The sequence below is a fragment of the Glycocaulis abyssi genome (assembly GCF_041429775.1).
Classification (GTDB): domain Bacteria; phylum Pseudomonadota; class Alphaproteobacteria; order Caulobacterales; family Maricaulaceae; genus Glycocaulis; species Glycocaulis abyssi.
The window spans coordinates 1-113,352 of the sequence record NZ_CP163421.1; the positions used below are offsets into that span (position 1 = coordinate 1).

Annotated in this window: 98 protein-coding genes, 2 tRNA genes, 1 other RNA gene and 1 pseudogene; 68 read left to right on the forward strand and 34 right to left on the reverse strand. The window is 63.8% G+C overall.

Annotation, left to right across the window (positions count from 1 at the left end; genetic code table 11):
* Positions 1 to 51 precede the first annotated feature (51 nt).
* The 3 genes from dnaA to recF all read left to right on the forward strand — a co-directional run bounded on the left by dnaA (position 52) and on the right by recF (position 4,077).
* On the forward strand, positions 52 to 1,494 hold the full coding sequence (gene dnaA, locus AB6B38_RS00005) for a chromosomal replication initiator protein DnaA (protein WP_371393551.1): 1,443 nt from the start codon (positions 52 to 54) through the stop codon (positions 1,492 to 1,494).
* Positions 1,495 to 1,647: 153 nt separating this feature from the next.
* Complete coding sequence (dnaN, locus tag AB6B38_RS00010) at positions 1,648 to 2,766, forward strand: DNA polymerase III subunit beta (RefSeq protein WP_371393552.1); 1,119 nt, start codon at positions 1,648 to 1,650, stop codon at positions 2,764 to 2,766.
* Positions 2,767 to 2,931: 165 nt separating this feature from the next.
* On the forward strand, positions 2,932 to 4,077 hold the full coding sequence (recF, locus tag AB6B38_RS00015; protein WP_371393554.1) for a DNA replication/repair protein RecF: 1,146 nt from the start codon (positions 2,932 to 2,934) through the stop codon (positions 4,075 to 4,077).
* Between the two features lie 122 nt (positions 4,078 to 4,199).
* Here the strand turns inward: recF and AB6B38_RS00020 are convergent, their stop codons facing one another.
* Positions 4,200 to 4,622, reverse strand: a complete 423-nt coding sequence (locus AB6B38_RS00020; RefSeq protein WP_371393555.1) for a MerR family DNA-binding transcriptional regulator — start codon at positions 4,620 to 4,622, stop codon at positions 4,200 to 4,202.
* 116 nt (positions 4,623 to 4,738) lie between these two features.
* Between AB6B38_RS00020 and AB6B38_RS00025 the strand changes: the two genes are divergently transcribed.
* The 8 genes from AB6B38_RS00025 to AB6B38_RS00060 are packed head-to-tail and all read left to right on the forward strand — an operon-like array spanning position 4,739 to position 15,318.
* Positions 4,739 to 5,620 carry an SDR family oxidoreductase gene (locus tag AB6B38_RS00025; RefSeq protein WP_371393556.1) on the forward strand — a complete coding sequence of 294 codons (882 nt, stop codon included), beginning with the start codon at positions 4,739 to 4,741 and terminating at the stop codon, positions 5,618 to 5,620.
* Complete coding sequence (locus AB6B38_RS00030) at positions 5,620 to 7,230, forward strand: acyl-CoA carboxylase subunit beta (protein ID WP_371393557.1); 1,611 nt, start codon at positions 5,620 to 5,622, stop codon at positions 7,228 to 7,230. Before AB6B38_RS00025 ends, AB6B38_RS00030 begins: the two co-directional genes overlap by 1 nt.
* Before the next feature lie 21 nt (positions 7,231 to 7,251).
* Positions 7,252 to 8,409, forward strand: coding sequence for an acyl-CoA dehydrogenase family protein (locus AB6B38_RS00035; protein ID WP_371393559.1), 1,158 nt, complete (start codon positions 7,252 to 7,254; stop codon positions 8,407 to 8,409).
* Positions 8,409 to 9,209, forward strand: coding sequence for an enoyl-CoA hydratase/isomerase family protein (locus AB6B38_RS00040; protein ID WP_371393560.1), 801 nt, complete (start codon positions 8,409 to 8,411; stop codon positions 9,207 to 9,209). Before AB6B38_RS00035 ends, AB6B38_RS00040 begins: the two co-directional genes overlap by 1 nt.
* Entirely contained in the window at positions 9,206 to 11,176 is a 1,971-nt protein-coding gene (locus AB6B38_RS00045) for a biotin carboxylase N-terminal domain-containing protein (protein WP_371393561.1), read from the forward strand. The genes AB6B38_RS00040 and AB6B38_RS00045 overlap by 4 nt, the downstream gene beginning before the upstream one ends.
* Positions 11,173 to 12,036: a 3-keto-5-aminohexanoate cleavage protein gene (locus AB6B38_RS00050; RefSeq protein WP_371393562.1), complete on the forward strand. Its 864-nt coding sequence runs from the start codon at positions 11,173 to 11,175 to the stop codon at positions 12,034 to 12,036. The genes AB6B38_RS00045 and AB6B38_RS00050 overlap by 4 nt, the downstream gene beginning before the upstream one ends.
* 2 nt (positions 12,037 to 12,038) lie before the next feature.
* Positions 12,039 to 13,856 carry a long-chain fatty acid--CoA ligase gene (locus AB6B38_RS00055; protein WP_371393563.1) on the forward strand — a complete coding sequence of 606 codons (1,818 nt, stop codon included), beginning with the start codon at positions 12,039 to 12,041 and terminating at the stop codon, positions 13,854 to 13,856.
* Between the two features lie 7 nt (positions 13,857 to 13,863).
* Positions 13,864 to 15,318, forward strand: coding sequence for a flavin-containing monooxygenase (locus AB6B38_RS00060; protein ID WP_371393564.1), 1,455 nt, complete (start codon positions 13,864 to 13,866; stop codon positions 15,316 to 15,318).
* A gap of 133 nt (positions 15,319 to 15,451) precedes the next feature.
* Here the strand turns inward: AB6B38_RS00060 and AB6B38_RS00065 are convergent, their stop codons facing one another.
* Together AB6B38_RS00065 and AB6B38_RS00070 are read right to left on the reverse strand one after the other, a co-directional pair.
* Positions 15,452 to 16,372, reverse strand: coding sequence for an alpha/beta hydrolase (locus AB6B38_RS00065; protein WP_371393566.1), 921 nt, complete (start codon positions 16,370 to 16,372; stop codon positions 15,452 to 15,454).
* Positions 16,372 to 17,316, reverse strand: coding sequence for an alpha/beta fold hydrolase (locus tag AB6B38_RS00070; protein ID WP_371393567.1), 945 nt, complete (start codon positions 17,314 to 17,316; stop codon positions 16,372 to 16,374). The genes AB6B38_RS00065 and AB6B38_RS00070 overlap by 1 nt, the downstream gene beginning before the upstream one ends.
* A gap of 84 nt (positions 17,317 to 17,400) precedes the next feature.
* Between AB6B38_RS00070 and glpK the strand changes: the two genes are divergently transcribed.
* Both glpK and thrS read left to right on the forward strand, forming a co-directional pair.
* Entirely contained in the window at positions 17,401 to 18,897 is a 1,497-nt protein-coding gene (gene glpK / locus AB6B38_RS00075) for a glycerol kinase GlpK (protein WP_371393568.1), read from the forward strand.
* 96 nt (positions 18,898 to 18,993) lie between these two features.
* Entirely contained in the window at positions 18,994 to 20,829 is a 1,836-nt protein-coding gene (gene thrS, locus AB6B38_RS00080) for a threonine--tRNA ligase (protein ID WP_371393569.1), read from the forward strand.
* 111 nt (positions 20,830 to 20,940) lie between these two features.
* On the opposite strand, the gene AB6B38_RS00085 is transcribed toward thrS, so the two are convergent.
* The 8 genes from AB6B38_RS00085 to AB6B38_RS00120 form a co-directional block, all read right to left on the reverse strand.
* A complete protein-coding gene (locus tag AB6B38_RS00085) occupies positions 20,941 to 21,246 on the reverse strand; it encodes a hypothetical protein (protein WP_371393570.1) in 306 nt (101 codons plus the stop codon).
* Between the two features lie 62 nt (positions 21,247 to 21,308).
* On the reverse strand, positions 21,309 to 22,715 hold the full coding sequence (locus AB6B38_RS00090) for an NAD(P)(+) transhydrogenase (Re/Si-specific) subunit beta (RefSeq protein ID WP_371393571.1): 1,407 nt from the start codon (positions 22,713 to 22,715) through the stop codon (positions 21,309 to 21,311).
* Positions 22,712 to 23,056, reverse strand: coding sequence for a DUF86 domain-containing protein (locus tag AB6B38_RS00095; RefSeq protein WP_371393572.1), 345 nt, complete (start codon positions 23,054 to 23,056; stop codon positions 22,712 to 22,714). The genes AB6B38_RS00090 and AB6B38_RS00095 overlap by 4 nt, the downstream gene beginning before the upstream one ends.
* Entirely contained in the window at positions 23,056 to 23,361 is a 306-nt protein-coding gene (locus tag AB6B38_RS00100; protein WP_371393574.1) for a nucleotidyltransferase family protein, read from the reverse strand. Before AB6B38_RS00100 ends, AB6B38_RS00095 begins: the two co-directional genes overlap by 1 nt.
* Positions 23,358 to 23,684: an NAD(P) transhydrogenase subunit alpha gene (locus tag AB6B38_RS00105; protein ID WP_371393576.1), complete on the reverse strand. Its 327-nt coding sequence runs from the start codon at positions 23,682 to 23,684 to the stop codon at positions 23,358 to 23,360. The genes AB6B38_RS00100 and AB6B38_RS00105 overlap by 4 nt, the downstream gene beginning before the upstream one ends.
* A 130-nt stretch (positions 23,685 to 23,814) precedes the next feature.
* Entirely contained in the window at positions 23,815 to 24,939 is a 1,125-nt protein-coding gene (locus tag AB6B38_RS00110) for a Re/Si-specific NAD(P)(+) transhydrogenase subunit alpha (protein ID WP_371393578.1), read from the reverse strand.
* A 98-nt stretch (positions 24,940 to 25,037) separates the two neighbouring features.
* Positions 25,038 to 25,331, reverse strand: a complete 294-nt coding sequence (locus AB6B38_RS00115) for an aa3-type cytochrome c oxidase subunit IV (RefSeq protein WP_371393580.1) — start codon at positions 25,329 to 25,331, stop codon at positions 25,038 to 25,040.
* Positions 25,332 to 25,417: 86 nt separating this feature from the next.
* On the reverse strand, positions 25,418 to 26,344 hold the full coding sequence (locus AB6B38_RS00120; protein ID WP_371393581.1) for an alpha/beta fold hydrolase: 927 nt from the start codon (positions 26,342 to 26,344) through the stop codon (positions 25,418 to 25,420).
* Between the two features lie 312 nt (positions 26,345 to 26,656).
* Here AB6B38_RS00120 and AB6B38_RS00125 point away from each other — a divergent pair, with 312 nt between their 5' ends.
* From AB6B38_RS00125 to AB6B38_RS00145, 5 genes are all read left to right on the forward strand, one after another.
* The gene (locus AB6B38_RS00125) at positions 26,657 to 28,141 is read left to right on the forward strand and encodes a sigma-54-dependent transcriptional regulator (protein WP_371395110.1); all 1,485 of its coding nucleotides are present in this window, start codon (positions 26,657 to 26,659) and stop codon (positions 28,139 to 28,141) included.
* A 189-nt stretch (positions 28,142 to 28,330) separates the two neighbouring features.
* On the forward strand, positions 28,331 to 30,565 hold the full coding sequence (locus AB6B38_RS00130) for a DPP IV N-terminal domain-containing protein (protein ID WP_371393583.1): 2,235 nt from the start codon (positions 28,331 to 28,333) through the stop codon (positions 30,563 to 30,565).
* Positions 30,566 to 30,647: 82 nt separating this feature from the next.
* Positions 30,648 to 31,097 carry a DoxX family protein gene (locus AB6B38_RS00135; RefSeq protein WP_371393584.1) on the forward strand — a complete coding sequence of 150 codons (450 nt, stop codon included), beginning with the start codon at positions 30,648 to 30,650 and terminating at the stop codon, positions 31,095 to 31,097.
* Between the two features lie 195 nt (positions 31,098 to 31,292).
* Entirely contained in the window at positions 31,293 to 32,531 is a 1,239-nt protein-coding gene (locus AB6B38_RS00140; protein ID WP_371393586.1) for a hypothetical protein, read from the forward strand.
* 27 nt (positions 32,532 to 32,558) lie between these two features.
* A complete protein-coding gene (locus tag AB6B38_RS00145) occupies positions 32,559 to 33,059 on the forward strand; it encodes a hypothetical protein (protein ID WP_371393588.1) in 501 nt (166 codons plus the stop codon).
* Here AB6B38_RS00145 and AB6B38_RS00150 read toward each other — a convergent pair.
* Positions 33,056 to 33,556 carry a GAF domain-containing protein gene (locus AB6B38_RS00150; RefSeq protein ID WP_371393589.1) on the reverse strand — a complete coding sequence of 167 codons (501 nt, stop codon included), beginning with the start codon at positions 33,554 to 33,556 and terminating at the stop codon, positions 33,056 to 33,058. The genes AB6B38_RS00145 and AB6B38_RS00150 overlap by 4 nt on opposite strands.
* Before the next feature lie 128 nt (positions 33,557 to 33,684).
* Here AB6B38_RS00150 and AB6B38_RS00155 point away from each other — a divergent pair.
* Positions 33,685 to 33,758, forward strand: a tRNA-Gly gene (locus AB6B38_RS00155).
* 44 nt (positions 33,759 to 33,802) lie between these two features.
* On the opposite strand, the gene AB6B38_RS00160 is transcribed toward AB6B38_RS00155, so the two are convergent.
* Complete coding sequence (locus AB6B38_RS00160; RefSeq protein ID WP_371395064.1) at positions 33,803 to 34,993, reverse strand: IS481 family transposase; 1,191 nt, start codon at positions 34,991 to 34,993, stop codon at positions 33,803 to 33,805.
* Between the two features lie 282 nt (positions 34,994 to 35,275).
* Here AB6B38_RS00160 and AB6B38_RS00165 point away from each other — a divergent pair, with 282 nt between their 5' ends.
* Entirely contained in the window at positions 35,276 to 35,776 is a 501-nt protein-coding gene (locus AB6B38_RS00165; RefSeq protein ID WP_371393591.1) for a fasciclin domain-containing protein, read from the forward strand.
* Positions 35,777 to 35,843: 67 nt separating this feature from the next.
* Here AB6B38_RS00165 and rimK read toward each other — a convergent pair whose 3' ends face one another.
* Complete coding sequence (gene rimK, locus AB6B38_RS00170) at positions 35,844 to 37,319, reverse strand: 30S ribosomal protein S6--L-glutamate ligase (protein ID WP_371393593.1); 1,476 nt, start codon at positions 37,317 to 37,319, stop codon at positions 35,844 to 35,846.
* 208 nt (positions 37,320 to 37,527) lie between these two features.
* Here rimK and AB6B38_RS00175 point away from each other — a divergent pair, with 208 nt between their 5' ends.
* From AB6B38_RS00175 to ettA, 4 genes are all read left to right on the forward strand, one after another.
* Complete coding sequence (locus AB6B38_RS00175) at positions 37,528 to 38,364, forward strand: pirin family protein (protein ID WP_371393595.1); 837 nt, start codon at positions 37,528 to 37,530, stop codon at positions 38,362 to 38,364.
* 47 nt (positions 38,365 to 38,411) lie between these two features.
* On the forward strand, positions 38,412 to 39,380 hold the full coding sequence (locus AB6B38_RS00180; protein WP_371393596.1) for a glutathione S-transferase family protein: 969 nt from the start codon (positions 38,412 to 38,414) through the stop codon (positions 39,378 to 39,380).
* A gap of 882 nt (positions 39,381 to 40,262) precedes the next feature.
* Complete coding sequence (locus AB6B38_RS00185) at positions 40,263 to 40,586, forward strand: hypothetical protein (protein ID WP_188451862.1); 324 nt, start codon at positions 40,263 to 40,265, stop codon at positions 40,584 to 40,586.
* A gap of 179 nt (positions 40,587 to 40,765) precedes the next feature.
* Positions 40,766 to 42,430, forward strand: coding sequence for an energy-dependent translational throttle protein EttA (gene ettA / locus AB6B38_RS00190; protein ID WP_371393598.1), 1,665 nt, complete (start codon positions 40,766 to 40,768; stop codon positions 42,428 to 42,430).
* A gap of 3 nt (positions 42,431 to 42,433) precedes the next feature.
* Here ettA and AB6B38_RS00195 read toward each other — a convergent pair whose 3' ends face one another.
* Positions 42,434 to 46,024 carry a hydantoinase B/oxoprolinase family protein gene (locus AB6B38_RS00195; protein WP_371393599.1) on the reverse strand — a complete coding sequence of 1,197 codons (3,591 nt, stop codon included), beginning with the start codon at positions 46,022 to 46,024 and terminating at the stop codon, positions 42,434 to 42,436.
* Between the two features lie 43 nt (positions 46,025 to 46,067).
* Here AB6B38_RS00195 and AB6B38_RS00200 point away from each other — a divergent pair, with 43 nt between their 5' ends.
* From AB6B38_RS00200 to AB6B38_RS00215, 4 genes are all read left to right on the forward strand, one after another.
* Positions 46,068 to 46,769: a TerB family tellurite resistance protein gene (locus AB6B38_RS00200; RefSeq protein WP_371393601.1), complete on the forward strand. Its 702-nt coding sequence runs from the start codon at positions 46,068 to 46,070 to the stop codon at positions 46,767 to 46,769.
* Between the two features lie 191 nt (positions 46,770 to 46,960).
* Positions 46,961 to 47,242 (forward strand): hypothetical protein, encoded by a 282-nt coding sequence (locus AB6B38_RS00205; protein WP_371393603.1) that lies wholly within the window; start codon positions 46,961 to 46,963, stop codon positions 47,240 to 47,242.
* Positions 47,243 to 47,319: 77 nt separating this feature from the next.
* The gene (locus tag AB6B38_RS00210; protein WP_371393605.1) at positions 47,320 to 48,231 is read left to right on the forward strand and encodes a DMT family transporter; all 912 of its coding nucleotides are present in this window, start codon (positions 47,320 to 47,322) and stop codon (positions 48,229 to 48,231) included.
* Positions 48,228 to 48,908: an N-acetylmuramoyl-L-alanine amidase gene (locus AB6B38_RS00215; protein WP_371393606.1), complete on the forward strand. Its 681-nt coding sequence runs from the start codon at positions 48,228 to 48,230 to the stop codon at positions 48,906 to 48,908. The genes AB6B38_RS00210 and AB6B38_RS00215 overlap by 4 nt, the downstream gene beginning before the upstream one ends.
* A 172-nt stretch (positions 48,909 to 49,080) precedes the next feature.
* On the opposite strand, the gene AB6B38_RS00220 is transcribed toward AB6B38_RS00215, so the two are convergent.
* On the reverse strand, positions 49,081 to 49,911 hold the full coding sequence (locus tag AB6B38_RS00220) for a hypothetical protein (protein WP_371393607.1): 831 nt from the start codon (positions 49,909 to 49,911) through the stop codon (positions 49,081 to 49,083).
* A gap of 463 nt (positions 49,912 to 50,374) precedes the next feature.
* On the opposite strand from AB6B38_RS00220, the gene rnpB reads away from it, so the two are divergent.
* The 23 genes and pseudogenes from rnpB (at position 50,375) to AB6B38_RS00335 (ending at position 76,592) form a co-directional block, all read left to right on the forward strand.
* Positions 50,375 to 50,785, forward strand: an RNA gene (gene rnpB / locus AB6B38_RS00225) — RNase P RNA component class A.
* Between the two features lie 226 nt (positions 50,786 to 51,011).
* Positions 51,012 to 51,473, forward strand: a complete 462-nt coding sequence (locus AB6B38_RS00230) for a division/cell wall cluster transcriptional repressor MraZ (RefSeq protein ID WP_371393608.1) — start codon at positions 51,012 to 51,014, stop codon at positions 51,471 to 51,473.
* Positions 51,473 to 52,468, forward strand: coding sequence for a 16S rRNA (cytosine(1402)-N(4))-methyltransferase RsmH (gene rsmH / locus AB6B38_RS00235; RefSeq protein WP_371395051.1), 996 nt, complete (start codon positions 51,473 to 51,475; stop codon positions 52,466 to 52,468). Before AB6B38_RS00230 ends, rsmH begins: the two co-directional genes overlap by 1 nt.
* On the forward strand, positions 52,465 to 52,821 hold the full coding sequence (locus AB6B38_RS00240) for a hypothetical protein (protein WP_371393609.1): 357 nt from the start codon (positions 52,465 to 52,467) through the stop codon (positions 52,819 to 52,821). Before rsmH ends, AB6B38_RS00240 begins: the two co-directional genes overlap by 4 nt.
* Positions 52,818 to 54,629 carry a peptidoglycan D,D-transpeptidase FtsI family protein gene (locus AB6B38_RS00245; RefSeq protein ID WP_371393610.1) on the forward strand — a complete coding sequence of 604 codons (1,812 nt, stop codon included), beginning with the start codon at positions 52,818 to 52,820 and terminating at the stop codon, positions 54,627 to 54,629. The genes AB6B38_RS00240 and AB6B38_RS00245 overlap by 4 nt, the downstream gene beginning before the upstream one ends.
* Complete coding sequence (locus tag AB6B38_RS00250) at positions 54,626 to 56,104, forward strand: UDP-N-acetylmuramoyl-L-alanyl-D-glutamate--2,6-diaminopimelate ligase (protein WP_371393611.1); 1,479 nt, start codon at positions 54,626 to 54,628, stop codon at positions 56,102 to 56,104. Before AB6B38_RS00245 ends, AB6B38_RS00250 begins: the two co-directional genes overlap by 4 nt.
* Positions 56,101 to 57,510 carry a UDP-N-acetylmuramoyl-tripeptide--D-alanyl-D-alanine ligase gene (gene murF, locus AB6B38_RS00255; protein WP_371393612.1) on the forward strand — a complete coding sequence of 470 codons (1,410 nt, stop codon included), beginning with the start codon at positions 56,101 to 56,103 and terminating at the stop codon, positions 57,508 to 57,510. The genes AB6B38_RS00250 and murF overlap by 4 nt, the downstream gene beginning before the upstream one ends.
* A 5-nt stretch (positions 57,511 to 57,515) precedes the next feature.
* Positions 57,516 to 58,616 (forward strand): phospho-N-acetylmuramoyl-pentapeptide-transferase, encoded by a 1,101-nt coding sequence (gene mraY, locus AB6B38_RS00260; protein ID WP_371393613.1) that lies wholly within the window; start codon positions 57,516 to 57,518, stop codon positions 58,614 to 58,616.
* A gap of 10 nt (positions 58,617 to 58,626) precedes the next feature.
* The gene (murD, locus tag AB6B38_RS00265; RefSeq protein ID WP_371393614.1) at positions 58,627 to 60,042 is read left to right on the forward strand and encodes a UDP-N-acetylmuramoyl-L-alanine--D-glutamate ligase; all 1,416 of its coding nucleotides are present in this window, start codon (positions 58,627 to 58,629) and stop codon (positions 60,040 to 60,042) included.
* Complete coding sequence (locus tag AB6B38_RS00270; protein ID WP_371393615.1) at positions 60,039 to 61,187, forward strand: FtsW/RodA/SpoVE family cell cycle protein; 1,149 nt, start codon at positions 60,039 to 60,041, stop codon at positions 61,185 to 61,187. Before murD ends, AB6B38_RS00270 begins: the two co-directional genes overlap by 4 nt.
* The gene (gene murG / locus AB6B38_RS00275) at positions 61,184 to 62,281 is read left to right on the forward strand and encodes an undecaprenyldiphospho-muramoylpentapeptide beta-N-acetylglucosaminyltransferase (protein ID WP_371393616.1); all 1,098 of its coding nucleotides are present in this window, start codon (positions 61,184 to 61,186) and stop codon (positions 62,279 to 62,281) included. The genes AB6B38_RS00270 and murG overlap by 4 nt, the downstream gene beginning before the upstream one ends.
* A gap of 25 nt (positions 62,282 to 62,306) precedes the next feature.
* Positions 62,307 to 63,716, forward strand: a complete 1,410-nt coding sequence (gene murC / locus AB6B38_RS00280) for a UDP-N-acetylmuramate--L-alanine ligase (RefSeq protein WP_371393617.1) — start codon at positions 62,307 to 62,309, stop codon at positions 63,714 to 63,716.
* Entirely contained in the window at positions 63,713 to 64,648 is a 936-nt protein-coding gene (murB, locus tag AB6B38_RS00285) for a UDP-N-acetylmuramate dehydrogenase (protein WP_371393618.1), read from the forward strand. The genes murC and murB overlap by 4 nt, the downstream gene beginning before the upstream one ends.
* On the forward strand, positions 64,645 to 65,562 hold the full coding sequence (locus AB6B38_RS00290) for a D-alanine--D-alanine ligase (RefSeq protein WP_371393619.1): 918 nt from the start codon (positions 64,645 to 64,647) through the stop codon (positions 65,560 to 65,562). Before murB ends, AB6B38_RS00290 begins: the two co-directional genes overlap by 4 nt.
* Before the next feature lie 92 nt (positions 65,563 to 65,654).
* Positions 65,655 to 66,476 carry a cell division protein FtsQ/DivIB gene (locus tag AB6B38_RS00295; protein WP_371393620.1) on the forward strand — a complete coding sequence of 274 codons (822 nt, stop codon included), beginning with the start codon at positions 65,655 to 65,657 and terminating at the stop codon, positions 66,474 to 66,476.
* A 5-nt stretch (positions 66,477 to 66,481) separates the two neighbouring features.
* The gene (gene ftsA, locus AB6B38_RS00300) at positions 66,482 to 67,795 is read left to right on the forward strand and encodes a cell division protein FtsA (RefSeq protein ID WP_371393621.1); all 1,314 of its coding nucleotides are present in this window, start codon (positions 66,482 to 66,484) and stop codon (positions 67,793 to 67,795) included.
* A 153-nt stretch (positions 67,796 to 67,948) separates the two neighbouring features.
* Complete coding sequence (ftsZ, locus tag AB6B38_RS00305) at positions 67,949 to 69,541, forward strand: cell division protein FtsZ (RefSeq protein ID WP_371393622.1); 1,593 nt, start codon at positions 67,949 to 67,951, stop codon at positions 69,539 to 69,541.
* 229 nt (positions 69,542 to 69,770) lie between these two features.
* Positions 69,771 to 70,676 carry a UDP-3-O-acyl-N-acetylglucosamine deacetylase gene (gene lpxC / locus AB6B38_RS00310; RefSeq protein WP_371393624.1) on the forward strand — a complete coding sequence of 302 codons (906 nt, stop codon included), beginning with the start codon at positions 69,771 to 69,773 and terminating at the stop codon, positions 70,674 to 70,676.
* A gap of 111 nt (positions 70,677 to 70,787) precedes the next feature.
* Entirely contained in the window at positions 70,788 to 71,624 is an 837-nt protein-coding gene (locus AB6B38_RS00315; protein ID WP_371393626.1) for an outer membrane protein assembly factor BamD, read from the forward strand.
* 25 nt (positions 71,625 to 71,649) lie between these two features.
* Positions 71,650 to 73,353: a DNA repair protein RecN gene (recN, locus tag AB6B38_RS00320; RefSeq protein ID WP_371393628.1), complete on the forward strand. Its 1,704-nt coding sequence runs from the start codon at positions 71,650 to 71,652 to the stop codon at positions 73,351 to 73,353.
* Positions 73,350 to 75,692, forward strand: a complete 2,343-nt coding sequence (gene ligA, locus AB6B38_RS00325; RefSeq protein WP_371393629.1) for an NAD-dependent DNA ligase LigA — start codon at positions 73,350 to 73,352, stop codon at positions 75,690 to 75,692. The genes recN and ligA overlap by 4 nt, the downstream gene beginning before the upstream one ends.
* Before the next feature lie 21 nt (positions 75,693 to 75,713).
* Positions 75,714 to 76,289, forward strand: a pseudogene (locus AB6B38_RS00330) (3'-5' exonuclease); the annotation flags it as partial.
* 60 nt (positions 76,290 to 76,349) lie between these two features.
* Entirely contained in the window at positions 76,350 to 76,592 is a 243-nt protein-coding gene (locus AB6B38_RS00335) for a BRCT domain-containing protein (protein ID WP_371395052.1), read from the forward strand.
* A 131-nt stretch (positions 76,593 to 76,723) separates the two neighbouring features.
* On the opposite strand, the gene AB6B38_RS00340 is transcribed toward AB6B38_RS00335, so the two are convergent.
* The 3 genes from AB6B38_RS00340 to AB6B38_RS00350 all read right to left on the reverse strand — a co-directional run bounded on the left by AB6B38_RS00340 (position 76,724) and on the right by AB6B38_RS00350 (position 78,845).
* Complete coding sequence (locus AB6B38_RS00340; protein WP_371393630.1) at positions 76,724 to 77,800, reverse strand: Leu/Phe/Val dehydrogenase; 1,077 nt, start codon at positions 77,798 to 77,800, stop codon at positions 76,724 to 76,726.
* 180 nt (positions 77,801 to 77,980) lie between these two features.
* Entirely contained in the window at positions 77,981 to 78,577 is a 597-nt protein-coding gene (locus tag AB6B38_RS00345) for a uracil-DNA glycosylase family protein (protein WP_371393632.1), read from the reverse strand.
* On the reverse strand, positions 78,570 to 78,845 hold the full coding sequence (locus tag AB6B38_RS00350) for a DUF3253 domain-containing protein (RefSeq protein ID WP_371393634.1): 276 nt from the start codon (positions 78,843 to 78,845) through the stop codon (positions 78,570 to 78,572). Before AB6B38_RS00350 ends, AB6B38_RS00345 begins: the two co-directional genes overlap by 8 nt.
* 21 nt (positions 78,846 to 78,866) lie before the next feature.
* Here AB6B38_RS00350 and AB6B38_RS00355 point away from each other — a divergent pair, with 21 nt between their 5' ends.
* Entirely contained in the window at positions 78,867 to 79,589 is a 723-nt protein-coding gene (locus tag AB6B38_RS00355) for a DapH/DapD/GlmU-related protein (RefSeq protein WP_371393635.1), read from the forward strand.
* On the opposite strand, the gene AB6B38_RS00360 is transcribed toward AB6B38_RS00355, so the two are convergent.
* Positions 79,586 to 80,866, reverse strand: coding sequence for a NupC/NupG family nucleoside CNT transporter (locus AB6B38_RS00360; protein WP_371393636.1), 1,281 nt, complete (start codon positions 80,864 to 80,866; stop codon positions 79,586 to 79,588). The genes AB6B38_RS00355 and AB6B38_RS00360 overlap by 4 nt on opposite strands.
* 136 nt (positions 80,867 to 81,002) lie before the next feature.
* On the opposite strand from AB6B38_RS00360, the gene AB6B38_RS00365 reads away from it, so the two are divergent.
* The gene (locus AB6B38_RS00365; protein ID WP_371393637.1) at positions 81,003 to 81,191 is read left to right on the forward strand and encodes a DUF1289 domain-containing protein; all 189 of its coding nucleotides are present in this window, start codon (positions 81,003 to 81,005) and stop codon (positions 81,189 to 81,191) included.
* A gap of 240 nt (positions 81,192 to 81,431) precedes the next feature.
* On the opposite strand, the gene AB6B38_RS00370 is transcribed toward AB6B38_RS00365, so the two are convergent.
* The 4 genes from AB6B38_RS00370 to AB6B38_RS00385 all read right to left on the reverse strand — a co-directional run bounded on the left by AB6B38_RS00370 (position 81,432) and on the right by AB6B38_RS00385 (position 85,290).
* Complete coding sequence (locus AB6B38_RS00370) at positions 81,432 to 82,301, reverse strand: alpha/beta fold hydrolase (RefSeq protein ID WP_371393639.1); 870 nt, start codon at positions 82,299 to 82,301, stop codon at positions 81,432 to 81,434.
* Between the two features lie 75 nt (positions 82,302 to 82,376).
* Positions 82,377 to 83,192 carry an aminotransferase class IV gene (locus tag AB6B38_RS00375; protein ID WP_371393640.1) on the reverse strand — a complete coding sequence of 272 codons (816 nt, stop codon included), beginning with the start codon at positions 83,190 to 83,192 and terminating at the stop codon, positions 82,377 to 82,379.
* On the reverse strand, positions 83,189 to 84,511 hold the full coding sequence (locus AB6B38_RS00380) for an anthranilate synthase component I family protein (protein ID WP_371393641.1): 1,323 nt from the start codon (positions 84,509 to 84,511) through the stop codon (positions 83,189 to 83,191). The genes AB6B38_RS00375 and AB6B38_RS00380 overlap by 4 nt, the downstream gene beginning before the upstream one ends.
* An 8-nt stretch (positions 84,512 to 84,519) precedes the next feature.
* Entirely contained in the window at positions 84,520 to 85,290 is a 771-nt protein-coding gene (locus AB6B38_RS00385; RefSeq protein WP_371393642.1) for a tyrosine-protein phosphatase, read from the reverse strand.
* Positions 85,291 to 85,416: 126 nt separating this feature from the next.
* On the opposite strand from AB6B38_RS00385, the gene AB6B38_RS00390 reads away from it, so the two are divergent.
* Both AB6B38_RS00390 and AB6B38_RS00395 read left to right on the forward strand, forming a co-directional pair.
* A complete protein-coding gene (locus AB6B38_RS00390; RefSeq protein WP_371393644.1) occupies positions 85,417 to 87,480 on the forward strand; it encodes a putative bifunctional diguanylate cyclase/phosphodiesterase in 2,064 nt (687 codons plus the stop codon).
* 68 nt (positions 87,481 to 87,548) lie between these two features.
* Positions 87,549 to 87,953: a hypothetical protein gene (locus AB6B38_RS00395; RefSeq protein ID WP_371393646.1), complete on the forward strand. Its 405-nt coding sequence runs from the start codon at positions 87,549 to 87,551 to the stop codon at positions 87,951 to 87,953.
* Between the two features lie 6 nt (positions 87,954 to 87,959).
* Here AB6B38_RS00395 and AB6B38_RS00400 read toward each other — a convergent pair whose 3' ends face one another.
* From AB6B38_RS00400 to AB6B38_RS00410, 3 genes are all read right to left on the reverse strand, one after another.
* Positions 87,960 to 89,459, reverse strand: a complete 1,500-nt coding sequence (locus AB6B38_RS00400) for an AMP nucleosidase (RefSeq protein ID WP_371393647.1) — start codon at positions 89,457 to 89,459, stop codon at positions 87,960 to 87,962.
* Positions 89,460 to 89,474: 15 nt separating this feature from the next.
* Positions 89,475 to 89,690 carry an AMP nucleosidase gene (locus tag AB6B38_RS00405; RefSeq protein ID WP_371393648.1) on the reverse strand — a complete coding sequence of 72 codons (216 nt, stop codon included), beginning with the start codon at positions 89,688 to 89,690 and terminating at the stop codon, positions 89,475 to 89,477.
* A 106-nt stretch (positions 89,691 to 89,796) separates the two neighbouring features.
* Positions 89,797 to 91,080: an ectonucleotide pyrophosphatase/phosphodiesterase gene (locus AB6B38_RS00410; protein ID WP_371393649.1), complete on the reverse strand. Its 1,284-nt coding sequence runs from the start codon at positions 91,078 to 91,080 to the stop codon at positions 89,797 to 89,799.
* A gap of 170 nt (positions 91,081 to 91,250) precedes the next feature.
* Here AB6B38_RS00410 and AB6B38_RS00415 point away from each other — a divergent pair, with 170 nt between their 5' ends.
* Positions 91,251 to 93,824 carry a bifunctional aspartate kinase/diaminopimelate decarboxylase gene (locus tag AB6B38_RS00415; RefSeq protein WP_371393650.1) on the forward strand — a complete coding sequence of 858 codons (2,574 nt, stop codon included), beginning with the start codon at positions 91,251 to 91,253 and terminating at the stop codon, positions 93,822 to 93,824.
* An 8-nt stretch (positions 93,825 to 93,832) separates the two neighbouring features.
* Here AB6B38_RS00415 and AB6B38_RS00420 read toward each other — a convergent pair whose 3' ends face one another.
* Positions 93,833 to 94,477, reverse strand: a complete 645-nt coding sequence (locus AB6B38_RS00420) for a MarC family protein (protein ID WP_371393651.1) — start codon at positions 94,475 to 94,477, stop codon at positions 93,833 to 93,835.
* A 192-nt stretch (positions 94,478 to 94,669) separates the two neighbouring features.
* On the opposite strand from AB6B38_RS00420, the gene AB6B38_RS00425 reads away from it, so the two are divergent.
* The gene (locus tag AB6B38_RS00425; protein ID WP_371393652.1) at positions 94,670 to 95,452 is read left to right on the forward strand and encodes an enoyl-CoA hydratase/isomerase family protein; all 783 of its coding nucleotides are present in this window, start codon (positions 94,670 to 94,672) and stop codon (positions 95,450 to 95,452) included.
* 147 nt (positions 95,453 to 95,599) lie between these two features.
* A complete protein-coding gene (locus AB6B38_RS00430) occupies positions 95,600 to 96,523 on the forward strand; it encodes an SDR family NAD(P)-dependent oxidoreductase (protein WP_371393653.1) in 924 nt (307 codons plus the stop codon).
* A 169-nt stretch (positions 96,524 to 96,692) separates the two neighbouring features.
* Here the strand turns inward: AB6B38_RS00430 and AB6B38_RS00435 are convergent, their stop codons facing one another.
* Both AB6B38_RS00435 and AB6B38_RS00440 read right to left on the reverse strand, forming a co-directional pair.
* The gene (locus AB6B38_RS00435; protein WP_371393655.1) at positions 96,693 to 97,535 is read right to left on the reverse strand and encodes a cyclopropane-fatty-acyl-phospholipid synthase family protein; all 843 of its coding nucleotides are present in this window, start codon (positions 97,533 to 97,535) and stop codon (positions 96,693 to 96,695) included.
* A complete protein-coding gene (locus tag AB6B38_RS00440) occupies positions 97,525 to 98,364 on the reverse strand; it encodes a class I SAM-dependent methyltransferase (protein ID WP_371393656.1) in 840 nt (279 codons plus the stop codon). Before AB6B38_RS00440 ends, AB6B38_RS00435 begins: the two co-directional genes overlap by 11 nt.
* 209 nt (positions 98,365 to 98,573) lie before the next feature.
* Between AB6B38_RS00440 and AB6B38_RS00445 the strand changes: the two genes are divergently transcribed.
* The 8 genes from AB6B38_RS00445 (at position 98,574) to AB6B38_RS00480 (ending at position 106,967) form a co-directional block, all read left to right on the forward strand.
* The gene (locus AB6B38_RS00445; RefSeq protein ID WP_371393657.1) at positions 98,574 to 99,776 is read left to right on the forward strand and encodes an acetyl-CoA C-acyltransferase; all 1,203 of its coding nucleotides are present in this window, start codon (positions 98,574 to 98,576) and stop codon (positions 99,774 to 99,776) included.
* Positions 99,777 to 99,802: 26 nt separating this feature from the next.
* Positions 99,803 to 100,660 carry a hypothetical protein gene (locus AB6B38_RS00450; protein ID WP_371393658.1) on the forward strand — a complete coding sequence of 286 codons (858 nt, stop codon included), beginning with the start codon at positions 99,803 to 99,805 and terminating at the stop codon, positions 100,658 to 100,660.
* Positions 100,661 to 100,701: 41 nt separating this feature from the next.
* Positions 100,702 to 101,529 carry a tetratricopeptide repeat protein gene (locus AB6B38_RS00455; RefSeq protein WP_371393660.1) on the forward strand — a complete coding sequence of 276 codons (828 nt, stop codon included), beginning with the start codon at positions 100,702 to 100,704 and terminating at the stop codon, positions 101,527 to 101,529.
* Positions 101,530 to 101,600: 71 nt separating this feature from the next.
* Complete coding sequence (locus tag AB6B38_RS00460) at positions 101,601 to 102,008, forward strand: energy transducer TonB (RefSeq protein ID WP_371393662.1); 408 nt, start codon at positions 101,601 to 101,603, stop codon at positions 102,006 to 102,008.
* Positions 102,009 to 102,094: 86 nt separating this feature from the next.
* Positions 102,095 to 104,134, forward strand: coding sequence for a methyl-accepting chemotaxis protein (locus AB6B38_RS00465; protein ID WP_371393663.1), 2,040 nt, complete (start codon positions 102,095 to 102,097; stop codon positions 104,132 to 104,134).
* A gap of 116 nt (positions 104,135 to 104,250) precedes the next feature.
* A tRNA-Met gene (locus AB6B38_RS00470) sits at positions 104,251 to 104,327 on the forward strand.
* Positions 104,328 to 104,435: 108 nt separating this feature from the next.
* A complete protein-coding gene (locus tag AB6B38_RS00475) occupies positions 104,436 to 105,785 on the forward strand; it encodes a DUF6538 domain-containing protein (RefSeq protein ID WP_371393664.1) in 1,350 nt (449 codons plus the stop codon).
* A 396-nt stretch (positions 105,786 to 106,181) separates the two neighbouring features.
* Entirely contained in the window at positions 106,182 to 106,967 is a 786-nt protein-coding gene (locus AB6B38_RS00480; RefSeq protein WP_371393665.1) for a hypothetical protein, read from the forward strand.
* 254 nt (positions 106,968 to 107,221) lie between these two features.
* On the opposite strand, the gene AB6B38_RS00485 is transcribed toward AB6B38_RS00480, so the two are convergent.
* The gene (locus AB6B38_RS00485) at positions 107,222 to 107,452 is read right to left on the reverse strand and encodes a hypothetical protein (RefSeq protein WP_371393666.1); all 231 of its coding nucleotides are present in this window, start codon (positions 107,450 to 107,452) and stop codon (positions 107,222 to 107,224) included.
* Positions 107,453 to 107,659: 207 nt separating this feature from the next.
* On the opposite strand from AB6B38_RS00485, the gene AB6B38_RS00490 reads away from it, so the two are divergent.
* Positions 107,660 to 108,322 (forward strand): recombinase family protein, encoded by a 663-nt coding sequence (locus tag AB6B38_RS00490; protein ID WP_371393667.1) that lies wholly within the window; start codon positions 107,660 to 107,662, stop codon positions 108,320 to 108,322.
* Between the two features lie 240 nt (positions 108,323 to 108,562).
* On the opposite strand, the gene AB6B38_RS00495 is transcribed toward AB6B38_RS00490, so the two are convergent.
* Entirely contained in the window at positions 108,563 to 108,967 is a 405-nt protein-coding gene (locus AB6B38_RS00495) for a hypothetical protein (RefSeq protein ID WP_371393668.1), read from the reverse strand.
* A 144-nt stretch (positions 108,968 to 109,111) separates the two neighbouring features.
* On the reverse strand, positions 109,112 to 110,968 hold the full coding sequence (locus AB6B38_RS00500) for an acetyl-CoA hydrolase/transferase C-terminal domain-containing protein (RefSeq protein WP_371393669.1): 1,857 nt from the start codon (positions 110,966 to 110,968) through the stop codon (positions 109,112 to 109,114).
* 225 nt (positions 110,969 to 111,193) lie between these two features.
* Between AB6B38_RS00500 and AB6B38_RS00505 the strand changes: the two genes are divergently transcribed.
* Complete coding sequence (locus tag AB6B38_RS00505; RefSeq protein WP_371393671.1) at positions 111,194 to 111,424, forward strand: DUF6356 family protein; 231 nt, start codon at positions 111,194 to 111,196, stop codon at positions 111,422 to 111,424.
* Here the strand turns inward: AB6B38_RS00505 and AB6B38_RS00510 are convergent.
* A complete protein-coding gene (locus tag AB6B38_RS00510) occupies positions 111,421 to 113,211 on the reverse strand; it encodes an SLC13 family permease (protein ID WP_371393673.1) in 1,791 nt (596 codons plus the stop codon). The genes AB6B38_RS00505 and AB6B38_RS00510 overlap by 4 nt on opposite strands.
* Between the last annotated feature and the right edge of the window lie 141 nt (positions 113,212 to 113,352).

Sequence of the window (113,352 nt, forward strand, 5' to 3'; positions counted from 1 at the left end):
ATGGGGCTGAACAACTCAGTTTCTAACGCCAGAACACAGCAGCGGGGCGTCATGCAGAGTGGGCCGGCCGTCAGCGATGTCTGGCGCGATGTACGCGCCCGGCTACGCCAGGAATATGGTGATGTGATCTATGTCTCGGAGATTGCGCGCCTGCGTGTCGCCGAGGATGCGAACGGATCGATCCAGATCATCTGTGCCAGTGATTTCGGCCGGGCCTGGGTGGAGGATAATCTGGGAACCCGCCTGCGCGCCCTGTGGGCGATTTTCGACACCGGCCCGCGCGATATCGTGATCTGTTGTGAAGGCGCGCCGACCGCGCGCGCCAGCGCCCGTGAAGCGCGCCAGATTCCGGCCGGCGATAGCCTGCCCGTGCGTCCTGCCGCCAGTGTTGCCGCCGCGCCGGTGCGCGAAGCGCTGACCAGCTCGGCCTCGTCTGCCGCTTTTGGCGGGCCGGAGCGCGCCTCGCGCAGTGATGGCCGCTTCACCTTCAACACCTTCATGGTGGGTTCTGCCAACGCGATGGCCAGCACGGCGGCCAAGGCCATTGCCGGGGCGTCCGTTCCCCCCTTCAATCCGGCGTTTTTCCATGGCGGTTACGGGGTGGGCAAGACGCACCTCCTGAACGCCATCGCCCATTCGGTGAGCCTTGGGGAGTCCGGGCGCAAGGTGCTCTATCTGACGGCGGAGGAGTTTCTCAACGGCTTCCAGTCGGCGCTGCGCGCACGCGATGTCCAGCCCTTCAAGGACCAGGTGCGTACCTGTGATGTGCTACTGATCGATGATGTGCACTTCATCGCCGGCAAGCCGAGCACGGAAAGCGAATTCCTGCACACCATTGCGGCCCTGATCGCGGAGAACCGGCAGGTCGTGCTGGCTTCTCACTGCGCACCGGCGGAGCTGGGTGTCGGTGATGAACGCCTGCGCTCGCTGCTGCGCGGCGGATTTGCCTGTGAGCTGTTCGGTCCCGATCTCGATCTGCGCCGCAAGATTGTCGACTGCAAGGTGGCGCAGGCCCGCTCGCACTGCCCTGATCTCGATGTGCCCGAGCAGGTGCGTGATTTCCTGGCGGCGCGTGTGACAAGCTCGGCGCGTGAGCTGGAAGGTGTGCTCAACAATGTCATCGTGCGCACGGCCTATATGGACCGCCCTGTGACCATCGAGTCGGTGGAAGAGGTGCTGGGTGATCTGCCCCTGAAGGCCGAGAAGCGGGTGACGGTGGACGAGATACAAAAGACCGTCGCGGCCTATTTCTCGATCACGCCGGCCGATATCAACTCCAAGCGCCGCACTCAGTCGGTCGTGCGTCCGCGCCATATCGCCATGTATCTGGCCAAGATGATGACGACGCGTTCCCTGCCCGATATCGGGCGGCGTTTTGGCGGACGCGACCATTCCACGGTCATTCATGCGGTGACGAAAATCACGGCCCAGCTCGGCGCTGATCCGCTGCTGGCCGAGGATATCGAGGCCATCCGCAAGCGTCTTCGCGGCTGATTGCGCTGCCATGCCCCCCGCGACCGCAAGAGACCCCTTCTTGCGGTCGTTTTTTTTGGTCTATGGTGAACAACCCGGTTTACTAGCGATTCTGTCAGGCGGGAGGCTGCGCTTGCCGGGCTTTCCGCCAAATCTGGTCAAAAGGCGATAGAGATGAAGCTCACCATAGAGCGCGCGGCCCTCTTGAAAGCGCTTGGACACGTCCAGGCGGTGGTGGAACGGCGCAATACCATCCCGATCCTGTCCAACGTGCTGATCAATGCCAACGGGCAGCATATGCGCCTGACCGCGACGGACCTTGATACCGAGATCGTGGAAGAGGCCCCCGCCCATGTGGAGCGGGCCGGCATCGTGACGGCTCCGGCCCATACGCTCTACGAGATCGCCCGCAAGCTGCCCGAAGGCGCGGATGTGACGCTGCAGATGGCCGGTGATGATCCGCGCCTGCAACTCTCTGCCGGGCGCTCGCGCTTCAATCTGCCCGCACTCCCGGCAGGCGACTTCCCGGTCATGCCGACCGAGGACCTGGCGACCAGCTTCACCCTGCCGGCCGCCGCCTTTGCCCGGCTGATCGACAAGACGCGCTTTGCGATCTCGACCGAAGAGACCCGCTATTATCTCAACGGCATCCATCTGCATGCGGCTGAGCGTGATGGCCGCAAGACGCTGCGCGCTGTCGCCACCGACGGTCACCGTCTGGCGCTGGCCGAAACCGATCTGCCCTCTGGCGCAGAAGGCATGCCGGCCGTCATCGTGCCGCGCAAGCCCATTCAGGAATTGCGCCGCCTGCTGGAAGACGTGGATGATGAAATCCGCGTGCAGGTCTCCGAAGGCAAGATCCGTTTCGAGCTGGGCGCAGCGGTGCTGACCTCCAAGCTCATCGACGGCACCTTCCCGGACTATGAGCGCGTGATCCCGCGCGGCAATGACAAGATCATGAAGGTGGACCGCGCCCCGTTCGCGCAGGCCGTCGACCGGGTGGCCACGATCAGCCAGGAGAAGTCCCGCTCGATCAAGCTGACGGTATCGGACTCCACGCTGGTGCTGGCGGTCAACAACCCCGAAAGCGGCACAGCGAGCGAAGAGCTGCATGCCGATTATTCGTCCAGCGAAATCGTCATTGGCTTCAATGCGCGCTATCTGCTGGACGTCGCTGCGCAGATTGCCGGTGATGAGGCCAGGTTCGAGTTTGCCGATTCCGGTTCGCCGACGCGCGTGACGGACTCTGGCGACCCGGACGCTGAATACGTGTTGATGCCGCTGCGGGTGTAGGGCCGGTTCTGGTAGTGCCGGGTTCCCGGCGCGCAGCGCCGCAAGCGCGAACGCGCGCCCGCGACTGCCTGTGCCCGCGCAGGCGGGTATTCGCGGAACATCGCAACGCGGATGCGTTGCGGAACTAAAGAGCGGCTTCTGCGGTGCCGGCTGGAGTAGTTCGCAATGACTAAGGCAAGCCGCGCCGCTGTCACACGCCTGAAGCTCACCAGCTTTCGCAATTATGCCTGGCTGGATCTCGCACTGGATGCGCGTCCTGTCTGCCTGTTCGGCCCCAATGGCGCGGGCAAGACCAATCTGGTCGAAGCGGTCTCGTTTCTGGGGCCGGGCAGGGGGCTTCGCGCCGCTGGGTCCGACGCGGTGCGCCAGCGCGATGCTGGCGGCGAGGCACCGGTCTGGGCGGTCCATGCAGAGGCCGAAACGGCGGACGGTCCGGTAACGCTCGCCACCGGCGCTGACCCCGACAATCCCGCCCGCCGCAAGACGCGCCTTGAAGGCGTGGCCACCACCCAGACCCAGCTGGCGCGTCTCTTCCCGATGATCTGGCTGACCCCGCGCGAGGACCGGCTATGGGCAGGCCCGCGCAGCGACCGCCTGCGCTTTTTTGACCGGCTGGTGCTGGCCGGTGAGCCGGGCCACGGCACGCAGGCCAATGCCTATGACAAGGCGATGCGCGAACGCCAGCGCCTGCTGGAGCGCATGGATGAGGGCCTCAGCGTTGATCTGGCATGGCTCGATGCACTCGAAGCCAAAATGGCCGAGGCGGGGACCGCCATGGCGCGTGCGCGTCTTGCGGCCCTCAATGCCCTGCAGGGCGAGATCAATGACCGCCCGGCATCTGCCTTCCCCAAGGCCGATCTTGCGCTCTCCGGCTATCTGGAGGGGCTTCTCGTGGAGGATGAAGGCGCGGCGCAGACCCGTTTTGCCGCGCGTCTGAAAGACACCCGCCGCAAGGATGGCGCGGCGGGCCGGGCGCTGACCGGCCCGCATCGCACCGAGCTGGAGGCGCGCCACCGCGAGAAGGATCAGGTGGCGGCAGATTGCTCCACTGGCGAGCAGAAAGCCCTGTTGCTGGGCCTCGCGCTCGCCCATGGCGCGGCGCTGGCGCGCGAGCGCGGTGCCGCGCCGGTGATGATCTTTGATGAGGCGTGCGCGCATCTGGATGTGGACCGCCGCGAGGGCCTTGCCAGCGCGATTGCGGCCATTGGCTGCCAAGCGTGGCTAACCGGTGTGGAGAAAGGCCTGTTCGAGGCGTTCGGCGAGGGCGTGCAGTATGTGAGCGTGGAGGCGGGCAAGGCGGTGCGGGGGTAGGGCTTCACCCCTTTCGTCGTTCCCGCGCAGGCGGGAACCCAGAGCCGCGTGGCACCTGCCTTCGCTCTACGATCTCTGGACCCCCACCTGCGTGGGGGTGACGAGAAAATGGGTTGGAAACCCTACCCCTTCAATTTCCTCAATCGCTCCTTTGAGCCTTCATGGATGAGGCGCAGCTCGTCCAGCGTCTCGTCGATCTGGCGGCGCTTGTCCTCCAGCTCGGCAATCTTCTCGCCCGTGCGTTCGATAACGTAGCGCAACTGCTTTTCGCGCCCCTCGCCTTCGCGCCCGAAGAGTTCGAGGAAGGTGCGGATTTCCGAGAGCTTTGAGCCAATCGCCTTGGCGCGCAGGATCAGTGAGAGGCGCTGGCGGTCAGTCTCGGTATAGATCCGCTGGCTGCCCACGCGCTGCGGCGTGATGAGCCCCTTGTCCTCATAGAATCGGATCGTGCGCTGGCTGATCGAGAAATGCGCAGCGAGATCGGCGATCCCGTAGAGGGTTTCGCCTGTCTGCCCTGCCTTCATGTCTGCTGCCGCTCTGGCCATTTCCATGCTGCCTGACGCTTACAAGAACTGCTTGACGTATACGTAAGCATGCGCCAGCCTGAAGGAGATGACAAGAGCCCCGCCAGACGGGCCAGTCAGGGAGGAGACGCACAGCCGTGACCGCCACTGGGTATGACAGCGTATTCCGCGATCGGCTGTTTGCCGGAAAGACGATAATCGTCACCGGCGCTGGCTCGGGCATTGGCCGCTGCACGGCCCATGAGCTGGCAAGCCTTGGCGCGACGGTCATCATCACCGGACGCAAGGCGGAGAAGCTTCAAAGCGTTGCCGCCGAAATCATCGAAGATGGCGGCATCTGCCACATGGCGGGTTTCGACATCCGTGATGAGGACGCCGTGAAGGCTGCGGTGACGGAGCTTGTCGCCGAGCACGGGCCGATCCACGGCCTCGTCAACAATGCGGGCGGGCAGTTCCCGGCGAGCCTGCAGGACATCTCCAGGAAGGGCTGGGACGCGGTGATCGCGACCAATCTGACCGGCGGTTTCCTGATGATGCGCGCCGTGTTCGAGGCCTCGATGGCCGAACATGGCGGCACGATCGTCAACATGACGGCCGATATGTGGAACGGCATGCCGGGCATGGCCCATTCCGGTGCCGCGCGCGCCGGCATGGCAAACCTCACCAAGACGGCGGCGTTTGAATGGGCGCAATATGGCGTGCGCGTGAACGCGGTCGCCCCCGGCTGGATCGCCTCGTCGGGCATGGACACCTATGGCGGCGCGGTGCGCGCCATGATCCCGCATCTGCGCCAGCACCTGCCGGCAAAACGCATGGGGACGGAAGCCGAAGTTTCCTCGGCAATCGTATTCCTGCTTAGCGAGGGCGCGAGCTTCATCACCGGCGTGACGCTCGCGATTGATGGCGGCGCACCGCTCGGCAGCGCCGTCTTCCCGCTGCCTGACCATGAAAAGAGCGCCGCCTATAATGGCTTCCACCGGGCAGTGGACCCGGAAGTCCTGCGCGGAGGTGGCAGCTAATGCCCGTGCTTACATCCCGCCTCAACGCCTCCAGCGACGAGTTCCGCGCCAATGCGGACAAGATGGCCGAGCGCCTCGCCGAGGTGCGCGCGCTGGAGGAGAAGGTCCGCGCCAATTCCGAGCGCAAGCGGGCGGACTTTGAAAAGCGCGGGCAATTGCTGCCCCGCGAGCGCGTGGCGCGGCTGCTGGACCGGGATGCGCCCTTCATCGAGCTCTCGCCGCTGGCGGGCCTGAAAATGCATGATGATGACGGAGATCGCGGTGCCTCTGGCGGCGGCTCCATCGTTGGCATCGGGCAGGTCTGCGGCAAGCGTGTCATCATTGGTGCGTCCGATAGCGCCATCAAGGGCGGCACGGTCGCGCCGATGGGGCTGAAAAAGGCTCTGCGCGCGCAAGAGATCGCGTTTGAGAACAAGCTGCCCATGATCCACCTCGTGGAGTCGGGCGGTGCGAACCTGCTCTATCAGGCCGAGATTTTCGTGGATGGGGGCAGGAGCTTTGCCAATCAGGCGCGCCTGTCGGCTGCCGGCATTCCGCAGATCGCGGTCGTGCATGGCTCATCGACGGCGGGCGGGGCGTATCTGCCGGGCCTTTCGGATTACGTGGTGCTGGTGAAGGGCAATTCGAAGATTTTCCTTGCCGGCCCGCCGCTGGTCAAAGCCGCGATTGGCGAGGACGCGGACGATGAAAGCCTTGGCGGGGCGAAGCTCCATGGCGAGGTGACGGGCCTTGGCGAATATGTCGCCGAGGACGATGCGCAGGCCATCGCCTATGCTCGCGAGATCATGGAGAAGCTGAACTGGGATGCGGCCACCCCGCCGGGGCAGGGCGAGCCGCCCAAATTCGCCAGCGAGGAATTGCTGGGCGTCGTCCCGGCGGATGACCGCACGCCCTATGACGTGAAGGAAGTGATCGCCCGCATCGTGGACGGGTCGGACTTCCTGGAGTTCAAGGCGCGCTATGGCGCGGAGACGGTGTGCGGCCATGCGCGCATTGGCGGGCATCTCGTCGGCATTCTGGGCAATAACGGCCCGATCCAGCCCGAAGGCTCGATGAAGGCTGGGCAGTTTATCCAGCTCTGCGATCAGTCCGGCACACCGCTTGTCTTCCTGCAGAACACCACCGGCTACATGGTCGGCTCCAAGGCCGAGGCCGATGGCGCGATCAAGCATGGCTCGAAAATGATCCAGGCCGTCGCCAATGCGCGTGTGGCCAAGATCACCATCGTGCTTGGCGGCTCCTATGGCGCGGGCAATTACGGCATGTGCGGGCGCGGGTTCGATCCGCGCTTCATCTTCGCCTGGCCAACCGCCCGCACCGCCGTGATGGGCGGGGCGCAGGCCGCCAAGGTGATGGAGATCATCACCCGCGCCAAGAATGAACGCGCGGGCCAGCCGACCGATGAAGATGGCCTCAAAGCCATGAGCGACATGATCCGCACCGGGCTGGAGGAGCAGTCCTACGCCCTCTTCGGCACGGCGCGCCTGTGGGATGACGGCATTATCGACCCGCGCGACACCCGCGCCATCCTGACCGAGAGCCTGAATATCTGTGCTGAAGGCAATGCCCGCGCTCTGAACGCCAACACGTTTGGCGTGGCCCGTTTCTAGAGTTTCAAAAGGAGCTCCCCCATGCAGTTCACCACCGAACACAACCAGCTTCGCGACACGATTGCCAAATTCGTCGCGACCGAGATCAACCCGCACGTGGAGGAGTGGGAGAAGGCAGAAGAATTCCCCTCCCACGAACTCTTCAAGAAGATGGGTGATCTCGGCCTTCTGGGGCTGCGCTGGCCGGAGAAGTTTGGCGGGGCGGGGCTCGATTTCTCCTACGCTCTCGTGCTCGCCGAGGAGCTGGGTCTGGTCAATTGCGGCGGCGTGCCGATGGCCATTGGCGTGCAGACCGACATGGCGACGCCTGCGCTGGCCAATTTCGGCTCTGACGAGCTGCGCGCGGAATATCTGGCGCCCGCCATCTCCGGCGATGCGGTGGTCTGCCTTGGCGTGTCGGAGCCCGGCGGCGGCTCTGACGTGGCGGCGGTGAAGACAGTCGCGAAATCCGATGGCGATGATTACGTCATCACCGGCACCAAGATGTGGATCACCAACGGCATGAAGGCCGACTGGTGCTGCCTGCTGGCCAACACCTCCGACGGCCCGGCCCATGGCAACAAATCCCTCATCATCGTGCCGATGGATTCCAAGGGCATTACCCGCCAGAAAATCCACAAGATCGGCATGCATTGCTCGGACACCGCCCAGCTCTTCTTTGATGAGGTGCGGGTGCCGAAACGCAACCGGATCGGGGATGAGGGCGCGGGCTTCCTCTACCAGATGCTGCAATTCCAGGAGGAGCGCCTGTTCGGCGCGGCCTCTTCGCTCAAAAGCCTCGACCGGGCGATTGACCTGACCATCGAATACACGCGCGACCGCAAGGCGTTCGGCCATTCGGTGCTGGATAATCAGGTGGTTCATTTCCGCCTGGCCGAGCTACGCACCGAGGTGGAGGCGCTGCGCGCGCTGACCTACCGCGCCGTCGCTGACTTCATGGATGGCAAGGATGTGACGCGGCTTGCCTCGATGGCAAAGCTGAAATGCGGCCGCCTGACGCGCGAGGTTGCCGATAGCTGCCTGCAATACTGGGGCGGCATGGGCTACACATCCGACAATCCCATCGCCCGCTCCTTCCGCGATGGCCGCCTGATCTCCATCGGTGGCGGCACCGACGAGATCATGCTGGGCATTATCTGCAAGCTGGAAGGCACGCTTCCAAAGCGCCGGAAGGACTGATGAGCGCGCCGGAGACAATCCTGATCGAGACCCGCGCGGGCGTGCGTCATGTGACGCTGAACCGGCCGGAAACCCGCAACGCCATGTCGCTCGCCATGGTGGGCGAGTTGCTGGCCGCCCTAAAAAGCGCCGAGAGTGACGGCGTACGCGCCATCGTCCTTAATGGCGCGGGCGGGCATTTCTGCTCCGGCGGGGATGTGAAGGATATGGGCGCGGCCTATGCCGGCCCCGGCCCTGATGGCGAAGACCCGGCAGCCAGGGTCAACGCCCAGTTTGGGCACTTATGCAAAGCCTATGCGGAAACCGGCCTGCCGGTGATCGTGGTGCTGGAAGGCGCGGTGATGGGCGGCGGGTTTGGCCTCGCCTGCGTCGCCGACGTGGCGCTGGCGCGCGAGAGCGTGGTTTTCCGCCTGCCTGAAACCGGGCTTGGCCTCGTCCCGGCGCAGATCGCACCGTTTCTGGTGGAGCGCCTGGGGTATTCCGAAGCGCGCCGCCTTGCTGTGACAGGTGGCAAGATCGATGCGCAGGCGGCTCTTTCCCTGCGCCTCGTCCATGGCGTGCATGAGGGCGAGGACGCGATGAATACCGCGCTTGAGGCGGTGCTAGCCGATATCCGCAAAGGCGCGCCGAACGCCATAGCCGAGACCAAGCGCCTGATGCGCCGCGCGCGGTTGCATGATGCAGGCTCGCTCATCGATGATGCGGCCAAGGTGTTTGCCAATGCTGTGCGCAGCGATGAGGGCGCAGAAGGGCTGTCTGCCTTCATCGAAAAGCGCCCCGCGAAATGGGTGCAGGGATGAGCGCCTACCACCCCATCAAATCCGTGCTGGTGGCCAATCGCGGCGAGATTGCCGTGCGCGTCCTGCGCTATGCCAAAAGCCGCAATATCCGCGCGATTGCCGTCTATTCCGACGCTGATGCGGACGCCATGCACGTGCGCGAAGCGGATATGGCCGTGCATATCGGCCCGGCAGCGGCCTCCGAGAGCTATCTGAAAATCGAGGCGATCATCGCGGCGGCCAAGGAAACCGGCGCGGATGCGATCCATCCGGGCTATGGCTTCCTGTCGGAGAACGCGGCCTTTGCGAGGGCCTGCGCGGCGGAAGGCATCGTCTTCATCGGCCCTCCGGCAGACGCCATCGAGGCGATGGGCGACAAGGCGCGCGCCAAGGCGCTGCTGGCGGCCTCCGGCATTTCCATGGTGCCAGGCTGGCAGGGCGAGGATCAGTCAGATGCCAATCTCGCCAAACAGGCCGAGACAATCGGCTATCCGCTGCTGATCAAGGCCGTGGCAGGCGGGGGCGGGCGCGGCATGCGCGCGGTCAATTCCAGCGCCGAGTTTGCAGACGCCCTGAAATCGGCGCGCCGGGAGGCGAAATCCGCCTTTGGCGATGATGCAGTGCTGCTGGAAAAGCTGATCCACCCGGCCCGCCATGTGGAGGTGCAGGTCTTCGCCGACAGTCACGGCAACACCATCCACATCGGCGAGCGCGACTGCTCAGCCCAGCGCCGCCGCCAGAAGGTGATCGAGGAAGCACCCTCGCCCGCCGTCAACGAGACGCTTCGCGCCGCCATGGGCGCAGAGGCCGTGCGGGTGGCGCAGGCCGTGGGCTATGTCGGCGCAGGCACGGTGGAATTCCTGCTGGATGCGGACGGGAAATTCTACTTCCTTGAAATGAATACCCGCCTGCAGGTGGAGCATCCTGTGACCGAAGAGGTCTACGGGATGGATTTGGTGGAATGGCAGTTCGTGGTCGCATCCGGCGGCATGCTGCCCGCTACGCAGGAGCAGATTGCGCCGGACGGCCACGCAATAGAGGTGCGGCTCTATGCTGAAGACCCGCTGGACGGGTTCAAGCCGCAATCGGGCGAGATCATCCATTTCGAACCCCAAGATGGCGCGCGCGAGGTGCGCATCGATACCGGGTTTGAAACCGGCGACGCAGTGAGCACCGCCTACGACGCGATGATGGCCAAGGTGATCGCCTTCGCGCTCAATCGCGATGAGGCGATAGACCGGCTGATCGCCGGGCTCTCCAAGGCCCCCATGCTGGGCGTGAAGACCAATCGCGATTTTCTGATCCGCCTGCTGGACAGCGAAGCCTTCCGCACTGGTGCGGTGACCATTGCTGATCTGGACGAGTGGGCGGCGTCTGCCAGCGGTCCGTTTGCGCCGGAACCTGTGCCCGGTGAGGGAATAGCGGTGGCGGCCGCTTTGCTGGCCTCTCCGGCAGAGGGCGCGGTGCGCGGCGGATCGGTAAGGCGCTTCACCCTGCCGCTGGAAGCTGACGGGGAAGCGATTGACGCTTTCGTGGAGCAGGATGGCGCCCATGCCGTCACGGTGAGCCTCGGCGAGACGCGCCATTCGATCACGCTCCTCGAAGAGGACGCGCCCCACTTGCGCTACCGGCTCGATGGGGTGGACCGGCAGGCCTGCGTGGCCGAAGGCGAAGACGGCACGCTCCACATAGCGCTGGAGCGCCGCATCGTGGCGGTGCGCGAACCGTCCGCCTACTCAGGCGGTGATGCGTCTGATCCCTCGCGCATTACCGCGCCTGTCTCCGGCGCTCTGGTGGCACTGAACGTGAAGCCCGGCGATGCGGTGAAGGCGGGCGATGTGCTGGCCCTGATGGAAGCGATGAAGATGGAAATGCGCCTCACCGCCGCCGCGACCGGCGTAGTGACGGCGGTGCATGCAGCCGCAGGCCAGCAGGCCGCGGGCGGCACACTTCTGATTGAACTGGAACTTGAAGGATCAAAGCCATGAGCAAGGCCGTCATCACCTGCGCGATCAATGGCGTGCTGACCAATCCCAAACAGCACCCGGTGCCTGTGACCCCTGCCGAAATGGCGAAAAGCGCGCGCGAGGCATACGATGCGGGCGCCGCCGTGATGCACGTGCATTTTCGCATGCAGGAAGACGGGATGGGCGGGTTTCCAAGCTGGGATCCTGATCTGGCGCTGGAAATGTGCGAGGCGATCCGCGATGCCTGCCCCGGCGTCATCATCAACCAGACGACCGGCATTGTCGGCCCGGACGTGTCCGGCCCGGTGGCCTGCATCCGCAAGGTGAAACCGGAGATCGCGGCCTGCAATGCGGGCTCGCTGAACTATCTGAAACTGAGGAGCGACGGGTCGTGGGCCTGGCCGCCCATGATGTTCGATAATCCGGTGGAGAAGATCCAGACCATGATCGACGCCATGGCCGAGACCGGCGCGCATCCGGAGTTCGAGTGCTTCGATGTCGGCATTGTCCGCTCGGTCAACATGTATATCGAGAACGGGATGGCCCCGTCCGCCCACTATAATTTCGTGATGGGCGTGGCGTCCGGCATGCCGTGCGATGCGCGCCTGCTGGAGCTGCTGACCGAGTACAAGCGTGAAGGCGATCCCTGGCAGACCACGCTGATCGGGCGCACCGAGATCTGGCCGGTCCATCAGCGCGCCGCCGAGCTGGGCGGCATGCTGCGCACCGGGCTGGAGGACACGTTCTATCTTCCGGACGGGGAACGCGCATCTGGCAATGGCGCTCTGATCGAAGCTCTGGTTCAATGTGCGAGAAATGCGGGCCGGGAGATCGCCTCTCCGTCAGAAGCCCGCGCGCTGATGCACCTTCGGGGAGGATAATCATGGTAGCTGCTACCGCCGCTGATCTGCCGCGTCTGGCCGGAGGCAAACGCTTCGCGTCCAGCCCGGCGCGTGTTCTGGAAAACGCCGAAACCAAGGCTGGCAAGGCGGCCTATGTCTATCATCACGGGTCGGACTGGGTGCCGCGCACCTGGCAGGAATATGCCGGTGAGGTGAAGCAGGCGGGCAGGGCGCTTCTGGCGCTGGGCTTCCAGAAGGATCAGTCAGTGGCGATCCTGGGCTTCAACCGGCCCGAATGGACGATAATTGCCCATGCCGCGATGATGGCAGGCGGGCGCCCTGCGGGCATTTACTGGACCAGCGCGCCGCCCGAAATCGCCTATATCCTCCAGCATTCGGAAAGCCCGGTCTATCTTGTGGAGGATGCCGAGCAGGCCCGTCAGGCGCTCGAACTCAAGGCCGACTGCCCGAACCTTGTCCATATCATCGTCATGCGCGGGGCCGAGGCCCCTGAAGGGACGATGAGCTGGGAGGCCTTCATGGCGCTCGGCGCAGAGGACCATGAGGACGCGCTGCTGGCCCGCCTCGACGCTCTGGAAGAGCATGGCATCGCCACGCTGATCTACACCTCCGGCACCACCGGCCCGCCCAAGGCGGTCATGCTGAGCCATGGCAATGTGGCGTGGAGCGCGTCGGTACTGATCGAGATGTTCGGGCGCAGTGGCGATGACCGCTCGCTCTCCTATCTGCCGATCGCCCACATCGCCGAGCAGCAGGCCTCGGTCCACAACCATGCGGCTGCAGGCGGCACACTCTGGTTTGCGCGCTCCATGGAGACGCTGGCCGACGATCTGAAAGCCTGCCGCCCCACGATCTTCTTCGGTGTGCCGCGCGTCTGGGAAAAGATGGCCGAGACCATTCAGGGCCGCCTAGCCGAAGCGACCGGACCCAAGGCGAAGCTCGCCAAATGGGCGATGGATACGGCGCGCGAGGTCAATCTCGCCCAGATCGACAACAGATCAGTCTCGCCGCTCCTGAAGGCCCAGAAGGCGATTGCCGACAAGCTGGTCCTCTCCAAGGTCAAGGATGCGCTGGGGCTGGATAAATCGCGCATGCTGATCTCCGGCGCGGCCCCGATCTCAACCGAGGTTCTGCGCTTTTTCGCCGGGCTCGATCTGGTCATCTATGAGGGCTATGGCCAGTCGGAAACCTCAGCGCCGTCCAGCTTCAATGGCCCCGGCGCGGCGCGTCTTGGCTCGGTCGGCAAGCTGGTGCCGGGCATGGAGGCCCGCGTCACCGAAGAGGGCGAGCTGCTGGTGAAGGGGCCGAACATCTTCAAGGGCTATATGAAGAATAACGACGCCACCTCCGACAGCTTCACGGCTGATGGCTGGATGCGCACCGGCGATGTGGTGAATATCGACGATGACGGCTTCATCTTCATCACCGGCCGGATCAAGGACATCATCATCACGGCGGGCGGCAAGAACATCACGCCGGCCAATCTTGAAACCGATCTGATGAATATCCCGCTCATCGAACACGCGGTCGTGGTGGGTGATGCCAAGCCGTATCTGGCGGCTCTGGTGACCTTAAGCGCAGACGGCCTCGCCGCCTTTGCGAAGAAGCAGGGGCTGGAAGGCGATATCCGCAATCACCCCAAAGTGCTGGAAGCCATTCAGGAAGGCGTCGACCAGCTCAATACCCGCCATGCGCGCGTGGAGAATATCCGCAAGTTTGCGGTTCTTACGGGCGCGCTGAGCGTGGAGGGTGGTGAACTGACACCGACCATGAAGGTGAAGCGCAAGGTGGTGATAGAGCGCCACCGGGAGATTGTTGAAAGCCTCTATGCCAAGTAGCAGGCCCTTGCCGGAGAGGCTGGACACGCTTGTCATCGGGGCGGGCATGTCCGGCATCGCCATGGGTTATCATCTGAAACAGCGCGGGCTGGATGACTTCCTGATCGCGGAGAAGTCAGACGGGTTTGGCGGGGTCTGGCGTGATAACCGCTATCCCGGCGCAGGCTGCGATGTGCCGAGCCACCTCTATTCCTTCTCCTTCGCGCTAAAGCCCGACTGGAGCCGGAAATACGCCCTGCAGGCGGAGATCCTCGACTATTTTGAAAGCTGCGCTGAGCGCTTCGGGCTAGGCGACCATCTGCGTACCGGGCTTATTGTCCGTTCACTGACATTCGACGAAAGTGAAGGCCGCTGGCAGGTGCGCTTTGCCGATGGCAGCCAGACCAGCGCGCGCGTCGTCATTAGCGCAGTCGGCCAGCTCTCCGAGCCCTTCACGCCGGAGATTGCAGGCCTTACAGATTTTACCGGCCCCGTCATGCATACCGCGCGCTGGAACAGTTCGGTAAAGCTGGACGGGCAGCGCGTGGCGCTGATCGGCAATGCGGCAAGCGCCATCCAGCTATTGCCCGAGGTGAGCGAGCGGGCGCGTGAGCTGACCATCTTCCAGCGCACCCCCAACTGGATCATCTCCAAGCCAGACCGCGCATTCACCGCTTTCGAGAAATGGGCGTTTGCGCACATTCCCGGCTGGCAGAGACTCTACCGGCTGGGAAGTTTCCTGATCCATGAGCTGCGCTATTCGGCACTTGTCAAGGGATCGCTTGCCAGCCGTTTCACGCTCTGGTCGGGCAAACGCAAGATCGCCACCGGCATCAAGGACTCCAAGCTGCGCGCGAAACTGACGCCCGACTATCCACCCGGCTGCAAGCGCATCCTGCTCTCCAATGACTATTTCGAGGTGATGCAGCGCGGGAATGTCCGTCTAGTGACGGATGGTATCGCCCGTGTCCTGCCCGACGGGGTGGAGACAGCCAATGGCGAGATCGTTCCTGCCGATACGCTGATCATGGCGACGGGCTTTGTGACCACCGAATTCCTGCCGACGCTGGAGGTGACGGGCGCGGGTGGCGGCAGCCTGCGGGAGGCGTGGGGCGCGTCGCCGCGCGCATACAAGGGCGTGGCGGTGGCCGGTTTCCCGAACCTTTTCATGCTCTACGGGCCGAACACCAATCTCGGGCACAACTCCATCATCTTCATGGTGGAGCGGCAGGCCGAATATATCGCCGACAAGGCGGGGCTGATCGTCGATGGCGGGCTCAAAGCGCTTGCCGTCCGGCCGGAGGCAGAAAGCCGCTATAACGCAGACCTGCAGACACGCCTCTCGAAAACCGTGTGGGCCGGAGACTGCCCGTCCTGGTACAAGACCGCAGACGGCGTCATCACGCAGAACTGGGAAGGCCTTGCCACCGGCTTTGCGTGCACGCTTGGCAGGCGCGACGATGCGGATTGGGAGGGGGTTTAGCTCACAGCTACCCCTACTTTCGTCATTCCGGAAAGCGCGTCAGCGCTTATCCGGAACCCAGCTTTTTTTCTGGGTTCCGGGTGTCGCTGCGCTCCCCGGGAATGACGATGAAAATGCAAGCTTTATAGCGCGGCTAAGCCAGTTGCAGCTCCACCCAGACGCGCGCCCGGTCAATCGCCCAGTCGGCTTCGGGGATGAGGGGGGAGAATATCTGGAAGTCGTGCCACATGCCTTCCCAGATTTCGCAATCGACCGGCACGCCGGCGGCTTCCAGCTTTTCAGCCAGACGCGTGGAATCGCTTAAGAGGATTTCGTCGGAGCCGACCTGAATGAGCGTTGGCGGCAGGCCGTTCATCTCCGCAAAGAGGGGCGAGGCTTCCGGGTCGGTGCCGGGCCGTCCGCCCAGATATAGCTCGCCGCCGGCGGCCAGATAGCCGGGGTTCAGCATGGGATCGCGCATCGCCTTGGTTGCCACGCTCTCTCCGCTCATGGAGAGGTCGGTCCACGGTGACAGAAGATAGAGCGCATCGGGCATGCGCTTGCCTGCATCGCGCAGGCGGATCGTGGCTGACAGTGCCAGCCCGCCACCAGCGGAATCTCCGCCGAGGATGACCGGACCCTTTTCGTTTTCCATCACGGCCTCGATGGCGGCGACGGCGTCCTCGATCGCGGCGGGGCAGGGGTGTTCGGGCGCCATGCGGTAATTGACCGAGACCGCGTTGAGGCCAAACGCCTTCGCCATGCGGGCCACCAGCGCGCGGTGGCTGAGCGCGGAGCCGCGCGAATACCCCCCGCCATGCAGATAGATCAGCACGCCCTTGCGGGCATTTTCAGGCGCGAAGGCCAGCGCATCGCAGCCGCCGACTTCGGTGCGCGCCACTTCCACGCCCTTGGGCATGGGAAGCTGGCGGCCCGCCTTGTCCATGCGGGCTCTGGCATGCTCGGCGCTAGTGGCGGGCGACAGGCTGGAGCGGCCAGCCTTGCGGGCCATGCGGCGGCCGAGAAGCGAGCGCAGGCGAAGCCCTTTACGGGCCGGAATGGTCTCGATGGTCATTATGCCTCGCGTCCTTCGGCGATGATGCGCTCCGCCCAGTCGGCAAAATCGCTCATGGCTTGCTCATATCCGATATCGTTGAGGGTTTCGTGGCGCCCCTTGGGATCGTGGCGCATCGTCACGCGCGTGAAGCGGTTATTATAGAGCCGTCCGGCGAGAATCTTCACCGCCTTGCCGTTATTGGTGGCCGGGTCTGCGCCGCCGCCCGCCAGATGGATTGGCAGGTCGCGGGCCATGTTTTCCAGCCGTGCGCCATCCTCGCCACGTTCAAATCCATTGACGAAATCGCGCCACAGCACACGCGAGGCCGGCCAGCCGCATAGCGGATCGGCGATATAGGCGTCGACCTCTTCAGGGATGCGCGACAGCCAGTCGCAATCGGTGCGCGCTTTCCTGATCCGCTTGCCCCACGCCTCAAAGGTCAAAGCGTTCATCCACAGGCTCGGCTCGGTCTGCTTGCGCACGAAGCCTTCCAGCCAGAGCACGGCGCGCATCAGCCCGGTCAGGCTGCCCAGCGCCAGATTGGAATTCCATATCGCGACGCCGGCGAGATGGGCGTGCTCGTCCATGGCCTGATTCATCGTGATCACCCCGCCCATGGAATGGCCGAACACGATCACCGGCAGGCCGGGAAAGCGCGTCTGCATATGCTCTCGCACGAAGCGGGCATCGCCCATCAGCTTGTTCCAGCCGTCTTTGAGCGCGTAGACACGCGGCGGCGCATCCGGGGCGGTGGTCTGGCCATGGCCGCGATGATCGTGCGCGCTGACGTGAAAGCCGCGTGAGGCGAGATAGCGGGCAAAGCGCTCATAGCGCCCGCCATGTTCGGCAAGGCCGTGATGGATCATCACAATGCCTTTGGCCGGGCCTTGCGCCTCTATCACCCGCAGCGCCAGACGCGCGCCGGTCGCACTCTCCACGAACTCTGGCTGGAACCCGCCCATCAACACCCCCTTACGCTTTGCTTTGACGAGTTTAGCCTGCATTCTCACGCCGCTGCCACCATCTTGGCATCAGGGGGAGAAGCCATGCTCAGCCGTTCGCGCAAAGCGCCCGCCATTCTGGCCATCGATCAGGGTACGACCTCCAGCCGTGCCATGGTGTTCGACCTTCAAGGCCAGGTGGCCGCGCTGGCGCAGGAGGAATTCAACCAGATCTACCCCCGGCCCGGCTGGGTGGAGCATGACCCGGAAGTGATCTGGGCGACGGTGCTCTCCACCGCGCGCAAGGCGATCAAGGCGGGTGAAGCCAAAGGCTATGAGATCACCTGCCTTGGCGTGACCAATCAGCGCGAGACGACTCTGGTCTGGGACCGCCAGACCGGCGAGCCTGTGCATAATGCGATTGTCTGGCAGGACCGGCGCACAGGCGAGGCTTGCGCGAAGCTGGAAGCCGACGGCGCGGCTGCGATGGTGGCGGGCAAGACCGGGCTGGTACTGGACCCTTACTTTTCTGCCACCAAAATCGGCTGGATCCTCGACAATGTGCCGGGTGCGCGAAAGAGGGCCGAGGCCGGAAAGCTCGCCTTCGGTACGGTGGAGAGCTTCCTCATCTGGCGGCTGACAAAAGGCAAGCGCCACATCACCGACGCCACCAATGCCAGCCGGACCAGCCTGTATGATCTCGAGGCGCAGGACTGGGATGGCGAGCTCTTGCGCCTGTTCAACATTCCGCGCGCCATATTGCCCGACGTGGTCGATTGCGCCGGCGATCTGGGCACCGCCGACAAATCGGTGCTGGGCAAGGCGATACCCATAACTGGCGCGGCGGGCGATCAACAGGCCGCCGCCATCGGTCAGGCTTGCCTGTCGCCGGGCGAGATGAAATCGACCTATGGCACCGGCGCCTTCATGATCCTCAATACCGGCGAGACGCGCGTGACCTCGCAGAACCGCCTGCTGGCGACAACCGCCTGGCGGCTGGAGGGCAAGTCCTCCTTTGCGCTGGAAGGGTCAGTCCTCTCAGCAGGCGCGACGATCCAGTGGCTGCGTGACGGGCTGGGCCTGATCTCCAGGGCGTCCGAGGTGGAGGCGCTGGCGGCCAGCGCCGACCCGGACGCGCCGGTCTATCTGGTGCCTGCCTTTACCGGGCTTGGCGCGCCGCACTGGAAGCCCGAAGCACGCGGCCTCATCACCGGGCTGACGCGCGGGGCGGGCCGGGCGGAGATTGCGCGCGCCGCGCTGGAATCCACCGCCTTCCAGACCCATGACCTGCTGACCGCCATGCGCGCTGACGGGGCGCAGACGCTCACCTTGAAGGTGGATGGCGGGATGGTGGCCAATAATGCCTTCCTGCAGCGGCTGGCGGATATTTGCGATCTGGAAGTGGTGCGCCCGGTCAATACCGAAACCACCGCCTGGGGCGCGGCGTTTCTGGCAGGTCTCGGAGCTGGTCATTTTGCCTCCATCACTGAGGCGGCAAGCCTGTGGAAGGCCGATCAGCGCTTCGCTCCGGCGGCTGATCCGGGCTGGCGGACGCGTCATCTGGCGGGCTGGGCGGATGCGCTCCGGCGCACCACAATGTAATAATATTACACTTGCATGGAATCCGGTCATGGACTTGTGCAGCGCACGCGCTTAAATCCGGTCCCTTACCGTTCACCCTTTACCGTCAAGAAGCCCATGTCACAGCAAGACTTCCCCCTTGATACGAAGCGCCACACGGCGGCCCATCTGATGGCCGCTGCCGTGAAGGAAATCTGGCCAGAGGCCCGGTTCGGTGTGGGGCCTGCGACCGCGACCGGCTTCTACTACGACATCAACCTGCCCAATACGCTCACCCCGGAAGATCTCGCCACGATCGAGAAGCGCATGAAAGAGATGCGCAAAGAGCGCATTGCCATGGTGCGCGAGGAGCTGCCGATTGACAGCGCCATCGAGTACATGCGCCGTGAGGGGCAGGACTTCAAAGTCGAGCTGCTGGAACTCTTGCGCGACAAGGGCTCGACGGCGATTGCCAAGGAAACGGGCGATGAGAGCGTGGCCGGTGATGGCCTGGACTTCGTCAGCTTCTACAAGCTCGGCAACTTCGTCGATCTGTGCCGGGGGCCGCACGTCGATCATTCCGGGCAGGTCGGCCATTTCAAGCTGCGTTCCATCGCCGGTGCCTATTGGCGCGGGGATGCGAAAAACCCGCAGCTGCAGCGCATCCACGCCCTGTGCTTTGACACCAAGGAAGAGCTGGACGCCGAGGTGCTGCGCCTTGAGGAGCAAGCCAAGCGCGATCACCGCAAGATCGGCAAGGAGCTGGGGCTTTTCACCATTGTGGAAGAGGTGGGTGCGGGCCTGCCGCTCTGGCTGCCGGCGGGTAATGTGATCCGCGACGAGCTGGAACATCTGGCCCGTCAGGAAGAGCGCGCAGCCGGGTATCAGCGCGTGTCCACGCCGCACATCACCAAGGGCGAGCTCTATCACAAATCCGGCCACCTGCCCTACTACGCGGATGACATGTACGCGCCGATCATGATCGACGAGCAGGAATACTATCTGCGGCCGATGAACTGCCCGCACCACCACATGATCTACGCCCACGACCAGTGGAGCTATCGCGACCTGCCGGTGCGCCTGTCCGAATACGGACAGGTCTACCGCTATGAGGCGTCGGGCGGGCTTTCCGGCCTGATGCGCGTGCGCGGTTTCTGCCAGAATGATGCGCACATCTATTGCCGCGAGGACCAGGCCAAGGACGAGTTCCTGGCCGTGATGCACATGCACGCGAAATACTATCGCATGTTCGGCATCGAGGATTTCTGGATGCGGCTTTCCCTGCCCGATTTCGACAATCTCGACAAATATGTCGACGATACCGACGGCTGGATGAAGGCGCTGGGTATACTGAAAGAAGCGATGGACGAGTCCGGCTATCCGTACAAGGAAGTCGATGGCGAGGCGGCCTTCTACGGCCCCAAAGTGGACTTCATGGCCAAATCCGTCGTCGGTACCGAATACGCCATCTCCACCAACCAGCTCGACTTCATGGCGACCAAGCGCTTCGATCTGGAATACACGTCAGAGGACGGCAACAAGAAGCCGGTCTATGTGATCCACCGCGCGCCGCTGGGCTCACACGAGCGCTTTGTTGCCTTCCTGATCGAGCATTATGCCGGCAAGTTCCCGGTCTGGCTCAGCCCCGTTCAGGCCATGGTGATCCCGATTGCCGACCGGCATGAGGAATATGCCAAACAGGTGCAGAAGCGCCTGTTCGATGCGGACACCAAATCGGTGCATTCGGGCATTCGCGCGGAGGCCGATCTGGCGGGCGAGCGCATGCAGAAGAAGATCCGCAACGCGCAGAACCGCAAGATTCCCTACATGCTGGTGGTGGGTGATGCGGAGGCGGAAGCCGGCACGGTGGCGCTGCGCCACCGCGATCATGGCGATCTGGGCACGGTGAGCGTGGAGGATGTGATCGCCCGCATCACCCAGGAGATCAACACGCGTGAGGATCAGCCTGGGTGAATGGCTGAACTCCCGGCCGAGCAGAGCGAGAGCCGGGACCTTGTGCAGAACTAGCGGATAGAGGCCCCGGATAGCGCTGCGCGCTTCCGGGGTTTCACGTTGTTGGGATGCTCACCTCACACCCGGAAAGCTCGTCACATACTCCACGCGAATGTCGGGGAAGCTGGTGACGAACTGCACGGTGAAGTCGGGGAAGCTCTCGACAAACTGCCAGCGTCCGCAGGCGTTCGGGAAGCTCGTCACCTGCTGCACGCGGATGTCTGGAAAGCTCGTTACAAGCTGAACCTTTATATCGGGAAAACTCGTGACCACCTGAACACGCCCCTGCAGGGGTATGCCATCAAAGCTGCAGTCCGGCCCGACGGCGGGGCTCGCTGCCAGAGCGGCCAGGATGAGGGGTGATGCAGCCAGCAGCATGGAAAAGGCCCTCCCTTGCGGGAGAGCCTTTCAGAGCGTGGATGAACGGGCGGTGAAGGAGATTAATGCATGCCCTTGACGATACTTTCGGTCATCTTCTTGGCATCGCCCAGCAGCATCAGCGTGTTGTCGCGGAAGAAGAGCGGGTTCTCGACGCCAGCGTAGCCGGAGCCTAGCGAGCGCTTGATGAACATCACCGTGCCCGCCTTCCACACCTGCAGCACAGGCATGCCATAGATCGGGCTGGAGGGGTCGTCCTCGGCGGCCGGGTTGGTCACGTCATTGGCGCCGATAACAAAGGCCACGTCGGCCTGCGAGAAGGCCGAGTTGATGTCTTCCAGCTCAAACACCTCATCATAGGGCACCTGGGCTTCGGCCAGCAGCACGTTCATGTGGCCGGGCATGCGGCCCGCTACCGGGTGGATGGCGTAGGACACGTCCACCCCTTCGGCCTTGAGCGCATCGCCCATTTCTTTCAGCGCATGCTGGGCCTGCGCCACCGCCATGCCATAGCCCGGCACGATGATGACCTTGCCGGCGTTCTTCAGGATGAAGGCGGCATCCTCGGCAGAGCCCTGCTTGACGATGCGCCCGCCAGTATCCTCGGCTGAGGATGCGACACTCTCGCCGCCAAACCCGCCCAGCAGGACCGAGATGAAGGAACGGTTCATCCCCTTGCACATGATGTAGGAGAGGATCGCGCCCGATGAACCTACAAGCGCGCCGGTGACCAGAAGCGCGGTGTTTTCCAGCGTGAAGCCGAGCGCGGCAGCAGCCCAGCCCGAATAGGAATTGAGCATGGAGACGACGACGGGCATGTCCGCCCCGCCAATCGGCACGATCAGCAATACGCCAAGCGCGAGCGCGAGAACGGCGATGATCCAGAACGCCATCTTGGCATCGCCGCCCGAAGCGACCAGGAAGGCGATGAAGACGGCCGAAGCAATGCCAAGGCCAAGGTTCAGCCAGTGCTGGCCTTTGAACACCAGAGGCGCGCCGGACATGATGCCCTGCAGCTTCAGGAAGGCGATGATGGAGCCGGAGAAGGTGATCGCGCCAATGGCCGTGCCGATGCCCAGCTCGATGAGGGAGAGCGCCTTGAGGCCGCCGGTTTCGTCAGCAATGCCGAACGCGGTGGGCGCATAGAGCGCGGCGGCGGCGACCAGCACCGCACACAGGCCGACCAGCGAGTGGAAGCCGGCAACCAGCTGGGGCATGGCCGTCATGGCGATACGGCGCGCGACGACCGCGCCAATCGTGCCGCCAATGGCTATCGCGCCAGCGATCACGATGAAGCCGGTAAAGCCGATATTGAGCATCAGGAGTGTGGTGGTGATGGCAATCGCCATGCCCGCCATGCCGAAATAATTGCCCCGGCGCGAGGTTTCCGGGCTCGACAGTCCGCGCAGCGCCAGAATGAAGAGAATGCCCGAGCCGAGATAGAACAGGGCGGCAAGATTGGGGGTCATGGGCTTATCTCCCGCAGGGCGGACTGAATTTCGGCGATGAGGCCGGGGAAATGGTTGCGGATCGTGTTGACGAGGATGACCGCGTCGACCGCGTGATAGGCATGGGCAATATGGTTGCGCATCCCGATAGCCTCGTTCCAGGCAATGGTTCTGAACTGTTCGCGATCCGCTTCGGGTACACGCCGGGCTGCCTCGCCGACGAGTTCGACAGCGTGGCGGACAGCGTAGAACTTTTCGGGGTTGGCCGAGACTGCTTCGGCGTCGGCATCACCCAGAAAGGTTTGCGCGTTTGTGGCAAACTCGAGCATGTCGAGAAGGTGGAGACGGGTTTTTGCATCCATCACGCCGCCACAAGTTCTGCTTCGGCAAAGGAACGCCAGTGGGGCGCGAGAGCGGAGCGCAAGATCACGTCCACCTTGCAGCCAAGGGCGTCACTGATTTCGCGCTGCAGTTTCTCAAGATCAAACAGGGATGGAGCCCCCGCCACGTCGGCCAGAAGGTCTACATCGCTGTTCTCGCCAGCGGTGCCGCGGCCAACAGAGCCGATCAGCCCCACGACCGAAATGCCAAAGCGCGCCGTCCAGTCCTGTCTGCGCTCGCGGACAAGGCGGAGAACTGTTTCGCGGTCGGGCAGGTGATGGGTCACTTCTTCTCTGCCTGCGCTGGTTTCTCTTTCTTCTTGTACATGGCCAGCATGCGCTGGGTGACGAGGAAGCCGCCGAAAATATTGATCGAGGCGAGCAGCACGGCGAGCAGGCCCGTGCCTTGTGCAAACCGGCTGTCCGGCCCGATGGCGGCGGCTCCGGCGGCCAGTAGCGCGCCGACAATAATCACCGAGGAGATGGCGTTGGTCACGCTCATCAGCGGCGTGTGCAGGGCCGGGGTGACCGACCACACCACGTAATAGCCCACGAAGATGGCGAGCACGAAAATCGCCAGCCGGTAGATGTTCGGATCAATGGCTTCCATACGTCTCACTCCGCCCCGTCAAGAGAGGCTCTGTCTGCTAGCCGAGGAATACCGCTGCGGCGGCAAAGGCGCTCAGCGTGACGATGGCCACACCGGCCATCACGATCTGGGTAATGCGGCGTTTCATGGACTATCCTCCGAGGGAAGGATGAACGATTGCGCCATCGCGCGTCAGCGTCATCCCCTTGATGATCTCGTCCTCCCATTGAGGCGAGAGTGCGCCATCCTCACCGCGCAGAAGCGGGGCGAGATTGACGAAATTCTTGGCCAGAAGCTGCGAGGCGTCGGCGGCCAGGCGCGCGGGCAAATTGGTGAAGCCCGCGATCTTCACCCCGCCATGCTCGACAATCTCGTCAGCCTTGGTCAGCTCGCAGTTTCCGCCCGTACCGGCGGCAATATCAATGATGACCGAGCCGGGCTTCATCGTCTCCACCATGGCTCTGGTGATGAGGCGCGGGGCGGGACGGCCGGGGATCAGCGCGGTTGTCACCACGATATCCTGCTTGGCGATATGGGCGGCGACCAGCTCGGCCTGTTTGGCCTTGTAGTCGGCGCTCATTTCCTTGGCATAGCCGCCAGCGGTTTCAGCCGCCTTGAATTCCTCGTCCTCGACCGCGATGAATTTTGCACCCAGCGAGGCGACCTGTTCCTTGGCGGCGGGGCGCACATCATTAGCCGAAACGATAGCGCCCAGACGCCGCGCCGTGGCGATGGCCTGCAGCCCGGCAACGCCTGCGCCCATGATGAAGGCTTTGGCAGCGGCAACAGTGCCCGCAGCGGTCATCATCATCGGGAAGGCGCGGCCATAGAGCGCAGCGGCCTCGATCACCGCGCGGTAGCCCGCCAGGTTGGATTGTGAGGAGAGGGCGTCCATGGACTGGGCGCGCGTGATGCGCGGCGTGTACTCCATCGCCAGCGCATTGATTCCCGCATCCGCGCAGGCCTTGGCAAAATCCTTGTCGCCATGCGGATCGAGCAGGCCGACCAGCACGGCGCCCTTTGGCAGCTTGGCAAGGGTTGCCGCATCGGGGCGGCGCACGGTGAGGAAAAGCTGGCCATCCTTGATGGCTGCGGCGCGTGTGACGCATTTCGCGCCAGCGGCCTCGAACGCGGCGTCGGTCACGCTGGCAGACAGCCCGGCGCTCTTCTCTACCGATACGCTGGCACCGGCCTTTACTAGCGCCTTCACCGAATCCGGCGTGGCGGCCACACGGGCTTCGCCGGGATAGGTTTCGGTGAGAACGGCTATGCGCATGGTGACATCCTGTCTGGCCCGGAAGGGAAGGTGTTCAGGATGTTACCATGCGCGAATCTCGCAGATGCGCAAAGACGAAATTTGGTTAGGGCGCGGCGCTAACCTGCAAATACCGCGATGGCCAGGCCGATAATGCCCGTCAGCACCGTCAGAACGCCTGTGGTCAGCCAGTACCACGGTCCCTGCTTCATGATGACACCGCCAATGACACCCACCGCCAGGGCAATGCCCAGCGAGGTGAACCAGCCCGTCCCGGTGGCGAAGGCGAAGGTGAGGAACACAATCGAATAGGTCAGTATCAGCGTGCAGGACACGCCAGCCTTCATCACGCCGACAAACATGCCGTGCTGCTCGGAAATATCCATCTCGCCGCGGGTGTAATCAGATGCCATGTCGGGACTCCGTCTGGTCGATTGAGGCTGTTTGAACGGCAAGTAGCATGGGTTTGTCCGGTGGCCAAGACCATGCTGAAGCGCGGTTACGCCCGCGGCGCCCAGCCTTCGCACAAAGCCTGCAGCACGCTCGCCACGGCCAGCGGCTGATCGAGGATGAGATGGTGTTTGGCGTCAGGCACGCTGATGAAGGGCGAGCGGGTGAACACGCCGCGCATATAGTCCCAGGTCTCTGCCTGCATCAGGCGCGATTGTGCGCCGCGCACGAAGGCCAGCGGGCATTTCAGGCTGGCGGCCGCCTTTTCAGGGTCGCGGCGTTCCCAGGTCAGCTTGGCCCAGAGATCCGGGTCGAACTTCCATGTCACCCCGCCTTCAGCCTCTTTCAGCGAGCCGCGCGCGATATGGTCCAGCAGCCAGAGATGCTCGCAGGGCTGGTCGGGCAGCAGGCGGAAGCGCGCCAGAGCAGTAGCCGTATCCTTGTAAACCCGTCCGCCGCGCCGGGGCGGTGAGCCCTCACGCTGCTCGGTCTGCGGGCGGATCGGGCTGTCGAGAATGATCCCGGCGCGCAGCCGGTCTCCCAGTGCAATCGCGGCCGTCAGGGTGACAAATCCGCCAAAGGAATGCCCGGCGAGTACGGGCTTGCCCGCCTCGAACGCGCCGCCGGCCTCGGCGGCGGCAAGCACGTCGGCTGCATGGTCATTCATGGAGTAGACGTCGCGCCAGCCGCTTGACCCCATGCCGGCCAGATCCGGCGCGACGACGCGGTAGCCTTCAGCCGCCAGAAACGGCCCGATAGCGTCCCACCAGCCTTTATGCGCCGTGCCGCCATGGACGAGGATCAGTCCAGGCGCGCCGCGCGTCCCCCACGCCTTCCAGCTTAGCGCAATGCCGAGGCGCTCGGCCTGCCCGGTTTCGCATGCAGTTTCCTGCGCGCGCAAAAACCATTTCGGGCCAGCCAGCTTTTCACCTTTTAGAGCGGCAAGCGGAGAGGGCGGGCGTTCGCTGTCAGCCATGACGCAAGGTCCATTCGCAAAACGGGGCGGGGTGTGCAGCACCCGGCAAAGGAAGGGAGACACTGGGTAGGCTGCAGGCAGGCCCGCGTCAATCAACGCGGTTCACCGCTCCGGCAACCTATTGCTAACCCTCTATTTACCCTAACCAATTCTCACCGGCCTCTACACGTGACCTTAACCGGAAGTGTCCCATAACGGTGCGCATCAGGGGCGGGTCCACCAAGAGCCTGGCCGTTCACGCAGAACACTGCGGGGCGGCCATCAAGGGCCGGGACACGCCTCACCATGGTGGGACAAAAGGGTGTGGGTGACATGGCCAAGACTATTCTGATCGTCGACGATGATCCGACGCAACGCCGGCTGATGCAGGCGGTTCTCGAAAAGCAGGGGCATCACCCCGAAATGGCCGAGAGCGGGGAGGCTGGGCTGGAGCGTATCCGGCGCGGCGGTATTGATGTCGTGCTGCTCGACATGGTCATGCCGGGCATGGATGGTCAGGAAACGCTTGAAGCCATCAAGGCGCGTGAGCCGGACCTGCCGGTCATCGTCCTCACCGCCCATGGCGGTATCGAGACTGTGGTGAAAGCCATGCGCGCCGGCGCGGTGGACTTCTTCGTCAAGCCCGCCAGCCCGGAACGCATCGCGGTCTCCATCCGCAATGCCTTCAAGGTAAAGGATCTGACCGGTGAGGTGACGCGCCTGAAGCGCACCCAGTCCGGCCAGCTGGGCTTCAAGGACATGATCGCGTCTGCCCCTGCCATGCGTCAGGTGGTGCGGCTGGGCGAGCGGGCGGCGAAATCGAATATCCCCATCCTTGTCACCGGCGAAAGCGGTGTCGGCAAGGAGCTGGTGGCCCGTTCCATCATGGCCGCGTCCGACCGGGCGGGCCGTCCCTTCGTAGCCGTGAACTGCGGCGCGATCCCGGAAAACCTGGTGGAATCAACCCTGTTTGGTCACGAAAAGGGTGCCTTTACCGGCGCGGTGGCCAAGCATATGGGCAAGTTCCAGGAGGCTGATGGCGGCACGCTCTTCCTTGACGAGATCGGCGAGCTGCCGCTGGACATGCAGGTGAAGCTCCTGCGCGCCCTGCAGGAAGGCGAAGTTGATCCCGTCGGCGGCAAGAAGCCGGTCAAGGTCGATGTGCGCATCATCTCGGCGACGAACCGCGATCTGGCCGAACAGGTCAAATGCGGCGCGTTCCGCGAAGACCTGTTCTATCGTCTGAACGTCTTCCCCATCGAGGTGCCGAGCCTTTCCGAGCGCGCGGACGACATCCCGGCGCTGGTGCGCCACTTCATCGCCCGCTTCAACGCGCAGGAGGGCAAGACTGTGCTGGACGCCACATCGGAGACCATGGACATGCTCGCCCGGCATCACTGGAAGGGCAATGTGCGCCAGCTGGAAAATGCGGTCTTTCGCGCGGTCGTGCTGTGCGATGGCGATTACCTGACGCCGGAGGATTTCCCGCAGATTTCCGGCCTCAACCCGACTTTGCGTCAGGCAGAGCCTGAGCGTCCGGCCCCGGTTGCTGAAACGGCGGCGCCGGCTGAGCCGGTGGAGGAGGCCGGGAGCGAGACCAACGGTCATGCTTCGGCCTTCCCGGTGGACATCACCGATGCAGGCGGACATTTGCGCCCCCTGGAATCCATCGAGCGTGATCTGATTGCCTTCGCCATCGAGACCTATTCAGGCCGCATGGCGGAAGTGGCGCGCAGGCTCGGCCTTGGCCGCTCCACGCTCTACCGCAAGGTGCGCGAATACGATCTCGAAGTGGACAATTTCCGCGAGGCGGGGTGAGGGTAAGGCCCTCGTCCTTCGAGACGCTCGCTTCGCTCGCCCTCAGGATGAGGGCCTTGCGAAACCTTCCTCCCTCATCCTGAGGGGCTTCGTCAGAAGCCGTCTCGAAGGACGAGGGAGGCCGGGACTGGCCAATAATCGATCAGCCTTGTAGCGTCCGGTCAGTTTCAACTGACCGGACGTTTTCTCATGCGCGCTGTCCTCATCGCCCTTCTGCCGCTTGCCCTTATTGCCTGCGAGAACGGTGAGGCCCCGCCCGCACCAGCCCCTCAGGGCGAACGCCTGACAATCGAGCGGCTATATGGATCACCAGACCTGAACGGTCCCACCGCGCGCTCGGTGCGCTTCTCGCCTGATGGCAGCCGGATCAGCTTCTTGCGTGCCAAGGAAGATGACCGCACGGTTCAGGATCTCTGGGCGATGGATGTGGAGACGGGCCGCTCTTACGTGCTCGTCGATGCCCGACAGCTGGCCCCAGAAGAGCGCGAGCTGACCGAGGCCGAAATCCAGTATCGCGAACGCGCGCGCATCACCGCCACCGGGGTGGTCAGCTATGACTGGGATCAGGCAGGCGAGGCGGTGCTGGTGCCGCTCGATGGTGATGTGTTCTACGTCAATGTGGAAACCGGCGAAGCGCGCCGCCTGACCGAGACCGAAGAGTTCGAGACCGATGCCAAGGTCAGCCCGCGCGGCGGCTATGTCTCCTTCATCCGCGAGCAGAATCTCTGGGTGCATGATCTGGCCACCGGCGAGGAGCGCGCCCTGACTAGTGAAGGCGGCGGCGCGATCAGCTGGGGCATGGCCGAGTTCGTCGCCCAGGAAGAAATGAGCCGCTATACCGGATACTGGTGGTCGCCCGATGACAGCCGCATTGCGGTCGCGCGCGTCGACGAGAACCCGGTGATGGTCGTGGAGCGTTTCGGCATTTCGGCTGAAGGCGTCTCTGTCTCCGAGCAGCGCTATCCGCGCGCCGGTACACCCAACGCCCTTGTCACCCTGCATGTGATCGATCTGGCCTCTGGCGAGGTGGTCGACATGGATATGGGGGCTGAGACCGATATCTACCTCAATCGTGTCGACTGGAGCCGGTCTGGCGGGACGCTGTGGGTGCAGCGCCAGAACCGCGCGCAGACGCAGTGGGATTTGCTGGCGCTGAACCCGACGACCGGAGCTGAAGATGCCACACGGCGCATCACCGAAACGGCTGATACCTGGATCAATCTGACCCACGATCTGCGTGTCACGAGCGGCGGCGGGCTGCTCTACCTTTCCGAACAATCGGGCTTTCGCCATATCCGGCGTGTTCACGCCGATGGCACGGCGCAAAACATCACCTCAGGCGAATGGGTGGTGGACGGCATTGCGGGTGTGAATGAGGACACAGGGACGGTCTGGTTTACCGGCTGGATGGAAAGCCCGCTGGAGCGTCATCTCTATGCGGTGAGCCTGGAGGGCGGTGAACCGGAGCGCATCACGCAGGGCCAGGGCCGCTGGGCCGCGGCGGTCGGCACTGGCGGGTCAGGCTTTATCGGCACGCATTCCAGCGTGGAAACCCCTCCCAACACCGCGCTTTATTCCATCGATGGGGAACGTATCGCCTGGGTGGAGGAAAACCGGCTGGATGACGCCCACCCCTATGCGCCCTTCCTGCCCTCTCACGTGACGCCGGAATACGGCACACTCACTGCGGCAGACGGCGAGACCGAGCTTTACTGGCAGATGTACCGCCCGGATCATTGCACGGCGGCTCATCCCTGCCCGGCCATCGTGCAGGTTTATGGCGGACCGCTGGTGCAGACCGTGCACGCGGGCTGGCAGCCGCTTCGCGACCAGATCCTCGTCCAGTCCGGCTATGTGCTCTTCAAGGTCGATAACCGGGGCACGTGGAACCGCGGCCATGCCTTTGAGGCTGCGCTGCACCGGCGCATGGGCATTCTGGAGGTCGAGGACCAGCTGGCCGGTCTCGACTGGCTGCAGGCGCGCGATTTTGTCGATGGCAACCGGGTCGGCCTGTGGGGCTGGTCCTATGGCGGCTACATGACGCTGATGACCGCGCTGCAGGCGCCGGGCCGGTTTGCTGCGGGGATTGCGGGCGCGCCGGTTACCGACTGGGCGCTCTACGATACCCATTATACCGAGCGCTACATGTCCACCCCGCAGGACAATGCCGACGGGTATGAGGCCGGATCAGCCTTTGCCCATCTTGATGGCTATGAGACGCCGCTTCTGATCATTCACGGCATGGCCGACGATAATGTGACCTTTGATCATTCCACGCGTCTCTTTGCGGAGCTGCAGGAGCGCGGGGAGCTGTTCGAGATGATGACCTATCCGGGGGAACGCCACGGTATCCGCCCGCCGCCCCTGCAGACACATTTGCTGCGCACTCAGATGGCGTTCTTTGACCGCCATTTACGCGAGTAGGCGCGACGCCGCCTCACAAGGGTTTGATATTCAAAAGAGCAACCATGCTCTAGCGTTCCCGGAAAATGCTGGGGAGGCAAACATGCTCAAATCCATTCTGTTCGTACGTGGCGGGCCGCAGCAGGGCGCGCCGGCCGATATTGGTCTGCTGGCGCTGCGGCTGCTGACTGGCAGTTTTCTGATGTGGGAGACGCAGGACAATATCCTATCGGCCGAGCGCATGGCCGAGTTTGTGGGTTTTGTCGGTCATCACGGCTTCATCCTGCCGGAAATCATGGCCCCGCTTTCGGTCTATGCCCAGTTCATCTGCGGGGCGCTGATCCTTGCCGGTGCGCTCACGCGGGCGGCCAGCCTCGTAATGGTGTTCAACTTCGTAGTGGCGCTGGCCATGGTCCATTGGGGCGGTGATTTCCGCAACTGGTGGCCGGCGCTGGTGCTGGTCTTCATCCCGCTGCATTTCGCGCTGGCAGGGCCGGGGCGCTGGTCTGTGGATCACTGGCTGGCGCGCCGGGAGACGAAGGCGCAAGCCTGATCGCGCGCGCCATCTGGCGTGGCATTTTGCGCACATGGCGCGATGGCAATCGCGGTTAACCGGCGGTTTTGTCCTTAACATTGCCTGATTTTTCGCGGTAACCTTCTGTTAACGGGCTGCCCTGTGGGCGGCAGAGGGACCGTGATGATAGGGCCGGTGCGGCAATAGACGCGCCGGTGAGGGGAAGTCGGGCCGATGACGTCTGAAGTGATGATTATGAACCGGCAGGCCGTGGCACTGGCCGCTGACAGCGCCGTCACCTATGGCGGCGGCCCTGATCCGGTCGTGACCCTGGAGGCGGAGAAAATCCTGCCACTGAGTGGCTCGGTCGCCCTGATGGTCTATTCACGCGGCGATGTGCTCGGCCGGTCCTGGTCGCAGATCGCCCATGCCTTCCGCCAGCAGCATGGCAGCGCCGAGTTTGAAAGCGTGGCCGAATGCGCGACGGCCTTCTTCGCCTTCGTGGATGGCAATCGCAAGCTTTTCCCCGAGCGCGAGGAACGCGAGGAGTTCGAGGCGCTGATGCGCGCCGCCTTCATCACCCTGATGAACCATGCCCGCGCCATGGCCAGCTATCCCGGCGCCGGGTATGAGGATGATGCAGCCGCCTTCGAGGCCGCGCTGGAGCTTTATCGCAGCCATCTTGCCCACGATGAGAGCGGGCGTCCGCGCGCCGATCTGGATGTGTTCGGGCATCTCACGCGCGAGCGCTTCTACGAGCTTTATGGCGCGATGCTGGACCAGCTGATCGCCGATGCGCTGGGCGCGTTCGGGCAGGAAGAGGCGATGCGCGCGCGCCTGTTCGACTTTGCCTACATGATCGTCACCAAGCCGGCCTTTCTGGAGCCCTATGCGGGCCTGGTGTTCGCCGGGCTGGGGACAGCGGACATTTTCCCGGTCTATGTCCATCACTATGCCTCCATTCTGGTCGACGGGGTGATGAAGCGCGCCCATGACGAGACGACGGCGGTGGGCGTGGATGACGGGCCGAACGCCTTTGTGCGCACGTTTGCACAGGCCGATATGACCCATGCCTTCCTGCGCGGCATCCACCCGCTCATGTTCGACATGATGATCTCGATGAACCTCATCACCAATGAGGCTGCCGCCGATGCGGCCCTGCGCGAGGCGGGGCTGGACGCGGCCGCTGCCGGCGAGGTGATGGAGCGGATAGGCAAGGGCACGCTGCCCGCCCTGACAGGCCATTTCATCAAGGCGGCCCATGCGGTCAGCCAGGAAGAGTTTATCAACCCGTTCATCCAGGTCGTCTCGGCTTCCGGCAAGCGCCAGATCGCCGAAACCTCCAAGGCGCTGGTGGAGCTCAACATCCTCAAAGGCAGCCTGCACCAGACCCAGACCGGGGTCGGCGGGGATGTCGATGTGGTGATGATCTCGCAAACAGGTGGCGTTGAATGGTATGCTCGCAAAGCCTGATGGCTTGGCGGGCAAGGAGCTTGATCGATGAGCAGTGACATGAACGACACCCCGTCCCGGCTTGATCTGGACCGCGCCCGTGCCGCGCTGGCAAAGGCTCGCGAGGAAAGCGCGATTGCGGTGCGCGCACCGCGCCCGGCCGATCTGTCGCGCCTGCGCGAAGAGGATGAACGCCGCCACCGTATCGCTACGCGTGCCGGGTCGTTCCGCATGGAACTCCGCAGCCAGCTGGGTCTTGCCGATACGCAAGGGCCGTATTCGCCCTTGCCGCTGAACATCTCGGGCGTGATCGGCCATGCGCTGTGCGACGCCGATATCTGCACGCCAGAACCGCCTCAGACCGGCGCGGCGGACAGGCCGAAGGCGCAGCCCGCTCCGGCGATTGCCGGGGAGCGCGTTGATGCGGGCTTTGCGGGCGAGGCGCAGGCCGTGTCGCCCGTTGCGCCGGACGCGGATGCTGACTGGGCAGATGGCACACCCGAACCGCTAGCGCCGCGCAAGCGCAAGAAGTTCCTGGGGCTGTTTTAGGCGGTCAGCAATACCTTGCAGATCGCTTCAAGCCCGTCTCTGTCCTCCGGGCCGAAGGCATCGAGGCTTTCAGAATCCACATCCAGCACCGCGGCCAGTGATCCATCGGGGCGAAACACCGGCACGACAATCTCCGAGTTTGACCGGCTGTCGCAGGCGATATGGCCGGGGAAGGCGTGCACGTCCGCCACCAGCTGCGTCTCGCCACTGGCCGCTGCCGCGCCGCACACACCCTTGCCGAACGGAATGCGCAAACATCCCAGCGTGCCCTGATAGGGGCCGACGACCAGCTCTTCCGGCTTTAGCGGGTCCACCACATAAAACCCCGTCCAGAAGAAGCGCGGCGCGAAATTCTGCGCGAGTACACAGGCCGCCGTGGCAAAGCGCGCCGTCTCGCTGGTCTCGTCCGCCACTATGGCCGCGATCTCTTCGCGCACACGGGCATAGGCTTGCTCCAGCGTTTCGCCGGCAGGTGCGGTGGACAGAGCTTCGGCCATGGGCATTCCTTGTTAGCTGGCAGTGCTGTCTCATCTAGGCACAGATATACCGCGCCGCCAGCCCGGCATCAGCCCCTTGCGTGAAATCTGCCTTCACCGTACATCGGATGGGCGTGGCGTGAGCCCTCGCGGGTGTAGCTCAATGGTAGAGCAGAAGCTTCCCAAGCTTAAGACGAGGGTTCGATTCCCTTCACCCGCTCCAGCACTCCTCTTGTACGACCCGGAGACATAGGTAACGGATTGTACCTAAGACATGGGTGACACCCGCGTGCCGAACGGGTTGTCGATAGTCTGCAGGGTTTTCTGTTCCAGGTCGATATATCCCAGATCGTAGGTCATGAAGCTGACGAGCCAGATGCCGTCGTCGACTTCCTTGATTCCGAGTTTCTGGCCGGCGAGCACGGTTGAGATGTTGATCTTCTTGCGGTGCATGCAGATGCGCCCGCATGCGGTGACCAGAATGTCCTTGTCGTGGAGGGGGTAGTCGATCTCCTGCAGTCCCTGCCATGGCCTTGAGGCGGGCGTGTAGAGTTCGCCCGGCGTCTTCATGGCGATGGCTTCGTGCGGGCGTTCTGTATTGAACTCGCTGACGAATGCGTCGAACCGGGCCTGCTGCTGAAGGGCGTTCATGCCCGGCGGGCGGGCAGTTTCCTGCTTCAGGGTCCGGTGCATGCGCTCGTGGCGGCCGTTCTGCTGGGGATGGCCGGGCCTGATGCGCTCGATGGCGATGCCGAGCCTGAGCCAGAGCACGGACAGCCGCGACAGGTTGTAGAGCCCGTTGGGGCTGGCGAAGGGCAGGCCGTTATCGCTTCTGATGGCGGCTGGCAGGCCGCGCTCCCTGAACACGCTCACGAAGGTCTCGATGACGGGCCGCTCCTTGGTACTCTCAAGGGCTTCGCAAACCAGGATCATGCGCGAGGCCTGGTCGGTGACGGTCAGGGGGTAACAATAGCGCCCGTCGCCCAGCTTGAACTCACCCTTGAAGTCGGCGCACCACAGATCGTTGGGCTCAAAGGCCTGCGACAGCGCCGTGCCCACGGCCTTGTTGGCCGTGCGCCGCTTGCGCGACCGGCTGACCAGGCCGTGCCGGTCAAGCACCGCATGGACGGTGCTCCTGGCCGGGATGCGCACATCACCGGCCAGCTTGCGCACCAGCAACTCGCGGATCTTCCTGGCGCCCCAGTGAGGCTTCTCGCGCTTGGCTTCCACGATCAGCCGCTCGATCTGGTCAGGCAGCTGGTTGGCGTAGCGCACCGGGCGGCGCGAGCGGTCGCACAGCGCCTCCAGACCCTCTTGCCTGTAGCGGCCCCATATCTTGTAGCCGGTCTTGCGCGAGATGCCGAACTGGCGGCAGACCTCGCTCATGCTCTCGCCATCCAGAAGACGGCCGACAAACCGAACACGCTCATCCATTACCGAACACTCCTTCCACGGCATCTCCACCTCCAGCCCAAAGCCAAAAGTGTGACCCATGTGTCCGGTACGTTCCGTCACCTATCTCTCAGGTCGCTCATCCTGCCAGGCGAACACTCGATTTTGTTTCGACGGGCGCTGACGCGCGCTTGGGGTTCGGGGGCAGGCAGTTCTCCAGCACCGGTGATCCGGCAGTGGGCAGGTTTCGTAAGACTCCGTGATGCCACCCCTTTGGTATCGCGAGGCTGACGGATTTTCTCCCGGACACGCTGCCTCGTTTCGACAACCGAAACGGAGACAACATCCATGCGCCTTACTGCAATCATTTCCTCGACTGCTGCTGCCGCCGCGCTTCTTGCCGCGCCTGTGCTCGCCGACCATCACCGTGGCCCGGCTGACATTGTTGATACGGCCGTTGCCGCTGACGATTTCAACACGCTGGTCGCTGCCGTTCAGGCCGCTGACCTTGTTGATGCGCTCAAAGGCGAAGGCCCGTTCACCGTGTTCGCGCCGACCGATGCCGCCTTTGCCGCTCTGCCCGAAGGCACGGTCGACACCCTGCTGATGCCGGAAAACCAGGCCCAGCTGCAGGCCGTGCTGACCTATCACGTCGTGCCGGGCAGCTATATGTCCGACAGCGTTGATCCAGGCACGTATGATCTGGAGACCCTGCAAGGCACGGCTGTCAACGTCGTCGTCGGTGAAGACGGCTCGGTCACGGTTGATGGCGCCAATGTCATCACCGCCGACATCGAAGCCTCCAACGGCGTGATCCACGTGATCGACGCCGTCATCCTGCCGAACTGATCCCCTCCATAGATTCGGCATGTCAAAGGACCCGCCACGCTCCCCGGTGGCGGGTCCTTTTTTGCCCCTAATCCCCCGCTTCCTCGCTGGCCTTGCCGCTGGCTTCGATCACTTTCAGCTCGGTGTTTTCCGGCGCGTCGGAGGCTTTGAGCACGCCCTTGCGCCGTGAGGCGCGCGGCAGGGAGACGGTCTGCACCTGGCCTTCCATGTATTCGATGATGATGCCGGCGACGTCCTTCTGGCTGGTGCGCTCAATGCCCTCAAGACCCGGTGAGGAATTCACTTCCAGAATTTTCGGCCCGGTACTGGAGCGCAGGAGATCCACGCCCGCGACCGAAAGGCCCATCGCCTTGGCGGCGCGCACGGCGGCGGAGCGCTCTTCAGGCGTGATCTTCACCCCTTCGGCCGTGCCACCGCGATGCAGGTTGGAGCGGAACTCGTCGGCCTGGGCCTGACGTTTCATGGCGGCGACCACCTTGCCGCCGACGACAAAGCAGCGAATGTCGGCTCCGCCGGCTTCCTTGACGAATTCCTGCACGATGAAATTGGCTTCCAGCCCCCGGAAAGCGTCGATTACGCTCTCGGCGGCCTTTTTCGTGTCGGCCAGCACCACGCCGCGCCCTTGCGTGCTCTCCAGCAATTTGACCACAAGCGGCGCACCGCCGACCAGCTCGATCAGGGTCTTGGTGTCTTTCGGCGAGTGGGCAAAGGCGGTGGAGGGCATGCCGATGCCCGCGCGCGCCAGCAGCTGGTGGGCGTAGAGCTTGTCGCGGCTGGCCCCGATGGCAGCAGCCGGATTGAGGATATAGGCACCTGTCATGGCGAACTGGCGGATCACCGCCATGCCGTAATTGGTCATCGAGGCGCCGATGCGCGGGATCACCGCGTCAAAGCGCGGCAGGCGGCGGCCATCGTAATAGATCGCGGGCGAGAGCGTGTTGATGCCCATGGAGCAGCGCGCCGTGTTGACCATCTCGGCGACATGGCCGCGCTCCTCTGCCGCTTTTTTCAGGCGTTTGGAGGAATAGTTCGTCGGCTCACGCGTCAGGATGGCGATGCGAAGCGGGCGCTTGACCGGCTTCTGGCGCGGATAGTCGGAATAGACCTTGTAGCCGATCTTGCCCTGCACATAAGAATCCGCCGGGTTCACCACGATGCCGTCGCGGATCGCCGTGCGGCCCAGCAGCATGCGGTAATTCATGCTTTCCCGGTTGGTCAGGGTCAGTTCGATCGGCCATTGCCGGTCACCCACCTGAACCATCGCCTCGATCACCCAGCGCAGCTCGGACTCGCCATTGGAGGAGGTAACCTCGCGCCGGTCCACGGCCGGGGCGGCGCAGGTGATCTCCACATCGGGCTGGCTGGGAATGGGGTGAATGACGAAACGGACCTGGGGCGCGTCGTCAGGGCCAAACGGCTCCACAGACACGGCATGCAGCGCAGAGGTGCGCGCGCCGGTATCCACCTTGGCCTTGATCGCCGGAATGCCCAGCTCCGGGAAGGACGCCCATTCTTCCCAACCCAGTACGAATGGTTGATCCATCAAATCCTCAAAAGCCTCTGGCGTCCTGATCCTGATCGCGGGCGTGCCTTTAGCGCGCAATTCATCTGGCGTCCATCGGGCCTTCTTGCGGGGGCAAAGTCAATTTCTTCCCGCCCGGAAAGATATATCTGCAACGCGAAAGCCTCGACCTTGAGCGCGCGGAGGTCCATGTGTGCAGGCAACGCTTTAGAGCACAGGAGATATGGTCATGGCCGGAATTTACCGCCCGCTTGTGAAACTGACGCGCGGCATGCCTGCTTCCGACGGGGCAGGGGTGAAGATGACGCGGCTTCTGGGTACGCCCGAATTGCGCGTGCTGGACCCGTTCCTGATGCTCGACAAATTCCATTCCGACAATCCGGACGATTATCTGGCAGGCTTTCCCGAGCACCCTCACCGGGGCTTTGAAACCGTGACCTACATGGTCGCGGGCCGCATGCGCCACAAGGACAATAAGGGCCATGAAGGCGTGATCGAGCCGGGCGGGGTGCAGTGGATGACGGCCGCTGGCGGCATCATCCATTCGGAAATGCCAGAGCAGGAAGACGGGCTGATGAGCGGCTTCCAGCTGTGGATCAACCTGCCTGCCGCCGAGAAGATGAAGCCCGCCGCCTATCAGGAGTATAGCGCCGCCGAGGTGCCTGAGGACAAGCGCGAGGGCGTGACTGCCCGCATCGTCGCCGGGCGCACCTCCACCGGCGTTGAAGGCCCGGTGCGGAACATCACCACCGAGCCTTTCTACGCTGAGCTGGTCATGGAGCCGGGCGCTGTGTTCGAGGAGCCGATACTGGCGGACAAGACCACCATATTGGCCATCCATACCGGATCGGTCAGCGTGTCGGGCATCGCATTGCCAGAAGCGCATCTGGGCGTGTTCGGCCCCGGTGACACGGTGCGTATCGAGGCGGGCTCCGAAGGCGCGCGTGCCATCCTGGCCGCCGCCTACCCGATTGGCGAGCCGATCGCGTGGGGCGGGCCGTTCGTGATGAACACGGAAGGCGAGGTGCGTCAGGCCATGCTGGACTACCAGATGGGACGGTTCTGACCTTCGTGCGTTAACAGACTGAAAGCAGAAGAAAAAGGAGACCGGATATGGGCCGGCTCGTGGACGGCGTCTGGAAAGACGAATGGTATGACACCAAAAGCTCTGGCGGAAAGTTCAAGCGCCAGGACAGCGTGTTTCGCAACTGGGTGACGGCGGACGGCTCTGCCGGACCCAGTGGAGAGGCAGGTTTCAGGGCCGAGGCCGGGCGCTATCATCTCTATGTGTCGCTGGCCTGCCCGTGGGCGCACCGCACGCTGATCTTCCGCCATCTCAAAGGGCTGACCGGCAAGATTTCGCTGTCGGTCGTGCACTGGCGCATGAAGGAGCACGGCTGGACGTTTGAGGATGGGCCGGGCGTGATCCCCGATCCGCTGCATGGTGCGCGCTACATGTATCAGGTCTACACAGCAGCGAAGACGGATTATTCGGGCCGCGTGACGGTGCCGGTGCTGTGGGACAAGCAGAAAAACACCATCGTCTCCAATGAAAGCGCGGACATTATCCGCATGTTCAATTCCGCGTTCGATGGCGTCGGCGCTGCGCCGGGCGATTACTATCCTGAGCATCTGCGCGGCGAGATCGATGCCCTCAATGCGCGCATCTACGACACCGTCAATAATGGCGTCTACAAGTCCGGCTTTGCCACCTCGGCCGAGGCATATGAGGAGGCGGTCACCACCCTGTTTGAGAGCCTGGACTGGCTGGAAAGCCTTCTGTCCGATGGCCGCGAATATCTGTGCCGGGACACGCTGACCGAGGCCGACTGGCGGTTATACACCACTCTGGTGCGCTTTGATCCGGTCTATCACGGCCATTTCAAATGCAATCTCAAACGCCTGATCGACTATCCGCATATCGCGGCCTATGCGCGCCGCCTTCATGGCCTGCCGGGGATTGCCGATATCTTCAATCTCGATCACGCCAAACGCCATTATTACGAGAGCCATGACACCATCAACCCGACCGGCATTGTGCCGCTGGGCCCGGAGGTGCATGTAGCCGGCGGGCGTTCCTAGGGCATTCCTCCAACACCTCCATCCCCACCCGGTTCCGGAGTGAGGTTGAGGCAACGGATGGCGCGGGCGGCCATGGGATGGCCAATCGCGAACGTTCAAACGGGCCCTCTCAAGGCCGCCCGCACGCAGGTGTTTCTTCAGCCGGGGCGGATACCTTACGCTGCTCCATAGCCGTAGCCTCCGTGACGTCAGCAAGCCCTCCCAAGGGTCAGCCGGTCCAGCTGGACCTGTATAGCCGTCCACAAGGGTGAGACAGACCGTGCCCGCTACGGTTTTCCGCTCTGCCGGCCGCCTGAACCTGAGGATGAACCCCGCGTCGATGCCCGGCATTGGCCAGACATCAGGGCGCACCCCGTCTCAAGTCACCGCTTCATCTCCCGGCCGGGACGCATTCCGGACCGCCGTCTTGCCGGAGATGAACGCTGGCTATTATGCGGCAAGTTCACAGGAGGGGGATAAGTGGGGATCTGTCCTCCGCCTCTTCGTCACCCCCGTGACGACGGGGGTCCAGAGATCGAAGGGCAAAGACAGTTGCCAATCAGCTCTGGATGCCCACCTGCGCGGGCATGACGAGGGGTTGGACGTCTCAGATGCGTTTCACCGGCGTAAGCCGGTGCCCAGTCTTTTCTGGCCCCCGGCTCGGAAACCCGGGACCCGGTATGGTTGGCTATGGGAAAACCTTGCCAGTTCGACGCCGCACTATACGCCGGTATCCGAAAAAGGCTCATCGCCAGTGAAACGCGCAGAAGGCGGGGAGCTTGCGGAGTGCGTGAACGAAAGCACTCTGATTTATCTTGTGGAATCGCGAGAACTCAGCTTAGCGTTAACCATCGTGCCTTTAAGGGGCTCGATAAATAAAAAAGAACAGACGGGAGGAGACTTATGTCTATTGCGAAAATTGTCTGGGCCGTCAGCATTCTGGCGGCGATTGTTCTGGCCTTTGTGACCTTCGAATATGGCGGTGCCATACTGGCGGTTCTGGGCCTTGCAAGCGGGTTTTTTGTCTCTGCAGACCACAGGCGCGGCGTGCTGATCGCCGCGATTTTCCTTCTGGTCGGTGCCAGTGCGCTCGAAGCGATACCGGTTGTCGGCGAGTATCTGACTGCGATCCTAGGCAGCTATGCCAACGTGCTGGCAGCCGCCTCGGTGATGGTGATTGTCATGGTCACTGTCGAGCGCCTCATGCCGGCCAAATCCGGCGGCTGACCGCTCCATCCGTTCAGACAGCATAGCCCCGTCCGGATTTTCCCGGGCGGGGTTTTTGCGGGCCAGTGCAGGGCGTCTGTCGCGCGTCCCGTTCAGCGCCTCCATTGCCAGCGCGCGCGTCCTTGCGCTATAGCGCGGCTCAATCCGTTTTCCCCTGTCAGGCCCGAGGAGTCCGGCGCATGTCGTCCTATCAATACGTTTATCACATGGACAAGCTGGCCAAGACCTATCCCGGCGGCAAGCAGGTCTTCTCCGGCATTTCGCTGCACTTCCTGCCCGACGCCAAGATCGGTGTTGTCGGCGTCAATGGCGCGGGTAAATCGACGCTCTTGAAGATCATGGCCGGTATGGACAATGACTTCACCGGCGAGGCATGGGCCGAAAAGGGCGTGCGCGTCGGCTATCTGCCGCAGGAGCCGAAGCTCGATGAGGCCAAGACCGTCTGGGAAAACGTCATAGAAGGCTCTGAAGACAAGAAAATATACGACGCATACAACGCTATCGCCATGCAGCTGGCCGAGGATTATTCCGACGAGCTGATGGAGCAGATGACCGCCCTGCAGGAGCAGGTCGATGCGCGCGATGCGTGGGACATCGATTCCAAGATCGAGATGGCGATGGAGGCACTGCGCTGCCCGCCGGGCGATGCTTCGGTAACGAACCTTTCCGGCGGTGAGCGCCGCCGCGTGGCCATCTGCCAGCTGCTTCTCTCCAAGCCGCACATGCTGCTGCTCGACGAACCGACCAACCATCTGGACGCCGAGAGCGTTGCCTGGCTCCAGCATCACCTTGAAAACTATGATGGTGCGGTGCTGATCGTCACCCACGATCGCTATTTCCTCGATTCCATCACGACATGGACGCTGGAGCTCGATCGCGGTCAGGGCATCCCCTACAAGGGCGGGTATTCAGACTGGCTGGAGCAGAAGACCAAGCGGCTGGAACAGGAATCGCGCGAGGAAGGCGCCAAGCAGCGCGCGCTCGCCCGCGAACTGGAGTGGATACGCTCCAGCCCGAAAGCGCGTCAGGCCAAATCCAAGGCGCGTATCAAGTCCTATGAGGAAATGCGCGACGCGGCCGACCGGGAGAAAATCTCCACCGCCACCATCCGCATTCCGCCGGGGCCGCGCCTGGGCGGCAATGTGGTCGAGTTTGACAATGTATCCAAAGGGTTTGGCGACAAGCTGCTAATCAAGGATCTGACCTTCAAGCTGCCGCCGGGCGGCGTGGTCGGTGTGATCGGCCCCAATGGTGCGGGCAAGACCACGCTGTTCAAGATGATCGTCGGCGAGGAGCAGCCCGATAACGGCTCGGTGAAAATCGGCGAGACGGTGAAGCTGGGCTATGTGAACCAGTCGCGTGATGCTTTGGATGCGAAGAAAACGGTCTGGGAAGAAATCTCCAACGGCCATGACATGATCTCGCTGGGCGGGCATGAAGTGCCGAGCCGTGCCTATGTCGGCGCGTTCAACTTCAAGGGCGGCGACCAGCAGAAGAAAGTCGGCCTGCTGTCGGGCGGTGAGCGCAACCGGGTGCATCTGGCCAAGATGCTCAAAGAGGGCGGCAATCTCTTGCTGCTCGACGAACCGACCAATGATCTCGACGTGGAAACCCTCTCCGCGCTCGAAGCGGCGCTGGAAGATTTCCCCGGCTGCGCCGTGGTCATCTCGCACGACCGCTTCTTCCTGGACCGGATCGCCACCCACATTCTCGCCTTTGAGGGCGACAGCCATGTGGAGTGGTTCGAGGGTTCTTTCTCGGACTATCTCGAAGACAAGAAGCGCCGCCTCGGCACCGATGCTCTGGTGCCTACGCGTGTGAAGTTCCAGAAGTTCGAAAGGTAGGGCTTAGACCTTCCCAAACCCGCCGCCGCCCGGCGTTTCGATCTCGATTGAATCGCCGGGTGAGAGCTGGACCGAGAACAGGGCGGGCTGCTCTTCAACTGTGCCGTCGGCGCGGATGATGCGCGCCTTGCCGGGCGCGCCGTTCCCGCCGCCCTTCAGGCCGGGCGGAGCCACGCGCCGGCGCCCCGAGAGCAGGCTCGCCTCCATCGGCTCAAGGAACTCGATCCGGCGCACCGAGCCATGCCCGCCGCGTTGTGTGCCCGCCCCGCCAGAGCCCTCGCGCACGCGGTGATGCAATACACGCACCGGATAGCGCAGCTCCATGATTTCCGGGTCGGTGAGGCGTGAATTGGTCATGTGGGTGTGGACGGCGTCCGCGCCGTCAAAGCTGGTTCCATCAGCGAGAAGCCCCGCGCCGGAGCCGCCGCAGATCGTCTCGTAATACTGATATGTTTCGTTTCCGAAGGTGAAGTTGTTCATTGTGCCTTGCGCGGCGGCCATGCGCCCTGTCGCCGCGAAGAGGGCGTCGACAATGAGCTGGCTGGTCTCGACATTGCCGGCCACCACCGCGCCCGGCGGCCGGGGCGCGATCAGCGAGCCTTCGGGGATGATGATCTCCACCGGCTTCAGGCAGCCTTCATTCAAGGGTATCTGATCCTCGACCAGACAGCGCAGCACGTAGAGCACGGCGGCCCTGGCCACGGCGCTGGGCGCGTTGAAATTGCTGGGAAGCTGGGCCGATGTGCCGGTGAAATCAATGGTCGCCGTGCCGTCTTGTGGCCTTGTGGTGATGGCAACGCAGATGCGCTCCCCGCCCTCCATCTCCATCACGGCAGAACCGCTTTCGAGAGCCCCGATGACGCGGCGTACGGCCCGCTCGGCATTGTCCTGCACGTGGCCCATATAGGCGCGCACGACGTCCAGCCCCTGCTCGGAGATGAGGCGTTGAAGCTCCTGCGCGCCGCGTGCGCAGGCGGCCAGCTGGGCTTTGAGATCGGCGATATTGCGCTCCGGCGCGCGGGCCGGATACGGGCCTGATGCCAGCACTTCGCGCACTGCCGCTTCTTCGAACTTCGTGTCCGAAAGAATTTTGACGCTATCGAAGACCACGCCCTCCTCCTCAATGGTTTTCGAGAAGGGCGGCATGGAGCCGGGGGCGATCCCGCCTACATCGGCATGGTGTCCGCGCGAGGCAACGAAGAAGAGGCGCTCGCCAGCTTCGTCGCACACGGGCTGGACGATGGTGATATCCGGCAGGTGTGTGCCGCCATTATAGGGCGCGTTGAGCGCGACGGCTTCGCCTGCGGCGAGATCCGGGTGGGCGTCTAGCGCCGCGCGCACACTCGCCGACATGGAGCCCAGATGGACCGGCATGTGCGGCGCGTTGGCGACCAGCCCGCCTTGCGCGTCAAAAACGGCGCAAGAGAAGTCCAGCCTTTCCTTCATGTTGACCGAGTGGGCCGTGCGCTCCAGCACCACGCCCATCTCCTCGGCAATGCCCATGAAGCGGCGGTTGAACAGCTCCAGCGTGACCGGATCGAGCGCGGTGGAACCGGCGGTTTTCGCAGCCCCTCCCGCCCGCTCGATAATCAGCGCGCCGGTGCGTCCCGGCCGCGCCGTCCACCCCGCATCCAGCGTAATGGTCTGGCCCGGTTCCATGATGAGGGCAGGGCCAGCGACGACCTGCTCCCGGCCAAGCTTTGCAAGCGAATAAATGGGTGCCTCCTGCCACTGCCCCCCGGAGAAAAGACGGGTCTCGCCCTCGCTCCGGGCTTCGGTGTCCCTCGTATGCGGCGTGGATGGCAGCGCTGCGGCGGAGGGGGCTTCGGCCTTTACCGAGACCGATTCAATAATGAGCGCGGAGGCTGGCGCAGTGAAGCCGAACAGGCGCAGATGCGCGGCGGCGTGGGCCTCGCGGATCTCCGCCATATCCCCCATGGCGACGGGCAGGGCGGTGTCCGATCCGGCGACGCGGATATGCAAGAGATGGGCGGCGCGAACCTCTTGCGCGCCTTGCGTCCTGAGGGCCGCGTGTGCGTCATCCTCCAGCGCCGACAGGCGCGCCTGCGCCGCGTTCAGGCCATCGGCGTCCAGCGGCGTTTCCAGCGCGGCCTGGCGGGTGTCCATGAGAGCCGCCATGCCAATGCCCAGCGCGGAGAGCAGCCCGGCCTTGGGGTGGATGATGATGCGCGACACGCCCAGCGCGGCGGCGACCTGACAGGCGTGCTGCCCGCCCGCCCCGCCAAAGGCGTTCAGGCCATAATCGCGCGGATCAATGCCCTGCGCGGTGGTGATCTGGCGGATGGCGCCGGCCATGGCCTCGGCGGCGATGGTGAGGAAACCCTCCGCCGCCACTTCGATGCTGCCTGCGCCCATCGCCTCTGCCAGCGGGCGGATCGCCGCGCGCGCGGCTTCCATGTCCAGCGGGGCGTTCCCGTCCGGCCCGAAAACGTGGGGAAACCAGTCCGGGTGCACCCGGCCAAGGACAAGGTTCGCATCCGTAATGGTTGCCGGTCCGCCAAGCCCGTAGGCGGCGGGGCCGGGGCGTGCACCGGCGCTGTGCGGGCCGACGCGGGCGCGCTCGCCGTCGAAATGCAGGATGGAACCGCCGCCGGCGGCCACGGTGTGGATGGCGAGCATGGGCGCACGCAGGAGACGCCCGGTTATGGAGACCTGCTCGCGGCGTTCAAATGCCTCCCCGTCATAGCGCGACACATCGGTGGACGTGCCGCCCATGTCAAAGCCTATAACGCGCCTGATGCCTTCGGCCTTTGCGGTCTCCGCCATGCCGACCACGCCGCCCGCCGGGCCGGAGAGCACCGCGTCACGCGCGCGGAAATGGCCCGAACGGGCAAGCCCGCCCGATGATTGCATGAAATAGAGCGGTATATCGCCAAGGCCCGCGCCGACGCGCGCGGCATAATCCTGCAGGACCGGCTCCAGATAGGCGTCGATCACGGTGGTCGAGGCGCGCGGGATCAGGCGCACCAGCGGGCTGACCTCGCTGGACAGGCTGATATGGTCAAATCCGGCCTCGCGCGCCAGTTCGGTCACGCGTGCTTCATGCATAATATTCACATGTGAATTAATGAGCGCAATCGCGACAGACTGGATGCCTTGGCCGCGCGCTGAAACGAGGATGCCGCGCAGTTCTGCCGTGTCCAGCGGAGCGATCTCACGGCCCTCCACATCCAGCCGTCCGGCAATCCCGGCGATGCGGGCGGGCAGGGGGCGGGGCCGGTCAATGCGCAGGGCGAAAATGTCCGGCCGGGTCTGGTCCTGGATCAGCAGGCAGTCCTCAAAGCCCTTATTGGTGATGAAAAGTGTCTTCGCGCCGTCCTCTTCCAGCAGGGCGTTGGTGGCCACTGTCGTGCCCATCTTCACGCCGCGCACCGCGCTTGCTGACAGGGGGGTGCCGTCCGCCATGCCGGTCATGCGGCGCACACCTTCACTGGCGGCATCACCATAGGCGGCGCTCTCAGACAGGAGTTTCAGCGCGCGCAGCTCACCATCGGGCGAGAGGCCCAGAATATCAGTGAACGTGCCGCCACGATCTATCCAGATCTCCCACATTGCGGTGCTGTCTGCGCCCATTTGCCTCTTCCGTTTGCCGGTTTTGCGGTGCAGATAAGCGCGCATGAGCGTCTGGCGCAAACTCGCAGAGCTGATTACCGGCCCCGCCGACCCGTTCGCCTGCCCGGAGGGTGATTGTCCGCCGGGGCACCGGGTGGATGATGCCGAGTTTGCGATGGCCCTGATCGGGCTGGGCGCGAAGATGGCCAAGGCCGATGGCGAGGTGACCCATGACGAGGTGGCCGCCTTCCGCCAGGTCTTGCGCGCGCCCTCAGGCTTTGAGGCTTCGCTGATGCGCGCCTTCAATCTGGCCAAGCAGACAACGCTGGGGTTTGAGGGGTATGCGCGCCGGCTGGCGCGGCGCTTCCGCGCGCATCCGGCGATTCTGGAAGACGTGCTCGATGGGCTATTTCACATCGCCAAGGCCGATGGCCGCGTGACGGCGGAAGAGATGGAATACCTCCATTCGGTCTCGGGGATTTTCGGATTTTCCGACAGCGAGTTTGACCGCATCCGGGCCGGTCATGGCGCGCTGGACGGGGAAGACCCCTATCTGGTGCTGGGGGTGGACCGCTCGATCGAGGATGGTGATCTGAAACGCGCCTATCGGCGCATCGCCTCGCAGAATCACCCTGACCGGCTGATGGCGCGTGGCGCGCCGCTGGAATTGCAACGCCTTGCGGACGAGAAAATGGCTGTTATCAACGCCGCCTATCAGAAAATCCTCGTCGAGCGGGGACTGAAACCGTCAGCCTTGTCTGCCTGAGCTGTCCTTTGAGGCCATGACCCGCCACCCATCAGGCCCAGTGGCTAGGCAGGCTGGCAGGAACGGATTCGCCGCAGCGTGCATTAAATCTGTGTGAGAGATGGCCCGTTGCCATTGACGTGGCCGGTTAAACCACCAACTCTAGCCAGACCGGCACGGTCGCTCTTTAGCCGATGACGCGGGAGACACTGATGACACAGCAACCGGCCTTCAATTCCGACGCCGCCGTGCAGGCGCTGCGCGCGGTTCTTGCTGCGATTATCGCTGCGGCGTTCATCGGTCTGGTTGTGCTGCTGGCAGCTGTGCTCACGGCAGCGGCCTTTGTGATTGCAGGGCTCGCGGTTCTTGGCGCTGGCGCTTACTGGGTCTATCGAAAGGTGCGTGGCCGCCGGAAGACGGACAGTTCGGTGCTGGTTGCCCGGCGCGGCCCGCATGGCTGGACGGTGGACGGCACCAGCACCCCGCGCGGCTGACCGGCCCGCTGCCCACGGTAACACTTCGCCCGGTTTCGTGACTTGAAGCGCCGTCTCATGGCGGCTACAGCGCGGCCATGAGTCCGCGCCACTTTGCCCTTCTGTTTGCTGTCTGCCTGGTCTGGGGCGTCAATTTCGTGGTCGCGAAATGGTCGGTCTCCGGCACGCCGGACATCCTGCCCGGCTTTGAGGGCGTGCCGCCGCTCTTCTTTGCCTTCATCCGCTTTGCGCTGCTCTATGCGATGCTGGCGCCCTGGCTTTTACCAGTACCGAAGAAGATCGGGCCGGTCATCGGGGCCGGGCTTGGCATGGGCGCGATCCAGTTTGCCCTCCTGTTTGTCGGCCTGCACTACGCCACGCCCTCATCGATTGCGATCGTGGTGCAGCTCTCGGTGCCGTTCACGACAATCCTCTCCATCATGTTCCTGAAGGAGAAGGTGGGCTGGGTGCGCGCCTCCGGCATGGGCATGGCGTTTGCGGGCGCCTCTCTGGTGGTGCTCAAACCTGCCGAGATCAGCTTCACCGTGGGATTGCTGGCAGGCGTTGGCGCGGCGATGGCGGCGGCGGCCGGGTCGATCTTCGTCAAGCGCGTGGAGCTGACCACCATCCCCTTGCAGGCGTGGATCGGGCTGTTTTCCTGGCCGCCTCTGCTGATTGCCAGCCTGATATTCGAGCGCGGCCAGATAGAGGCGATGCTGGCAGGCGGCTGGCTGCTGATCGCGACGCTGATCTTCACCGTGGTGGTGGTGAACATATTCGGTCACGGCGCCTTCTACTGGCTCCTGCGCCGCTATGACGCTTCGCTGATCGCGCCGATGACGCTGATGGCTCCGCTGATCGGGGTGATCTCAGGCGTTGTATTGCTGGGCGACCCGGTGAGCTGGCAGCTCGTGGCTGGCGGCCTGATCGCGATTGCCGGCGTGGCGCTGGTGGCGGCGCGCCGCTCGCGCACGCTGCCGCCTGAAACCGTGATACAAAAACCGCGATGACGCTGATCCACCGCCCTTCGCCCAATTTCAATGACCGCGCCTTGCCGGTCTCCATGCTGGTTCTGCACTACACAGGCATGGAGACGGGCGGGGCCGCGATTGACCGGCTGGCCGATCCCGACGCGAAGGTCTCCGCCCACTATGTGGTGGAAGAGGATGGCAGCGTCATCGCCATGGTCGATGAGGCAAAGCGCGCCTGGCACGCCGGGCTGAGCCATTGGCGCGGTATTACCGACATCAACTCAGCCTCCATCGGCATCGAGATCGTCAATGGCGGGCATGATTTCGGCCTGCCGGACTATCCGCCCGCGCAGATCGAAGCGGTGATTGCGCTCAGCCGCGCGATCATCGACCGCCACGCCATTAATCCGGTCAATATCGTCGGTCACAGCGATATCGCGCCGGGCCGCAAGATCGATCCGGGTGAGAAGTTTCCGTGGGAAAGGCTGGCGCGCGAAGGCGTGGGGCTATGGCCTGACGGGGCAGAGCCCGCCACGCCGGATGACGCCCGCGCAGCCACCTTGCTGGCCGTTATCGGCTATAATCCGGACCTGCCTTTGAGCATGGTCCTCACCGAGTTTCAACGCCGCTACCGGCCCTCATGCCTTGATGGCATGCTGGATGCCGAGACGATGGGGCTGATCGAGGCACTGGCGGATACCATCTCTGGATCGTGAGGTTTCCTCTCATGGTTTCCCGGGTGGCCGCCCTCGTCCTTCGAGACGTTCGCTACGCTCACCCTCAGGATGAGGGCGACGGGCGCTTTTCCCCTCATCCATCGGCCACGTGGTGCTCGAAGGACGAGGGAAAAAGCCCAGCCCGCTTGATCTTTGCCCGCCGAAGCCCGACTTAATGCCTGTCAGCGCCGCGCAAAATCGTGGATGAAGTCGAGGGGTTGGACGGAGCGACCACCCTTGCTCTGTTGCAACTGCATTTATTATCGCCGCAATCGAGGCGGTCTGCACACAAACCGGTGCCAATCAATCTTATGCAATCTTGGACATTAAGACAGTCGCAGGAATTCCGGTTGCACTGAAACGGTTGCGCGTCAGGAGGAATTTGAGGGTGGCCATTATCAGGTTGAACCTGGAGAGTCTGCCTGACTGAGCTTTGCTGCCCTGCCGTTTGAGGCCCTCGTGCCCCCCTGAAATTTTGGTTGCGGTGGAGCAAGCTGATAGCGCGCTGGTAATCTCCAGCCTCCAGAGCGGCACGGATGGCCGGAGTCGTTGTACGGATACTGTCGTTGGGACGAGCATTCTCATCGTCATCGTCAAGGGTAGGAATAATTAGGAAGCTACAATTACACCATCCAGTGGTTCCATGACAAATAAAATCTCCCCGACAAATTCGAGTTTCAAATAAATCCATGCAATCGGCCAGTCCTTTGCACCAGCAATTGTCAGCAGTGCAGTAAAAAGCCTGTACATCCGGCAAGTTTTCGCGGTCATCCTCGGAAACAAGCGCCCGCATTCGCGCCAGATCCCCGGACTCGATCGCTGCACGGGCTTCCGGACTCAGGCGGCCTTGTCTGTCTGTTCGCCCTTCAACCTCCTGCGCAATAGTGGCGCGCCCGGCCTGGGCTTGAGCGGCTTCGGAACGTGCGCTCTGCCCGTCCGCGCCATAAGCTTGCAGAAAAACGCTGGACACAAAAATAGACAGAAAAAAAGCGATCTGCTTCATTGTACCCTCCACCAATATAATGGTTGATGATACCTTTGCTTAACAAAACGAGCAATCTAAAATTATCTAAACTTATCAGGGTATTGGCCGTGAAATCACACGTGCGCCTTGATGGTGCGCTGGATAATGAGACGATGGGCCTGATCGAGGCGGTGGCGGGGAAAATTTCCGCGGCGTGAAATTCTTCTTGCTCCCCTCCCGCATCGAATGAATGTCATCCTCCGCTTCATGCGGGTGAGCCATGCCGCTTTTGGTTCCGCAACGCATCTGCGTTGCGATGTTCCGCGGGCGCGCGTTGGCGCTCTTCAGGCCGCTGTGCGGCCTGTTTAGACCCCGCTAGCTTCAAGCCCCCAGGCATGGGTGGCCCGGACACCCGCCTGCGCGGGCGCAGGCAAGCCGCGCCATGACAGCCTGGAGAGCCTCCCGCTTGACCTTTGCCTGCCGAAAGCCGACTTAACACCCGTCAGGCGGCCGGGCAGCCGCTTCCGTCCAGTGCCGAAAGGCGGGCGGGAGAGGAAAGTCCGGGCTCCATGGAGGCAGGGTGCCGGGGAAATCCCGGCGGGCCGGGGGTGAAGCCCCGGTTCAGGGATAGCGCCGCAGAAATCAGACCGCCGGGCCTTCGGGGCCGGCAAGGGTGAAACGGTGGGGTAAGAGCCCACCGCCCCGACCGCAAGGAAGGGGGCACGGCAAGCCCCACCCGGAGCAAGACCGAATAGGGACGGGCGTCCGCTTCGCGCGGGCAGGTGCGCCTCCGCATTCCGTCCGGGTAGGTCGCTGGAGGTGGCGCGCAAGCGCCATCCAAGAGGAATGGCTGCCGCTTCTTTCCATACCGGAAAGAATGGCACAGAACCCGGCTTACAGGCCGCCTGACGCTTCAATTTCCTGCGAAATTCCAACAGCGCGTGCGGCGTTAATCAATTGTTCTTTGTCTGTTCTGCTTTGCTGCGCCGCAATGTGTTGCGCCTTTACTTGGCCGCGCCTGTAAAAACAGTGCTGGAGACTGGTTTCGGCATTGTTTCCCATCCTTTCCCATGATATCCCATCATTAACCACATCGGGGAGCATGCCGCTATGTGGGAAGCCGGGGAGCGCCGCAGGAGATGTTTTTCTCCACCACTACCAACGGGATAGATGCCAAGGGACGGGTTTCCGTCCCGGCCGATTTCCGTGCCGTGGTGTCAGCCGAGCGCTTCGGCGGCATTTATGTCTGGTGTTCGTTTAACGGTCCGTTCCTGGAGGGCGGTGGCGAGGCGCTGATGGCCGAGATGGCCGCAGCCATCGATGCCATGGACCCGTATGACGATGCCCGCACCGCGTTTGAGCGCGTGATCTTTGGCGGCGCGCGCCCGCTCTCCTTTGACCAGACGGGCCGCATCTCCCTGCCGCGCGAATTCATCGAGTATGCGAGCTTGGACGCCAAGGCGACCTTTGTCGGCATGGGCCGGCGCTTCGAGGTCTGGTCGCCTGAAGCGCACGCAGAGCGCCATGCGCGTGATCTCAGCTTCGCCCGCGACAACAAGGCCGCTCTGCGCCGTCCTGCCCACCGGCCGGAGGGTGGATGATGGCGCATGTCCCGGTCCTGCTCGATGAAGTGATGACGGCCATCCGCCCGCGCGCAGGCGGGCTTTATGTGGACGGCACGCTGGGCGGCGGGGGCTATGCCCGCGCGGTGCTGGCCGTTCATGGCGCGCGCCTGATCGGCATTGATCGTGATCCCGAAGCGGCCAGGACCGCCGCAGCGCTGCGCAAGGTTTTCCCCGACACATTCGCTTTCCAGTCCGGTGCGTTCTCGCTGATGGAACAGATCGTCGAGCTGGCGGGCAGTGATGGCGTTGATGGCGTGATGCTCGATCTGGGTGTGTCGTCGATGCAGATCGACGAGGCAGAGCGCGGCTTCTCCTTCCAGAAGGATGGCCCGCTGGATATGCGCATGGCGCGCTCCGGCCCCAGCGCTGCTGACGCTGTCAATCATCTGGACGCTGACGAGCTGGCCGCGATCTTCAAGGTCTATGGCGAGGAGCGCCATGCGCGCCGCGCCGCGCGCGCCATCGTCGAGGACCGCGCCGCAAAGCCGTTTGAGACCACGCTGGAGCTGGCTTCCTTGATGGCGCGGGTGATCGGCGGCAAGCCGGGGCGCATTCACCCGGCTACACGCGTGTTTCAGGGCTTGCGCATTTACGTAAATGACGAGCTGGGCGAGTTGATTCGGGCGCTCGGCGCGGCAGAGCGCATCCTGAAGCCCACCGGCGTGCTGGCGGTTGTCACCTTCCATTCGCTGGAAGACCGGATCGTGAAGACCTTCCTGCGCGCCCGCGCGGGACTGGCCTCGCAGGGCTCGCGCCATGCGCCGGAGGTGAAGGCCGGGCCAGCGCCCAGCTTCTCGCTGCTGACGCGCAAGGCCATCGAGCCGTCTGAAGCGGAAATTGCCGCGAACCCGCGGGCGCGTTCGTCGCGTCTGCGCGCGGGCGTGCGCACCACCCATCCTGCCTGGCCTGCCGACGATGACGGCCTGCCCGGCGTTCCCCCTTACAGCCGCCTTCTGGAGTGTGTCGCATGATACGCCTCTTCTTCTTTTTCGGCATTCTGGGCAGCATGGTTCTTCTGGGCGCGCTTTACGTGGCCAAGGCCGAAACCGATGCGGCGCAGGCGCGCCTCGCCGGCCTTCAGGTCGAGCTGGCCCGGGAGCGCTCGCGCATCAACACGCTGACGGCCAATATCGCGCATCTGGAAGACCCCGAGCAGCTGCGCGCCCTTGCCCGCACCCATCTGGGGTTTGAGCCTGTGCAGTCTGCGCAGGAATTGTCGCTGGCCGAGCTGGCGCAGGTGCGCGCCGAAGCCGAGCGCATGGCGCCGCAAACGGCGCAGGCCAGCTGGCAGGCCAACACCCCACGTATACGAGGGCGTCAATGACAGGCTGGCTGGCGCGTCTGTTTGGCAGGGTCCGCATCCGGCGTTCGCGCGCCGGGCTGGCACCTGTGCGCGGCGACGGGCCGGCCGGCTTTGATGTCAATGCAACCATCCGCCTGGAAGATGAGGCCGGACAGGCGCTGGGGCGCACGCGTTTGCGGCTGGGTTTTATCGGCGTTCTGGTGGGCGCCGGTTTTCTTGTTGCTGCAGGGCGCGCCGTAGAGCTGGCGATCACCGGCGAATTTGCTGAGGCCGCGCCCGTGCGCGTGGCGCAAGCTCCGGTCCAGCGCGGCGAGATCGTGGACCGCAATGGCCAGATACTCGCCAGCAATCTCGATTTCCACTCTGTCTTTGCTGACCCGCGCCAGGTCTGGGATCCGGCTGAAACGGCGCAGGCCCTACGCACCGTGCTGCCGCACCTGAATGCGGAAACCCTGCAGCGTGATCTCTCATCCAATCGCAATTTTGTCTGGATAGAGCGCGGGCTTGGTCCGCGCGAGCGTCAGGCCATTCACATGCTGGGCCTGCCGGGGATCGGTTTCCGGGTGGAGCCGGGGCGGGTCTATCCGCGCCGCCGCCTCGCAGCCCATCTGGTTGGCTATACAGATCGCGATCTGGCCGGCCTTGCCGGGGCCGAGCGCGCCTTCAATGACGAGCTGAATGATGGGTCTGGCCGTCCGGTCAGCCTGTCCATCCATCTGGGCGCGCAAGACGCGCTGGAAACCGTTCTGCGCGAGCGCATGGAGCGCTATTCGGCGCAAGGCGCGATGGCGGTGCTGATGCGCGTGGGTACCGGCGAGATCATCGCTCTGGCTTCCCTGCCGGATTTCGATCCCAACCGGGCGGGCAGCGAGCCTGCCGAGAACCGCTTCAACCGCACGGTGCAGGGCGTCTACGAGCTCGGCTCGATATTCAAGCCGCTGACCCTCGCCGCCGGTATCGAGGCCGGTCTGGTGCGCCTTGATGACACGTTTGATGCGCGCGCGCCTATCGCCATCGGGTCTCACCGTATCCGCGATTTCCGCCCGCAGGCGCGCATTCTCACCGCGCGCGAGGTCATCATTCATTCGTCCAATATCGGTTCTGCCCGGATGGCGGAACACATTGGCGATGAGGTGCTGACCAGCTTCTTTGGCGAGCTTGGCCTCTGGGAGCGGCCGCCGCTGGAGATTATTGAGGGCCAGAACCCGATCCTGCCTGCACGCTGGGGGCGTGCCGAGCTGATGACGGCTTCCTATGGCCACGGCTTCAACGTGTCGCCTGTCGCGGCGGCAGCGGCCTATGCGGCGCTCGCCAATGACGGGATCTACACCCCGCCCACGCTGCGCCCCGTCGGTCCCACTGACATCGTGCCGCAAATCCCGGTGATGAGCTCGGCCACGGCCGCTCAGGTGCTCGGCGTGATGCGCGCGGCTGTGGCGGGCGGTCAGGCCGACCGTGAGGGTCTCGCCATCGCTGGCAAGACCGGCACCGCCCAGCGCATCGTCAATGGCCGCTATCAGGCGGGTAATGTGCTGACCAGCTTTGTCGGTATCTTCCCGTTTGATGACCCGCAATACGTGCTGGTGGTCAGCCTCGATCAGCCGCGTCCCATCCGCGAGACGCACGGCTTCAACACGGCTGGCTGGAACGCGGCCCCGACGGGCGGCGAGATCATCGAGCGCGTCGCGCCGGTACTGGGCGTGGGCCGCCGCGAGGCCGATCCCGGCGCGCGGGTGCAGACGGTCGCGCGCATGTTTGTGCCGCGCACGCCGGTGCGTGACGGACCTGAAGAGCCTGTCGAGCTGGCTGCAGGCGGGACTGAACCATGAGCACAACCCGCAAGCTCGCTGACATTCTGCCCGGCGGCGTGAGCGTGCCGGACGGTGCGCGTGATCTCGCCATTACCGGGCTGGCGCTGGACAGCCGGGCGGTGAAGCCCGGCTTTGTCTTTGCCGCTCTTCCCGGCGTGACGGCGCATGGCAATGCCTTCATCAAGGCGGCAGTGGAAGCGGGCGCGGTGGCAATACTCGCCGAGCGTGGCACGTCAGCGCCCGTTCCGGTGATCGAGGCGGATGATCCGCGTCTGGCGCTGGCGCAGATGGCGGCGCGCTTCTCTCCCGGCCAGCCCCGCTATATCGCGGCCATCACCGGTACTAACGGCAAAAGCTCCACGGTGGAGTTTCTGCGCCAGATCTGGCAGGCGGCAGGCCATGAGGCGGCAGCGTTGGGTACGCTGGGGGTGACGCGCAGTTCCGGGCGCACCGATGTGGGTTACACCACGCCGGACGCGATCGCCCTGCACGCCGCGCTCGATGCGCTCAGCCACGAAGGTGTCACCCATCTGGCGATGGAGGCGTCTAGCCACGGGCTGAAGCAGCGGCGCATGGACGGCGCGAAAATTGCCCTGGCAGGGTTTTCCAACCTCACCCAGGACCATCTCGATTACCACCCGGATTTTGAGGACTATTTCGCGTCCAAGATGCGCCTGTTCGACGAGCTGCTGCCCGAAGGCGCCCCCGCCGTCATCACGGTGGACAGTGAATGGGGCGAGGCGGTGGTGCGCCGCGCCGAGGCGCGCCATCAGCAGATTTTCACCGTCGGCTGGAATGGGCGTGACATCCAGCTGAAGGAAATCACGCCTCATGCCGCCTTCCAGCATGTGCGCTTTGTCCATGCGGGCAAGGAGCATGTCCTGACCCTGCCGCTGATGGGCGAGTTTCAGGCCAGCAACGCCTTTCAGGCGGCCGGTATGGCTATCGCGAGCGGGGTAGATGCCGGCACCGTGTTCGCTGCGCTGGAGACCCTCAAGGGCGTGGCAGGGCGTCTGGAGCTTGTCGGTACGACGCCTGAGGGCGCACCTGTTCTCATCGACTATGCCCATACGCCAGACGGGCTCGACAAGCTCCTGCGTGCGGCCCGTCCGCATACGGCAGGCCGGGTGATCGTGGTATTCGGCGCAGGCGGCGACCGCGATCCGACCAAGCGTGAAAAGATGGGCGCTATCGCGGCCAAACTCGCCGACCGGGTGATCGTTACCGACGATAATCCGCGTTCTGAAGACCCGGCCCTCATCCGCAAGGCGATCCTGAAAGGGGCGCCGGGTGCCGAAGAGATCGGTGACCGTGAGACCGCCATCTTCACCGCCATCGGTGCGCTGGAAGCAGGTGACACGCTGCTGATCGCCGGCAAGGGCCATGAGACCGGCCAGACCATCAAGGGCGTGGTCCATCCGTTTGATGATGGCGAAGTGGCGCGCCGCGCCCTCGCTGCCAGAGCAGGCAAGACCTGGGAGCGGGGGCAATGACCGGGCCATTATGGACAGCGCGGGATGCCGCCGCCGCCACTGGCGGACGGCTGGTGGGCGGCGATGCCTGGCAGGCATCAGGCGTCTCGATCGATACCCGCACGCTGGAAGCCGGTGATCTGTTCGTGGCGCTGGCAGACCAGCGCGACGGCCATGATTTCGTGCCTGCCGCCGAGAAAGCAGGGGCCGCCGCCTCCATCGTGTCGCGCGAGGATGCAGGCACGGGCGCGCGTCTTGTCGTGCCGGATGTGCTCGAAGCGCTACAGCGCCTTGGCGTCGCGGCGCGCGAGCGCAGCAAGGCTGTGCGCGTTGGCGTCACAGGATCGGTCGGCAAGACATCGGTGAAGGAAGCCATCGCGGCGGTGTTCCGCGCCAGCGGCCCTGCTCACTGGAGCGTCAAATCCTACAATAATCACTGGGGCGTGCCGCTGACCCTGGCGCGCATGCCGCAAGACACCGCGCGCGGCGTGTTCGAGATGGGCATGAACCATGCCGGAGAGATTGCGGCCCTGACGACACAGGTCCAGCCCCATATTGCCCTCATCACCCGCATTGCGCCGGCGCATCTGGAAAATCTCGGCTCCATGGAGGCCATAGCCGATGCCAAGGCGGAGATATTTGCAGGGCTGGCAGGCGATGGCGTGGCGATCATCCCGGCAGATTGCGACTACGCGCCCCGGCTGGCCGCTCGCGTGAACGAGAGCGGCGCAGCCTTCCTCTTCGAGTTTGGCAAGGCCCGGCACGCTGCGGTGCGTATCCTGTCATGGGACCAGCAGGCGACATCCGGGCGTGGCCGGTTCGATGTGCTGGGCCGTATGGTGGATATTTCCATCCCGGCGCCGGGCGAACATCAGGCCCACAACGCCGCCGCCGTGATGGCTGCGTGCGTGGCGGCGGGCATTGATAGCGCCCAGGTAGCCGATGTGCTGGCCGGACTGGAGGCGCAGGCCGGGCGCGGCGCGAGCTTCATGGTAGAGCTGGATGGCGGCAGCGCGCGCATCATTGATGACAGCTATAATGCCAATCCGGTGTCGATGGCCTCGGCGATTGCTACGCTCGCCCGCCACACGCCTGAAGGCAAAGGCCGCCGCATCGCGGTGCTGGGCGAAATGCTGGAGATTGGCGAGAGCGCTCCGGCGCGCCACCGCGAACTGGCAGCGCCGCTGGCTGATGCCGGTGTGTCTGCGGTCATTGGCGTTGGCGCGATGATGGAGCATCTGGTGTCCGCGCTGCCCGGATCGGTGAAGGGCGCGATGGCTGCATCCCCGGCAGATGCCACGAAGCGGCTTGGCGACATGCTGCGTCCCGGCGATGTGGTGCTCATCAAGGGCTCGAACGGTTCGGGCGTTCATAAAGTAGTCGCAAGTTTACGAAACGGTGCCGTCAACGCGGTCATCAAAGGCTGATTTTCATGCTCTATTTCCTGTTTTCCCAGTTCGCGTCCGAGATCGCCCTGCTCAACGTGGTGAATTATCTGACTTTCCGCACCGGTGCGGGCCTGATCACGGCCTTCATCGTTGCGATCATCATCGGCAAGCCCTTCATCGGCTGGCTCAAAACCAAGGGCTCCCAGCCGATTCGCGATGACGGTCCGGAAACCCATGTGCTGACCAAGGCCGGCACCCCCACCATGGGCGGTTTCATCATCCTGATCGGCATACTGGCGGGAACCCTGCTATGGGCGGACCTCTCCAACCCCTATATCTGGGTCGTGCTGCTGGTCACGGCAGGCTTTGGCGGCATCGGTTTTCTTGATGACTGGCGCAAGGTGACCAAGCGCTCCTCGGCGGGCATTTCGGGCAAGATGAAGCTTGCCCTCCAGTCGGTTGTCGCGCTCATCGCCGTGTTCTGGATGACAGAGCTGCTCTCCTCGGCTCCCAACGTGCCGGAAGGCTTTGCCACCTCGATTGCCGTGCCCTTCTTCAAGGAAGTGCTGATCCCCTTAAGCTATGGCTTTTTCCTGTTCGGCCTGATCGTGATTGTGGGCGCGTCGAACGCCGTCAACATCACTGACGGGCTGGACGGCCTGGCCATCGTGCCGGTGATGATCGCGGCAGCCTCGTTCGGCTTCATCGCGTATTTCGTCGGTTCGGCGGTGTATTCCAACTATCTGTTCCTGAATTTCACGCCCGGCACCGGTGAGCTTGCTGTCATCTGCGGGACGATCCTTGGCGCGGGCCTTGGCTTCCTGTGGTATAATGCGCCGCCCGCCATGGTGTTCATGGGTGATACCGGATCGCTGTCGCTGGGCGGTGCGCTCGGGACCATCGCCGTGGCGGTCAAGCACGAGATCGTGCTGGCCATTATTGGCGGCCTGTTCGTGCTTGAGGCGCTCTCTGTGATGATCCAGGTGGCGAGCTTCAAGCTGACGGGAAAACGCGTTTTCCGCATGGCACCCATCCATCACCATTTTGAGAAAATGGGCTGGGCGGAGCCGACCATTGTCATCCGCTTCTGGATCATCGCTGTTGTGCTCGCCCTTATCGGTCTTTCCACGCTCAAGCTGAGGTAGCTCTTCCCCCATGATCCCTGTTACCGCCTACAAGGGCCGCCGCGTGGCGGTGTTCGGCCTCGGCCGCACCGGGATCACTGCTGCGCGGGCCCTGCTGGCCGGCGGGGCGGAGGTATCCGCCTGGGATGATAATGAGGCGGCGCGCGAAGCGGCCATCAAGGCCGGGCTGGAGCTGGATGATCTCAACCGGCGCGACTGGGGGGATATGGCAGCCCTGGTATTGTCTCCCGGCATACCGCTGACCCACCCCGCGCCTCACCGCATGGTCTCGCTGGCCAGGGCGGTGGGGGCGCCTGTCATTGGGGATGTCGAACTGTTCGCGCAGGCCATCGCCGAAACGCCCGGCGTCACGGTGATCGGCGTTACCGGCACGAACGGCAAATCCACCACGACGGCGCTGATCGGCCATATCCTGAAAAGCGCAGGGCGTGATGTGCGCGTGGGCGGCAATATCGGGGATGCGGTGCTGGGGCTGGAGCCGCCGCGTCCGGGCGCGATCTACGTGCTGGAGCTGTCCTCCTACCAGCTTGACCTGATCGAAAGCCTGCGCTGCCGGGTGGCGGTGTTTTTGAATCTCACGCCGGATCATATCGACCGGCATGGCGATATTGATGGCTATCGCCTGGCCAAGGAGCGCATTTTTGCCAATCAGCAGGACGGCGATACGGCGATTGTCGGCGTCGATGATGAGCCCAGCCGCAGCGTGTGTACGCGCCTGAAATCGCGCGCCGGTCTCAATGTCATCCCGGTATCCAGCCAGCGGCTGGTATCGTTTGGAGTCTATGCGCTGGCCGGCAAGCTTTATGACGAGACGGCAGGCGGCGGCGGTGCGCGCACGGTCATGGAGCTGCACCGCGCACAGGCGCTTCCCGGTTCGCACAATGCCCAGAACGCCGCCGCCGCTTACGCCGCCGTACGGGCGCTTGGGGTGAGCATTTCAGATGCGGTGGCGGGCATTGCCAGCTTTCCCGGCCTGCCTCACCGGCAGGAACGTGTGGGTGAGGCGGGCTCGCTTCTCTTCATCAACGATTCCAAGGCGACCAATGCCGAGGCGGCTGCGCAGGCGCTGGGCTGCTATCACGACATATTCTGGATTGCGGGCGGGCAGGCCAAATCCGGCGGGATTGAAAGCCTGCAGCCCTTCTTCCGGCGCGTCCGCAAAGCCTATCTGATCGGGCAGGATGCGGCCCTCCTCCGCAAGCAGCTGGGCAATGCAGTACCCCATGACATGTCCGGCACGCTGGAGCGCGCCTTGCAGAACGCGGCCATGGATGCGGCTGAAAGCGGATATCGCCGGCCTGTTGTGCTGCTGTCTCCGGCCTGCGCCTCGTTTGACCAGTTCAAGAGCTATGAGCATCGCGGCGATACCTTCCGCGCTCTGGTGAAAGATCTTCTGGAGCGGGCAACCAAGGGGGATGCGGCATGAACACGGCAAGCCGCAGCGGACTGGCGCGCCTCTGGTTCGGTCTGGACCGCACCTTGCTGTTCACCGTCACCGGGCTGATCGTGGTCGGCGTAACGCTGTCCATGGCGGCAAGCCCGAGCGCGGCGGAGCGCATCAGCCCCGGTGAGCCGTTCTACTATCTCTACCGGCACATCTTTTTTGCCGTGCTGTCGGTGGTGCTGATGGTGGGGATAGCCGCGCTCAGCCCGCGCGGCGCGCGCCGTCTGGCGGGGCTGGCGCTGGTGGGCAGTTTTCTGGCGCTGATTATCGTCGCCCTCGTGGGCCATGAGGTGAACGGTGCCACGCGCTGGCTGCGCTTTGGCAGTTTCTCGCTGCAGCCTTCGGAGTTTTTCAAGCCTGCCTTCATCGTGATAACCGCCTGGCTGTTCTCCGAGGAGAGCAAGGGCGCGCCCGTGCCCGGACGCCTCGTGGCGGCGGGCATTTATGTGCTGGCGATATGCTTCCTCATAGCCCAGCCCGATTTTGGCCAGTCCATCCTGCTGACGTGCATATTTGCCGCCATGCTGTGGGCGGCGGGGCTGTCCATCCTGCATACGGTGCTTCTGGGCAGCGTGGCGATTGGCGGCGCGGCGGGGGCCTATTTCTTCCTTGGCCATGTGCGTGACCGGGTGGCCGCGTTCCTCGCGCCCGCTTCGGGCAGCGGCCCGACCCAGACCGATATGGCTGTCGGCGCGATCACGCGCGGAGGCTTTACCGGCGTCGGGCCGGGTGAGGGCGAGATAAAGCGCCATCTGCCCGAAGCCCACACCGATTTCGTGTTTTCGGTCGCCGCTGAGGAATTTGGCCTGGCGGCGTCGCTCGCCATTATTGGCCTGTTCGCCATATTGTTTGCACGGGCCTGGTCGCGCTCCATGCGCCTGTCGGACAATTTTGCGCAGCTGGCCGTGGCCGGTCTTGCGCTGATGTTTGGCGGTCAGGCGCTGATCAATATTCTGGTCAATCTGGAACTGGCCCCGGCCAAGGGCATGACCCTGCCCTTCGTGTCCTATGGCGGCTCCTCCATGCTGTCTCTGGCCTTTGCGGCCGGTCTGTTGCTGGCGCTGACCAAGCGCACGCCGGGGGCCTATCTGCCAGAGCGCAGTCATTCACGGCTGGTGCCGGCATGAGCGCGCCCCGGCTTCTCATCGCCGCCGGAGGGACTGGCGGGCATATATTCCCCGCGCGGGCCGTGGCCGAGACCCTGCGTGAGGCGGGCTGGCAGATACGCCTTGTCACTGACCAGCGCGGCATGCGCCATGCCACAGGCTTTCCCTGCGAAGGCGTGGACCAGATCGAGGCGGCAACCCCGTTTGTGAAGAACCCGGCGCGCGCGGCAGGCAATACGGTCAGGCTCGCGCGCGGCTTTGCCAGCACGGGGCGCATCATTGCCAGGTTCAAGCCTGACCTGATTGCCGGATTTGGCGGCTATCCCGCCTTTCCCGCTTTGGCCCATGCCCGGCTGAAACGCATACCCTTCGTCATCCATGAGCAGAACGCCGTGCTGGGCCGGGTAAACCGCCTGTTCGCCGGCAATGCGTTCGCGGTGGCGTCCGGGTTTGACCGGCTGGACCGCCTGCCACGCAAATCCTGCCATGTGGTCACCGGCAATCCGGTACGCAGTGCCATTCTCGCGGGCGGGCGTACGCCCTATGCCGCGCCGCAAGGCGATGGGCAGGTCCGGTTGCTGGTCATTGGCGGATCGCTGGGCGCGCGCATACTATCCGTTGGTGTGCCAGAAGCGATTGCGGGCCTGCCTGAAGGATTGCGTGCACGTCTTGAGGTGACCCAGCAGACCCGCGCCGAGCAGATCGAGGCTTCGCGCCGCATCTATGCCGAGGCGGGCGTGCAGGCCCATTGCGAACCCTTCTTTGAGGATATGGGGCCGCTTTATGCAGCGGCGCATCTGGTGATTTCGCGCTCTGGCGCGTCCAGCGTGTCGGAGATTGCGGCGCTGGGACGGCCCTCGCTGCTGGTGCCGCTGGAGATCGCCGCGGACGATCACCAGCGCGCCAATGCGATGAGCCTGGCGCAGGCTGGCGGCGCGCAGATCATCACCGAGGACGAGATCGCTGCAGGCGCGCTGCGGGCGCGGCTTGAAACCCTGCTTGGCGATGGCGAAGCTCTGGCGAATATGGCCGAAGCCGCCCTGCAGGCAGGCAAGCCGGATGCGCATTTGCGTCTGGCATCGCTTCTGCAGGAGGCGGCGAACGCGCGCACCTGACACAGACTTTTCAAGGACAGTATTCATGGCTCCGATTGACCTGCCTGCCGCTACCGGCCCGGTGCATTTCGTTGGTATTGGCGGGATCGGCATGAGCGGCATTGCCGAGGTGATGCTCAATCTGGGCTACCGGGTCTCCGGGTCCGACATCAAGGACAGTGCCAATGTGGAGCGCCTGCGCAAGAAGGGCGCGGTCGTGCATATCGGCCATAAGGGCGAAAACGTGGAGGGCGCAGGCGCGCTCGTCGTCTCGTCGGCGGTAAAGCGCGACAATCCCGAACTGGTGGCGGCGCGTGCCAAGCGCATTCCCGTCGTGCGCCGGGCCGAAATGCTGGCCGAGCTGATGCGTCTGAAATACGCCGTGGCAGTGGGCGGCACGCACGGAAAGACCACCACCACCTCGCTCATCGCTGCGCTGATGGATGCGGCAGGGTTCGATCCGACCGTCATCAATGGCGGCATCATCTCTGCCTATGGCTCCAACGCCAAGATGGGTGAAGGCGAGTGGATGGTGGTGGAGGCCGATGAGAGCGACGGCTCCTTCCTCAAACTGCGCGGCACGGTCGCGCTCATCACCAATATCGATCCCGAACACATGGAGCATTACGGCGATTTCGATGCGCTGCGTGATGCCTTCGCCCAGTTCGTCGAGAACCTGCCCTTCTATGGCTTTGCTGCGCTGTGCACCGATCACCCCGAAGTGCAGGCGCTGGCAGCGCGCATCGAGGACCGGCGCATCATCACCTATGGCTTCAATCCGCAGGCCGATGTGCGCTGCATCAATCTGCGCACCAGTCCGGAAGGGGCGGTGTTCGACATTGCTTTCCAGCCGCCGGGCGAGGAGCGCGTGGTCTGGAAAGACATCTCCCTGCCCATGATGGGCGAGCACAATGTCCAGAACACGACCGGCGCGATTGCCGTGGCGCAGGCGCTGGGCTGCACCGACGAGGCGGCGCGCAAGGCATTGTCCGGATTTGCTGGCGTGAAGCGCCGCTTCACCATCACCGGCACAGCCAGGGGCGTGACCGTGGTGGACGATTACGGCCACCACCCGGTGGAGATCGCTGCCGTGCTGAAAGCGGCGCGCCAGCGGGCAGGGGACGGCAGGGTGATCGCTGTTGTCCAGCCGCACCGCTATACCCGGCTCAATGATCTTTTCGAGGAGTTCTGCACCTGCTTCAACGACGCGGATAGCGTGCTTGTGACGGAGGTGTATTCGGCTGGTGAAAGCCCGATCGAGGGCGCGGATCAGGCTTCGCTCATTGCCGGCCTCACCGCACATGGCCATCGCGACGCGGCGGCGACTTCGCGCGAAACCCTCGCCGATGATATCGCGCCGCGCGTCGCGCCTGGTGATCTGGTTGTCTGTCTTGGCGCTGGCGACATTACCGCCTGGGCAGCGGAGCTGCCGGGACGGCTGGAGCAGGTGCTGTGAGTTTCCCCTCTCTCCTTGCCCAGCTCCCGCAAGTGCGCGGGCAGTATATCGAGAACGCGCCGCTCTCTGACATTACGTGGCTGCGTGTGGGCGGGCCTGCGCAGGTGCTCTATTTGCCTGCAGACGAGGCCGATCTGGCGCGCTTTCTCGCCGAGACACCTGAAGACATTCCCGTCCATGTGCTGGGTGCGGGCTCGAACACGCTTGTAAGGGATGGCGGGGTGCCGGGCGTGGTGATCCGCCTGACGCCAGCTTTCGCGCGCGCGCAAGTGCTGGACGGCAATCGCATCCGCATCGGTACCGCGCTGCTCGACAAGATGGCCGCCAAGGCCGCCGCGAAGGCGGGCATTGCGGGTCTGGAGTTTTATGTCGGCGTGCCGGGCACGATCGGCGGCGCGATCCGCATGAATGCGGGCTGCTATGGGGCGGAGACGAAGGACGTGCTGGTGGAGGCCATCGCGCTCGACCGCCGGGGCCGCCGCCTGATCGTGAAACCCGATGAGCTGGGTCATGCCTACCGGCATTGCTCTGCGCCCGAAGACTGGATCTTCACCGAAGCGGTGTTTGAAGGCCGGGGCGATGAACCGGCTGCCATTCTGGAGCGCATGGACGAGATCACAAAAAGGCGCTCCGAGACGCAGCCCATCCGGGAGAAAACCTCCGGCTCCACCTTCAAGAACCCCGATCAGACGAAAAGCAAAGGCCGGTCGGCCTGGCAGCTGGTGGAGGCTGTTGGCGGGCGTGGACGGCGCAAGGGGGGCGCGCGCTTTTCCGAGATGCACGCCAATTTCCTCATCAATGATGGCAGCGCCAGCGCGGCGGACCTTGAGGGCCTTGTAGAAGCCATCCGCGCCGAGATTGCCGAGCATGAAGGCGTGGACATGCACTGGGAGGTCAAGCGGATCGGCCTGCCCGCAGGAGAAAACCCATGAGCAAGCGCATCGCCCTTCTGCTCGGGGGCCTCAGCCCTGAACGCGAGGTCTCGCTGGTTTCGGGCCGTGAATGCGCCAAGGGGCTGCGTGCCAAGGGTTATGAGGTGACGGAGATCGACCCCGCGAACGAGCGCTGGGTTGAGGACATCAAGGCGCTCAAACCCGATCTCGTGTTCAACGCGCTCCATGGGCTGTGGGGCGAAGATGGCCGCATACAGGGTGTGCTGGAATATCTGCGCATCCCCTACACCCATTCCGGCGTGCTGGCCTCGGCTCTGGCGATGGACAAGCAGAAGACCAAGGCGGTGTTGCGCCTTGCGGGCCTCAATTGCCCTGACGGGCTGATCGCCAGCCGGTTTGACGCCGCGCGCGAGCATCTCATTGCTGCGCCCTATGTCGCCAAGCCCAACGATCAGGGATCGTCGGTGGGTGTGCTGATCGTGCGCGAGGGGGCGAACCGCCCGCCTGCGGAGCTGGCCGCCGACAGCTGGCCCTATGGTGATGACATCCTCATCGAGAAGTTCATTCCCGGCCGGGAGCTGACCGTCGCCGTGATGGGTGAGCGCGCGCTGACCGTCACCGAGATCGTGCCGAAAACGGCTTTTTATGATTATGAGGCGAAATACGCCGATGGCGGGTCGGTGCACCGTCTGCCCGCCGACATTCCGGGCGATGTCTTTGACAAGGCGATGGAAGCGGCGGTCATCGCGCATCGCGAGCTGGGGTGTAGGGGCCTCACGCGATCTGATTTCCGCTGGGATGAGAGCGGGGATGGCAAGCTTTGGTTACTCGAAATTAATACCCAGCCGGGCATGACTCCCACATCGCTTGCGCCCGAACAGGCGGCGCATTGCGGTATCGGATTTCCCGACCTTGTCGCGTGGATAGCGGAGGACGCCAGTTGCCAGAGGTGAGGCGCAATCGAACTGCCCCCACCCGTGCCGGAAGCCCCGGCGCAACCCGCTCCCGCACCCGCAAGCCACCGGCCTCCATCCCCCAGCGCCCCATGGCCAACTGGGCCAGCGCCCAGCTGCGCACCGCGCGCTACCGCACCGTCAATGCGCTGCGTCTGGGCTTTTTCGTCCTGGCGGGCCTGACCGCGCTGGCGGTACTGGGCCTTGCGATGACGGGCGGGCTTGGAGCGGCTGGTGAAGGGCTGCGCACGGCCTTTGCCGATCATCTCACCCGGTCTGGCTATGTGGTGCGCGCGGTCGATGTGGCGGGTGCGCGCGACATTACGCCCAGCGAGATTGCACAGGCCATCGGCGCGCGGCCCGGAAGGGGGCTGATCGAGATTGATCCGAAGGAAGCACGCGCCGCCATCGAGGCGATGAGCCGGGTGGAGAGCGCGCAGGTCGTGCGCCTCTGGCCGGACCGGATCAGCGTCATCATCACCGAGCGCGCGCCCTATGCGCTCTGGCAGAATGGCGGCGTGCATTATGTGATCGACCGGCGCGGCATCGTGCTGGCCGGTGAGAACCCTGCCGATCATGCCGGCCTTCCCCGCCTGGTGGGTGCTGGCGCGAACGAGGCGGCTGAGGAGATCATCACGGCGCTGGCCCGCCAGCCTGAGCTTTCCGCGCTGGTTACCCATGCGGTGCGGGTCGGTGAGCGGCGCTGGAATCTGCGCCTGCAGTCGGGCAGTGACATTCTTCTTCCCGAAACCGGTCTTGCCAGCGCGGTCGCGCTGATCGCGGCCCTGCATGCTGACCAGCGCGTGCTGGATCTGGACGCCCAGTCCTTTGATCTGCGCGGTGAAGGCGAAATGGTTGTGCGGGCCTGGCCGGAGCGGGTGAGCGGTAGTGCCACGCGTGAGCGGGGGGCCTGACGCGAATGGGGCTGTTTTCGCGCAAGAGTGCCGACGCGGCGGGCGGCAAGCCGGGCGTCTACGCAGCGCTGGAGGTCGGCGCCGCCAAGACCGTCTGTTTTATCGTCAAGATGGAAGCCACGCTGACCGGGCCGCGCCCGCGCGTCATCGGCGTGGGCCACCATTCCAGCGCCGGGATGCGCGCGGGCGGTGTGGTCGATATCGATGCGGCGGCCGGCGTGATCCGCGCGGTCGTGGACAATGCCGAGCGCATGGCGCGCCACGCGGTCAGTGAAGTCAGCCTGGTCACCACGGCTGGCAGTCCAGCGTCGGAGCGCGTGTCCGTAGAGGCACCTGTATCAGGGCGCGAGGTGAGCGAGCGGGACCGCAATCGCGTGCTGGCAGCCGGGCTGCAGCAATGCGCGCGGCCGGGCCGGGCGATGCTCCACGCCATGCCGGTCTCCTGGCGGGTGGATGATAATCGCGGCGTGAAGGAACCGCGCGGTATGGCCGGGCGCAGCCTGGCGGTTGATCTGCATGTGATCTCGGCCAATGCCGATCCGCTGCGCAATCTGATGAATGCGGTGGCCCAGTGCCGCCTCGAGGTGAGCGAGGTCATTGCCTCGCCTTATCCCGCTGCCCTGTCTGTACTGGCCGGTGACGAGGCGCTGCTGGGCGCGACGGTCATCGATATGGGCGCAGACACGACAAGCTTTGCCGTGTTCGCTGATGGCGTACCGGTGCATGTCGACATGATCCCGGTGGGCGGCAGCCATGTCACACGTGACATTGCGCGCGGCCTTTCCACGCCTGTCCACGCCGCTGAACGCATCAAGGCGCTTTACGGTTCGGCGCTCGACAGCCCGGACGACGACCGGGCGATGATCGAGGCTCCGCCGGTTGCGACAGACCCTGATGCTGGGATGAACCAGTATCCGCGTGCCATGCTCAACGCGATCATCCGCCCCCGGCTGGAAGAGATTTTCGAGCTGATCCGCGACCGGCTGGACGCGGCGGGCCTGAGCGAAGCCTCCGGGCGCATTCTCGTGCTGACGGGAGGCGCTAGCCAGCTTCCCGGCGTGGTCGAGCTGGCAGGGCGTGTCCTGCGCCGCCAGACGCGACTGGGGCGTCCGGCCATGATTGCCGGGCTCGGCGATGCGCTGGCCGGTCCCAGCTTTGCTGCCAGTACCGGGGCGCTTGCCCGCCATGCCCGCGCACCAGCCGAGATACTCTCCGGCCCGCCACGCTTCATTACCGCGGCATCGGCGCGGCGTGTGGCCCGGCCTGCCTCGCAGCGCGGTCCTTCGGCGGTCTGGCGGTGGTTTGCCGAGAGCTTTTGAACACGGGAGCGCGTCGTTCGCTCTATGTTCCTGTAACCTATGCTAAAATATCCCCAATCGTATCAGCGGCATTTAACGCTCGCTTAAGCAACGCACCCCCACACTGAAGGCTAATCGTTGTTAACCTTGGCCTGCGTGACGGAGCGTGCCCCCATGGCGCTGAACATTTCTGCCCCCGAAGCGACTGAACTTAAACCCAGAATTCTCGTTTTCGGCGTGGGCGGCGCCGGCGGCAACGCCGTGAACAACATGATCGACGCCAATCTGGAAGGCGTTGATTTTGTTGTCGCCAATACCGATGCCCAGGCGCTCCAGCGCTCCGGCACCCGCAACCGCATCCAGATCGGCCACCAGATCACGCAAGGTCTTGGCGCAGGCGCGCGGCCCGAAATCGGCATGCAGTCGGCAGAAGACTCGATCTCTGAAATCATCGAGTACCTCCAAGGCGCCCACATGGTGTTCATCACCGCCGGCATGGGCGGCGGCACAGGCACAGGCGCAGCGCCGGTGATCGCGCGCGCGGCCCGCGAGCAGGGCATTTTGACGGTTGGCGTCGTGACCAAGCCCTTCCACTTTGAAGGGGCAAAGCGCATGCGCCTCGCCGAAGCGGGCATCGAGCAGCTACAGGGCCATGTCGATACGCTCATTGTGATCCCGAACCAGAACCTGTTCCGCATCGCGACCGAGAAGACGACCTTTGCCGAAGCCTTCTCCATGGCTGACCAGGTGCTCCATTCGGGTGTACGCGGTATTACCGACCTGATGGTCATGCCCGGCCTTATCAATCTCGACTTTGCCGATGTGCGCACGGTGATGAACGAGATGGGCAAGGCGATGATGGGTACCGGCGAAGCCTCTGGCGAGAAACGCGCCATCGAGGCGGCCCACGCCGCGATCAACAATCCGTTGCTGGACGATGTGTCGATGAAGGGTGCACGCGGCGTGCTTATCAATATCACTGGCGGCATGGACATGACGCTGTACGAGGTTGACGAGGCCGCCAACGAAATCCGCGACCAGGTGGACCCGGATGCCAATATCATTGTCGGCTCGACCTTCGATGAAAGCCTCAACGGCACGGTCCGCGTTTCGGTCGTGGCAACGGGCATCGAGGCAGAACAGATGCAGCAGGCCGATCCGCGCCGCCGCGCCGAGCCCGCCAGCATGATGAGCACGCTCAAGCCGCGCGAGATTGTCCGCCCGGCCCAGCCGCTGGTTCGCCGGCTGAACGACGAGGCTGAGACCGCCCGCGCCAAGGCCGCCGCCGATGGCGGCATCCATGCCAAGGCCGCTGCATGGCGCGCTGCGCAGGAAGCACAGTCGAGCCCGGTTGAAGATGAACCGGCGCCTGCGCGCGCTGATATTATCGACGATGCGGTGTCTGCGCCCGATGCCTATATGGCCGGAGCCGAAGCTGAACAGGCCGACACCCGGCCAGAAGTCGTGCGCCATCAGGAGCGCCTGGAAGAGGCTGCACAGACCATCCGGCGTGAACCGGCCCCCGAACCGGAGCCGCGCGAGGAAGCGCCGGCGCGCCGCGGCCTCTCCATCTTCGGCCGCCGTGCCAAGACCCCGGCAGCACCGGTAGAAGCGCGCACCGCGCCGCGTCCGCCTGCCCAGGCACCGCGCGCGCCTGCCCCTGCCGAGCCGGTGCAACGCACGGGGCCGAGCGGTGATCTTTTCGGTGAGGAGTTCGACGACGCCGATCTCGACATCCCCGCTTTCCTGCGCCGTCAGGCCAACTAGGCTTTTCAGAGAATACCAGACATTCAGTCCCCGGAACCGGAAACGGTCCGGGGGCTTTTGTTTATGAGGCGGGCAATTGTTACAGCCCGCAACAATCGTTTAATTCCGGTCCTCGCAGCCCGTCTCTAGTGTGCAAATGCGAAACGAGGGGGGTTCGGTCTGTGCCGGGGGCTGGCCGAAGCTGAAAACAAGACCAGGAAAGTCGGTTTGTATGGTGCGGGCAGCTTTTATGACTGAGCGGACGACACTGGCGCAGGCCGCCGTGTGCGCCGGGATTGGCCTGCATACAGGCGCGCGGGTACGCATGGTGCTCAAACCTGCGCCGGCCGGCACCGGTATCGTCTTTGAGCGCACGGACCTGGACTGTGCGGACCGCCAGATTCCTGCCCGCTATGATCTTGTCCGGTCTACCGATCTGGGTACGACCATCGTCAATGGCGATGGTGCGTCCGTTTCGACGGTCGAGCACCTTATGGCGGCCTTCGCGGGGCTGGGTGTTGATGATGTGCATGTCGAGCTGCATGGCCCGGAAGTGCCTGCCATGGACGGTTCATCGCTCCCCTTTGTCGAACTTCTGGAGCATGCCGGCCTGAAAACGCAGCCCGCGCCGCGCCGGGCGATCCGTGTCCTGAAGCCGGTCGAGGTGTCGCTGGGGGGGCGCAATGCGGTCTTCCTGCCGTCGCTTCAGGCGGCCATCGATGTCAGCATTGATTTTGACGATGCCGTCATTGGCCGTCAGCAATACCGTTTCGAGATCAGTCCGGCAGGTTTTCGCAGCGAGATTGCAGCGGCCCGGACATTCGGTTTCCGCCGGGAGTATGAAACCCTGCTGAAGGCCGGTCTGGCGCGTGGCGGCTCGATGGAAAACGCGATTGTTCTTGATGAGCAGGGCGTGGCCAATCCGGAAGGTCTGCGGTTTGCCGACGAGTTTGTACGCCACAAAATCCTTGATGCGGCAGGCGATCTCTATCTGGCGGGTGCGCCTATTCTGGGCCTGTATCAGGCATCACGCCCCGGCCACGGTATCAATAATGTGGCGGTACGCGCGCTGATGGCCGATGTGTCGGCCTGGAAGTGGGTGACCATGAGCGAGATTGCCGAAGCTGGCGAGGCGGGCCGGGTGGCGCGCGGTTAAAGCGCGCCGCTATTCATGTGCCGGGCTGACACAATGCTTTTTCCTCGCGCCCTGATCGGTTAGAAGACTCTGGCAGTTCGTTTTTATGCCATGCCAAGGGGCCAGGAATTGTTGAACGCCACGCGTCTTATTCTCGTTATCTCCCTCTCGGCAATGGTGCTTGCGGGCTGTCAGGGCAACCGCAACCGGGCCGAGCTGGCCTATGTCGCCCGCCCGGTCGAAACGCTCTACAACAATGCATTCCGGGAGCTGGAGCGCAGGCGCTTCACCCAGGCCGCTGCCCTGTTTGACGAAGTGGAACGCCAGCATCCCTTCTCCGAATGGGCGCGCCGCTCCTTGCTGATGGCCGCTTTCTCCCACTACCAGGCGGGCCGGTATGAACAGGCCATCGCCAACGCTCAGCGCTTCATCTCGCTGCATCCGGGCAGTTCCAGCGCGCCCTACGCCTACTATCTCATCGCGATCTGCCACTATGAGCGCATCTATGATGTGGGCCGCGACCAGTCGACAACGCTGGCGGCCTATGATGCGCTCCGCCAGGTTGTCCAGCGCTTTCCTGACAGCCCCTATGCGCGCGATGCGCGGCTGAAGATCGACATGACGCGCGATCACCTCGCCGGCAAGGACATGGATGTTGGCCGCTGGTATCTGCGCAACGGTTTCCACCTGGCAGCTATCGGCCGCTTCCAGAACGTCATTCGCCAGTACGGCACGACCAGCCATGTGCCGGAAGCCCTTCACCGGCTCGTCGAAGCCTATGTCGCCATGGGTGTGGCTGAAGAAGCGCGCCAGCACGCCGCCGTGCTCGGCCATAATTTCCCCGGATCGGCCTGGTATCAGGACAGCTACTCCCTCCTGACCTCTCGCGGCATTGACGTGCCCGGCGAAGGCATTGAGGAAAGCGATCCGGGCCTGCTGCGGCGCGCGATGAGCCGGATCTTCGGCTGATCCCGGGCGGGAGACGCGGGGAGCCATGCTCGCATCCCTCTCCATACGCGATATCGTCCTCATTGACCGGCTGGACCTTGTCTTCCGGCCCGGCCTGTCTGCGCTGACCGGCGAAACCGGGGCCGGCAAATCCATCCTTCTGGGCGCGCTGGGCCTGGCGTGCGGCGAGCGCGCCGACCGGGCCATGGTGCGCGCCGGCGCAGAGCAAGGCAGTGCCATTGCCGTTTTCGAACTGCCCGAAACGCACAGCGCCTTTGCGCTTCTGGAGGAATCCGGCATCAGCTTTGAACCGGGCGAGCCAGTCATTTTGCGCCGCGCTATCACCGCAGATGGCCGGTCACGCGCGCATGTGAACGACCAGCCGGCGAGCGTCGGCCTGTTGCGCTCGCTGGGTGATGTGCTGGTTGAAATTCACGGCCAGCATGACGGGCGCGGCCTGCTCGATCCCAAATCCCACAAGCGCCTGCTGGATGAGTTTGCCGGCAATGGCGAGCGTCTGGCCGCTGCGGCGCGTGGCTGGGAGCGTGTGAGCGCGGCGCGCCGCCATCTGGAAACACTGAGAACCGACCGCGCCCGCGCAGCGGAAGAGGAAGTGTTCCTGCGCCACGCGGTGGAGGAGCTCGATGCGCTTCATCCCCGACCCGGCGAGGAGGAGACACTGGCCGGCGAGCGCCGTTTCCTGCAGCAGGCCGAGAGCGCCCTGTCCGATCTGCAGTTGGCATCTGAAGCATTTTCCGGCGCGGATGCGGTGGCCAGCCGCCTCAATCATGCGCTCAAAGGGCTGGAGCGCGTGCGCGCAAGCCTGGGCGCAGAGGCCGCTGCAGATAGCGCCCAGGCCCATGCCGTCTCCGCGCTGGACCGGGCAAGCGGGGCGCTGGAACGCGCGCTGATCGAGTTTGACGAGGCTGAAACCGCGCTCACCGATGCGGCCTCCGCCTTTGAGGTGGAGTCGGGCGCACTGGAACGCGCTGAGGAGCGCCTGTTTGCCTTGCGCGCGCTTGCCCGCAAGCATCAGGTGGAGGTGGATAAGCTGCCCGCTCTGCGCAGCGAGTTTGCTGACAGACTGGAGGCTGTTGCCGATGGCGAAGGCCGCGAGCGTGAGGCCGAATCCGCGCTTAAAGCCGCTGAAGCTGATTATGCCCGCGCTGCCAGTGCCTTGAGCGAGGCGCGCAAGACGCAAGGCGAAAAGCTCGCCGCCGCCGTGATGGCGGAGCTGGCGCCCTTGAAGCTGGAAAAGGCACGCTTCCGGGTTGTCGTCACCAGCGATGAGACCCGCGCCGGGCCGTCGGGCTGGGACAGTGTGGCGTTTGAAGTCTCCACCAATCCCGGCGCGCCGTTTGGTCCGCTGGACCGGATTGCGTCGGGCGGTGAGCTGTCGCGCTTCGCGCTGGCGCTCAAAGTGTGCCTGGCCGGGTCTGACAGCGGCATCGTGATGGTGTTTGACGAGGTAGACCAAGGGGTTGGCGGAGCGGTCGCCGATGCGGTGGGCCACAGGCTCGCGCGTCTCGCAGAAGGCGGGCAGGCGCTGGTTGTCACCCACTCGCCTCAGGTGGCCGCCAGAGCAGGCCATCACTGGAAAATCGCCAAGGCCGAAGAGGGTGAAACCATGCGCACCCGCGTTGTGCCGCTGGACGGACGCGAGCGCCGCGAGGAAATCGCGCGCATGCTGTCGGGCGCGGAAGTGACCGAAGCGGCACGCGCCGCCGCTGACGAGCTGATGGCGATATGACACGCGAAATCGAAAACCTCTCCCCCGAAGCCGCGGCCGCAGAGCACGCGCGCCTCGCCGAGGAAATCGCGGCCCATGACCGGGCCTATTATGCCGAGGATGCGCCGGTTATCACCGACGCCGAGTATGATGGCTTACGCGCGCGGCTGGAGGCTCTGGAAGCGGCCTTCCCGGAGCTGGCGCACGCGGAGAGCCCCACGCAGACCATCGGCGCCAAGCCGTCGGGCAAGTTTGCCGAGGTGCGCCATGCCGTGCCCATGCTGTCGCTGGGCAATGCCTTTGATGAAGACGATGTGGCCGCGTTTGAGGCGCGCATACGCCGCTTTTTGAACCTGAAGGACGATGAGACCCTCGCCTTCACCGCCGAGCCGAAGATTGACGGGCTGTCGGCATCCTTGCGCTATGAAAAGGGCGTGCTGGTCACCGGCGCGACGCGCGGAGACGGGCAGACGGGCGAGAACGTCACTGAAAACCTCAAGACGCTCGATAAGATACCAAAACGCCTCACTGGCGATGTGCCGGACGTGCTGGAGGTACGCGGCGAGGTTTACTTGAGCCATGCCGATTTCGCTGCGCTGAACGCGGCTCAGGAGGCGGCTGGCAAACCGGCCTACAAGAACCCGCGCAACGCGGCCGCCGGTTCGCTGCGCCAGATCGATCCGGCCATCACCGCCACGCGTCCTTTGCGCTTTTTCGCCTATGCCTGGGGCGAGGTGTCTGAGCCCTTGGCGGACACCCAGTCCGGCGCGGTTGAGCGCCTCAAGGCGCTGGGCTTTGCCACCAATGGCGACATGAAGCGGTGCGAAGGCGTGGAGGCGCTGCTGGCCCATTACCGCGATCTGGAAGCGCGCCGGGCGGAGCTCGGCTATGACATAGATGGCGTCGTCTACAAGGTGGACCGGCTGGACTGGCAGGCGCGCCTGGGCTTTGTCGCGCGCGCCCCACGCTGGGCCATCGCGCATAAATTCTCGCCCGAAAAGGCGGTGACGAAGCTCAATAATATCGAGATACAGGTGGGCCGCACCGGCGCGCTCACCCCTGTGGCCAAGCTCGAACCCGTCACCGTGGGCGGCGTCGTGGTCTCCAATGCCACGCTGCACAATGAGGATTATATCAGGGGCATCGGCAAGGACGGGGAGCCGATCCGCGGCGGAACCGATATCCGCATCGGCGACACCGTGATCGTCCAGCGCGCGGGCGATGTGATCCCGCAGATTGTTGACGTGCTCAAAGACCGGCGCGATGGCAGCGAGCAGGCGTTTGTGTTTCCCAAAGTCTGCCCAGTGTGTGGAAGTCATGCGGTGCGCGAGGAAGGCGAAGCGGTGCGTCGCTGCACTGGTGGATTAGTATGTCGCTCTCAAGCCGTAGAACGTTTGAAACATTTTGTTTCGCGTAAAGCTTTCGACATTGAGGGGCTTGGGGACAAGCAAATTGAGATATTTTTCGACATTGGGTTGCTGAAGGAACCCGCAGATATCTTTCTGTTGCCTAACCATTCTGATCGCATCCAACAATTGGACCGCTTTGGCGAAACTTCGGTCAAGAATTTGATCGCATCTATCGAGTTGTCCCGGAAGGTCGAACTGCATCGTCTTATTTATGGGCTGGGAATACGGCATGTCGGGGAAGATACGGCCCGTAAACTGGCGCAATATTTTACGACATGGGACGCGTTCAGTGGCGCTGTGAAGCAGGCATCGGGGGGGCGCCCCGGGTCGCAATATATTGAACTTAGTAATATCAGGGGAATTGGCCCTGTTGCGGTGGGTCATCTGATGGAAGCTGCTGAAAAAGTGGCCAGCCTTCAGCCCCTTGATGTTTCATTGCAAGAACAGCTTCGTTTCGTTCACGAAAAGCTCAATCAGACACACCGTCAAGCGTTGGCTGATGCTTATCGAACTTGGGAGCGGTTTGTCGTCGCGGTGCAAAGAGCATTCAACGAGAAACCAAGTGCGGCCTACCTAGAGTTATCAGGAATAGACAAGGTCGGCATCGTGGCGACGGAATCTTTGGTCGAGTTCTTTGATGAACCGAGAAATGCCGCAGCGGTAAGCCGATTGCTTGAGCACCTTGAGATTTTAGATGCAGAAATGGTCGTCTCCGATAGTCCGGTAGCGGGCAAAACGGTTGTGTTCACCGGTTCCCTAGAACGTTTCGCCCGCGATGAGGCGAAAGCCCGCGCGCAGAGCCTTGGCGCGAAGGTGGCCGGGTCGGTTTCCGCGAAGACGGACTATCTCGTCGCCGGGCCGGGCGCGGGTTCAAAGCTGACAAAAGCTAGGGAACTAGGGGTCAACGTACTCACTGAGGATGAGTGGCTATCGCTGATCGGAGATGCTTAATTCTATCGAGGGGAGGCACAAATGCGTGTTGCGGCGATAGATTTTGAGACGGCCAATGAACAGCGCTCCAGCCCTTGTGCCATTGGTGTGGCTTGGCTGGAGGATGGCAAGGTTACGGACGTAACTACGCAATTCATCCGTCCGCCCGACATGAGGTTTTCGGGCTTCAACATCTCGATTCACGGCATACGCCCAGAAGACGTCGAGGATGCGCCGGAGTTTCCTGAGGTGCTTGCGCAACTGGCTGGGCGCTTAAAGGGCGCCACGGTTATTGCCCACAACGCCGCTTTCGATATGAGCGTGCTGCGTTCGACCTGCGATGTGTACGATCTCGATTACCCTGACGTGAGTTATCTGTGCACCATGAAGGCAGCACAGACGGCATTGCCCGACACGGCGAACGCCAAGCTGAATACACTGTGTGCTCACTTCGGCATTCCGCTGAAACACCACGATGCGGGGTCGGATGCTGAAGGGTGCGCGAGGCTATCGCTGGAGTTGGCGCGCTCGGTGAACCAGCGCTGTATTACGAGCGCTGCGCCTCTTCTGGGGCTGGCTCCGGGACGTTTGTGGGCGCGGACCTATACGCCCTGCACGGGTGGAGCATATCGGCCACGCCCGAGATACGAGGGGCCAGTGCCGACGGTTACTCCAGCGGTGCTTGCGTCATCGAAGCTGGCCGGCAAAACGGTCGTCTTCACCGGCGCGCTTGAGCGCTTCACCCGCGCTGAGGCCAAGGCCCGCGCGCAGAGCCTTGGCGCGAAGGTGGCGGGGTCAGTATCGGCGAAGACCGATTATCTCATCGCCGGGCCTGGCGCAGGCTCGAAGCTGAAAAAGGCGACTGAGCTCGGTGTCACCACGCTGACCGAGGACGAGTGGCTGGCACTGATCGGCGGGTAGGGGGCAGAGTTGTCATGGCCCGGTTTAGCCGGGCCACCCATGCCTGAGAGTTTCCGCCCTGTCGAACGTTGCAGGCGTGGGTCCCCCGGATCGCTTCGCGACCGGGGGATGACATGTTGTCGTAGTGATGACTACTCCGCTGCCTGCAGCTTGCCTGCGCGGGCGTCCTCGATGCGCTGGCGGGCGATCTCGTCGGCGATGAGGTTGGCGGGGCGGCCTTCATTTTCCGCCGTGTCGAGGATCTCAGCCAGTGTCGCTTTGAGGCCCTGCAGCTTGCCCTCGACCCATTTCTTGTCGAAGCGAGAGTCTATCTCGCCCATGATATTGATGATGCCGCCAGCATTGATGACATAGTCAGGGGCGTAGGCGACTTTGCGCTTCATCAGCTCGGCGCCCATCTCGCGCGTGGCGAGCTGGTTATTGGCCGCGCCAGCAATGGCGCGCACTTTCAGCCGGTCGATGGTTTTCTCATTGATGATGGAGCCCAGGGCGCAGGGCGCGAAAATATCGGCCTCGACATCGTAAATATCGTCCTTGCCGACGGTCTTCGCGCCGAGCTTTGCGGCCAGCGCCTGCAGGGCATCCTCGTGGATATCGGTCAGGGTCAGGTCGGCGCCCGCCTTGGCCAGATGCTCGCACAAATAAGAGCCGACATGGCCGGTGGCGCCCTGCACGGCGATTTTCACGCCTTCGAGGGATGATTTGCCAAGGGCCTTCTCCGCGACCAGCTGAATGCCCAGGAACACGCCCTTGGCCGTGGTGGGGGAGGGATCGCCGGTACCGTCAGGCAGGCCGACCACATGGCGCGTGGTGCGCCGGGCGCTGAGCATGTCAGCCGGGCTGACGCCCACATCCTCAGCCGAGATATAATGCCCGCCGAGCGAATCCACGGCGCGGCCAAACGCCTGGAACAGTGCGTCGCGGTCGAAATCGCCCTTCGGCTTGATGATGACGCTCTTGCCGCCGCCAATCGGCAAATCGGCCATGATGTTCTTGTAGCTCATGCCTTGTGACAGGCGCAGCACGTCCGTCACGGCATCGGCAGGGCTGTCATAGGACCACATGCGGCAGCCGCCCACGGCCGGGCCACGCACGGTGGAGTGCACGGCGAGGATCGCCTGCAGCCCTGTGGCCGGATCGGTGGCAAACAATACCTTTTCGTGATTGTCGAACGCGGGGTGTTCAAACACGCTGGCAGGCACGCTCATGGGGGAGTTCCTTTTTGAAGACGCGCTGGCGTTCAGCGCGATGGCAGCGGTATCAACGGCGAGGGTGGGTGCTTTGCCCGTAACATGCCCTTCAAGACCGGATCCGCCCGTTTCATGGCCGCCATTTACTCGCCGAGCAGCGTTAACGCAAGTAGCGGAAATATAACGCAGTTTGTCCGGTCAAAGTGCGCGGGTCAGGATTTCGCGGATGCGAAGGCGCAGGGAGGGCAAAACCTCGTTTTCAAACCAAGGGTTCCGCCTTAACCATCCCGAATTGCGCCAGCTGGGATGCGGCAGCGCAACATACTGCGGAAAGAATTCTCGCCAGCGCAGCACGGTTCCTGTGAGGGTCGCTGAAGCGGGCAAGGCCAGATAGCGGCGCTGGGCGTGCAGCCCGACCAGCAGTGTCAACTCCACATCTGCCAAGCTGGCCGTCACCCGGTCATGCCAGAGCGGGGCGCATTCGCGCCGGGGCGGCAGATCACCGCCCTTCGCATCCAGCCCCGGAAAGCAGAAACCCATCGGCGTGATGGCAAACAGGCGCTCATCGTAGAACTCTGCCTCGCTCACCCCCATCCAGTCCCGCAAGCGATCTCCTGACGGATCGGTGAAGGGACGGCCAGATGCCTGCACGCGGGTGCCGGGTGCCTGGCCGATAATGCGGATGCGCGCTGCGGAACTGCCCTGCAGGACCGGGCGGCAGGGATGGGCCAGATGGGGCTGGCACACCCGGCAGGCGCGGATGTCTGCTGCCAGCGTGTTAAAATCGTCAGCCATCGGCCTCGGGCGGCGCGTCCGGTGTGACGGGCAGGGACAGGCGGTAGACACCCTTGAAGTCGTCCGGGTCCACGGGCTTGCCCTTGCGCAGGATGGAAATCTCTCCCTTGCGGGCCATGCCGATGGCCACGCCGCGCACTTCGCGCATGCGCTTTTGCCATTCCTCCGGCCAGACGGCGCGGGCCGCTTCTGACGGGCAGATCGATTTACCGGCACCGCGCTGCTCGACGAGGGCGAGAATCGCGCTTTCTATCGTTTCCTTGTTCATGGACTGGAGATAGCGCCGATCATGCGCCGTGACCACCGCCCCTACTGGATGCACCGCGCGTGGGAGGCGTATGAGAATGCGTGGGTGTCCCATTTCGTCAAAGCCCATTTCGAGGCGCTGGGGCCGGACCCGAAAATCGTGCGGCCCTGGAATATGGAGGTGTTCGGGCCGAATATCCGCGTGGGCCGCGCCCTGCATGTGGTGACGCGCCGCGACCAGCCGGTCAGCTTCACGGTGTGGTCGCCGGGTGATGTGCCGGGCTCCATCACGATAGGCGATTGCTGCTTCTTCGCGGGCGGGGTGCGCCTGCTGGCGGGCGGTTCGATCACGATTGGCGATGGCGCGCTGATCGCGAAATCCGTCACCATTACCGATTCTGACTGGCACGGGCTGTATGACCGGATCGATCCGCGCCCGGCCAGCAAACCGGTCACCATTGGGCGCAATGTCTGGATCGGTGATGGCGCCTTTGTCGGCAAGGGCATCAGTATCGGCGATAATGCCGTCATCGGCGCGCGCAGCGTTGTCACCCGTGATGTGCCGGCCAACACGGTCGTCGCGGGCAATCCGGCAAGGCCGGTGAAAGAGCTCGACCCTGACGGCCCCTTCAAGACCCGCATGGATATGCTGGGCGATCCCAAGGGGCTGAACGCCTTCATGGAGAACGCCTATAAGGACGCGCTGAAAGGCAATTCCACCCTTGGCTGGTTCAGGAGCCGACTCTTCCCGAGGGCGGGGGACTAAAGCCCGAACAACCCGCCCGGCAGGGCGCCGATCACGGCGCCGGTCATCAGGGTTGCCAGTGTGCCGGAAATGAGCGCGCGCGGTGCCAGGGAGAGAATGTCTGCCCGGCGAGAGGGCGCGACGGCAATCAGGCCGCCGATCAGGATGCCGACCGACGAGAAATTGGCAAAGCCGCACACAGCATACGTCATGATGAGGCGCGAGCGCGCAGACAGCTCATCGCCGGTGTTGGACAGCGCGTCATAGGCGAAAATCTCGTTCAGCGCGGTTTTCAGCCCCATGATGGAGCCTGCGGTCTGTGCCTCGGCCCACGGAATGCCGGCCAGCCAGACCAGCGGCGCGAAGAACCAGCCGAGCACACGCTCCACCGACATGGGCGCGCCATTGATCTCGCCGGCGGCGGCCAGCGAGAAATTGATCAGCGCCACGATGGCGGTGAACACCAGCAGCATGGCGATAATGTTCACAAACAGGCGCACACCGTCCGACACGCCGGTGGTCAGCGCATCCATCGAGGAATGGTAGAGATTGACCGGCACCTTTTCCTTGCTGGCCTGCTCTTCGGTTTCGTCCTGAGGGTGCATGAGGCGCGCGAGCAGCACGGCGGCCGGCACCGAGATCAGCGAGGCGGTGAGGATATGGCCTGCCGCGTCGGCGACCACGCCGGTCAGCTGGCTGACATAGATCGCCATCACCGAGCCTGCGACCGTGGAGAAGCCCACCGTCATTATCAGAAACAGGTCAGACCGGCTCATCGTGGGCAGGCGCGGACGGATCAGAACCGGGCTCTCGGTCATGCCAAGGAAGATGTTCGCCGCTGCGCCCAGGCTCGCCGCGCCGGAGAGATTGAGGATACGCCGGAACATCAGCGCAAAGCCGCGCACGGCAAATTCCAGCACCCGCCAGCGCCAGAGCAGGGCCGAGATCGCCGACAGCACGATCACCATGGGCAGAGCCTGAAACGCGAAGATGAAGGTGGAGGCGTTGGCGTCCGGATTGATGAGAAAGGGGCTTTCTCCGCCGCCGACATAGCCGAACACGAAGCTGGTTCCCATGGTCGTTGCGGCCTGCAGCACCTCCACCACGCCGGTCAGCGAGGCGAGGAAGGCGCGCGTGGGCGCAAAGCTGTAGAGGGCAAAGGCGATGGCAAACTGGACGATCACCGCGCCGAGGATCAGCACCCAAGGGGGCATCTTGCGCGGGCCCAGCGCCCAGGCAATGGCGACAAAGGCGAACACGCCCAGAAGACTGCGCAGCTGCAGGCCCATATCTTCCATGAAATTCCCCCGGACGGCAGGCATGTTGGCTTGAGAGCGCGGGTGCTAGCCCGCCAGACGTTAACGCACAATAGGCAGGGTGCAGGCAAAGGGGAAGCGCTTGCAGGCAAGGGGGAGCAGGCTTTATGTGAGGGCCATGAACACCCCCATCTGGTCACCCTGCATCAAGGTCTGTTTCGTCGATCCGAGCGAGGGCCTTTGCGTCGGCTGCTTTCGCACCATGGAAGAGCTTGGCCGCTGGACGAAGATGAGCGATGCCGAGCGTGAGGCGGTGAAACCTGTGCTGGATGAACGCCGTAGCGCCTATGAAGCGAAGGTGCGGTAGAAGAGGGTTAGCTCGGCGTTTCGGCGCCCCCCTCTTCGTCGTTCCCGCGCAGGCGGGAACCCAGAGCTGCTTGGCTAAGCCTCGGCAATGGAACTGGATCCCGGGTTCCCCGTTTTCACGGGGACAGGCAAGCTCCGGGGTCCCGGTCCCCGAGCCGGGACCCATAGCGACTTGCTATGCTTTCGCCCCTTGATCTCTGGATTCCCGCCTGCGCGGGAATGACGAGGGTGGGGGAGAAATTCAAAACCCCTCCACCACCCCGGCAATCCAGTCCGCACACGCTGCCGGATTTTCCATCGGGGCGAGGTGGGAGTGGCCGGGCAGGGGCGTGATGACCGCACCGGCACGCGTCAGCCCCGCCACATCGCGCACGGTGGACGCCTTCTCAGCCTTGAGCACCGCGATAGGAGCACCGGCCCTGCGGGCGGCGCGGACAGGATCGTGGCGGTGGGAGGCGTAATTGGCCGCTTCCCACGCCGGGGCGCAGGCGAGCGCAAAGCCGCCTTCAACGGATTTCAGCCCGCCCGCCAGATAGTCGTCCAGCACGCCCGCCGCCCAATAGGAAAATGGCGGACGGCCCGCATAGCGCGTCTTCACCGCGTCTACATCCGGCCAGAAATTGCCGCGTCTCAGCGCGCCCTGCACCAGGGGAAAGCGCCGCCACATCACATGCCAGAGAGGCGTGTGATTGATGGCGTAAAAGCTGCCGGGCAGGATTACCGGATCGATGAGGGCAAGCCCCAGCGGCTTTTGCTCCAGCTTCTCCGCAGTCAGCAGGGCTGCCACCCCGCCCATGGAGTGGCCGGCCAGCACGAAGGCGCGGTCATCGAGTTGGTCCAGCATGGCGATGATGTCACGCGCATAGACATGCCAGTCGCGGTGGCGGGCCGGGTCAGCGGGCAGGGTGGTGGCGCCATGGCCACGCAAATCCGGCGCGATGATCTCGTAGCGATCCGCCAGATACTCCAGCAGCTTTGCGCCGGAGCGAGCATTGAAGCCATTGCCGTGCAGGAAGATGATGCGTGTGGCGCCGGGCTTTGGCCAGACGAGGGCGTTTATCTCGCCATCAGGCAAGGTGAAGCGGCGTGTTTCAGGTCTCAGATCAGACAAACCGGCGTGCCTCCTGCGGTGTTGCACCTGCGAAGATGCGCCTGTTCGCCTTTCGATCAAGGCGTTGGCGCACTCCTAGTGCGCGCCGCGCTCGATATCGCAGACCAGCCTGACCAGTTCGTTGTCCGTTTTGAGCGGATTTGCGTCGAGTGAGATGGCCGGGCGTGCGCCCAGCACGGCATTGGTCACGATGATGGCCTCGGCAGAGGCCAGCGATTCCAGCCGGAAATGATCCTGCTCCACATGCAGGCCGCGCGCGGCAAAGCCATCGAGAATCGCTGCGCGCGTGGTCCCGTTAAGCGCGCCGGTATCAAGCGAAGGCGTATAGACCGTCCGGCCCGTCACCCAGAACAGATTGGCGCTATCTGCGCACGCGACGCGCCCTTCAGGAGACAGCATCACGGCCATGTCGCCGCCCCGTTCGCGGGCAAGGCGCCGGGCGAGGATATTGTCGCCATAGCCGATCATCTTGAAATGGGCGGCCAGGGTCAGCGGCGCCCGGCGCGGCGCATTCAGGGTAACAAGGCGCGGCCCTTCCTCCGGCACCACCAGGGGGCTGGCGGTGACGAGGATTGTCGGCTCGCACGCAGACGCATCAAGACCGCGCCCGCCCGGCCCGCGTGTTACCGTCAGGCGGATAAGGGCGCTCTCAAGCGCGTTGCGGCGTGTCAGCTCTGCGGCGATGGCGGGTACGTCGAGCGTGGTGTCGAGGCTTAGCCCCAGCGTCGTGACGCCCTCTTTCAGCCGGGCGAGATGACGCTCCCAGCGGCGTATCGTGCCTGCCTCAAAGCGCATGGTCTCAAAGACGCCATCGCCCAGCAGAAAGCCCCGCTCGTCCACACTGATATGCGCGTCGCCGGGCTCAAGAAGGGTGCCGTTCAGCCAGATCATGCCTGCCCCGCCATTTCCAGAGCCTGTTTCAGCATGGCGATCTTGGCATGTGTCTCGGCCAGTTCATCCTCCGGCTGGCTGTCAATGGTGATGGCTCCGCCTGAACGGGCCTCCACCTGCCAGTCATCGCCATCGGCCTGAAAGCCCGCCGTGCGGATCATCACATTGAACTGCGCGCTGCCGTCAGGCGCGATGAGCCCTGTAGAGCCGCAATAGGGGCCGCGTGCCTCTCCCTCCAGCTCTGCGATGATCTCCATGGCGCGTACCTTGGGCGCGCCGGTGATAGAGCCGGGCGGGAAGCTGGCGGCCAGCAGATCGAAAACGTCCCTGCCAGATGCCAGCTGGCCGGTCACGGCGGAGACCAGATGGTGCACATTGGCAAAGCTCTCCACCGAGAACAGCTCAGGCACGGTCACGCTGCCGGGCGTGCAGACGCGCGAGAGATCATTGCGCATCAGGTCGACAATCATCAGGTTTTCGGCCCGGTCCTTGGCTGATGCGGCCAGCTCTGCGGCCAGTGCCGCGTCACTTGCCGGATCGCTGCCGCGCGGACGTGTACCCTTGATGGGCCGGGTTTCCACCCGGCCGTCAGTGCCCAGCGACCAGAAACGTTCTGGCGAGTTGGACACGATGGTCTGTGCCTGATCGACGCGCATATAGACCGCAAACGGGGCCGGGCTGGTGGCGGCCAGCGCCCTGAAGGCAGCAAGCGGCGCGTGCCTGCCCGTCATCTGCGCCGCAAAGCGGTGAGACAGATTGACCTGGAACACATCGCCCGCGCGCACATAATCGCGCGCCTGGCGGGCAGCCTGCAAATAGCGCGTCTCGTCCCAGACCGGGGCGAGAGGCGTGCGAAGTTGCGCGTCTTGTGACACAGCCGATCCTGAGCTGAGCGCCGCATGCAGGCGGGTGGCGGCGTATGCCTCGCCGCTGATCTCGACGCTTTGTGTCTGGTGATCGAAGATCGCCATGGCCGGGTATACGCCCAGCGCCATTTCCGGCCAGCGCGCCACAGGGAAGGGCGGCGATGGCAGCGCCTCGAACCGGCGCGCAAAATCATAGCTGAACAGGCCGCCGATCCAGGCGTTCGGATAGCGCTTCCTTGCCTCGCGCAAGGGTGCCAGCGGATCGCCGTCGTCAGCCTGGGTGATGGTGGTTTGCGGAAAGGCGGCCAGATAGCTGTAGCGTCCCCGCGCCGTGCCATCCCCGCCTGATAGCAGCAGGGTGCCAGGCAGATCAGCGATCGCTGCCAGATAGTCTGCTGGCGCACGCCAGGCGAGCGGCAGGTATGGCCCTGATGAGGCGGCAGGCTCAGCCATGATATGTACTACCCGGTCAGGTTCTCGCGCAGGCGCTCTATGACAGCATCGTCCAGGCCGAGCGCGTCGCGCAGATAGGCGCGCTGGTCGCCAATCGCTTCCATCGCCGCGTCGTAGTAAACCGGGTCCACACCCAGGAAGGCGCGCAATTCCTCGTGCCCGGCCGTCTTGCCCAATGTCTCCTCAAGCCGGTTGCTGACAAGAGGGACCAGGCGGTCAAAATCCACCGCCGTGTTGGTCATCAGATAGTCTTCGCGCACCTCTTCCTCGTCCACCCCCAACGCGGTGAGGAGCAGGGCGCAGAACAGGCCGGTACGGTCCTTGCCGGCAGCGCAATGCACGATAAAGCCGTCTTCGGGCTTGCTGTCGGCCAGCTGGCGCAGGCCATTGGCAAAAACCCACTGATTGCCCGGATCAAATGGCAGGCGGCGATAGGTCTGTGTCATAAAGGCGCGAATGGAACGAAGCGACATATCGCTTTCGCGCAGGAATACCAGGTGGGGCGGCTCGTCGGCGCCTGCATGATCGCTGGCCAGCACGACAACGCCTTCGCGCTGCGGCCAGTGGGAGGGTTCGGCCTCGCGCTCGCGCGGACGGCGCAGATCAGCCACGACGCGTACCGACAAGCCGTCCATGGTTTCGATATCGGCTGGTGTCGCCCGCGAAAACTGGCCGGACCTGTAAAGCCCGTCACGCACCTTGCCGCCCGTTGCAAGGTCATATGCACCGAACTTGCGGAAATTATGGACGCCTTCAAGGCGCAGGACACGATCGCTCATGGCTTTCACCTAGCCCGCCCGGACGCGGCCAGCAAGGCTTGCGCACGCCTGAACAGGGAAATTTAACCTATCGGCTCTATCAAAGTGGCCAAACATATAAAAGGCGCCGCTAGGTGGGGTTATCTGATGCGCGTTTTCACGTGTCTCTTCACAGAGCATAATCTGTGGTTTGTGCTGCTGGCGGCCATCATGTGTGTGGTCGGAGCGACCGTGACGATACGCCTGTACCGGCAGGTCGTGCGTGCAGACGGAATGGCGCGCCTTGGCTGGGCGTTTCTCGCGGCCATCTGCGCCGGGTCTGCCATCTGGACAACCCATTTTATCGCCATGCTGGGCTACCAGCCCGGAACGGCTGTCACCCTTGATGCGTGGCTGACCATTGCGTCGGGATTGATTGCGATTGGCGGTTCGGGCCTCGCCTTCCTGCTGGCCGCCTCGCGCAGGCTGAAACTTGCGCCGGTATTCGGCGGCGCGCTGCTGGGTCTCACGGTCAGTGCCATGCACTTCACCGGCATGTTTGCCTACCGGGTTGACGGCATCGTCACCTGGGATGCGGGCCATATTGCTGCGGCGATAGCGTTTGCGGTCGTTTTTGGCGCGGCGGCCCTACAGTTGACGGTGCGCTGGCAGGGCGGCTGGCGCTGCATGGTGCCCTCCCTGACGCTGGTGGCCGGCATCGTGCTCTTGCACTTCACCGGCATGGCCGCCTTCATGGTGGAACCGATCAACGGCTATCAGCCCGGCGCCAGCTCGGAAGCCTTTACGGTCATGGCCGTTGCGGTGGCCATTGCCGGTGTGCTGATCCTGGGCACCGGACTTGCCACCTTCTATATCGAGAAGCGCATGCGCGAGACGTCTGATGCGCAATTGCGCCATATGGCCCTGCACGACCCGCTGACCGGCCTGCCCAACAGGGTCAGTTTTTCCGCGCGTCTGGATGCGCGCCTGGCGGGTCAGTATTCGGGCAGCACGGCCGTTGCCGCGATTGATCTGAACCGGTTCAAGGAAATCAATGATGGCTGGGGCCATGAGGCCGGCGATCATGTGCTGTGTGAACTGGCCGAGCGCCTGCGTAAGTTTGATGGCGCGCGCCATTTCGCTGCCCGCCTGGGCGGAGACGAGTTCTGCATTATCCTGAAAACCGCAGATGAAAACGAGCTGCAAAAGCTCGTCCAGCAACTCGAAGCACTGCTTGCAGAGCCCATCAATTATGGCGCGCTGGAAACGGTCACGGGCGGAAGTATTGGTGTGGCTGTATATCCGCGCGACGGTGATGACCGCGAGACGCTGGTGAGAAATGCGGACCTTGCCATGTACCGGGCAAAGTCCGACCCGCTGGTCAATGTCTGCTTCTACAATTCGGAGCTGGGCGAAGTTGTGCGTGAACGCCGCCAGCTTGCCAATGATTTGCGCCTTGCCATAGAGAATAACGAGCTGGCCCTGCACTACCAGGTGCAGACGGCAATCGGCACGGGCGAGGTGCGTGGCTACGAAGCGCTGCTGCGCTGGACGCACCCGGTGAAGGGGGCGATCTCTCCGGCTGACTTCATTCCTCTGGCCGAAGCCAACGGGCTGATCCTGCCGCTGGGTGACTGGGTGCTGCGCAAGGCTTGCCTCGATGCTGCCTCCTGGCCGCACCCGCACAAGGTCGCCGTGAACCTGTCAGCCATACAGCTGACCCATATCGGCCTGCCCCAGCAGATCCATCAGGTGCTGATCGAGACCGGCCTGTCGCCTGCGCGCCTGGAGATCGAGCTGACCGAGACCGCGCTCATCAAGGACAAGGCCCAGTCACTGCACATCATGCGCCAGATCAAGGCGCTGGGCGTGTCGATTGCGCTTGATGATTTTGGTACGGGCTACTCCTCGCTCGACACGCTGCGGACCTTCCCGTTCGACAAGATCAAGCTGGACAAATCCTTCACTGACGAGCTGAAGACCGATCAGCGTTCGCTGGCCGTTGTGCGCGCCGTGCTGGCGCTGGCCAAGAGCCTGTCCATTCCGGTGCTGGCCGAAGGCATCGAGACGCAGGAACAGCTCGACCTTCTGCATCTGGAAAGCTGCGATGAAGGGCAGGGCTTCCTGCTGGGGCGGCCTGCACCCATGGACATTGTCGCACAGCTGGGAACGCGCATCCGCATTAGCGGCGAGCGTGTGGTCACGCCGGTCGCGTCCGCGCGGCGAGCCTGACGGGGCCCCTTTTGCTTTACCTGCTATCACCACCGGCGTAGGGTCGTCGGGCAAGGGGGGGCAGGCCCGTGAGCGAAGCAGAGCTGTTATCTCAGGTGCTGGCCGCACGTCAGATGCTTGACGTCACCATTACCCAGATGATCGGGCTTACTTTTGCGCTGATCGTTGCGGTGTATTTCTTTGTCCACCGCTCCGGCTGGCAGATGAAAACTGCCGTCTTCCTGCTCTATGCTCTCGGCTGGTTCGTGATGGTGCAGTCCGCCGCCCATACCGGCCAGTATCTTGTGGGTCTCTACAGCGAACTGGGCGCGCTTGCCAGCAGCGGCGAGGCGGGCTCGACCACCTATATCGTTCTGGAATCGGTCAGCGGCGTGTGGGCGCGAGTGTATTTACTGACGCTCAATGGGGCGAACTTCGTGCTGCTTGTTGGTGGCGCCGTCTTCCTGTTCTTCTGGAAGCCGAAAGCCGATTAGCGTCTGTTACCGGAAGGGCGGCTCGTCAAAGCTTCTGAGCTTGCGCGAGTGCAGGGCTTCGGAGCCCGCTTCTTTGAGGATGTGGACCGTTTCGATACCCGCCAGCAAGTGCTCTGATACCGACTTGTTGTAGAAGCGGTTGGCCGCGCCCGGCAGTTTCAGCTCGCCATGGAGCGGCTTGTCAGAGACGCATAAAAGCGTCCCGTAGGGTACGCGCAGCCGAAAACCATTGGCGGCAATTGTCGCGCTTTCCATGTCGACCGCAATGGAGCGTGACTGGTTGATGCGCCGCGCCTCCTGCAGGTAGCGCAGCTCCCAGTTCCGGTCTGCATGGGTGACAACGGTGCCGGTGCGCAGGCGGCGTTTGAGCGCCTCGCCCTTGTCACCGCTGACGCGTTTCACCGCATCCTGCAGCGCGATCTGGATCTCCGCGATGGCCGGGATCGGGATTTCCACCGGCAGGTCGCGATCAAGGACCGCGTCGTAGCGCAGATAAGCGTGGGCCAGCACATAATCGCCCAAGCGCTGGGAATGGCGCAGCCCGCCGCAATGGCCGATCATCAGCCAGCATTCGGGGCGCAGCACGGCCAGATGGTCGGTGATATTCTTGGCGTTGGACGGGCCGACGCCGATATTCACCAGCGTAATGCCGCGCCGTCCCGGTGCCTTCAAATGATAGGCCGGCATCTGGAAGCGCCGCCAGGGTGCACTTTCCACGACACCAAGCGGATCCTTGGTGCTGGCATCGACATGCACGAAACCGGCAGCCGATAGCGACTCATACTCGTTGTCGGCCTTGAGCTGTTCTGCCGCCCACGCCACGAACGCATCCACATAGCGGTGATAGTTGGTGAACAGGATGAAGTCCTGCACATCCTCGAACGGCGTGCCGGTATAGTGCTTGATGCGCTGGAGCGAGTAATCGGTGCGTGCGCCGTCAAAAAGGGAGAGCGGGCGTGGCACGCCGGGAATGGAGGGGCGCTCGCCATTGGGCAGGGCGTCGTCTATGCGCGACAGGTCGGCATAGGGGAAATGGCGCACCAGCTCGGCCGGTGCAGCGCCGTCCATATCGAGGTCTTCGGCGCCATCCAGCACGTAGGAGAAGGGAATTTCCTGCGTGGAAATCCCGGTCTCCACCAGCACGTCATACTCTTCCTGAAGCAGGCTGATCTGCGTCATCAGATAGTCGCGGAAGAGCTCAGGATGCGTGATCGTCTGGGTATAGACCCCGCTTTCGGAAAACTTGCCGAAGGCCCGGCTCAGGGGCGGTACCGGCCCGTCGGGCTGGTAGGTGATGCGCAGTTCAGGATAGGCAAAAAGGCCCGATGCCCGGTCCGCTCCGCCCGGCGGCAGCCCGCCATCCAGATAGGTTTTGAGCGCCGCGCGCAAAGCCTTCACCGAGCGGGTGTATAGCGCGCTTAAGCGATCAACGGCCTGTCCGGCGCTGGTGGCGGGTTCAAACGTATCAGCAACGGCCTCGGGCCGGACAGGGCTGGCGGGCAGCACGGCGCCTATGCCTTCCTATTCTTCGCGCTTGGTGAATGTCACCGTGAAGACCGGTTCGCCACCGAACTCGTCGCTGGTGGAGCCGTCATCATTGATGCGCTGGAACACGGTCGGTTCGATGCGCCCTTCCATGCGGTAGCCGCGCTCGGACATGCGCCCGCGATGAAACTCCAGCGCCGCAGCGGAGAAGGTCTTGGCGATAAAGGTAATGCGGTGTGGCGCGTTGGACATGCGTAAGCATCCTTCCCAGTGGCAAACAGACTCATCCTCCCCTCGATAGCCCGTCACATCGCGAAGGCCAAGCGGGGAGGTGGTTTGCAGACCAGACGAGGGAGATTTACCCTACCTCGCAGCGGCCGCCGGTCAGCGCAGAGATCACCGCCGGGTTACCTGCGGTCTCGGCAGGTTCCAGCCCCAGAATGCAGGCGATCAGCAGATAGATATTCACGCTCTCGAACGCTGCGGGGCGGGTGCCTTCGGGGAACATCGGCCCTGCCGCGATAAAGCCTGCATGCATGACAGGGTCTGCCACGTCATAGCCGTGTACGCCAACCGAACGCCACGGACTGCCCAGCGGCAGGGAGCGCGCGCTCAGTATCCAGCCCGGATCGGCCAGTATGAAGAGGTCCGGACCGCGGGTGGGGTGGTCGAAGCGGAAATGGTCGGGCATTTCGCCGCGCTTCCACGCGCGCATATGTGGATGCGCGCCTTGCAGGGACTGATAGGCCGCCTCGATGGCGTCGGGCTCGCCATACACGTTCACGAACGGGCGGAAACCATTGCCGCTGCGTCCTTCCACTTCGGGGACATAGACGGTTGAGAGGTCCATGAAGTCATCGAAATAGATGACATTTTCCTCCGGGTTCGTCGCCATGCCGTGATCGGAAACGATCAGGATATGCGTGCGATCCATGAGGCCGCGTGCCTCCAGCCCGGCGACGAGCTGGCCGACATAGCCATCTACCGTGGCGATGGCCGCACCAACCTCTGGCGTGTCCGCGCCGGCACGGTGGGCGATTGAGTCAACGAGGTCGAAATACAATGCCGCAAAGCGCGGGCGCTCGCTTTCTGGCCCGTCAAACCAGGCCAGCACCTCGTCGACGCGCTCCTGATAGGGCTTGTTGTGCTCGTAAGGGGTCCAGCGGGTGGGGCGGTCGCCGTCAAACTCAACTTCCGAACCCAGCCAGAACATGATGGAGGTGGGCAGGCCCTGCCGCTCGGCAGTGATCCAGATCGGCTCACCACTCCACCAGCGGCTGTCCTGCGCGCTCATCGGATTGACGAAGCCCTCATTGAGCTCCCGGTCGAACGGGTGGTTGTTGATCATGCCGTGATCTTCCGGATAGAGCCCGGTCGCCAGCGAATAGAAGTTTGTGAACGTCACGCTGGGCATGACCGGCACCATGGCTTCAGGGCGGATGCCCCGCGCCGCCAGCGCCTGCATGTGGGGTGCCTCGAACAGATCAAGCGCCCCGGCGCTCAGCCCGTCCACGCCGATCATCAGCACGATTGGCTCGTCTACCGGTGCGTGCTGGGCCTGCCGGGCGGTGTCCGTACTGGCGCACGCGGCAAGGCCAAGCAAGGCAGTAAGGGTGAGCAGGCTGCGGAACGGCGTCATCATGTTTCCCTCTGACAGGCAGCAATTCTCTCAGGTGCGATAGCGCGGTGGCGTGTCACTGGCATGACGGTGGGTGAAGTGCAAACCGGCAGACCCGTTGCGCGGCGCAGCATAACCGCTAAAGGAAGGGTCTTCCGTCCCGTTTTGCGGACCTGATTGACAAGGCAGATGCCATGATGGCGCGTTCCCTCATTGTGATGAAGTTTGGCGGCACCTCCGTTGCACGCCCGAAAAACTGGGAAATCATTGCGCGCCTGGCCCGAAAACGTCTGGCCGATGGTGAGCGCGTGCTGATCGTGCATTCGGCCCTCTCGGGCATTTCCAACCTGCTCGAAGCGCTCCCCGGCCTTGCACTGGCGGGCGAGGGCGAAGCGGCTGCGGCAGCCATCCGCCAGCGCCATCTCGATTTTGCGCAGGAGGCCGGGCTGGATGGCGCGGCGATACTGGCGCCGTGGTTTACCCGTCTTGATGCGCTGACCGCCGGCATGGCGCTGGTGGGCGAAGCGAGCGCGCGTGTGCGGGCCGAAACGATGGCGCTGGGCGAACTCATGGCCTCCGCGCTGGGTCTTGCATTGCTGAAAAAGCTGGGCGTCGCGGCTGAAGGTCTGGATGCGCGCGAGGTTCTGACCGGCACCAACACCCATGACGAGGCACGCAGCTGGCTCGATAATGCGGTAAGCGAGGAGCGCGATGAGGCGCTGATCGCCCGGCTGGCGGCCCATGATGTGATCCTCACCCAGGGCTTCATCGCCTCGCGCGTGGGCGGCGGCACGGTGCTGCTGGGCCGGGGCGGGTCAGATACGTCGGCGGCCTATTTCGCAGCGCGCGCCGGTGCTGCGCGGGTGGAAATCTGGACCGATGTGCCGGGACTTTTCAGTGCCGATCCGCGCCTGACAGACGGGGCGCGCATGCTGATCGCGCTCAGCTATGAGGAAGCGCAGGAAATCGCCACGATGGGCGGCAAGGTGCTCCATCCGCGCTCGGTCGGTCCGGCGCGGCGCGCGGGCATTCCGATGCTGGTGAAGGACACTTTCCGCCCGGACTTGCCCGGCACGCGCATCACCGGCGAGCCGGGCGATGACGCCCCGCGCCTGAAGGCCGTGTCAGTCAAAACGGGTGTGCGCCTGGTGGTGATGGAAGGCTCTGGCATGTGGCGTCAGGCGGGCTTTCTTGCCGACATTTTCGCCGCCTTCAAGCAGTGCGGCATCTCGGTCGATCAGGTTTCCACCTCGGAGACCAATGTCACGGTGTCGCTGGACCCTGATCCGGGCCTTGATGCGGCGCGCCTCGACATGTTGCGCGCGGCGCTGGCACCCTTGTGCCGGGTACGCATCGAGGAGGGCAAGGCGGCTGTCTCGATGGTGGGTTATGGCATTCGCCGCATCCTCCACCAGCTTGCGCCCGCCTTTGAAGCCTTCCAGCAAAAGCCGGTGCATCTGGTCAGCCAGGCGGCCAACGATCTCAATTTCACCGTGGTGGTGGACGAGGCGGACGGTGCGGCGCTGGCCAAGAACCTGCATGAAAGCCTGATCGGGCAGATGCCGGAAGACCGCGTGTTCGGGCCGAGCTGGGCGGAGATCAATGCGCCCGCAGTCAAGGCGTCCGGCCCGGTGCGGCCCGCCCCGTGGTGGGAAGCACGCCGCGAGGAGCTGCTGGCGCAGGCACCGCAGAGTGGTGGTCTCTACGTGTATGATCTGGCGACGGTGGCGGCGCGCTCGCGCGCCGTGGCGGGGCTGTCCAGCGTGGATGCGGCCTGGTTCGCCATGAAGGCCAATCCGCATCCTGACTTGCTGCGTTCGGTGGAAGCCTCCGGCATCGGGTTTGAGTGCGTGTCCATGGGCGAGGTGGCGCGCGTGCGCGAGACGCTCCCCGACCTGCCCGCTGTCCGTATCCTCTTCACACCGAACTTTGCCCCGCGCGACGAATACGAAGCGGCGATGGCGCTCGGCACGCATCTGACGATTGACGGGCTGCACCCGCTTCGCGAATGGCCGGACCTGTTCGCGGGCAAGGAGATCATATTGCGCGTCAACCCGGACCGCCCGCGCGGCCATCACGAGCATGTGCGCACGGCGGGACCGAAGGCGAAGTTCGGCATTCCGCTGGAGCAGATCGGTCACGCCGCCGAGCTGGCGAAAGCCGCTGGCGCGAGCATAAAGGGCCTGCATGCCCATGCCGGTTCAGGCATTACCGAGGCCGGGCACTGGCGCGAGATCGGCCGCATACTGGGCGAGGCCGCTGCGGGCATAGGCGGCGTGAAGATCATCAATGTCGGCGGCGGGCTGGGCGTGCCGGACAGTCCTGAGGCGCCCATTCTCGATCTGGCCGAAGTGGACCGCGAGCTGGCGGGGGTAAAACGCGCGCTGGACGGGGTTGAGCTGTGGATGGAGCCGGGGCGTTATCTGGTGGCCGAGGCGGGCGTGCTGCTGGCCCGTGTCACGCAGGTGAAGATGAGCTTTGGCACCCGCTTCATCGGCATCAGCACGGGCATGAATTCGCTGATCCGCCCGGCGCTCTATGGCGCTCGCCACGAGATCGTGAACCTTTCCCGGCTGGGAGAGGCACCTGCCGGACTTGCCTCCATAGTCGGGCCGATCTGCGAGAGCGCCGACCTTCTGGGCGCTGACCGGCTGATGCCGGAAACGCGCGAAGGCGATGTCGTCCTGATCGCGGAGGCGGGCGCGTATGGCGCGGTGATGAGCTCGCGCTACAATCTGCGTGATCCGGCGGGCGAAGCGGTGGTGTAGGCGTTCGCCTACATCCCGTTCAGCGCGATCAGGCCGGAGCCGCGAAGGCCGGTAATGACGAACTCGACCGCCAGCGCGGCCAGGATGATCCCCATGATCCGGATGGAGACCGTGCGCGCGCTGTGCGAGACCATCCGGTCAAGGAAGGGCGCGACCAGCAGGGCCGCCAGCAGCAGGCCGACCACGATCAGTACCACGGCTGCGAAAACCCCCATCTTCACCGGGCTGGTGGAAGCCTGCTCGGAGAAGATGATGAGGGTGGTGATCGTGCCGGGGCCAACCGTCATGGGGATGGTGAAGGGATAGATCGCCGGATTGTCGATATTCTCCTGCGTGGCGCGCTCGCGCTCTGTGCCTGCGCTGGAGGTGTGGCGCGAACCGGAAATCATGGTCAGCGCGATGGTGAAGAGCAGAATGCCGCCCGCAATGCGGAAGCTGTCGATGGCAATGCCGAACAGGCCCAGCACAAACTTGCCCGCAATCGCGATGGCAAAGCAGGCGATCATGGTGGCAATCGCCGCCTGAATGGCCATTTTGCGCTGCGCCTGCGGTGTGTTTCCGGCTGTCAGGGACAGAAAGACCGGCATGGCGGCAAGCGGGTTGATCATCGCGAAAAGCGCGGCGATGAACCGGCTGAAGAATTCAAGTTCCATGGCCGTGGCGGCGTCCCTGTTAGCGTGTGTTCTGGCGCGCCTGCCACTACGCGCTCACGCCGGTCCATGCAAGGACAGCCTCACCCTCATCGCGGCATTGCCGCTATGTGAAAAAGCGGTGTTCGCGGCGGGCGAAACATTGCCGGGTCACAATGGTGCGGTTATTTGGTCGGCAGCAGCAAGGCTTTACCGATGCAATCTGATCCGATCCGGCTGGAAGTGCGCGGCGCTACCGCCCATCTCATTCTCAACCGGCCCGAAAAGCGCAACGCGCTCAACGGGGCGATGTGGGGCGCTATTCCGGTTCTGCTGGAGCGGGCGCTGACCCATGACGCGGTGCGCCTGCTGGTGGTCAGCGGGTCCGGGGGCAGTTTTGCCGCCGGGGCGGATATCTCCGAGTTTGAAGAGGTGTACGCCACGCCGGAGCGGGCAGAGGCCTATTCGCGCAGTATTGCCGCCGCGCTGGATGGCCTTGCCGCCTTCCCGCGCCCGACACTGGCCATGATCGAGGGGGCATGCGTGGGCGGGGGGTGCGGCCTTGCGCTCGCCTGTGACATGCGCTTTGCGGCAGAGGGCTCGCGCTTTGGCATCACGCCAGGCAAGCTGGGGCTGGTCTACACGCTGAACGATACCGCGCGCCTCATCCGGGCTGTGGGTGTTCCCACCGCCAAGGACATGCTGTTCTCCGGGCGGCTGCTGGATGCACAGGAGGCACTGGCAGCCGGCCTCATAAACCGTCTGGTACCGCTGGACCGTCTGGCAGGCGAGGTGGAGGCCTATGCGAGCCTTCTGGCCGCGACATCACCCAACTCGGCGAAGGTGACCAAAGAGCTCATCGCGCTGATCGAGGCCGGGCAGAGCGAGGATGACGACGCGACGCGCGCGCTCTTCCTGGAGGCGTTTACAAGCGCGGACTTTCAGGAGGGCTACCGGGCCTTCCTGGAAAAGCGCAGCCCGAAGTTCGGCAAGGGGTAGAAGTCCCTCGCGTCCATTCCCTGTTGCATTGCAGCAAGAAAAGCGCTTCGCTTCGGCGGACAAAAGGGCGGACGCATACCCGCCGTCAAAAAACCGCTCCGGCGTATCGGGGCCAAGGCTGCAAATACAATCAGGGGAATACGGAATATGAGCGATATCCGGTTTGACGGCCGCGTGGCGATCATCACGGGCGCAGGTGCGGGTCTTGGCCGGTCGCACGCGCTGGCGCTGGCCGCGCGCGGGGCGAAAGTCGTCGTCAATGATCTGGGCGGCGCGGTCGATGGCACGGGCGGCTCGATCAGCGCCGCGCAGGCCGTCGTCAACGAGATCGAGGCCAAGGGCGGCGAAGCCATCGCCCACGGCGCAAACGTCACCAAGGCCGATGAAGTCGCCGACATGGTCGACAGCACTATGAAAAAATGGGGCCGGGTCGATATCCTCGTGAACAATGCCGGAATCCTGCGCGACAAGAGCTTCGCCAAGATGAGCCTTGAGGATTTCCGGGCTGTTCTGGATGTTCACGTCATGGGCGCGGCGACCTGCACCAAGGCGGTGTGGGAGATCATGCGCGAGGCCAATTATGGCCGCGTGGTGATGACCAGCTCATCGTCGGGCATTTACGGCAATTTCGGCCAGTCCAATTACGGCGCGGCGAAGATGGGCCTGGTTGGCTTTATGAATGTGCTACATCTGGAAGGGGCGAAGAACAATATCCGCGTCAACGCGCTCTCCCCCACCGCGCGCACCCGCATGACCGAGGGGCTGATCCCGGAAGAGGCGCTCAAGCTGATGACGGTGGAGAGCGTCACGGCGGGGCTGGTCTATCTGGTCAGCGAGGACGCGCCGAGCCGCACGGTGCTGTGCGCCGGGGCTGGTGGATACGCCGCCACGCGCATCTATGAGACGGACGGCATCTTCCTGCCGCCTGCTGAGCAGACGCCGGAAAATGTCGCGAAGCATTTCGCGCAGATTATCGATCCCAAGGGTCAGGAGCCCTATGAGCAGGGCGGTCAGCAGACCATGAAATTCATTGCCAAGGCGGCTGAAGCGGCAGGCGTAAAGCTGGGGTAGAAGGCAGCCTGCGGATACCTCCCTCGTCGTTCCCGCGCAGGCGGGAACCCAGAGCCGCCTGGCAATGGCTTTCGCCCTATGATCTCTGGATCCCCGCCTGCGTGGGGATGACGAACGGGAGGCGGGCGTTCGGCCCCGGATCGCGGCGCGTCCGGGGCTTCAACGGCTTCTAGTCCGGCTTGCGGTAGTGGATGATGCCCCAGGCCAGCAGGCCCTCATCGGCGGCCGTCACCCAACTGGTGAGGCCACCCAGCATGCGCTCCACATACGCCTCTGACACCTCGCCCTTCAGCTCGCCGCGCCGGGCAACAAGCTCCTCGCGTACACGCGCATAATGGGTGCGCAGCTGGCCTGTCATTTCCTCACAGCGAGCATCTTCAAGGCCGAGCGCATGCAGCGTGCGCCGGTAGAAGGCAAAGGAGCCGAGGCTGGAGAGGTGAATGCGGTCATAGACCGGCTGCAGGGCCGCCGGGTCATCGACAATGTCGGCCTGCATCGGATCGGTAAAGATGATCTCCCCGCCGGGTTTGAGCACGCGTGCGGCGTTCTGCAGGACGCGCTCCCGGTCGGCCGAATGCAGGAAGGCGTCCTGTGACCAGACGATGTCAAAGCTGGCATCGGGATAGGCAAGGTCTTCAAACGCGCCATGATCGACGCTGATCCGGTCTGAAAGGCCCTGCTCAGCCGTCAGTTCGCGATTGCGCGCATTCTCCACATCCGAAAGATTCAGGCAGGTGACATGCGCCCCATGCTCGCGGGCTAGATAGCGCGCCGCCCCGCCATAGCCTGCGCCCAGATCCAGCACCCTGGCGCCCGGCTTCAGGCCGGCCAGCCTTGATGCCATGTGGGCGACGGTCTTGCGGCTCGCCTGCCGGATCGGGCTGTCCGCGGCATCATAAAGGCCGACATGAATATCCTCTCCACCCCAGATCAGCGCGTAGAAACGGTCGGCATCATGGCTGTCATAATAGGTCTCAGCCGTCTTCACGGCCTGCTGCAGATCAGCTTGCATAGCTTTTCTCCGCCACATGGATGAAGAAATCGGGATCGTGATCGTTATAGGTTTCCTGGAAATCGCCGTAGGTGCGCACGCGCTGGAAGCCGATCTCTGTCATCAACCCGCGCACATAGTTCTTGCGCAGCGGAAACATGTTCAGGTGATAGACCGAGTTGTCGGGAAACTCGTAGCGGAAGCGCGCCAGGCTATCATCGACATATTCGGGCGCGGCCGAGACCTGATCCCCGCAATAGTAGTATTTGTGCTTGCTGTCGAAACCGACATCCAGGATCGCGTCATAATTGCGCTGGTCCATGATGAGGATCCCGTCATGCTTGAGCGCGGCATAGAACTCGGCCAGCGCACGGCGGCGATCCTTCTCGTCATGCAGATGGGTAAAGGAATTGCCCAGGCAAATCACGGCGTCATAGCGGCCATGAATGTCACGGTTGAGTGCGCGCCAGTCGGCCAGCGCCGTATGCAGGACCAGGCCGCGCTGGCGGGCATTCTCAAACGCCTTGGCCAGCATCTCCGCTGACCCGTCTGCGCTGGTGACCTGAAATCCGGCTTTGAGCAGCTGGACGGAGTGAAACCCCGTACCGGTGGCGACATCGAGCACGTCGGTCTTGCCGCGTGCGCGAAGAATGTCGATGAAGAACTGGCCCTCGCTCTCGGCGCGGGCGTCCCAGTCGATCAGCTCGTCCCACTTCTCCACGAAGCTTTTGACGTATTCCTTCTGGTAGTGGTCGGACTGGCGCACCTTCAGCGGGTCGTCGCCGTAATTCTGCCTGGTGATTTCTGGCTCTGCGCCGGTCTGGACGCGCGTTTCCACAGGGCCGGTCATGGACTGGCCTCCTTGAAATTGCTTTGCCCCCTCTTTGAAAAGCATGTCGCGCGGGGGACGGAACGGTGTGAGCGGGCGGACCATAAGCGATCCGGTGCGTCAATGTAACCGCCATTCATGGAAAGCTTTGATCCACGGCGCTGAAGGTCTAAGACTGGGCGCGAATGCGGGCGATCAAGGCACCGCACCGGATTTCGAGGAGACATATCATGCGTGAAGCCGTCATCGTATCGACTGCGCGTACACCCATTGGCCGGGCCTATCGCGGCGCATTCAACAATACCCAGGCCCAGGAGCTGGGCGGCCATGTCATCGCCGAGGCGGTGAAGCGCTCCGGCGTCGACGGAGCAGAAATCGACGACGTGGTGATGGGCGCTGCCATGCAGCAGGGCTCCACCTTCCAGAACACGGCGCGCCAGTGCCTCATCCGCGGCGGGCTGCCCACGAGCGTGTCCGGCCAGACGGTTGACCGTCAGTGCGCGTCGGGCCTGATGGCGATCTCGATGGCGGCCAAGCAGATCATTTCTGACGGCATGACGGTCACGGTCGGCGGCGGTCTTGAGTCCATCTCGCTGGTCCAGAACGAGCACATGAACCTGCACCGCGCGTTTGATCCGTGGATTAACGAGCACCGCCCGGACCTCTACATGTCCATGCTGGAAACGGCCGAGATCGTGGCCGAGCGCTACAAGATTTCACGCGAGGCGCAGGACGAATATGCGCTCCAGTCCCAGCAGCGCACCGCCGCCGGGCAGGCTGCGGGCAAGTTTGATGACGAGATCGTGCCGCTCGCTTCCAAGATGGGCGTGATGGACAAGGCCACCGGCCAGATCTCCATCGTCGATACCAAGCTGGAAAAGGACGAGGGCAATCGCGCCGACACCACGCTGGAAGGGCTGCAGGGCCTTCGCACCGTTCACGCGAACGGCCAGAAGGTTAAGGAAGGCAAGTTCATCACCGCCGGCAACGCCTCCCAGCTTTCTGATGGCGCATCGGCCAGCGTGCTGATGGAAGCGAAAGAAGCCGAGCGCCGGGGCCTGACCCCGCTCGGCGCCTATCGCGGCATTGCCGTGGCGGGTCTTGATCCGGACGAGATGGGCATTGGCCCGGTCTATGCCGTGCCGAAGCTGCTCAAAGCCAATGGCCTGAAAATGGACGATATCGGCCTGTGGGAGCTCAATGAAGCTTTCGCCGTGCAGGTGCTCTATTGCCGCGACAAGCTGGGCATCCCGAATGACCGGCTGAACGTCAATGGCGGGGCCATCTCCATCGGTCACCCCTATGGGATGAGCGGTGCGCGTATGGTTGGCCATGCCCTGATCGAGGGCAAGCGCCGGGGCGTCAAATACGTCGTCATCACCATGTGTGTTGGTGGCGGTATGGGCGCGGCCGGCCTGTTCGAGGTATACTAGGCCGAACTGGTGGTGAGGGGGCGCATATGCGTACAGCTTGGCTGATTGCAGGGCTTGCCAGCCTTATGGCTGGCCTTGCGGCCTGCGCCCCCACCACGTCCGGCGGGCTGGCCAGCGGTTTCTCCGCTGTGCCTGCGCCCGCAGACTTCACCCCGCGCGAACCGTCCCGGCCTGAACTCTCCGGCTATATCGCCGAAGGGGATGGCTTCTCGCTGGAGCTGACATTTCATGAAGGCCCTGGCGGCGGGGTGGAAATCAGTACCATCATCCATATGGCGGGTGCCGCCGGGCTCCTTAGTCCCGCTTTTGACATGGCCGAGCCCTGGCTTGCTGGCGGCGTGCGCCGCTTTGAAGGCGGTATGAGCCGGGATGGTGATGTGACGCTCATTTTGCAGCCAGGTCCCTGCGCCATCGGGGATATGCGTTACGGTCATTTTGCGGCGCTGGAGATAGACGGACGGTCCTATGAGGGCTGCGCGCGCGAGACCGGCCCCTATCCGCTCTGGACGCATGAGATTGGCGAGTTCCTGCCCGCTATCGAGGCGTGCCGCGCGGACAGCGCTGTGTCCTCGCTCGCTCATGTGCGCGGGGCTGGCGAACGCCGGGTGAGCCTTGCCTACCGGGATGGTGACAGCCAGATCGTGCGCTTTGAGTATCCCGGCAATGGCCGGTTTGACTGCACCTATACCGGTCAGGGCGTGCGCTGGCGCGCGGTTTCGGACCATGAACCGGCCCTGCCGGGGGAAGGCGATCCCTTCTATCTGCCGGGCCGTATGCCCGAAGCGGGGGAGGGGTGTTTCCTCTATGAACGCGTGCGCGGCGCAGACGGGCGCACGCTCGGCGCTCTCGCGCATGACGGCTGCGCCGTGACGCCTATCGGCTGAAATCTCGCACATCGCGTGCGACTCACGCCATTTTCGCGGCCATGCTGATACTGGTCCTCACCCTTCTTGCCCAGATATCGCCCGAACCGGAGCGTTCGGGCCTGATTGATGCCTATCTGACTAACGTTCAGGCAGGTTCGGCAGATGTCTGGCTGGCGCTCGACGCCCAGCCTTCCACGCTGACAGCGACGGGCAGCGATGGCAGGCTTGATGTCGTGCTGGAAGGCTTTGCCTGCGAGGCGCGCGAGATACTGCCGCCCTCTGGCCGCCCCGTAACCCGCCTGCAGACCGGGCCGGGCGCGGATGGTGGCTGCACTATCCGCCTTGAGGGTGAGTGGCGCGAGGCGCAGGCTTTTCTGGGCGAGGGCGGCGTGCTGGTGGCGCTGGACGGGGTGGAGCTGAGCGCGGCTCCGCTGCGCCCTGTGGCCAGCGCTGGCACCACCAGCCGGACGCCAGATCAGGCTGGTCCTGCCCCCTCAGGCCAGGCACAGCCTGCGCCAGATGGTGCAAGGTCTGCCGGTGATACAGCCCCTTCCTCCGCCGCGCGCCCGACAGCTCTGGCTGCCGGCGGAGAAGCGTGCGCACAGAGCGCCTCGCGGCTGGAAGACACGCCGTGGGACCTCAACGCCATGTCGTCCCACGCAGATTGTCTGGCTGGTTCAAACAGCACGGCCGACGCGATCACGCTGTATGAGCGGGTGCTGGCCTTTGAGCCCGGCCATTATGGCGCGGCGCTTGGCCTTGCCCGTATGCGGGCTGCACAAGGTGACACCGCAGCGGCGTCTGCCCTGTTTCAGACCGCTGCCGAAAGCGCCCGGACCGATGGTGAGGCGCTGGCCGCGCGCCATGCGGCCGAAGAGCTGCAATAGCGCTGATGCATCCGGTGCGATTTCGGCGGGGCGGTTAAACAGACAGAAACCCCTTCCTGATAGAACCCTGCATGCCGGACATAGATCTGGCTGGGTGTTCATCAAAAACCGCATGCAAGCGGTTCACTAACGGGTTGGGTGAAATCATGAAAATCGTGAAATCTGTGTGCATGGCCGCTGTACTGGCTTCGGGTCTGTTTGTTGCTCCGGCGATGGCGATGAATGACCGCGAGACGGTTCGTGTCGTGGCCCCCGAATATCCGCGTGGCGCCGAGCGCCGCAATCTCGAAGGCGCGGTTTCCGTTCGCTACAATGTCACCGAGTCCGGTGAAGTGGCTGACGTGGAAATCGTCGAAGCGACGCCGGCTGGCGTTTTTGACCGCGCCGTGCTGCGCGCGCTTGAGCAATGGCAGTATGCGCCCGCCGACGAAGTGACCGAAGGCGTGGAACAGGTCTTTAACTTTGCGTTTGCAGGCTAGGGGCTAAGACGAAAAGGCGGCGTCAGGGGTGATTCCCGGCCGCCTTTATTCGCGCCCAGGGCGTTAACCCTAACGGGAGACTAATGATGCAACTCAATCTTCACTCGGTGCAGACGCGATTGATCGGGGCGTTTGCCCTAGTGGCACTGGTAGGGGTTGCGGCGGCCCTGGCCGGTGTTATCGCCCTGCAGAGCACGCGCGGCGCCCTGAGTGAAGTTGTTGACGAGGCGGCCCCCATGGCAAGCGCGGCAGGTGCGCTGGACGCTGCCAGCAGCGCGATAACAGGCGAGCTGGCCGCCTTTGCACGTTCGTCTGACACGGTTGACATGACCGCGTCCGAGACACGCCTGCAGACCCTTTACAACGGTGCGCGCACTGCGGTGTCGGCGCTGTCCGAGGCCGGGCTGGCTGCGGCACGTACCGCCAGCCTGACGGCGCTGCTGGATGATCTGGCCGCCGGTATTGAAGCGGCGAATGCGCCCACAGCGGCAAACCTTGAAGCGCGTAATGCGCGCCTTAACGCCATTTCCGCGGCCATTAGCGAACGCGCGCAGGCCGTTGCCGCGCTGGAAGCCGGTCTGGAAAACGCGGCCGGTCAGGCCGAGCTGGAAACCTTCCTGCGCATCATGGTCGATCTGAATCTGATACTTACCCAGTACGCGGAGCTTGATGGCGCCATGTCGGCTGGCGAGGTCGCTGATGTCGAGGGCCGCTTCGAGCTCGCGATGGATGAGCTTCTGGTCAATCTCGCCATTCTCGGCGATGCGGCCAGCGCAGAGGTGACGCGTTCGGCGGAGGCGCTTGTCTCGCGCGGCGAAGGCCCGCAAGGGGTTTTTGCGCTGCGCCGTTCGGAGATCGAGTCGGAAATCACCGCCACTGATGCGGTGGAAGATGCCCGTATCGCGCATGCCATGCTGGCTGCCGAAGTCGAACAGGTCGTCGCACAGGCCAACGCCATGGCAGCGGCTGCGCGCGCCAATGGTTTCACCGCCGTTCTGTCCGGCCAGATATTGCTGATCGTGATGGCGATCGGCGCGGTTGCCATTGCCGGACTTATCGGCTGGATTTACGTCAACAATAACCTGCTCAACCGGCTGACGCGGATCTCGCGTACCACCACCGCCCTGGCGTCCGGCGATACCGGCCAGGCGCTGGACGATAACGCCCAGGACGAAATCGCCGATATGGCCCGCGCGGTGGCCGTTCTGCGCGAGAACGAGATTGAACGGGTTCGCCTGGCCAGCGAGAGCGAGGCCGAGCGCGCGGCCCGTGAAAAGCGGACCAAGGCCATCGAGGCGCTGGTGCACGAGTTTGAATCAACCTCCAGCCGCGCCCTGGAAGAGGTGTCACGCGCGGCGGGCGAAATGGAAATGGCCGCCAATGCGCTCACCGAAAGCTCGCGCAGCGCGGCCGGTCAGACCGCCGAGGTCAACGAGGCAGGTGTTCTCGCTGCCCAGAATGTCGATACGGTTGCGGCGGCTGCCGAGGAAATGACCTCCTCCATTGCCGAGATCGCCCAGCAGATTTCGCGCTCCTCCACCATTGCGCGCAGCGCCGCTGATGAAGTCTCCGGTGCCAGCGCGGATGTGACCGCGCTCAGCGAAGCGGCGGGCCGGATCGACGGCGTGGTGCGCCTGATTAACGAGATTGCCGAGAAGACCAATCTTCTGGCTCTCAACGCCACGATCGAGGCAGCGCGTGCGGGTGAGGCAGGCAAGGGGTTTGCGGTGGTGGCTTCCGAAGTGAAGACGCTGGCCGAGCAGACCGCGCGGGCAACCGGCTCCATCTCCGAACAGGTCAATGGCATTCAAAGCGCCACTGGCAAGGCCGTCAGCGCCATTACCGCCATTGGCACGGTCATCCGCGAGATGAACGAGATTTCCACTGCCATCGCGGCCGCCATGGAAGAACAGCGTGCCGCCGCCGAGGAAATCACGCGCTCGGCGCAGGAAGCCGCTGGCGGTACGCGCCGCGTATCCCAGGCCATTCAGGGTGTGGACGCTGCGGCGTCGGAAACCGGCCAGTGCGCAGCCCAGGTGAACGAAGCCTCGCACGGCCTGACACAGGAAGCCGGCACGCTGCGCGGCGCGGTCGCCCGCTTCCTGGAAGGTGTGCGCGCGGCCTGATCACTTCTCAGCGCCGTCAGGTGAACGGGGGCGCTTGCCTCTGCTGACGGCTTTGCGTATATCCGCGCCTCCGGTGCCTCGTGCGCGCCGGGGGCGCAAAGTGCCTCAACCCCAGTGGCGGGGTAGCTCAGCTGGTTAGAGCGCAGGACTCATAATCCTGAGGTCGAGAGTTCAAGTCTCTCTCCCGCTACCACTTTCACCTAAGGCCTTATATCACTGAGACTTTAGCGCTTTTCGCTCTTGGACTGCCCCACAAACTGTCCCACAAGGGCGAGGAGTGAGGGTGCCGAGGTATCGTGTGATGAACCACTATCTGAAGCAGCGGGGCAAGGTCTGGTATCTCCGCATGAGGGTGCCTCTCGACGTGCGCGAGAAGGCGGGCAGAGAGTGGATCGAGGAGAGCTTACGCACCCGTGATGTCCAAGAGGCGCGTAGGAGACGGGATACCCGCAAAGCCGACCTAGAGCGGGAGTGGGAATTGATCCGCCGCGTCGGTGACCCTAGCGCACTAGAGAGCGCCCTAGCTGAGGCTGAGCTGGAGCGCCGGGCGGCTAGCCGAGGAGAGCTGGACCCAGCGGCACCCTCGGTGGGGGAACGGCTCTCGGAGGAACTCCACACCAAGGCGCAGGCATGGGGACGGCGTGAGGGACACGTTGACCCCTTCGGTGCGGGGATGGACCCGGAGGAGCTGCTAGAGCGTTTCACAGAGGAGACCAGAGATGGCGCACGCCTTCGTGACCAGCTGGAGGCGCTGAGGGGCAACATCCCGATCTCGCTAGCGGGAGAACGTTGGCTGGCCAAAGTGGACCTCACAGAAGGCACGAAGCGGGAGTATCGCCGGTTCTTCAAGACAGCGCAGGAACGCCTGCCGCCGTCAGCGCAGGTTACCCGGACGGATGCCCGCATGTTCACGCAATGGCTTGCCGAGGAGGGGGGAGCGGACGGCTCTGGTTTCTCACGCAAGACGGTGAACAACCACCTCTCCGCCCTCTCGCGCCTGTGGGGCCACATAGGGCTGGATAAGGCCATCTGGAAGGGTATCGACTTCGAACCCGCCAAAGCACCCGTAAAGCGGAATATCTGGACGCTGCAAGATACCATTCTCCTCCTCGACGCGGCTGAGGCACTACCGGGCAAGGCAGGGGACAGAATGCCACGCCTGATCCGAATTGCCCTACACACCGGCGCGCGAGCGAAGGAGATCGCCGGGATGGAGTATGACCCGGAGAATGACTGGCTTGTTATTCGCCGGGAGACCACAAAGACGGACGCAGGGGAGCGCGCATTGCCCTGTCCCGATGCAATCCGGGATGACGTCAAGGCTTGGGTGGCGGACCCGTGGAGCACCCAGAGCGTCACCAACAGGTTCTCAGAGCTGAAGCGGGGGCTGGGCTTCGAGGGCCGGAGCAAGGTGCTCCACAGCTTCAGGCACACCCTCGCCTCACGCCTGCATGAGCTAGGTGTGCAGGAGGCCACAGCGGCCCGAATTACCGGCCACAAGCACACTGGCATGACCTATGGGGTCTACGGGAACAAGACAGCCGTGGAGAGCCTCAGGGGCATCATCAACTCGCTGGACTGGGACGGGAGATTGAACGCGGAGAGGGAAACCACCGCCCGGCGAACCCAGAACATTCAGGGCGCCCCCTAGAAGCCCCGCAGAGGCCCGCCGAGAACGGGCCGGGCTATCCGCAAGCGCGTATCGTGAAGGCGCTCCTCGGGCCTTCTAGGGGGGCTGCCGAATGCCCTCTTGTCCGGTTGAAGCTGGAGGGTATCCACGCCGCCGTCGTTGCCACCCAAAGGCTCGTTGTGACCGGGCGGCGAAGGGCGAAAACCCAAAAGGTAGCGTAAACGGGGAGAGTTCTCCTCCTCCACCGGCAACAGCGCGCTTCAACGCGAGCCGGATACCTACCCTTCGTGGGGTATCAAGCGCCTGACGGGGCGCGACAGAGCGAGGCCCTCACTGGCAAGCCGGTGGGGGCTTTTGTCGTTCTGGAGGCATCACCACGGAGGGGATCACCAAACCCCACGAACGCGAGTTAGCGACATGAACGAACACGATATTTCCACCCCGCCGTCGTTGCCACCCAAGCTGGAGCCGGGCGTGCTGTTCTACCTGCCTCTGGAGTGGCTTCACGTTGACCCGGAGATCACCTGCCGATGGCAGGGCAAGACGGAGCCGGGACTGGTGAAGGTGATAGCCCAGGCATTTAAGAGCGGCGGCCATGTGGAGCCTGCAAAGGCGGCTTTGCTCAACGGGCGATGGACACTGATCGACGGGCTACACCGCTATGAGGCCTTCGTGCAGGCCACAGACCCTAAAACTATTGAGCGCAAACGTTTCCCCGTCATCTCGATGGGAGAGGCCCCCGATGCCGTGACCGCTCGATGGTGGGCCAGCCGGGTCAACTGGACGGCACACAAGAACCTGACGAAGGTAGAACGGCGTGAAGCCTTCCGGCGATATGTGCAGGCAAACCAGCACCGCAAAGGAGAGAAGCGCCGGGGGAACTTCAAGAGCTACCGGGAAATTGAAGCTGACCTGCCGGGTGCCAAGCGCTCCACACTTCACGATTGGATGCATCAGGACTTCCCCTCCATCGCCGCCGCCATGGCGGGGAACGATGAAGACTACGGAGGGAACGGCGGGCTTCGGGACTGGCAAGAGGTCAAGGCGGAGCGTCAGGCCGCGAAGCTCCGAGACCAGCTCATCGCACTAGGCGGAACCGAGGAGACGAAGGGCCATGCCATAGCGGCGGCCGAGGAGGCCTACTGGAAGCTGACGGGCAGGAAGCCTCGGGCAATACCGGAGACAGACGGATATGGCTTCTGAGAGACAACCTCTCCGCCTTGCTGGAAAGGGCTGGAGGCGAAAAACTGTCCGGATCGGACACTGTAGGTCAACGGCGCGGCCCGGTAGGCTAGCGCAGGTAGGCAGAGACGCGAGCCGACCCCAACACGAAGCAACGCGGGAAGGGGTCCGTTCATGGCGCAAAAATCTGTGAGGCCCTCTGATAGACAGGGACGGTCGCGATACCCCCCGGTGCCGCCCAGAGAGCCTCTCAGAACATCTCAGGGCGGACACCCCTAGGCCGCATCCTCCAGCGCCATCAAAGCGGCCTCGACGGGCAAGAGCCGCGTAGCGAGGGAAGCTAGCGCCTCCTCTGCCCCTGCCTTGATACCCTCCAGCATTTCCATCGCCGCGCCGATTGCGCCCGCCTCTGCCTCCAAGGCCGCTACAAGTGCGGCGGCCTCCGCTGTGTTGCCCTGTCCGGCCTCTGCCAGTCGATGCGCAGTCTCGATATGCGTCTGTGTCATGGTCATCCCCTTAGCTAACGATGGCGGAGGAGGAGTCTAGAGGGACAGAGGTTGCAGTCAACCCATTGTAATCATTGACCCAACGTCGGGTCTATCTCCAGCCCAGTAGTGGGCTAGCCTTTTTGTAACCCACACAACCTCCGTTGCAATTCGTTACAGACGGTGCTAGAAGGCCCCTCACAGTCAGCCATGAGGGAGGCCGGGGCCATGCTCCAGTTCGTCATCTACCGCCGCGTCTCGACTGAGGAGCAAGGCCGCTCCGGTCTGGGGCTAGAGGCGCAGGACAGGGACATAGCCCTGTTCCTAGAGAACTACGCAGAGACACCCTTCGAGATCATCGGGGAGTTCACGGACATCCTGACCGGCAAGGGAGATGCCCGGCCTCAGCTACAGGCCGCTCTGGACCTAGTGCGCAGCCGGGGGGCAACGCTCCTAGTGGCCAAGCTGGACCGCCTTAGCCGCAAGGTCTCGTTCATCGCCTCCATCATGGATGACAAGCGAGTGAACCTCCGGGTGGCCTCTATGCCGCACATGGACAGGTTCTCTGGCCACATCTACGCCGCGTTGGCGGAGCAAGAGCGGGAGTTCATCTCCCTGCGCACGAAGCAGGCCCTAGCAGCCGCAAAGGCGCGCGGGGTGAAGCTGGGGGGCGACAGGGGCAACATAGCTCAGATCAACGCGGCGAAGCGCGCCAAGGCCGATGCCTTCGCGGAGACGGTGGGGGGGATCGTAAAGCCTCTCAGGGAGCGCGGGGCGACCCTCCGGGAGATCGCTGAGGCCCTCAACGCCGCTGGGGTCCCGACGCGGGGCGGTGGGCGCTGGTATGCCAACACCGTGAGCCGCGTGGCGGCGAGGCTGGAGGCGGCGTGAGTGCGATAGACTGTCTTTTTCGATCAGCGCCGCCTTAGTGGACATGCGTGACGGCCTTGCCAACCTCGCCGACTGCCCCACAAACTGTCCCACAAGAAACCGGGGACGGTTCTTGGCGAGCCTTCTAAGTCTCTGATATGTATCGCATATGGGGTGAGGTGGTATCGGGGATGGCTGGTCTCTCTCCCGCTACCATTTTTTGGCGAAAAGTTTGTAGCCCCGGCCGGGCAGGCAGCCGGTTCAGGCCGCCGAAGTTTCGGGAAACGGATCATCTGCCTTTATGTCCAGAAATTCTGCCGTCTCGTCCCAGCTGGCAAAGGCGCGCGCATTGATCCCCATGTCCGAAAGCTGGCGTGTGGCATGGGCCGCGCGCAACACGGTGCCGGGCGCGTAGACATAGGCTATGCGGTCCAGCTTCGACAGCTGGGGCATGAGCGAGCTGAAAAACGCCGCATACTGGTCTGGTGTCAGGCTCGGCTCGGCTCCGCGATAATCAATCACCAGCGATCTGTAGGGAGCCCCTGAAAGCCGGTCGGCAAGCCGTTTGGCATTGCGCATGGAGGCTTCAAAATTGGTGCGTCCAAGCACGGCCGCATACCGGCAGCCCGGCGCGGCATCGCACGCGAAGATCGTGGGTTCACTCATATATCTGCCCGCCCGGCTGGATGTTGAATTCAGCAATTTCGGGCCAGTCTGGGCCACGAGCAAGAACAAATAATTATACAAGTGTATAAGTTTGGAAGAGATGCCGCCTGGGGGGTCCGCCCACGGCCGGATCAGGCTTTCAGATCAGGCGGGCGCTCCTGTGCGCTCAAGCGCCAGGCAAACCAGCTTCTGCTCCAGCCGCTCCTTGAAGCTCGAAGGGTTTGCCAGCCCCATGCGCTGCAGTGCCGTATCGAACCGGCTGGCCTCTGGCGCGCGGGTGAGGGCCGATACGATCAACTTCGCGCGCGCCTTCCAGCCTGTATTGCGCTGCGCCAGCCATTCCAGCGCTTCGCGCAGGGCCTGTTCGGTGTCTGTCAGATCGCTGCCGAAGGGAAATTTCACCAGCGTGCCGCTGGCGGTGGCCGGCTGCAGCTGCTCCTTGAGGCGCTCTGGCGTGTTCTGCCGGGCGGTCTCCGGCAGGGTATAGTCCTTCTCCAGTTTTCCGGCGGCCTTCGCTTCGTCCAGGAAGGCATCCTGAAAGCGTTTGTCGGCGATTTTGGCAAGGGCGATGGCGACATCACGGTCGGTGCGTCCGCGCAGGTCAGCCACGCCATACTCGGTGATGACGATATCGCGCAGATGGCGCGGCACGGTCACTTCGCCGCCCGTCCAGACAATGTTGGAGCGTGTCTCGCCGCCGGTCTGGCGTGTCGCACGCACCAGGATGACCGAGCGTGCACCCTCCAGCTCGTGTGCCATGGCGGAGAAATTATATTGCCCGCCGACACCGCTGACCACGCGCCCGTCGGCCAGCGTATCGGAGATCGCCGCGCCGCGCCCGTTGACCATCATGGCCGTGTTGATGAAGCGCGCGTGCTGGCGCTGCAGCCGGGCCAGTTCCTCATGGCCGTAAAGATCGTTGACGCGCGCCACAGATGTCATGTCGATGCGGGCGCGCTCAGTATCGCTCAGGCTACGCAGACGGTCATAGAGCTCGCCCGGACCGGCAAAGAAACCGCCATGCAGCGCGATGCCCTCGTCCTCACGCAAGCTCGCAGGGTCTGCCAGCAATGCCTCCTGGCGCGCGATATCGTCACTCACCCGCCGGCCCAACAGCCCGCTCTGGAACAGGTCCAGCAGGCCGAGCGTGAGCATTTCGCTGCAGCCGTAAAGCCCGTCCTCGAACGGCTCCAGACCGCCGCACTGGCGGGCCAGATCCATGTCGGAGCCCAATGTGCCGATCGCGCTGCGCCAGGCGGTGTTGTCGAGATGGCGCAGCTTCAGGGCTGCCGCCACGGCGTCGGAGAGTGCCCCGATGCCGGTCTGCAGGGTGCCGCCATCGCGCACGAGCGTGCTGGCATGCAGTCCGATGGACCAGGCGGGTAGGCCGACAGCCTCGCGCGGAATGGGAAAGAGGGTGTACTCGCCCGCATCATAAAGCGCGTCGAACCAGTCTTCGGGTATGTCTGCCCTTTGTCCCATGAAGGGCAGGGCGGCGTTAAGCTCGCCCAGAACCACTGCCGGCGCGCCTGCCTTGCGCCTTTCATGCAGGGCCGGGATCAGGTCCAGCGACAGATCGGGATTGCATGACAGGCTGATCCGGCCTTGCGGTCCGGGCGCGACCATCTGGGCGGCTACGTTGACGCCCGCGTTCAAAATGGCGCGGCCGGCATGGGTGTAATTGGCGCTGACATAGTCGCGCTGGGCCGATGCGTTGTTCAGCAAGCCGCCCGGCGGGAGGAAAAACTCCTTCACCCGCACATTGCCGGGCAGGGCATTGCGCCGCCGGTCGCGCGCATAGTCCAGATCGGGATAGCCGCCATAGAGGCGTTCACTGACCGGATCGAGCAGGCGCGCAGCCAGCGCGTTGGGCGCAGCCGGGCGCTCCAGCGTCAGGGCGGTGAAGATGGTCAGCTTGATGCCGGGATCTGCCTTGGCGCGTGCGTAGAAGGCGTTGGCGATATGGTTGGCTTTGCCAAGGCCCAACGGCAGGCCGAGCACGATGCGCTTGCCGACGCGCTCAATGGCGAGGTCTACACATGCTTCTGGTGTGGCGGGGCGGGGTGCTTGCTGCGGGGGCAGGATGAAAACTCCTCTTGGCGGCACATAAAAGGTTACGTGCAGGCGCGGCTAGCGTTCACATTTTTGCCCGCTAGCCTATCAGTATAGGCCGTGTTGGTATGGCCCGTCCTGCAGGACATGCTGGTCTGAGGAGGGAGCCTGGTCATGGCGAGAAATCCGTTCACATCGCATCCCGCTGAAGGCGGCGAGACCTATTTTCAGCACTTCAAATTTGCCAGCGCGGTTGGTGTTCAGCTGTTGCTTGCCGGGCTGGCAGCCCTTGTCCACGGCGTGCTTCCCTTCGTTTTCCGGACGACAGCCTCCCGCCTGCTGACCGGCGTCCATCGCCGTGTGGAGGCAAAGCGGGCGGCGATGCCGGACAGTCCGGCCGTCTAGCTGCCCTCCAGCGGCCAGAGCATCGGTACGAGTGTGACGGTGACCAGCATGACGATGATATTCAGTGGCAGGCCGAGCTTCACATAATCGGTAAAGCGATAATGCCCTGGTCCATAGACCAGCGTGTTGGTCTGATAGCCGATGGGTGTGGCGAAGGCCGCGCTGGCACCGATCATCACCACAATAACGAAGGGGCGCGGGTCCAGCCCAGCGGCCACCGCAAGGGCAATCGCCACGGGTGTCATCACGATGGCCACGGCGTTGTTGGTCACGGTTTCGGTGAGGAATGAGGTGGTGACGTAGACCAGGACCAGCAGCACAAGCGGCGAGGCCAGCGCCAATAGCGGCGCGGCCGCGCTGACGACCAGTTCGATAGCCCCGGTGCTCTGCAGTGACGCCCCGATAGCCAGCATGGCGACAATCAGCGCCAGAATGCGCCAGTCTATGCTGTCGAAGGCTTCTTCGGGATCAAGACACCCGGAAAACAGCACGACGGCCACGCCTATGACGGCGAGCCCGACAATCGGCATGATGTTGAGGGCGGCGAGCACGACCACGCCTACAAGCGTCGCAATGGCGATCGGTGCCCGTTCCCGGCGGAATGCCTGGTCCTCGGGCCGTGCCAGATCAACCAGTCCCAGCTCGCGCGACATGCGTTCGATATCTTCCGGCGAGCCTTCCAGTAGCACGCTGTCTCCGGGATTAAGCCGGATACGGCCGACATGTTCGCTGATCTCGCCGCCATGACGGTGCACGGCGACAACATAAACCCCGAAACGGCGGCGCAGGCGGTAGGATTTGAGCGGCGCGCCGGTAAGCCGGCTGCCCGGTCCCACTACCGCCTCAACCAGTACGGCGCGGCTTTCGCTTACGTCTTCAAGATCGTCGGAACCGACGCGTACTTCCCCGTCGCGGTGCAGGGAAAGCACCTCGCTCATGGGCGATTCAAGAACGAGCCGGTCGCCGGCCTGCAGCTCGATCTGGTCAATGTCGTGGCGCAGGGTCTGGGAGTTGCGCACCACGTCGAGAAGACGCAGATCGCGCAGTTTCAGGAACGGTACATCCTCCGGGTGGCGGCCAATAAGCGAAGACCCCTCGGGGATGCGGGCATCGGTGATGAAGCGGGACTCGCCCGCACCATCCAGCAGGGAGAAATCCTTGCGGTCGGGCAGTATGCGGGGTGCGACAACCGCCAGATAGATCATGCCGGTGGCCGCAACCGCCAGACCCACCGCGCTCATCTCGAAAATGCCGAAAGGCTCCAGGCCGGCCTGGCGGGCCGCGCCGTCCACGACGAGATTGGTCGAGGTGCCGATCAGCGTGCAGGTGCCGCCCATGATCGCGCAATAGGACAGCGGCATCAGCAGCTTGGAGGGCGCGAGGTTCAAATCGCGGGCGATCCCGGTGATTACCGGAATGAGGATCATCACCACGGGAATATTGTTCATGAAGGCGGATACGATGACCGTCAGCAGGAAGGTTGATCCGATGACGAGAAGCCTGCTTGATCCGGCCTTGCGCTGGATGAAGCGGCTTACCTCCAGAATGGCGCCTGTCCGCACCAGGGCTGCCGATATGACAAACATGCAGGCAATGGTCAGTGGCGCGGCATTGGCCAGCGCTCCCACCATGCTGGAGCTGTCCAGAAGACCGAGGACCAGAAACACGGCCACGGCACCGATGGCGACCATTTCGGGCGGGAAGCGTTCGGACGCGAACACCGCCAGCATCACGCCCAGCAGGGCGAGCGCCAGCCATCCCGCATTCGGGCCAAGCCATTCTATCATTGATGTGCTCCCATGCCAGGGACCGATTTATTCATTACGCGCTTGCAGTGTAAATGCCCTAGGCGCGCTGGCGGCGGATGAAACACGCCGAGCACTGCTGAAACCGCTTTCTGGATACCGAGGATGCCGTAAACAATCGCG

Bases quoted from the DNA above. Each gene is read 5' to 3' on its own strand.
- AB6B38_RS00090 (WP_371393571.1), bottom strand. From the start codon at position 22,715: ATGACCCCCAATCTTGCCGCCCTGTTCTATCTCGGCTCGGGCATTCTC.
- murC (WP_371393617.1), top strand. From the start codon at position 62,307: ATGGCTCCGATTGACCTGCCTGCCGCTACCGGCCCGGTGCATTTCGTT.
- AB6B38_RS00350 (WP_371393634.1), bottom strand. From the start codon at position 78,845: ATGAACAAGGAAACGATAGAAAGCGCGATTCTCGCCCTCGTCGAGCAG.
- AB6B38_RS00180 (WP_371393596.1), top strand. From the start codon at position 38,412: ATGGGCCGGCTCGTGGACGGCGTCTGGAAAGACGAATGGTATGACACC.
- mraY (WP_371393613.1), top strand. From the start codon at position 57,516: ATGCTCTATTTCCTGTTTTCCCAGTTCGCGTCCGAGATCGCCCTGCTC.
- glpK (WP_371393568.1), top strand. From the start codon at position 17,401: ATGCTCAGCCGTTCGCGCAAAGCGCCCGCCATTCTGGCCATCGATCAG.
- AB6B38_RS00245 (WP_371393610.1), top strand. From the start codon at position 52,818: ATGACAGGCTGGCTGGCGCGTCTGTTTGGCAGGGTCCGCATCCGGCGT.
- recF (WP_371393554.1), top strand. From the start codon at position 2,932: ATGACTAAGGCAAGCCGCGCCGCTGTCACACGCCTGAAGCTCACCAGC.
- AB6B38_RS00045 (WP_371393561.1), top strand. From the start codon at position 9,206: ATGAGCGCCTACCACCCCATCAAATCCGTGCTGGTGGCCAATCGCGGC.
- AB6B38_RS00140 (WP_371393586.1), top strand. From the start codon at position 31,293: ATGACGTCTGAAGTGATGATTATGAACCGGCAGGCCGTGGCACTGGCC.
- AB6B38_RS00160 (WP_371395064.1), bottom strand. From the start codon at position 34,993: ATGCCGTGGAAGGAGTGTTCGGTAATGGATGAGCGTGTTCGGTTTGTC.
- AB6B38_RS00220 (WP_371393607.1), bottom strand. From the start codon at position 49,911: ATGAAGCAGATCGCTTTTTTTCTGTCTATTTTTGTGTCCAGCGTTTTT.
- AB6B38_RS00340 (WP_371393630.1), bottom strand. From the start codon at position 77,800: ATGAGCGTGCCTGCCAGCGTGTTTGAACACCCCGCGTTCGACAATCAC.
- AB6B38_RS00485 (WP_371393666.1), bottom strand. From the start codon at position 107,452: ATGACACAGACGCATATCGAGACTGCGCATCGACTGGCAGAGGCCGGA.
- AB6B38_RS00415 (WP_371393650.1), top strand. From the start codon at position 91,251: ATGATGGCGCGTTCCCTCATTGTGATGAAGTTTGGCGGCACCTCCGTT.
- ligA (WP_371393629.1), top strand. From the start codon at position 73,350: ATGACACGCGAAATCGAAAACCTCTCCCCCGAAGCCGCGGCCGCAGAG.
- dnaN (WP_371393552.1), top strand. From the start codon at position 1,648: ATGAAGCTCACCATAGAGCGCGCGGCCCTCTTGAAAGCGCTTGGACAC.
- AB6B38_RS00435 (WP_371393655.1), bottom strand. From the start codon at position 97,535: ATGCAAGCTGATCTGCAGCAGGCCGTGAAGACGGCTGAGACCTATTAT.
- AB6B38_RS00230 (WP_371393608.1), top strand. From the start codon at position 51,012: ATGTTTTTCTCCACCACTACCAACGGGATAGATGCCAAGGGACGGGTT.
- AB6B38_RS00450 (WP_371393658.1), top strand. From the start codon at position 99,803: ATGCGTACAGCTTGGCTGATTGCAGGGCTTGCCAGCCTTATGGCTGGC.
- AB6B38_RS00105 (WP_371393576.1), bottom strand. From the start codon at position 23,684: ATGGAAGCCATTGATCCGAACATCTACCGGCTGGCGATTTTCGTGCTC.
- ettA (WP_371393598.1), top strand. From the start codon at position 40,766: ATGTCGTCCTATCAATACGTTTATCACATGGACAAGCTGGCCAAGACC.
- AB6B38_RS00070 (WP_371393567.1), bottom strand. From the start codon at position 17,316: ATGGGCGGGTTCCAGCCAGAGTTCGTGGAGAGTGCGACCGGCGCGCGT.
- AB6B38_RS00050 (WP_371393562.1), top strand. From the start codon at position 11,173: ATGAGCAAGGCCGTCATCACCTGCGCGATCAATGGCGTGCTGACCAAT.
- AB6B38_RS00380 (WP_371393641.1), bottom strand. From the start codon at position 84,511: ATGGCTGAGCCTGCCGCCTCATCAGGGCCATACCTGCCGCTCGCCTGG.
- AB6B38_RS00030 (WP_371393557.1), top strand. From the start codon at position 5,620: ATGCCCGTGCTTACATCCCGCCTCAACGCCTCCAGCGACGAGTTCCGC.
- AB6B38_RS00440 (WP_371393656.1), bottom strand. From the start codon at position 98,364: ATGACCGGCCCTGTGGAAACGCGCGTCCAGACCGGCGCAGAGCCAGAA.
- AB6B38_RS00355 (WP_371393635.1), top strand. From the start codon at position 78,867: ATGCGCCGTGACCACCGCCCCTACTGGATGCACCGCGCGTGGGAGGCG.
- murG (WP_371393616.1), top strand. From the start codon at position 61,184: ATGAGCGCGCCCCGGCTTCTCATCGCCGCCGGAGGGACTGGCGGGCAT.
- rimK (WP_371393593.1), bottom strand. From the start codon at position 37,319: ATGGATCAACCATTCGTACTGGGTTGGGAAGAATGGGCGTCCTTCCCG.
- AB6B38_RS00420 (WP_371393651.1), bottom strand. From the start codon at position 94,477: ATGGAACTTGAATTCTTCAGCCGGTTCATCGCCGCGCTTTTCGCGATG.
- AB6B38_RS00130 (WP_371393583.1), top strand. From the start codon at position 28,331: ATGCGCGCTGTCCTCATCGCCCTTCTGCCGCTTGCCCTTATTGCCTGC.
- AB6B38_RS00135 (WP_371393584.1), top strand. From the start codon at position 30,648: ATGCTCAAATCCATTCTGTTCGTACGTGGCGGGCCGCAGCAGGGCGCG.
- lpxC (WP_371393624.1), top strand. From the start codon at position 69,771: ATGACTGAGCGGACGACACTGGCGCAGGCCGCCGTGTGCGCCGGGATT.
- AB6B38_RS00410 (WP_371393649.1), bottom strand. From the start codon at position 91,080: ATGATGACGCCGTTCCGCAGCCTGCTCACCCTTACTGCCTTGCTTGGC.
- AB6B38_RS00460 (WP_371393662.1), top strand. From the start codon at position 101,601: ATGCCGGACATAGATCTGGCTGGGTGTTCATCAAAAACCGCATGCAAG.
- thrS (WP_371393569.1), top strand. From the start codon at position 18,994: ATGTCACAGCAAGACTTCCCCCTTGATACGAAGCGCCACACGGCGGCC.
- ftsA (WP_371393621.1), top strand. From the start codon at position 66,482: ATGGGGCTGTTTTCGCGCAAGAGTGCCGACGCGGCGGGCGGCAAGCCG.
- murF (WP_371393612.1), top strand. From the start codon at position 56,101: ATGACCGGGCCATTATGGACAGCGCGGGATGCCGCCGCCGCCACTGGC.
- AB6B38_RS00210 (WP_371393605.1), top strand. From the start codon at position 47,320: ATGAGTCCGCGCCACTTTGCCCTTCTGTTTGCTGTCTGCCTGGTCTGG.
- AB6B38_RS00455 (WP_371393660.1), top strand. From the start codon at position 100,702: ATGCTGATACTGGTCCTCACCCTTCTTGCCCAGATATCGCCCGAACCG.
- AB6B38_RS00165 (WP_371393591.1), top strand. From the start codon at position 35,276: ATGCGCCTTACTGCAATCATTTCCTCGACTGCTGCTGCCGCCGCGCTT.
- AB6B38_RS00185 (WP_188451862.1), top strand. From the start codon at position 40,263: ATGTCTATTGCGAAAATTGTCTGGGCCGTCAGCATTCTGGCGGCGATT.
- AB6B38_RS00145 (WP_371393588.1), top strand. From the start codon at position 32,559: ATGAGCAGTGACATGAACGACACCCCGTCCCGGCTTGATCTGGACCGC.
- AB6B38_RS00095 (WP_371393572.1), bottom strand. From the start codon at position 23,056: ATGGATGCAAAAACCCGTCTCCACCTTCTCGACATGCTCGAGTTTGCC.
- AB6B38_RS00405 (WP_371393648.1), bottom strand. From the start codon at position 89,690: ATGTCCAACGCGCCACACCGCATTACCTTTATCGCCAAGACCTTCTCC.
- dnaA (WP_371393551.1), top strand. From the start codon at position 52: ATGCAGAGTGGGCCGGCCGTCAGCGATGTCTGGCGCGATGTACGCGCC.
- recN (WP_371393628.1), top strand. From the start codon at position 71,650: ATGCTCGCATCCCTCTCCATACGCGATATCGTCCTCATTGACCGGCTG.
- AB6B38_RS00115 (WP_371393580.1), bottom strand. From the start codon at position 25,331: ATGGCATCTGATTACACCCGCGGCGAGATGGATATTTCCGAGCAGCAC.
- AB6B38_RS00505 (WP_371393671.1), top strand. From the start codon at position 111,194: ATGGCGAGAAATCCGTTCACATCGCATCCCGCTGAAGGCGGCGAGACC.
- AB6B38_RS00385 (WP_371393642.1), bottom strand. From the start codon at position 85,290: ATGAGCGATCGTGTCCTGCGCCTTGAAGGCGTCCATAATTTCCGCAAG.
- AB6B38_RS00390 (WP_371393644.1), top strand. From the start codon at position 85,417: ATGCGCGTTTTCACGTGTCTCTTCACAGAGCATAATCTGTGGTTTGTG.
- AB6B38_RS00040 (WP_371393560.1), top strand. From the start codon at position 8,409: ATGAGCGCGCCGGAGACAATCCTGATCGAGACCCGCGCGGGCGTGCGT.
- AB6B38_RS00495 (WP_371393668.1), bottom strand. From the start codon at position 108,967: ATGAGTGAACCCACGATCTTCGCGTGCGATGCCGCGCCGGGCTGCCGG.
- AB6B38_RS00205 (WP_371393603.1), top strand. From the start codon at position 46,961: ATGACACAGCAACCGGCCTTCAATTCCGACGCCGCCGTGCAGGCGCTG.
- AB6B38_RS00035 (WP_371393559.1), top strand. From the start codon at position 7,252: ATGCAGTTCACCACCGAACACAACCAGCTTCGCGACACGATTGCCAAA.
- AB6B38_RS00215 (WP_371393606.1), top strand. From the start codon at position 48,228: ATGACGCTGATCCACCGCCCTTCGCCCAATTTCAATGACCGCGCCTTG.
- AB6B38_RS00475 (WP_371393664.1), top strand. From the start codon at position 104,436: ATGAACCACTATCTGAAGCAGCGGGGCAAGGTCTGGTATCTCCGCATG.
- AB6B38_RS00295 (WP_371393620.1), top strand. From the start codon at position 65,655: ATGGCCAACTGGGCCAGCGCCCAGCTGCGCACCGCGCGCTACCGCACC.
- AB6B38_RS00240 (WP_371393609.1), top strand. From the start codon at position 52,465: ATGATACGCCTCTTCTTCTTTTTCGGCATTCTGGGCAGCATGGTTCTT.
- ftsZ (WP_371393622.1), top strand. From the start codon at position 67,949: ATGGCGCTGAACATTTCTGCCCCCGAAGCGACTGAACTTAAACCCAGA.
- AB6B38_RS00195 (WP_371393599.1), bottom strand. From the start codon at position 46,024: ATGGGCGCAGACAGCACCGCAATGTGGGAGATCTGGATAGATCGTGGC.
- AB6B38_RS00120 (WP_371393581.1), bottom strand. From the start codon at position 26,344: ATGGCTGACAGCGAACGCCCGCCCTCTCCGCTTGCCGCTCTAAAAGGT.
- AB6B38_RS00375 (WP_371393640.1), bottom strand. From the start codon at position 83,192: ATGATCTGGCTGAACGGCACCCTTCTTGAGCCCGGCGACGCGCATATC.
- AB6B38_RS00445 (WP_371393657.1), top strand. From the start codon at position 98,574: ATGCGTGAAGCCGTCATCGTATCGACTGCGCGTACACCCATTGGCCGG.
- AB6B38_RS00110 (WP_371393578.1), bottom strand. From the start codon at position 24,939: ATGCGCATAGCCGTTCTCACCGAAACCTATCCCGGCGAAGCCCGTGTG.
- AB6B38_RS00020 (WP_371393555.1), bottom strand. From the start codon at position 4,622: ATGGCCAGAGCGGCAGCAGACATGAAGGCAGGGCAGACAGGCGAAACC.
- rsmH (WP_371395051.1), top strand. From the start codon at position 51,473: ATGGCGCATGTCCCGGTCCTGCTCGATGAAGTGATGACGGCCATCCGC.
- AB6B38_RS00480 (WP_371393665.1), top strand. From the start codon at position 106,182: ATGAACGAACACGATATTTCCACCCCGCCGTCGTTGCCACCCAAGCTG.
- AB6B38_RS00055 (WP_371393563.1), top strand. From the start codon at position 12,039: ATGGTAGCTGCTACCGCCGCTGATCTGCCGCGTCTGGCCGGAGGCAAA.
- AB6B38_RS00250 (WP_371393611.1), top strand. From the start codon at position 54,626: ATGAGCACAACCCGCAAGCTCGCTGACATTCTGCCCGGCGGCGTGAGC.
- AB6B38_RS00270 (WP_371393615.1), top strand. From the start codon at position 60,039: ATGAACACGGCAAGCCGCAGCGGACTGGCGCGCCTCTGGTTCGGTCTG.
- AB6B38_RS00085 (WP_371393570.1), bottom strand. From the start codon at position 21,246: ATGCTGCTGGCTGCATCACCCCTCATCCTGGCCGCTCTGGCAGCGAGC.
- AB6B38_RS00150 (WP_371393589.1), bottom strand. From the start codon at position 33,556: ATGGCCGAAGCTCTGTCCACCGCACCTGCCGGCGAAACGCTGGAGCAA.
- AB6B38_RS00065 (WP_371393566.1), bottom strand. From the start codon at position 16,372: ATGACCATCGAGACCATTCCGGCCCGTAAAGGGCTTCGCCTGCGCTCG.
- AB6B38_RS00125 (WP_371395110.1), top strand. From the start codon at position 26,657: ATGGCCAAGACTATTCTGATCGTCGACGATGATCCGACGCAACGCCGG.
- AB6B38_RS00200 (WP_371393601.1), top strand. From the start codon at position 46,068: ATGAGCGTCTGGCGCAAACTCGCAGAGCTGATTACCGGCCCCGCCGAC.
- AB6B38_RS00290 (WP_371393619.1), top strand. From the start codon at position 64,645: ATGAGCAAGCGCATCGCCCTTCTGCTCGGGGGCCTCAGCCCTGAACGC.
- AB6B38_RS00490 (WP_371393667.1), top strand. From the start codon at position 107,660: ATGCTCCAGTTCGTCATCTACCGCCGCGTCTCGACTGAGGAGCAAGGC.
- AB6B38_RS00425 (WP_371393652.1), top strand. From the start codon at position 94,670: ATGCAATCTGATCCGATCCGGCTGGAAGTGCGCGGCGCTACCGCCCAT.
- AB6B38_RS00360 (WP_371393636.1), bottom strand. From the start codon at position 80,866: ATGGAAGATATGGGCCTGCAGCTGCGCAGTCTTCTGGGCGTGTTCGCC.
- murD (WP_371393614.1), top strand. From the start codon at position 58,627: ATGATCCCTGTTACCGCCTACAAGGGCCGCCGCGTGGCGGTGTTCGGC.
- AB6B38_RS00365 (WP_371393637.1), top strand. From the start codon at position 81,003: ATGAACACCCCCATCTGGTCACCCTGCATCAAGGTCTGTTTCGTCGAT.
- AB6B38_RS00510 (WP_371393673.1), bottom strand. From the start codon at position 113,211: ATGATAGAATGGCTTGGCCCGAATGCGGGATGGCTGGCGCTCGCCCTG.
- AB6B38_RS00175 (WP_371393595.1), top strand. From the start codon at position 37,528: ATGGCCGGAATTTACCGCCCGCTTGTGAAACTGACGCGCGGCATGCCT.
- AB6B38_RS00430 (WP_371393653.1), top strand. From the start codon at position 95,600: ATGAGCGATATCCGGTTTGACGGCCGCGTGGCGATCATCACGGGCGCA.
- AB6B38_RS00345 (WP_371393632.1), bottom strand. From the start codon at position 78,577: ATGGCTGACGATTTTAACACGCTGGCAGCAGACATCCGCGCCTGCCGG.
- AB6B38_RS00465 (WP_371393663.1), top strand. From the start codon at position 102,095: ATGCAACTCAATCTTCACTCGGTGCAGACGCGATTGATCGGGGCGTTT.